The sequence below is a fragment of the Aliarcobacter butzleri genome (genome assembly GCF_900187115.1).
GTDB lineage: Bacteria > Campylobacterota > Campylobacteria > Campylobacterales > Arcobacteraceae > Aliarcobacter > Aliarcobacter butzleri.
This window is the reverse complement of the sequence record NZ_LT906455.1, coordinates 1038087-1153429: the sequence shown is the minus strand read 5'-3', so window position 1 is coordinate 1153429 and position 115343 is coordinate 1038087. Positions and strand designations below refer to the sequence as shown.

The following is a 115343-nucleotide window of genomic DNA, read 5'->3' as shown; positions in this document are numbered from 1 at the left end:
TATTTCAGTTGTTTTACCAAAAACAGAAACTAAAAGTTTAGAAAAAGAGAATAAAACTGAATCAATAGAAGTAGTACAAACAGATAAAAAAGAAAACAATAAAACAAAATTAAATATTGGGCCAGTTAATATAAAAAATGCAGTTCTTGATTTTGAAGATAAAAATTTGCCTATTCCTTTTAAAACAACAGTTACAAAACTGAATGGTAAAATTTCAGAGATAAAAAATACAAAATTAGGAAAAACAAATCTTGAAATAAATGGAGTTGTTGATAATTATGGTGTTGCTAAAATAACTGGTGTTGTAAATCCTAAAAATATAAAAATTTTAACAGATATAAATATGAAATTCCAAAATATTGCAATGCAAAATTTCACACCTTATACTGCAAAATTTATTGGTCGTGAGTTAAAAAGTGGAAAACTTGACCTTGATTTAAATTACAACATTGAAAAATCAAACTTAAATGCAAAAAACAACATTGTAATTACAAAAATAGAGTTAGGAAAAGAGGTACAAAGTCCTGAAGCTATATCTTTACCTTTAGGAATTGCTATATCTTTACTTGAAGATAAAAATGGAATTATAGATATAAATCTTCCAGTTTCAGGAAATGTTGATGATCCACAATTTTCTATTGGCACAATATTATGGAAAGCTTTTGTAAATTTAATAACAAAAGCTGTAACAGCTCCATTTTCACTTCTTGGAGCAATGTTTAATTTTAGTGAAGATGAAATAAAAAGTGTAAAATTTGAAATAAAAGAGAGTGAAATAACACCTATTCAAAAAGAGACTTTAGACAAGATTGCTCTAATTTTAGAAAAAAGAGAAGATATAGCTATAAAATTAGTCTCTTCATATAATAAAGAAAAAGAGTCTTCAAAAATAGGAAAAGAGAGAATTTTAAATATAAAAGAGTATTTAATAAAAGAAAAATCAATAAATAAAAAACAAGTTATTTTAGATGAAAAAAGTGAAGAAACTTCGATATCTTCGATTAATTTAAAAATTGAGCAACTTCAATAATATTATAATATCTTATGGTTTATAAATAATATTGACTTATTATTTATAAACTGATATTATCCATAAAACTAAATTATGGACAAAAAATGACAAAAAAAATATTTCCTATACTCATAATAATTTTTTTAGCTTTTATTTCTTATGGAGTATTTTCTGAGATAACCAAAAGTGTAAAAAACAAAAGATTAGAGTGCCAAACTAAAACTACAACTTTTGAAAAGATATTTTATGACTCAGATATAAAAGAAGCTATAACAGCTTTTGAAAATAAAAATTATGAAATAAACTCTTATATTGAGTATTCAAAATATATGAAAAGTAATTTAATAGATATTTTAACAAATAAACAAAGTGATGAAATACTAAAAAATATTATTAACAAATATACATCTACTAATTCAAAACAAGAAAATTTAAATGAAAAACTTTTTATTCATTATTATATTTATGAAAATGATAAAGAAGATAGTGGAAAAAAGAATAATGAAGCAAAAAGCTATGCTGGATATTTGGTATTTGAATTTAAATACAACAAAAAATTAGTCTACAAAATACAAATAGATTATATGAAATTAGATGCTAATGACTTAGAAAATAGAATGGATTGCGCAATACAATCTTTTTTATCAATATTAAAATAATATAAAAAAAGCAAATATTAAGTCTATATAGCTTATATTTATGCTTTGATATTATTGTCAATAATTTAAGTTTATTAAAAAGGAATATTTTTGGATCCCGATATACAGTCCATTCTTATGCTATTTTTAGCGATATTTTTGGTGTTTTTAAATGGTTTTTTCGTGCTTTCTGAGTTTGCTATTGTTAAAGTTAGAAAAAGTAGATTAGAAGAATTAGTTAAACAAGGAAAATCAGGCGCTTCATTAGCTCTTAAAATGTCTAACTCACTTGACACATATTTGAGTGCCACTCAATTAGGAATTACATTTTCTTCTCTTGCTTTAGGTTGGATAGGTGAACCAGCTCTTGCTAAGCTTATAGAACCACCTTTTACATATTTTTTTGGTGATAATTCTGTTTTACTTCACACAGTTAGTTTTATAATTGCTTTTACATTAATTACATTTTTACACGTAGTTTTAGGAGAAATTGTTCCAAAATCAGTTGCTATTGCTAAAGCAGAAATAATGTCTTTATATATTGCTAGACCTTTACATATTTTTTGGATAGTTTTTTATCCATTTATTCGATTCTTTGATATTGTTGCTGGATTTGTTGTTAGAAGATTGGGTATTCAACCTGCGACTGCACATGAATTAGCTCATTCAGAAGAAGAAATCAGAATAATTGTTAATGAGAGTTTTAAAGGTGGATATATTGATTCTGTTGAAAGTGAAATTATAAAAAATGCTATTGATTTTTCTGAAACTGTAGCAAAAGAGATTATGACACCAAGAAAAGATATGATTTGTATAAACTCTGAAAAATCTTTTGAAGAAAATTTAGAAAGAATAATTTCTACTAGATTTACAAGATATCCATATTGTCATGGCGGAAAAGACAATATCACAGGAATGATTCATACTAGAGATTTATTAAATGATGCCTTAGATGGGAAAAAAATTGATATATCTAAATTTGTAAGACCAATTATCATGGTTCCGGAAAATACTTCTATTTCTAAGATTTTGACAAGAATGAATAAAAGTAGAATTCATATTGCTTTAGTTATTGATGAATATGGTGGAACTTCTGGATTATTAACAATGGATGATATTTTAGAAGAGATTATTGGTGAAACAACTGATGAACATGATCCTAAACAAGAAACTATTAAAAAAATAGATGAAAATACTTATGAATTTGATGGAATGGTTAATATAGAAAAAGTTGAAGAGATACTAAATATTACATTCGATGAAACAGAACTGTCTGTAACTATTGGAGGAAGAATATTCCATTTAATTGGAAGATTACCAGTAGTTGGAGATATTGTTGAAGATAAAGAGTGCACTTATAAAATCTTAGAACTACAAAATAACCGTATTAAAAAGATATTATGTACAAAAAAAATAGAAGAAGATGCAAACGAGGAGACTAGAGTTTAATTACTTTAGCTCCAAAGCCTCCACTACTTGGATGAGCATCTTCAAAACCTTTTACTCTTGGATGCTTTTTCAAAAATTCTTTTACTGCAAATGCTAATTTTCCAGTTCCAATTCCATGATAAACTAAAACTTCTTCAAAACCAGCTAATAGCGCATCACTTAAAAACTTATCAAGATTTTCAATAGCTTCATCTGCTCTTTGACCATGAAGATCAAGTTTAATACTTCCAGTTTCAGGTTTAGAAATAGTGACAGTTGCTTTTTTTGTTGGAATTTTTGGAGGTGGATTTCCACTTCTACTTAAATCACTTAAATTAACTTGAACTTTCATCCCCATATCATTTTCAATAAATGCTTTACTTCCTTTTATAGAAACAATAGCTCCTTTTGTATTTCTATATTTTACTCTATCACCTACTTTAAATTCTATAACCTCTTGAACTTTTTCAACTTTTATCTCTTTTGCCATTTTGTGCGAAATATTTAGATGTTGATGTGATTCTTGTACAAGTTTTGCTTTAATGGCTTTTTTTGCTTCATCTCTTGCTTGACTATACTCTTTATGAAGTTTTGATTTTTCTGAATATATATGTTCATCAAGTTTTTCTTTTTGCTCTTTTAGATTATTTGTAACTCTTTTCATATTTGCTATTTCTTCATCTAAAGTTGCTATTTTTTGTCTATATTCTCTTTCTAAAGAACTACTTCTTTCAATTAGTTCATTTAATTTATCTTTATCTTCACCATAAACTTCTTTTGCTCTTTTTACAACATTTAAAGGTATTCCATATCTTAAAGCAGTTTCAAAAGCATAAGACCGACCTATTGTTCCTTGTAAAAATTCATAAGTTGGCTTTTGATTCTCTTCATCATAAAGAGCAGCAATTAATTCTACATTATCATTTGAAGCCATGAGTGCAGCTAATCTTTTATGGTGAGTTGTGATAATCACTTTTATATCTCTTTGAATTAAATCTTCTATCATAACTTTAAATAAACTAGCAGCTTCATCTGAATCAGTTCCTAGTTCTATTTCATCAACTCCAACAATTGCATTTTTTGAACCAAAAAGTTTTGAAAATTCAACCATACGACCAGCAAATGTCGAAATATCATTTTTTACACTTTGTGGGTCATCTAAAACTGCATTTATAAATTTAAAATTACTAATAACTGTATTTTGATGAGCTTTATAAGGTAAAAGATATTTTGAAAGGAAAACTGCACTTAAAATTGATTTTAACATCATAGTTTTTCCCCCAGCATTTACTCCTGTTATCATAACTACATTTTTTGTAAAATCAATAGATATAGGTTTTGGATTATGAAGTGCTGGATGACAAAAATCTACAAGCCTATTTTCTTCATTTTTTGAAGGTAATACAAAAATTTTATCACCTATTTTTGCAAAAAATAGTCTTGCTTGATAGTGATCAAATCTATCAAACTCTTTATTTATGAATTTTAAAAACAATAAGTTTTTTTCAAAAATTGAAGAAATTTCTCTACAAAGTTTAAACAAAATCTCTTCTTGTTTATTTTTTAAATCACTCTCTTTTTGTTTTAATTCACTAATGCTATGAGGCACAACATAAAAAAATCCAGAGTTTGATCTATCAATTACACTTCCGCTAAGTACATGGTTAAATCCACCTCGAACAAGTAAAGCTTCTTCACCATTTACTAAATGGACTTGCATATCAACCAAATATGGTCTAATTTTTGATGAATTTACGATTTTATAAAGGCTTTGTTTTATATTTTCTTTATTTTTTGAAATAGCATATTTTATATTGTCAAAATCTTCATCAACACCATCTTTTAAATTTGCTTTTTCATCAAAATAATCAGCAATTTTTATAATATCAGAAGGAATAACTATTTTTTCAATCCATTCAAGTAATTTTCCTTCAAAATTAAATCTTTTTAGGTATCTAAAATACTCTACAATTTTTATAAATTCAAATATTTCATAAATTTTTAAAGTACCTTGTTTTTGAATATGCATTAAAGCTGAATCAAGATTTTCAACTTTTGGTGGCGCTTTAAAATCAAATTTTGATAGTTCATTGATAAGTTTATGGTGAATATTTATATCACCTTCTAAAATAATAGATTTATCTCTAGCAAAAAGCTTAGAAAAATTATCTATATAATCATTTAAGTCTAGTTTTTTTATTAAATTTTCCATGAGGGATTATATCTTAAAGGGCTTGATATTTTTATGAAAAAGAGTTTTATAAACTCTTTTTGAAAGTTAGTAAGTAAGAAGATAAAATATCTATTACATCAAGATAGTCTTGAATATTCCCACTTGCTTTTGCAGATAAAATAGCACCTTCAAGTGTTGAAGCTATATATAAAGCAAGTTTTGTTGTATCACACTCTTTCATCTCTTTTTTTTCAATAGCTTTATCTAAGATATCTTTTATATTTTGTCTAAATTCTTGATATATATGTTCCATCAAAACTTTAAAATCTTCATCAATATTTGACATCTCTTGAATAACATTTGCTATTGGACAACCTTTTTTAAAATCCCTTTTTGTAGTATCTTTTATACTTTCAATAAAAGCTTCTAAATGATTTTCTTTCAAGTTTAAAATCGAAGCATATCTTTCTAAAAATCTTTCATGAATTTTCTCTTTTATTGAAATCATTGCCATATCTTTTTTATTTTCAAAAAAATGATACATAGAACCTTTATGTACTTTCGCATTTTTTAAAATATTTGTTAAAGAAGCACCTTGATAACCTTTTGTATAGATTTCATCAAATGTACAGTTTATTAAATCATTTCTTGTATTTTTTTCCATTTTAGATTGTATCATTTTTAAGCTTGACAGATAAGTCAAATTATATTAATATTTTACTTGACTATTTAGTCAAATATTTAGGGAGATAAATATGCAAAAAAATATAATCATAGATGAAACAGAGATTTTTTATACGATTGAAGGTGTTGGAGAAGTTGTAATTTTACTTCATGGTTGGCCTCAAACTTCATATATGTGGAGAAGAATCATTCCAAATTTATCAAAAAATTTTAAAGTTATAACACTAGATTTACCAGGACTTGGAAATAGCAGTGATACAAAAACTTATGATACAAAAAATATAGCAACAATTTTAAATAAGTTTATAAAAAATTTGAAAATAGAAAAATTTCATCTAGTTGGGCATGATATTGGAAGTTGGGTTGCTGCAAGTTATTGTATATATTTTAAAGAGACTTTAAAAAGTTTAACCATTCTTGATGCAGGAATTCCTGGGCTTATACCTGATGAAGTTTTTTGTTTAGCAAATGCAAATAAAATCTGGCAATTTTTCTTTCATTCAATAGATGAAATACCAGAGTTTTTAGTTAAAGATAAAGAAAAAGAGTATATTTCTTGGTATTTTAATAAAAAATCATATATAAAAGATGCTATCAATGAAAAAGATATACAAAACTATTATTTAGCATATAAAAATAAGATGAAAAATGGTTTTGAGTATTATCGATATTTTGAGCAAAGTTCAGAACAAAATAGAATCTTAACTTCAAAATTAGATATAAAAATTTTAGCTATTGGTGGAGAATTTGCACTAAAAGAACAAGTTGGAATAGCTATGGAAAAAATATCAAATAGTGTTACAACTAAAGTTATAAAAAACTGTGGACACTATATAGCTGAAGAACAACCTGAAGAGTTAACTCAAATTTTGATAGATTGGTTTAAACAATAAAGCTTAAAAGCTTTATTGTTTTATTTTAGTTTGGTTGTTTAAAGATAGATATTTGAGAAGCTGTTTTAGTATATTTTTCAATATTTACTAAAGTTGTATTTGGGCTATTTCCATTTGCCAATTTTGATGTTGGCATATCTTTTGTCAAAACATTTACATTTCCATTTAAACATAATGTACCTATTTCTCCTCTAACCTCTGGGTCATACCAAGCACCCTCTTCTACTCTTACAACACCTTGTTTTATATCATCAGTTACAACAGCACCTGCTAAAATCTGACCTCTTTTATTGTAAACTCTTACAATATCTCCATTTTTTATACCTTTTGCTTTAGCATCTTTTGTATTTATAAAAATTGGCTCTCTATTTGCAACAGCATACTCTTTTCTCAAGCTTGTATTATTTAACTGAGAGTGTAATCTATGTTGAGGATGTGAAGTTATAAGTGCAAATTGTGCCGTTTTATTTTTCATACCTAACCATTCATCAGGCTCAAACCAAGTTGGATGAGCTTTACAATCATCATAATTCATACTTTCAATAGTTTTAGAATAAATCTCAATTTTTCCTGATGGTGTTCCAAGTGGATTTAAAATAGGATCTTCTCTAAAATCTGCATATCTTACAAATTGAGTATTTTCATAAGGAGCTTCAAAAGTTACAGGTTTATTATCATCCCAGAATTTTTTGAATTCTGGCATTTCAATATTCATTTTTTTTGCTTGTTCATAAGCTTTATTATAAAACTCTTCTATCCATTGCATTTCAGTTTTATTTTGTGTAAAATCATTGAATACACCGAACTCTTTTGCTAAATCACTTAAGATTTCATAATCATCTCTTGCTTCATTTTGTTTTGTTACAGCTTGTTTCATAGGAACAATATTTAGATTAGAGTAATCTCCTGTCATAGTAATATCATTTCTTTCATAACTTGTAGTTATTGGCATAACAATATCTGCCATTCTAGCTGTTGGTGTCCAAAATAGTTCATTTACAACAATTGTTCTTGGTTTTTGCCAAGCTTTGATTAAAATATTTGTGTCTTGATGGTGAGCAAATGGATTTCCTCCAACCCAATAAATAAAATCAATATCTGGATAAGTTATCTCTTTTCCATTAAAAGCTATTTTTTTACCAGGATTTAAAAGTGCATCAGCAATTCTTGCAACTGGAAAAGAGAATTTTGCTGATTTTTCCAACCATGAAGCTCCACCTGTATATTTTGCAGGATTTATATTTGAAGTTATTCCACCAATAGTTGCATTTTTAGTTGTAGGAACACCTCCATTTGCATAGTGATAAGAGAATCCAAAACCACCACCAGGAAGTCCAATTTGTCCTAAAATAGAAGCAAAAGTTACAAGCATCCAGTGAGGTTGTTCTCCATATTGTGCTCTTTGGATTCCCCAACCTGCCATAATCATAGTTCTATTTTCATACATTAAATTTGCTAATTCTTTGATAGTTTTTTCATCAATTCCACATATTTTTGATGCCCATTTTACATCTTTTACAACTTTATCTTCTTTACCATATAAGTAATCTTTGAATTTGTCAAACCCTTCAGTATAGTTATCTAAAAAATCTTTATCGTATTTATTTGATTGTAGTAAATGGTATGCCATTCCCATCAACATAGCAACATCTGTTCCAGGAACTAAAGATATCCATTGTGCATTTAAGTATGTACAAGTTTCAGTTTTTGCTGGGTCTATACAAATAATCTTTTTACCAGATTTTTTTAACTCTTCAAGATATTTAAATCCATGTTCGTCAGATGAAGTCCAAGATATTTTTAGTGTTCTCATTGGATTTGCACCCCAAATAACAACAACTTTTGAGTGTTCTAAAACAATTGGCCAAGAAGTTTGTTGTTCATAAACTTCAATAGTTCCTAAAACATGAGGCATAATAACTTGCGCAGCTCCTGTTGAATAATCTCCAACTGTACCTGTAAATCCTCCTATGCAATTCATGAATCTATGTAATAATATTCTTGAGTTATGCATATTTCCACTACTTTTCCAGCCATAACTTCCAGCAAAGATACCTTGAGCACCTCTTGCATCTCTTGTTTTTTTAAGTTCATTTGCTATTAGTTTTATAGCTTTTTCATAAGGAACTCTTACCCATTCATCTTTACCTCTTAAATTAGGTTTTGGATTATCAGGATTTTCTAAATAAGATTTTCTAACCATTGGATATTTTATTCTATCTTCTGCATAAACTAAATCTTGAGTATAGTGTTGTAAAGAGTTGAAATAATCAGATGTTTTTTGATAAGGCTCAGATTTTATAACTTTACCATCTTTAATAGTAAGTTTTAGCATACCCCAGTGAGCGGCAGTTAAGATTTCACCATTTTCAATTAAAGTTGTAGAAAAACTTGAAATTGTTGCAGCTAATAGTTGACCTCTACTTGTAATTGCATCAATAAATGGAACTGTTGCAAATAGTGCTGCAACTTTTAAGAAATTTCTTCTTTTTGTGTCTATTTTTTTCATTTTTCTTCCCCTTTTATATCTTTAGCATGTTTTTGCAAATATTGAACAACTAAATAATTTTGCTCTTTTGTCATAGCTGTTCTACTTAACATAGATTTTATTATACTAGGCCATTGGTTTGCTGTATATTCATCTATTGGGTGCGCTTGATGGCACATACTACAACTATCTTTATAGATTTTTTCTGCTTCAGTATATAAAGAGTTTATATCTTTTGTTAAATTATCATCATTTGTAAAAGCTGTTAGTTCTACTTTTTTCCAAACATTTCCCTCTTCATCTTTGTTTGTTGAGATAGTTTTTATTTCAAAATTATTTTCTTTTGTAAGACCAGCTATTAAAATCCTATTCTTTTGATTAAAATAGATTGCATTTGAAACATCTTCTTTCATGTAACCTTGAACTTGAATTTTGATTTTCCCATCTTTTTTTTCTAAAACAGTTATCTCTGAAGTTGGAAGTAGTCTTCCTTTAGCAGTATTGTTATCTATATTTTCATATAGATTTTTAACAGAACTTGTGTACATAAGTTCATTAGCACATAATATTGAACTTAAAAATATTAAACTTGGTAATATTACTTTTTTCATTATTGTTATCCCTTTTTTTTAAATTTTTTAATGAAATAATTTTTTTATAAACCCAAACCTCCCTCATATATAAGTAAATTAACAGATATTTAATTAAAAATAATCCTCCAAAACAATTATACTACCAGCAGAAATATACAAAGCTTAAAATATTGATATTTATAGTATAGAAATGTAAATTTCTACTTCATCTTCATTTTCGTATTTTTCAAAATCAAAGTTATATGCTCTTTCATATTCACAATTTTCACTAGCAAAATAATCCCAAACATCATACCAAGTATCTATTACAACATCTGGAAATTCACCTTTTTTTGAAAAAACCAAATACTTATCTTTTTCTATTGTTATAGCATTTTTAGGTTTTGTAACTTCAACTCCAATTGTGTAATCATAATCAGAATTTACATCTTTTTCATATTTATTGTAAACTCCATACATTGCGAAGCTGTTTGATTTATTAAAAGTTTTACTTTCAATACTTTCATCTATATATCTTTGCCAAAGTTCTGGAATCTGTGCTGTTTCTTCATTTAATTCTGTTGCATTATTTGTTCTTATTGTTATTCCTGCAACATAAAATTTTTCTAAATATTTTACTTTCATCTTTTCTCTTTATTATTTTATTTTTAGGACTGTATCTTATAATAAAATCTTTTTGTATCTGATTTACTTAGTTATAAAAAAATTTTTATCATCTACTTTTAACACACTCCAAACTTCTAAATTAAGATTTTTAATAAATGTTTTATCGTGACTTACAACAATCAAAGCCTTATCATAAACTACTAAGGCTTTTTCAAGAGCTTCAATAGAATCAATATCCATATGATTTGTAGGTTCATCAAGTATTATTAAACTTATATTTTCCAACAAAGCTTTAGCTATAAAAAGTTTTCTAATTTCTCCTGGACTTGCAAATATATTTTCCAAAAGATTTTTTGGATTTGAAGACAATCTTCTTACCAAAGTATAAAGTAAACCTTTTTTATCATTATCAAAAGAAGCTATCTCTTCATATAATTTTTTGATTTGATTTTTTTCTATTTCTTGAGGAAGATATAAATAGTTATTGTTTAAATCTATTTTTGAAATGATATGTTTTAAAAAACTACTTTTTCCTACACCATTATCTCCTACAATTGCTATTTTATGGGTTGAATTTATAGTTAAACTAGGATAATATAAAAATTTTTCTTGGGATAATTTCAAACTTCCCTCTTCTAAATAAAAAGAGAATAAATCTTTTTTTGAGATATTGTTTTCTATTTTTATACCTTTTTCAAACTCTTTATCTATGTTATTTCTTTTTGAGATTTGTTCTTCATATTTTTTAGAAAAAGTTGAAACTAATTTTGAATCATTTTTATCTTTTCCAGTAAGTTTTGCTAGATTTATTTTCTCTTTTGCATCTTTGTCACTTTTATCTATACTTTTTTTTGATAATCTACTTTTAGAAAGTGATACTTTCTCTTTTTGAGTTTGAATATTTTTTTGAAGTTTTTTTAGCTCTTTATTTATATTTTCATTCTCTTTTTGTAAAAAACTTCTATATTGATTTAACTCTTTTATTGCTGTGTCATAACTACTTTTGTAAAAATAAACATTTTTATTTTTTATAATTACTGTATTTGTACATAAAGTATTTAAAAGCTCTCTATCATGGCTAACCAAAATACCAATACCTCTAAAACTTTTCAAAGCTTCTAATACAATATTTTTTGATTTATAATCCAAATGATTTGTAGGTTCATCAAGTAGCAAAACATCTATTTCTTGATATAAAGCGATTGCTATTTGTACTCTTTTTTTCTCCCCAAAACTCAAAGTTTCCCATCTATAAAACCACTCATCTTGGATATGTAATAACTCTTTTAATCTAAAAGTTTTACTATTGAAAGTATATATAAACTCTTCAAAACCATCAGGAGTTTTATCGAGATTTTGTTCGCAATAATAGACCAAATCATTTCCAACTATGTTTCCACTTTCTGGTTTGATTTTTTTTGCAATAAGTTTTAAAAGTGTTGTTTTTCCTGAACCATTATTTCCAACTATACAATTCCAAGAAAAAGGTTCAAAACTGAGATTTAAATTTGTAAAAATATCTGTATCTTGATATTTAAATGTAAGATTGTTTATTTGTAAATGTTGCATAAAATTCCTTGATTTTTGCGGTTTGAGTATCAAGGATAATTGTAATTTTTAGATTTTATCCTTGAATTAAAATAGAGTATTCATCGTCTTTTCCTTTTAAATTTTATTTCTAACAATAGATTATATTAAAATCTTCATTATCATTTGGTTCTTGAAAATATTTTGTAATTGCATCAAATGTAGCTTCATCAATCAAAGGCTCATCTTTAGATAAGTTTTCATTTCTTTTTTTTAATTGATTTTTACATATTTCATCACTTCTTTTTACATAAAACATTTCATGTTCTATATTTGCCTCTTCAATAATCTTTTTAAACCAATCTCTTTGATTGATTGTATTTGCAGGAAAATCTAAAACAACACTATTTTCTTTTTTTAAAAGCTCGATTATATGTTCTCTTAGCATATTTTTTAGTCTTGAAGAATATTTTATATAATCTTCAATAGTTTTTATCTCATTTGGATAAAGTTTTTTTAGTATTTCATCCTCACTCAATAGTATTGCATTATTTTCTTTTGCTAGTTTTTTTGATAATGTAGATTTTCCAGATGCCATTTTCCCACACATTAAATATAATTTATTTTTCATTTTTCTACTTTATTTTTCATTTTTTGAATATTTTATCGAAAGTAAAATTTACTAATTCTTGATTATATATTCATCTATATCATCAATATCGATTTGTTCTAATTTTAAATATTTATTCATATATTCTCTAAAAGTCTCACTTTTTAAAAAATAATTGAATATATCTTTATCTATATACTTTTTTTCAACTATCTTATGAAATATTTTTAAAATATCACTTAATTTTTTTGAATTATTAGATGAAATTAATATTTCAAAAATTGGAAAATATTCTGATTTTATTTTAGAGTTCATTTTTTCCTTTTATAAGATATATATATCGTTGAATAAATCATATCAAAGAGTATATTATCAACAACTTAAATATATATATCGTTAGGAAATATAAAATGAATGATTTGGAATTGGAAAATTATGGTGAGAAAATCTTGGATATTGTTTCATTAAATGTAAAAAAGTATAGAGAACAAAAAGGTCTAACTCAAATGCAGTTAGCTTTAGAAATAGGTATGAGCGGTGGCGCGTATCTTGGTCGAGCAGAAATTAGAAAAAACAAACATCATTTCAATATCAAACATCTTGCAAAAATTGCTAAAGTTTTAGATGTTGATATTAAAAAGTTTTTTGAAGAATAATGTAACTATAAATTCAACTATTTTTGCTTGTAAATCCTAAAATATAACCATTTATATCTTTTATATAAAACTCTTTTTGCCCGTACCAAGTAGTTTCGATTTCTTTATAGATAGTTACTTTATCTTTTATTTTTAAATATAACTCATCTACATTTTCAACTTCGATATACATAGTCAAAGAAGCGCCAAGATTTTGAAAAAATTCTCCTACATCTTCTTTCAAACTTTCAATGCTTTGAAGCATCAAAGAAACATTATCTTTATGTATCATCGCCCAAACATAGTTTAACTCTTCTTTGATTTGTGTATCAAAAATAGTTTTTGATTCATCAACTAGCATTTGTACTTCAAAATCAAAGTTTTCTTTGTAATACTTTATAGTTTCTTTTATATCTTTAACGGCTAAATTTAATGTTATTGCTTTCAATTTTTTATTCCTTTTTAGAATAGAAATCTAAAAGATAGTGATATATAGCTACTTCTTTTTCATTCTGAATTCTTACTTCTTTTAATAATTTAATTTTTGTTGGTGTTGTTTCAATATTTTCAAAACAATGTTCTTTAATAATTCCTATCTTTTTAAAACCATTATAATTAAAAGTTTTTAAATAACTTTCATAAGAAGAACAAAGTTCAACAAAATTGTTATAGTAAGTATAAACCATTATTACAATCATCAGTTTTGAACCATCTGCATTGTATCCATCTAATTTATTCATATGAGTTTTAATAGTCGTGGTATCACACCCAAACAATCTAAAAGCTTCAAATAAAAATAATTTATCACCATTTTTATTATAAACGATAATATCTCTTTCTCCAACATTACCATTTAAGTTTTCACCACCTCTTGATTCAGCTAAAACTTTCCAATCTAAAAAATTCATTCTTTGCTTCAATAATGAAGAAACCCAATCATTAATTATATTTTCTATTTCAATAGTAATATTATTCTTTATATTTCTTAAAATATTTACTTTTCTTTCCAAAAGTTCACTTGATATTTGTTCCATAATATAAATAATAAATTCTTCACTATCAAGTTTATTAGAAAATATTTGAGATTGTTTATCTAAATCCATATCTTTAATCTGATTCCAATATTTTTTAGCTTCTTTTTCACTTAAAGTTAAAGAATCAAAACTTATTCTTACGTCAAAATTGTTTTCCATTTCCATTCTAGTATGAGAATTTAATTCTTCTTCTAATTCTTGTACTTTCTTTAAAATATTTACATTATTTTCATAAAACTTTTTAAATTCTCCTAAATATTTTTTTGCAATAAACTCTTGACTATTCTCTTTAAAAAACTCATACTTATATTTAAAAATATCAAAATCTAAATCATATTGTTTTGGCATATCTTTTATTAACTGTGATAATTTACTAATGTTTTTAGTTATTGTATATCCATAAATTAAAACTTGATATTCATATATTGATTTTATATAAGGTTGAAATAATTTATGTTTTTCTTCAAATATATTTAATATATATTCAAACTTTACTACTTTGTTTTCATCTTCTTTATATAAATTAAAATATGAGTTAACCATATTTATTAAGTAATTTGATGTTAATTCTTTCTCACATAAAACTTTTAATATTCTATATGCTTTATCATATTCTTTATTATCAAAAAAGATTAAAGCTCTTATAAACTCTTTAAAATTCTCACATTCAGAATATCTTGATTCTGTTAGAAAAACTGTTTTATTATCTATTGGTATTTTATAATTGTTTAATTTTTCAAATTTTTCTTTTATTTTTAAATCTTTATTATCTAATATTTCAAGTAAATCTTTTTTACAAACTACTTCATTAAACTCATTTTGAAACTTTTTCATAAAACTGTTACTACCACTTGACTCAAATCTTTTTTTATAAATTTCTTCCAATTTATTAGCAAGTATTAGAAAATTATTATCAAGAGCATATAATATTCCTATTTTCAAATCATTGTAACTTAATTTATCAGCATCAATTTCTTCTTGTATCATTCTGTTCAATTTCTTTTTGATAAACTCTTTTCTCTCTTCTAAAATAGATGAACTTAATAATTGAAGGAGGATACTTAGTTCATAAGATTCACATATTTGATTTACAAACGCTTCAAAATGTTCTTTAGTAAATAAATTTAAAAGCTCTAAATATTCATTCAATATTTCAAAATTATCATCAAATTTTATTATTGAAAAATCCACTTTAAAACCAAGTTTTATTATTATTTCATTAATACATTTTTCAACTTTTATATTTTGTGTTTTTTTAAAAATTTGAAATAAAATTTTAAGATAAAATTTTGATAGTTGTTTAAAAATGTAAACATTTGTACTATTAAGACCTTTAATAACCGACTCTAAGTCAAATATCTTTAACCATACATCATCTTTATTATTTGATGATAAAAAGAACAATGAAAAGTCTATATTTTCTAAAAAAGGAAAGTCTATATATACTCTTTTGTCATTTGTAATATTTGACAAAGACTTCTTCAAATTATCTAAAATACTATTGCTTATTTTCTCTTGATAATTAAGAGCATCAAAATTTTTAACTTTTATTAATCTACCAATACCTTTTAAGTAGTACGATAATAAAAAATAATTCTTTTTATCAAAACTTTCTTTTTCTTCAAGTTCTAATATTTGTTTTTCAATCAAATCTTTAATTACAATTGAAAAAATCTCTTCTTTTTGATAATTTGAAGTTTTTATTTCACTTTCTAATAGTTTCTTCAAAAATAACTCAAAAGTATAAAGTAATCCATATGAATTAGTTCTATAATAGTAATTGACATATTTATCACAAATAAAATTCAATATATAATATATTTTGTTTACTAAATCATTTTGATAAAATAGATTCTTTAAATGACTAAAAATAATATCCAAGAATTGTTGTGATAAAAGTTCTAAAAATTGTTTTGCATAACTTTCATCAATATTTAATCTATCTAACATAAAAAGATTGCAAAAAGCAAAAGTAGAATATTCATTATTTTTAAGTAAATAGCAATTTAACTTAATATTATTACCTGTTAATATCTCACCTATAGTTATATAATCATTTTTACACTCTTTTAAAAGTTTAATTATTCTATTTTCTTCAACTAAATTAGTATTATATGTTTCCCAATTAATAATTTGATGTAATAAATTTTTAACAATAGGATTTCCTATCATCATTAAGTTTTCATAATAATCATTTTCTTTTAACCAAAAATATAAATCTTCATTTGTTCTAAAAGAAGTAGGTATATTATCAACTTTTTTAAGCCAACTATATCTTTCATAATCTATATTTTCAAAATCTTCTTTCCATACTCTATTTTGATTAGTTATTATATACTCAGTAGAAGCATTTAAAAAATTGTCTCTTATAATTGAGTTGTCAAAATCAATACTTAACCAACTGTAAATTTCTGAAGAAATATTTTCTTCAATTATTTCAATATATTTACCAAATGCATTAATATTAAATTTATCAAATAACTTTTTATAAACATAACTTCCTAATAAACTATAATCACTATGTTTAAAATTAAGTTTATGTTCTTTTATATCTATGTTATGTTTAAAATAGTTTTCTAATCTGTTAATTAAATATTCAAAAGGCAAATTATTTTCATTTATTATAATATCTGCTAACACTTCATAATAATTTTCATTCAATGAAGTTAATTCTTTTGAATTATTAGAAGAATAAAGGAGAAGTTTTTTTTCATAATCATCTATTATTCTATTTAGATTATGTCTATTCATATTCTTCTTTCTTTCGCAAACTCAATAGCATTAGAAACAGCTTTTTTAGCTTGTGGTGAGTTTTTCCAGCAACTACTTCCTAAAATATCTGAAACTATATCTGTTATCTCTTCTACACTACTATTTGAAAGCTTTTCTAAAGAGTCAATTCCTATTTGTTCAAATCTTTTTATAACAGTTTCACCCACAAACTTTACTTTTAAAAGTTCTTCTTTTTCTTCTTTTGAAAATGCCATATTTTATCCTTTAAAAATCATTTATATAACTTGTATAATTTTCCATTTTTTATATTAAAATCATCATTGCACTTATAATCCAACTTTTTTAACAGTCCAATCAATACTTTTAAATACAATCCATGAGATATTATCAAAATAGTTTCATTCTTTTTATTTTCTATTTTAGATACAAATTTCATTGCTCTATTTTTTGTATCTTTTTTGGTTTCATTTTTAGTAAAGTTAAAAAACCAAAGTATTCTTGATATAACTAACCAAAAAGATTTTGAAAATCTTAGTTTCGTTTTAGTAAAAGCAAAAGCTTCAACTTCAACTAAAAAATCACTTATTTCATAATCAAGTTTTAAATAATTTGCTGTTTTGATAGCCCTATTTTGTGAACTAACATAGATTTTATCAAATTTTGGTAGATTTAGGTTTAAATATTCTAAATCAAAATTATCATACTCTTCTATCCAATGTGTAAATTCATTTGAATTTAATCTTTTATTTGTAGTATCTTTTACTTTGAAATGCCGAATTATATAAATAGTTTTCATATTTACCATTTATTTTTCTGATAAAAATAGAACATCAGGAAAAACATCTATCATTTCATCATAAGTTTTATTTTTTTTCAAAGCTTCAATTACAACATCTAAAGGTTTAGAATAAATATCTGGTAAATCAAACTCATCTTTTTCTAGTTTAAAAGCAAGTTGTTCCAAAGGTGGAGTAAACTGTGCATTTACACCTTTTTTATTTCCTCTTGCATCAACTTTATACCAACCAAACTCTTTTAAATAAATCGCATTTAATCCATGTAAACAATAAATATCTTTTTTATATTCACTACAAGATAATCTTTGATAACAAAATCCCGTAGGAATACCATTTGCTCTTAAAAGTGCAGCCAAAAGATGAGATTTTGCATAACACCAACCAGTTTCGTATTTTAAAACATCACTTGCTTTATAAGTTGTAATTTCATCTTTAAAATCACCACTATGATGGATATTATCTCTTACATACAAAAAACAGTTTTTTGCTATTTCTTCATCACTTTTACAATCTTTTGCCAACTCTTGTGCGAGACTAAAAACCTCTTCATTTTTAAAGTCAATTATTTGCGTCTCTTCTAAAAACTCTTTCATTTTAAACTCTCAAACTCTTTTTTTAGTATTTTATTAATAGTTTTAAAAATATTTTTTTCTATTAGATTTCAAAGATTCTAACAAGTATTTACTAAATAAATCACTTTTATATAAGAAACTATTAGTTAGAATTTCACAAATTTATTTTCTCAGGGCAAGGTGAAATTCCTTACTGGTGGTAACTATTTTATAGAAGTCCACGAGCGCCTTATATTTTATAAGGGTCAAGCAGATTTGGTGAGAATCCAAAACCAACAGTCATAGTCTGGATGAAAGAGAAGATTAAACTTTATTATTTGTTAAAAAAATTAGGTTTATTGCCCTGATTCAATAAGTTTACTTTATAAAAAAGGAAAACTATGAATCAACAAAAAAATATTGAAAATGCTATAAAAGCACTTCAAAATGGAACTGGTATTATCATCACTGATGATAAAAATAGAGAAAACGAAGCTGATATTATCTTTCATGCAAATACAATTACCGAAAAACAAATGGCTCTACTTATAAGAGAATGTAGTGGTATTGTATGTTTATGTTTAACACCACAAAAGGTAAAAAAGTTAAATCTTCCTATGATGGTTCAATCAAATCATTCTAAATTTCAAACACCTTTTACAATTTCAATTGAAGCAAAAGAAGATATATCTACTGGCGTTAGTGCAAAAGATAGAGTTACAACTATAAAATCAGCTTTAAAAAAAGATGGTATAAATCATATAATTTCCCCAGGACATATTTTTCCATTATGTGCAAAAGATGGTGGAGTTTTGGAAAGAAATGGTCATACAGAAGCTAGTGTTGATATGATGAAGTTATCAAACTTAGAACCAAATGCAGTTTTATGTGAAATAACAAATGAAGATGGTTCTATGGCAAAAGGTGAAGAAATAATAAATTTTGCTAAAAAATATTCAATGCCAATTATAAGTATAGAAGAGATTATAAAATATCGACAAAATAGTGAAAAATAAGAAGTTTAAACTTCTTATTTTTTTGGTCTAAAAGCTTTTATAACTTCTTCTTTTGTTTCTAAATAAGGACCTTCCATCAAATCTATACAATAAGGAATCGCAGGGAAAACTGCATCTAAACACTCTCTTATAGATTTTGGTTTACCAGGAAGATTTACTATTAAAGAGTTTTTTCTAAGCCCTGCTGTTTGGCGAGATAAAATTGCTGTTGGAACGTATTGTAAACTAACACTTCTCATTAATTCTCCAAAACCTGGCATCATTCTATCACACACGGCTTCAGTAGCTTCTGGAGTTACATCTCTTAATGCAGGACCAGTTCCTCCTGTTGTTACAACTAAACAACATTTTTCATCATCAACTAACTCTTTTAAAGTATTTTCAATTGTAGTTTTATCATCTTCAATACATCTATAAATTGGTTCCCAAGATGAAAGTAAATAATCATTTAAAGTGTCTATTATTGCACGTCCAGATAAATCTTCATATATTCCAGCACTTGCTCTATCACTTGTTGTTACAATTCCAATTTTTGCTATTTTTTCACTCATAATAAATGTCCTTTATCTTTGAAGTAATAAACAGTTGCATAACTTTTTAAAAAATCTTTTGCTTTTAAAGCATCGATTATTTTATCTTCTGCTCCTAAATAAACTTCTATCTTTACACCTTTTTCTAAAACTTTTTGAAGTTTTTCTTCTTCCCATACATAAGTTAAAAGTTCTTCTAACTCTTCTTTTGAGCCTTTTTTAAAATAGTTTGAAATATCTTTATTTGAAGGATAAATTACATTTTTTAAAAAGTTTTCTATATAAGAATCTTCATCTTTTTTAAAATACATAAGTTGAGTTCTTTTGAATTTTTCATCAAAATTTTGAAAAAAAGCAGGAGAAAAAAGTTGAAGTTTATCAACTCTAAAAGAAGAGTTTAAAACATACTCAAAGGCTTTTATCGCTCCATAAGAAAACCCAGCAACTGTAAAATCATTTTGAATCAAATAATCATCAAAAAGTTCGCATTCATCTTCAAAACAAAAACCACTAAAAAAGTTTTTACAAATCTTCAAGAGTAATTACCTCATTTTTAAGCATAATCTCTTTTAATCTATTTATTTCATCAACATTTTGAGATAATTCTGTTCTTAAATTCTCTTTTATATCTTCTAATAAACTATCAATATTTGTTGCCATTTTGTATTTAGTTACAATATCACTTGCTAAATTATATGATCTTTGTAAATCTTCACTATTTACAGCAAATTTTTCTTTTTTTATAACTTCAAGTCCTATAAATCCTGCTAAATCTCTTTTTATATTTTCTACTAATTCAGTATAAGATGGATAAGTAGAGTTTAACTTTGAAACACTTTCATCTAAAAGTGCTACTTTTGTTTTTGAAATATATGCTTTACTTGCTTGATATATTGCTAAAATATCTTTTTGTTCGTCATCAAGAATTTTTATCTGCTTTTTTCCAAACTCTAATTTATTTTTAGCTACTTCAATATCTTTATAGTCTAAATTCTTTTTATAAGATTTAATCATATTTAATAAAGCTTCATTTATAAGAGTAGCAAGAGCGGCTGAACTAAATCCTGCTGTTTCATTTACTAATCTTTCAATATCAATTTTATGATTAATATCTTTTAAATAAAGTTCTAAAATATTTTTTCTATCTTCAATATTTGGAAGACCTACATAAACTCGTCTATCAAATCGCCCTGCTCTTAAAAGTGCATCATCTAAAACTTCTATTTTATTTGTTGCTGCAATAACTATAACTCCACTTTCACCATCAAATCCATCCATTTGAGTTAAAAGTTCATTTAATGTTGCTTCTCTTTCATCATTTGATTTTCCACTTCGCATCTTTCCAACAGCATCAATTTCATCAATAAAAACAATCGAAGGTGCACTTTGTTTAGCTTTTGCAAAAAGTTCTCTTACTTTTTTTGCACCCATTCCAACATAAATATGTACAAAACTAGCACCACTTTGATAAAAAAATGGAACATCAGCTTCACCAGCAACTGCTCGTGCAATCAATGTTTTTCCAACTCCTGGAGGTCCTACTAAAAGAACACCTTTTGGAAGTTTTACTCCATATTTTAAATATTTATTTGGATTGTTTAAAAAATCAACTATCTCTTCAAGTTCTTCTTTTATCTCACGTATCCCTGCAACATCTTTAAATGTAACATTTGAAGTAACTGCTTGAATATTTGAATCTAAATCATCGCTGCTTAGAGCTTTTGTTTTACTTTTTTCAACTTCAGCATCAAAAGCATTATTTTTTTTATTTTTATTAAAATATGCTCTTATTTTATCCTGTTTTATTTTTATAACAAAAGATAAAAATAGAAGCACAAAAAGGAAAATAATCCCTATATAATAAGAACTTCCTTTTATATTTACACTACCTTTATACATTGTGTAACCAAATAATACAAGCAGCACAACTGCTGAAATAATCATAAGTTTTAAGTTTTTATCTATATTTTTTTTATTATTTGAATCTTGTGACATTTTTATCAGCCTTTACTTCATAATCATTTATATAAACCCAATCACCAACTAAATCAGCTGTTGAATCAATCTCAATTTGATTAAAGAATTGGTCAAGTCCTATATATTTTCCATTTTTTTCTTGTTCTACTAAAACTTCTAAAGTTTTTTTATTTTCTTTTCTAAAATTGTAATTTTTTTGTTCTATTATGTTAATAAGTTCATTATATCTTACTTTTGCTATATCACCTTTTATTTGAGGTTTCATTGTAGCACTTGGTGTTCCATCTCTTTTTGAATAAGTAAATGCGTGAACATGAGTCAAAGGAAATCTATGCAGATTTTCCATAGCTTCTTTCCATAATGCTTCAGTTTCACCAGGATGTCCAACTATAAAATCTGTTCCTAAAGCATAACCATTTTCTCTTAAAAACTCAAAAAGTTCTAAATCACTTAAAACTTTATTTCTTCTATTCATAATCTTTAACATCTCTTTAGAAGTATGTTGAAGTGCGATATGAAGATGTTTTGCCATAAAAGGTTCATTTATTATCTCTTTAAACTCATCATCAATTTGAATAGGTTCAATACTTCCCATTCTTATTCGTCTAACACCTTTTATAAGTGACATTTTTTTAAGAAGTTTTGCCAAAGAAGTATGTTGTTTTTTACCATAACTTCCAACATTTGTTCCTGTTAAAATAAACTCACCAAAACCGTTTGATGCTAAAGTTGTAACTTGCTCTAAGATTTTATCTTCACTATAACTTCTAGCATCTCCTCGTACATAAGGAATAATACAATATGAACATCTAAAGTCACAACCTTCTTGAATTTTGATAAATGCTCTACTTTTTCCTACAAACTCTTCAACTATTGTTTTATCGATATGAGTTAAATCACCTGCTTCAAAAAATCTCTCTTCATTTAAAAGTAAATCATTGATATTCTCTTTTTGTGAATGCCCAAATAATGAATCAACTTTATTCTCTTTAAAAAGTGTTTCACCTTTTGTCCAAACTCCACATCCAGTAAATATTACTCTTGGATTTTGTGGAAGCTTTTTTAATGAATTTATATAAGTTCTTGCTGTACTATCTGCACTATTTGTAACTGTACATGAGTTTATTACAACTATATTTGCTTCATTTTCATCTAAAGTTACTTCAAAATCTTTTAAATTGCTCATCATAACTTGCGTATCAAAAACATTTGTTCGACAACCAAAAGTTTTGAAGTATACTTTTTGTCTATTTTCTGAAAAATTCATAATCTATCTTTTTGTTATGATATCTTCCAAATCTTGTGGAACAGTTCTTCTTTCTCTTGAAGGTCCATAAGCATTTTGGGTATCATTTATATTAATTTGTTGAGTTGGATAAGCAATATGAATATCATCTTCTTTCATAAAAGCATCAAGAATTTCTGGGCTTATTGTACTTCTTAAAACTAATGCAGCATAAGAGTTTGTCAAGTACCAAGAAGATATAACAATACCATGAGGTTCAACAAGAGTAAATACTCTTGGTTCTACTCCAGTTGCACGTAATTGGTATTTATTTCTCATTTTAGATAATTGTTTTCTTGTAATATCACTATAACCTTTTGAATAATGTTTTAAAATCTCTCTAGCAATTTTTTGAGCTTTTTTATGGTTTGAATCAAATGTAATAGTAATATCTATTCCATCCCAAACTGTTCTTAGTTCTGAGTGACTATAATTTGCTATAAGTTCTGAAAAGATGTAGTTATTTGGAACAAAATATATTCTTCCAGCTCTTCTGTTTTTAGTATAACTAATCATAGTAACATCTTCTCTGATAGTTATTTTAAATAAAGATATATCTAAAACATCTCCAACTGTTTCAACTCCACCTTTAGTTACTCTTATTCTATCTCCAACTTGAATAAATCCAGAAGTTACGATAACCATCCAACCAAAAATTGACATAAACCAATCTTTTAAAGCAATAGCAATACCAGCTGATGCGAATCCCAGAATTGTTACAAGATATGATACATTATCAATATAAGAAAATAAAACAACCATCACAATCAAAAATACTAAACTAAAATTAATTATTTTATTTATCATATAAAAATTTTCATTTTGAGAAAAATATTTTCTAAGTGTCAATTTAACCAAAAATGAAATAATCGATAAAATAATTATAATCACTAAAATAGTAAACATTTTTTGAACTTGTTGAGAAACTTGATTTTTTATCTCTAAAATAATTTGTTCAATTTTTCTTGTATAAACTTCTTCAGTTGTATCAACAATATCTAAAACTATCGTAAAATCTTTTTTTTGTTTATCTAAAAAAGTGATTTTATCTTTATATTCTAACTTTGGATCAAGATTAAAAAGTTCTAAATAAGTTACTAATTCATCTTCTAAAATTGTAGCAAGAGTTTGTATTTCTGCTTCTAATGATTTAAATTGTTTTTTATTGTTTTCTAATTTTTTAATATTTGATAAAGCATTTATTATTCCAAAAGGATTTGTTATATTTTCATATTTTTCGATTTCTGGAGGGTTTATAAGTCCACCAATTGGAGAACCTTTATATTCAGCTATTAATTCTAATTCGTTTTCTTTTACTCTTATTTTATTATGTAATTGATATTCTTGCTCTTCTGATAAAGTATTTTTAGATTTTAAACTATTTTTTAAACTATCTAATTCATTTACAATTTTTCCATAAGACAAATAATTTGAATATCTTTTTAATAATATATTATCTTTTAGTGATAACTCAATCTTAGCAATTTTTTCAAGTAATATATTTATTTCAACCATATTCTCAATATCTACTTGATTTGCATTTAATTGCTCTTGTTTTTGCTCTTCTTTCTCTTTTTTAAGAGCAATATCTTTTTCTTGTTTAATTTGTTGTTTGATTTTTTTAACTTCTGCTTTATCTTGCGCATCTAAAACATTATCATTTTCAGCTGCCAAAGAGAAAGAAAAAAGTACAACTACTAATAAAATTCCTAATTTTTTAATCAATTTAAAAACCTTTTAAAACTTCAATAACATCATTTTTTGTAACTTCATTAGTGATTTTACAATCACCAATACCAACTGGTAAAATAAACTTGATTTTATTATCCAATGACTTTTTATCTAAGAAAAAATGTTCATAAAAATCTTCTACATTTTTTATTTTATAAGTTGTTGGAATATCATAAGTTTCAAGTAATTTTTTAACTCTTAATTCTTCATCTTTACTCATAAATCCAAGTTTCATAGCAAGTGCATTTGCCATACACATTCCAATTCCAACTGCTTCTCCATGTAAATATGTATTATAGTTTGTCTCATTTTCAATTACATGTCCAAAAGTATGTCCATAATTAAGTGCAGCTCGAATCCCTAGCTCTTTTTCATCTTTTGATACAACATCTGCTTTAGTTTCAACAGATTTTTTTATAGCTATTTGAATATTTTTATCATCTCTTAAATCATTAGCTTCAAGCCATTCAAAAAAATCTTTATTAAAAGTTACTGCCATTTTAACTATTTCAGCAGCTCCAGCTCCAAACTCTCTTTTTGGTAAAGTTTTTAACATACTTGGGTCTATATAAACTGCAATTGGTTGATGGAAAGTTCCAACTAGATTTTTTCCAAATTTATTGTTTATTCCTGTTTTTCCACCAACACTTGCATCAACTTGAGAAAGTAGCGTTGTTGGAATTTGAACAAAATCAATTCCTCTTTGGTAAATTGAAGAAGCAAATCCAGTCATATCTCCAATAACACCACCACCAAAAGCAATAAGTAATGATTTTCTATCAAGTCTATTTTCAAAACAGTGAGTTAAAATAGATTCAATAGTTTCCATATTTTTATATTGTTCACCATCAGGAATAGTACAAACACTTAATTCTTTTGCTTTTATTTTTGTTTTTAAATACTCTAAATGAAAAGAACTAACTGTTGGATTTGTAACAATCACAACCTTTCTATCAAAAGATAGTTCTTTTAGCTCTTCTATAAAAATATTATAAGATTTTTCGTAAGGTAGATTTATGCTAACAGTCATTTTATTTGTCCAAATAATTTATTTAATAAGACAAATATCATAGCCAAAAAAAGCTAAAAAAAGCCTTTTTTGTCTATTTCTTTAATTGTGCCATAACAGAACCACTAACTGCATTTATACCGATTTCTTCTAAAGTAGTAATTTCTGAAACATCATCAACTGAAGTTGCTACAAGTTTTATATCTAAAGATTGAGTTAAAATCTTCAACATATTTAAACTTTGTCTTGATTCTAATAAGAAATATTTTGAAGCTTTAATATAAAGTGGTTTTAACTCTTTTAAATATGAGTAATCATCACTATTTGCAATAAAATTGAATATTGCAAATTTGAAATTATTTTCTTTAAATAATTCAACATACATCAATGTACTATTTAAGTTTTTATTAAATGCTTCTTCTTCTATTTCAAAAATAACATTTTGATTTTTATATTTTGTTAATAACTCTTTTAGTTTTGCATAACTACTTAATTTTTCAATAAACATTGTTGGTAATTGAATAGATACAAGGTTGTTTTCTTTAGATTTGAAAACTTTTTCAATGATATGTAAATAAACTTCATCTAATCTATTTTGTTCTAAGATTGGAGCTATAAATTCACCATATTTTATTATTTCACCTTCATATTCTAATCCAAAACTAATAGTTTTAAGTAGATTTTCTTTTGAATTAATATCTAAGATATCTCTATGCATTAATTTAAAATGTTCTTCTTTTAAAGATACATTTAAAATATTTATCCATTCTTCTTTTGTTTTATAATTTTCTATATTTTTTACATAAAAATAGTCATTTTCTGTATGAATTTTTGCTTGAGAAATAGCATAATCCATTTTTGTAAGAAGTGTTCTTGTGCTATCTTCATTTTCATATTTACATAAAGCAAAATTTATATTATTTTTTAATTCTTCAATATTTTTAACTTTTTTTATAAACTTATCTAATGAATCTTTTATATTATCTTCTAAAATATTTGGAATTAATGCTACAAATTCAGAACCATTCATTCTTGCAAGTACACTATTTAAATCACCACTAAACTCTTTTTTTATGTTAGAAGATAGATTAGTTAAAATTTCATTTGTTTTTGCATAACCATGAACTTTATTTATAACATCAATTTTTAAAGATATTATTACAACAAAACCTTTATTATTTGTATTATCTTTATCCAAATACTCGTTTGCTTTTAAAATAAAATATTTTCTATTATTTAGTTTTGTAATTTCATCTACGTATAGAAGTTCTTTATTTAATTTAAGTACATTGTTTGTATTTTCAAACATATTCTCAAATTTGTTTATCATACTATTTATACTTAAAGTCAAAGACTTGAACTCAGTTGTAAAAGGTATTTTCTCTGATAAAATAAACTCATTTTTCATAACAGCAAGAGCTTGTTTATTTATAACTTTTAATGGTTTTAATATAAATGTAAATAAGAAAAATAAAACTACAAGTAATATAGCAAAACTAATCAACAAAGAGACAATAAGTTTTGTAAAAATCGCATAAGTTTGTTCATAAAAAATAGCTCTATCACCATAGATTTCTAAAACACCTAAAACATTCCAACCATTAGAAATAGTTGCTAATGCAGAAATTTCTTCTATATCAACAAAATTTATAAACCATTGAGGAATATCTTCATCTATTTTTAACTCTTTTTGAACTTCATAAACAACTTCTTCTTGCATATTTTTGAAAATGATTTTTTCATAATTTCCATTATCAAAACTTGCATTTATAACAGTTTTTATAGTACTTTCATCTTCACCTGCATTTGTGATAGATAAACTAAGACTTGTTACACTATTTTGTACATTTTCATATAACGATTTTTTTGTAGATTCTTTCATTATATTAAAAGATAAACCTACAATAAGGGTAAATAGTATAAAAAAGATAAAAATCAATACTATTGATACTTGTTTAAATAAACTCATAGCTTTTGCTCCTTGTAATTTTGGATTAGAGTATCCCATTTTTTATGTGCTGCTGTTTTATTGCCTTTTAAAATATTTGGATTAAAGTTAAAAACTGGTGTTAAATCATCTCTTTTTGAGGCTGGTAAAATTACTTTCTTTAAACTATCCAAAATAATAGGTTCAGAAGTTGGTGTTTCAAAATAAGATAAAACCATATGTGCCTCGTTTGATTTTTTCACTTTAACATAACTTAAAAACATTTTTGAAGTTGGAACTCCTAAATATTCTAAAGCAAAATATTTAGCTATTACATAATCTTCACAATCTCCTTCATCTCTTGCTAGAAATTCAATTGGAGTTGCCCAATAATCACTAACTCCATAAATTTTTTGATCAGAATTGTATTTGACATTATTGAAAAAATCATTTACTTTTTCAAGTTTTGTCTGTACATCTTCATTTTTAATTTTTTCTAACAATTTATTTAATGCTACAAATCTATTTTTTGCAAATTTATTATACTTCTTTTCTACCTTATCAATAAGAGATTCACTAGCAAAATCAGCACTTAGAGTACTAAACAGTAAAAAAATAATAATTATAAAAATTTTCATGTTTTATTATATCAAAATATACTCTAAAGAGATAATTCTCAATTTATCACCTAAAAACCAAAAATTCATTTAAAAGAAAAGATTTATAAATGATAATCTATCATTTACTTTAAGTTTTTCATAAATATGTTTTATATGTGTTTTTATAGTATTAATTGAAATTTCTAACTCTTCACTAATTTGTGTATTTGTATAACCATTTTTGATTAAAATAGCTATTTTTTCTTCTGTTTTAGTCAAATCTTTAAAAATCTTATCTACATTTTTATCTTTTTCAATATTTATATTTTTTATTAACTGAGTTGTTATTTCAGGAAGTAACCAAATATATCCACCCAAAATAGTCTCTATTGCAGAATTTAAATAAACTGATGCCATCATAGAGTTTCCATAACCTTGAATACCTAAAGCAAACCAATTTTTAGCTTTTTGTAGATTTGGAACTCTTTCTAAAAATAAAATCTTATTCTCTTTTCTAAGTACATTAGAGATTATAAACTCTTCATTTTCTAAATTAACACAACTACTTACAATTAATAAAGAATTTTCTAAATTAATTAAATCTTCATAATCTTCAATAATTTTTATTTCATAGTTAGTTAAAAAACTTTCCCATCTACTTAATAACAAATTATCTTTAGTGTAGAGTGCTAATTTTTGCATTTTCCTTTACCTCTCCGTCATAGTATAAGTTTTTGTTTTTAAAATTGGTTTTAAAATATAATCAAGTACAGTTTTTTTACCAGTCATAATATCGACATCGGCAATCATACCTGGGATTATATGTTTAGAATTCTCTTCTTTACCAATATAATTTTTTTCTGTTTCAATTCTCACTATATAAAAAGTTTTTTCATCTTTTTCAGTAATAGTATCTGGACTGATATTTATAACATGTCCATCAAGTCCTCCATAAATAGAGAAATCAAAAGCAGAGAATTTTACTATTGCTTTTTGTCCTTGATAGATAAATGCAATATCTTTAGGCAATATTTTTACTTCAACTATCAATTTATGGTCTGTTGGAACAATTTCTAACAAATCAGAAGAAGGTTTTATCGCTCCTCCTATTGTATTTACATGAAGTTTTTGTACTATTCCATTAGATGGAGAAATAACTGTATTTCTTGTAACTTGATCTACTGAAGCAACATTATTTGCCTCTATATCTTTTAATTGAGTATATGTTTCATTTAGTTTTTCTCTAATTTGAGCATCATATACACCATATGTTTCATCTATTTTTTTATTTAACTCGATAATTTCTGAATTGATTTTATCTACACTTAAAATTACACTTTGAAGTTTATTTTTTGCATCACTCTCTTCTCTTTGTAACTTTAAAAAATCTACTTGAGAACGAATACCTCTTTCTACCATTGGTTTTGTCATTTGAACTTCTTTTGAAATAGCTCCAACAGAAAATTTCATATGCTCAATAGTTTGTTGGGCATCTTTTAATTCGTTTTCTTTTTGTTTAATTTGCTCTTTCAAAATATTAACTTTTGATTCTAGTTGTTTTGTATTTGTAAGATAAAACTCATTTTCATTATTTAAAAATTCATTAAGTTGTTGATTATCCGTTATCTCATAAACAAAAGGTTCTCTTTTTAACTCTGCTTCAAGCCTTTTTATTTGTGCTTTATAGTAATAAGATTTTAGTTCATTTGAAGCAACTGTTGAAGTTGATTTTTCATTTGAAACTCTTATTAAAACTTGGTCTTTATTTACAAAATCACCCTCTTTTACTAAAATCTCTTGAACAATACCACCTTCTAAGTGTTGAACTATTTGATTTTGTCCACTTGGAACAACTTTTCCACTACCTCTTGCAATTTCATCAATTTCTGCAAATGAAGACCAGATTAAAAAAGAAAAAATAGTTACTAAAAAAGCTATAACAACCCAATGAAGTTTTTTTGAATGATGAAAAACTACTGCTGCACTTAAACTTTTCATATAATCGTAGTCATTTTCATTCAATGGCTCTTTTGGAAGTTTTATACTATTATCAAAAAATGCGTCATAAATCTCTTTATATTTTGCATTTGAAGGTTTATCTAAAAACTTTTCAAGCTTATTTTTAGGAAAAGAAACAAGTTTTTTGAAAATATTTTGGAGTTTTTCTAATTTAATCATTTGAAACTCCTCCTAATTTTTTTACAACATCTTCTTTTTTACCATCTAAAACTTTTTCACCATAATTCATAACTATAACTCTTGAAACTAAATCTAACATATTCATCTTTTGAGTAACAATTAAAAGAGTTTTCTCTTCTAAATTCTCTTTTAAATTTTTTAAAACATTCATTTCACTTGTTTGATCCATCGCATTTGTTGGTTCGTCAAAAAGCCAAATATCTGCATTGTTTATTAAGGCTCTTGCGATTGCTACACTTTGTCGTTGACCTCCCGATAAACCTTGCCCTCTTTCACCTATTGGCATATCATAACCTATTGGATGAAGTTTTACAAACTCATCTGTTCCACTAATTTTTGAACATTTAAGCATCCACTCATCATCAACAAATTTATGAATTCCTAGAATATTTTTCTTTATAGTATCTCTAAACAAGTGAACATCTTGAGGAACATAACTCATTTTCTGTCTTAAATCTGCTGGATCAATTTGAGAGATATCTATTCCATCAATTAAAATTGAACCACTTTCAGGCTCATAAAGTTTTAACAATAATTTTGCAATTGTACTTTTACCAGAACCAATTCTTCCAATAAAAGCAACTTTTTCACCCTCTTTTATAGAAAAACTAACATTTTTTAAAGCATATAAATCACTATCTGGATATTTAAAAGAAACATCTCTAAACTCGATATTACCTCTTAAAGCTGGTCTTTTTACAAACTCTTTAGCTAATGGTCGTTCAATTGGTCTATTTACAATATCATCTAACATTTTAAAAGATTGTTTTGTATCTTCATAGTTTGTAATTAAACTTACTATTTGTCCCATAGGAGCAATAGCTCGTCCTGATAAAATCATAGTTGCAATCAATCCTCCCATAGTTAAATGAAATTCTTGAATTTGATAAACACCGAAACAAATAATCAAAACTGTATTTAATCCAACCAAAATACCTGTAACTGTAGGAATTGAAGCAGATATTACTTTAGATTTTAAACTTTTATTTGCTATTTCTCCTGTCGATTCTTCCCAGTTATATTGAATATTTCCTTGCATTCCTTGTGCTTTTATAGTTTCAATATTTTGTAAAGCTTCAATTAATATTCCATTTTTTTTAGCACTTGCTTCATAAGTACTTTCAATACTCGCTTTTAAAGGGTCTTTTATCATTTTTGCATAAATAACAATCAAAAAGATAATAAATATAGGAATAAATACTAAAACACCTGATAAATAAAATATTACAATTAAAAATAAAATCGCAAAAGGGAAATCTACAAGCACACTTAATGTTGAGTTTGTTAAGAAACCTCTTATACTATCAAAGCTTTTTAAGTTATTTGCAAATGAACCAACTGATTTTGGATGAGAACTTAATTGTAAATCTAAAACTTTTTCAAAAATAATAGATGACATGATAATATCACTTTTTTTAGCCGCAATTTCTAAAAAATATGTTCTTAAAAATTTCAAAATACCATCTAATAAAAATACAATAACAATCCCTACTGTAAATACAACCAATGTTTCTTGAGCATTATTTGGAATAACTCTATCATAAACATTCATTGTAAAAAGTGGCGTTGCTAAAACAAAAAGATTTATCAAAATTGAAGCCAAAATACAATCAAGATAAATAGACTTTGAAAAACCTAAAGTACTCCAAAACCAATGTTTTTGGTTATTTATATCAAGTGTTTTTTTACCATTTTCATGCTCATATTCATAAGCTTTTTTTAGCATAAATGCATAGCCTAAATATTCAGCTTCTAATTTTTCTATATCAACCCAATCTTCTAAAGGGTCATCAACACCTGGAAAAATAATTTTTGCTTTTGTTTTATCTTCATTAAAAGAGTCCAAAATGCAACTATTTTCATTTGATAAAAATAAAATTACAGGAAGTTGTAAACTCAATATATTTTTTATGGGTTTTTCAATAATTGTAGTTTTTAATCCTGCTCTTGCAGCTGCTCTACTAAACATAGATTTTGAACTATTTTTAGAAAAGAGCATCTGATCCGATAGATTTGAACCTAAAGGTAATCCTTGAAGTAAGGATTCAGAAGAAAATGGCTTATGAAAAAGCCTCGTATATAGAACTAAACACTCTAATAAACTATCATTTTTTCTCAAATTCTGATTAACCATTTTTCCCCTTTTATATACTTATAAATTATTTTCTTATAAGTATAGCATCAATTCTCCTATTTAAAGCTTGACCTTCGGCTGTTGAGTTGTCTGCAATTGGTTCATTATGACCTTTTCCAATACTTTGAATTCTTGAAGCTTCAACTCCATTTGAAATCAATAAATTTTTTATAGCAGCTGCTCTTTGTTCTGATAATTTTTGATTATGTGCTGCTGATGCTGTTGGATCTTTACTTGCATGCCCTTCAATTATTGTATTAAACTCTTTGTTATCTAGTAAATATCTTGCAAAAGACAATACTTTTCCTTTTGTCTCTTCTTTTATCACAGCTGAATTATTTTCAAATAAAACTTCTAAATTTATAGTATTTGTACAACCATTTTCATCAACAGTATAACCAGCTGGTGTATTTGGACACTTATCTAAAGAATCAATTACTCCATCTTTATCACTATCTATTTGAGGACTATTTTCACTGATTTTTTGAATAGATTTTGGAACATATAAAGCAACTGCTACTACATTATTTAAGCTTCCATCAGCTAAATCAAGATAAGCTTTATCAAAATCAAGTCTTGATTGAGTTACTAAAATATCTTTATTTATACCTTTATTTACTAACTCATTTTTAATAGTATTTGCATATTCCATTCCTTGAGTATAACTTTTCTCTTTATTTTTTGTAATCTCAGTATTTCCAATAATAGTTACTACTACATTTTTATCATTATATGGTTTAATTTCATTTACGATTTTTTCAATTTGAGTTTCTCTTGATTTATTCATATCAATAAATTCAAATCTTTTAATCATATTAAAATCATCATACATTAAATGATTATCTAAAGCAGTTGATTGAACATTTTTATTTGCAGCAGCATTAAATTCATAGTCATATAAACCTAGTTTTGGTGATTTTTTAGGACTTTCTTCTGTATATGCCATAACAGATTTTAAATAATCTTCATTTGCTTTAAATTCATTACCACTTACTTCTCCTGTTTCACAACCATTTGCATCAACTAAACTTCCAAATGGTGTATTAGGGCACTTATCTTTATAATCTGGTATTCCATCAAAATCTGAATCTTTTTCTTGTTGAGAACATCCATAAGGTTTAATGTCATTATTTCCAACAACACTATTATCACAAATATCTAAATTATCAACAATTCCATCTTTATCTGCATCAAGATTTATAGGTAATTCATCTTTTACAATATCAAATGGTTTAAGTGTTGGTTTTATAAGTTTATTGTATTCTGCTTCATCAACTACTGAACTTACTAAAACACCCATTGCATCTAAAATTCTATATTGTGCAAAAAGTTTATCCATTTGAGCATTTATAATTTGGCTTTTTGAATTTACTAAGTCATTTTGTGCTGATAACAAATCAAGAAGAGTTCTTCTTCCCATCTCATATTCACTTCTATAACTTTCTAATGTATCTTCTGAATATTGGTAATATTTATATAACTCTTCTAGTTGTTTTCCAAGCATTTCATACGCAGACCAAGATAGTTCTAAACTCTCAATAGTTTGTCTTTTTAGATTTCTTTGAAGTTCTACTTCTTTATTTATTGAACTTTTACTTTTTTGTAAATCTGCTTCATGTGCACCACCTTTATATAGGTTCCAGTTCATAACAACATAAGCTTTTTGTCTATCATCTGCACTATCAAAACTATTGTCTGTTGAATAATCATTAAATACTTGTTCTAACTCTAAATCAACTGTTGGCATAAATGCAGATTTTTTTTGTTTATATAACTCTTGAGCACCTTTTATATTAAAATTACTAACTAAAATTGAAGGGTTATTTTGAATTGCAACCATTACTGCTCTTTCTTTACTTTCTGGCATTGCATAATTCAAAGCTGGTAAACTTAAAGTTGAAACATTAACTTCTCTACCTAAAAGTCTTTTAAATCTAAATTCTTTATCCATTGTATTATTTTTTTGAACAACTAAATTTGAATTTGCTAAAGATAAAGAAGCATAAATTTTTGTCATCTCAGACTTTGTTGTTAAACCTTGTTCATATAAAGACTTAACATCGTTATAAATTTTTTGGTTTATATCAACATTATCTTTTGCATTTTGATATAGCTGATAACTTCTAATAACATCTATATAAGCTCCAACCATTTGAAATGAGATATCATTTGCATTTTCTAAATAATGATATGCTGCACCTAAAATTCTTGTCTCTTGATAGCTAATTTTATGTGTTGTACTAAAACCATTGAAAATATTTTGTGTAAGTTTTAAAGAATTTGTATAATGAGAGTAAGTTCTGTCTTGAACTGTGTGGTCAAATTTTGAACTACCACTATCTTTTAATTCACCACTATTATTTCTTCCAATTCTTGCAGAATAATCAAGTGATGGTAGCCATTCTGATTTTGCTATTTCTAAATCTTGTTGAGTTTCATTAAAATTTTTTAATCTTTCTTGTACTACTGGATTTGTATCTAAAACTTCTAGTACACTCTCTTTTAGTGTTAAAGCATTAAGATTAACACTTAATAAACATATTGCACTTGCAACAACGCTAATTAATCTTTTTTTTGATTTCAATTTCATTAACTACCTTTTTTATTCTATTAAGCAATATCATTATAAAGTAAAATAATAATATTTTCGTTATTATATACACCTGAAGTGTCAGAAAAGTATCAAAGTAAATATAAACTTTCATATAATTTCATTATAAATATTATATTCAATCAAATACCTTAAAAAAGGCATTTGCTAGAGATTATTTTTTATTTTGAAAAAAATAAATAATTTTTTTATTATTTTTTATTTCATGATATAAACCATTAAAATTGAGTGATAAAAATTATATTCTTATTTATTTTTCTATTTAATTTGTGGATATAAAATTAAATATTAATTTTATATCCTTCATTAAAAACATTTAAAATCAAATTTTCTGGAACTTTTTTTCTTAATCTTTTTACCAAATTTTTTAAACCATTTAAATTAATTTCATCTTCAAAATTCCAAACATATTCAAAAATATCATCATAAGTAAATACTTTGTTTTTTTTAGAAAGAAGTAAATCTAGAAATAGCTTTTCTTTATTTGTCAAATCAACTATTTTATTATAGTGTTTTAGTTCTTTTATAGTCAAATCCCAACTATATTTTTCTGGTAATTCTATTTTTTGAATAGATTGAATATCAAAATTTAACAACTCATCTATAACTAATTCTAAAGCATCTTTTAAATCTTTTCTATTAACAGGTTTAACTAAATATTTTGTAAGTTTTAATGTCACAGCTTCAAATAAAAATGAATTATCACTATGAGCTGTCATTATAATAGCTTTTGTAGTCATATCATTTTGTCTAATCTTTTTAAGTAACTCTAATCCATTTATTTTAGGAATATTTATATCTACTATTAAAATATCTGGTTTATGTAACTCATAAAATTTATAAGCTTCTTCTCCATCTGAGGCTTCATGAACTTCATTAAAAAACATTTTTAAATATGTTATATAATTTTCTCTGATTGCATTTTCATCTTCAACAAATAAAATTTTATAAGGATACATCTGTTCTATCATATTTCTCCCTTTGGTATTTTAATTGTAAAACAAGCACCATTTTGCTTATTTTCAATACTTAAAAAACCTAATAAACTGTTTTCAACAATCATCTTGGCAATATAAAGTCCAAGTCCAGTTCCTTGAGCTTTATGTTTTGTTGTAAAATATGGCTCAAAAATTTTATCTAATAAGTCTGAATTTATTCCTAATGCATTATCTTCTATATGTATAACTAAATTTTCATTATCCATATAAGCATTTATTAAAATTTTTGGAAAATGAATATTCATATGAATAAAAGCATCTATTGAATTATTTATAATAATCAAAATAACTTGTTGTAATTCTCCTAGATAACTATTAATTTTTAAATCTTTTTCAATATTTATTTCTATTTGAATATGATGAGAATTAATTAATCCTTTTAAAATATCACTGGCTTTTTGAATTGCATCTTCTACTTTAAAAATAGTTTTTTTCTTATTTGGATTAAAAAAATTTTTAAAATCACTAATAGTTTTTGACATATAAGAAGTTAAAGATTCTATTTCTGTTAATTTATTTTCTACAAGAGTATCTTTAAAATTATGCTTTTCTAATATCGCATCAATTAAAATAATTGATGAATTTATTTGAGCTAATGGCTGTCGCCATTGATGAGCAATATTTTCTATCATTTCACCCATTTGAGCTAATTTATTTTGTTGCATTATCATATGTTGTTGTTTTGTGTTTTTTTTAATTTCATCTTCAATTCTTTTTTCTAAAGAACTATTTAGATTTTCTAACTGTAATTTTGCAACTTTTAACTCTAAAGCTTTTTCTCGAATTGATATTTCATAATTTCTTTGTTGCGTAATATCTAATCCAATATTTATTGTTTCACCATTTGGAAGTTTTATATTTGCCCATTTTACAATTAAAGTTTCACCATTTTTTGTTTTTGGATGCCACTCTTCAAAACTATTACTTATATTTTCAAATGATTTCATAACATCTTCACAAACTTTTGGGTCATCATAAAATAAACTTAAAGAATTTTTTTTATTTTTTATTTCATCAAAAGTCCAACCAAATGCTTTTTCACATTCTTTATTCCATAAAATAATCTTTCCATTTTTATCAAAAGAATTTAGAAAAACTGGTGCAATATCAAAAAGTGTTCTAAACTTTGCTTCGCTCTCTTTTAGCTTTAAATTCCAATAAATAAACATACCTATTAAAATCAAAATTAAAAGTACTATTTCAATAACTAATTCATAAGTTATTTCAATTTGATTATTTATTAATAAAGAATTGTCTAAAAAGACAAAAATCTTTTTTGAATCAAAAGAATCTGTATTAGAATAAAGATTTAAACTTAAAAAATAAAAAATCAATAAGAGATGTTTCAATATTAACTCTTTCTTTGCTTAGATATTTTATTCTATAAAATTCTTACAAAAAATCTACTAAATTATATTTTTCTATAAAAATTTTAAAATTTAGTACTAATATCTTTTTAGATATAATCTAAGAAAATTAAGATTAAAAGGATCTCTTATAAAAACTTTTGCATCATTAGAATTAAATAAAAATGTATTAAAAGCTATTGAAGAATTAGATTACAAAGAACCAACAGATATTCAAAAAAAAGTAATTCCAATTGCTTTAAAAAAAAGAGATATTATAGCTGCTGCACAAAGTGGTACAGGTAAAACTGCTGCTTTTTTATTACCGATTTTAGAAGAGTTAATAGAACAAAAACAGACAAATGAATTACCTATTTTAAGAACTTTGATATTAGTTCCTACAAGAGAGTTAGCAACTCAAATAGGAAAAGTTATTGATGATTATGCAAAATATTTAGATATTAAAAGACTAGCTATTTTTGGTGGTGTTTCATCGAAAGAACAAGAAAAAAAGTTATCAAATGGAATTGATATTTTAGTTTCAACTTCAGGAAGATTGTTAGAACATATTAAAAATAAAAATGTTAATTTATCAAGTGTAACGACAGTTGTGATTGATGAAGTTGATACTATGCTTGATATGGGATTTTTAGAAGATTTAGAGAAAATTTTACCAAATATCGGACAAAATAGACAAATTATGATGTTTAGTGCAACCTTAAATCAAAATGTAAAAAAACTTGCAAAAGAGTTTTTATCTGATCCTGTAGTTATCGAAGTAGCAAAACAACGTTCAAGTGTAAAAATCATTGACCAACAAATAGTATTAGTTGATGAAGATAAAAAGGCTGAACTATTATCTTATTTGATTGGTTCAAGAAACTATTCACAAGTTTTAGTTTTTGTTAATATGAAAAAAGAAGCTGATGATTTAGTAGCTCATCTAAATCTTGATGGTCTTCCTGCTGAATGTATTCATGGAGATATTAGACAAACAGCACGTGCAAAAGCTTTAAGAAAATTCAAATCAGGTGATATTAGAGTTTTAGTTGCAACAGATATAGCCGCACGTGGAATTGATATAGAACTTTTACCAGTAGTTGTAAATTTTGCTTTACCTGAAACAATAACTGACTATACTCATAGAATTGGAAGAACTGGACGAGCTGGAAATGCTGGAACAGCAATCACACTTTTAAGTGTAAAAGATTATAAATTTATGATTGAAATAGAAAAAGAGTTGATTATAAATATTCCAAGAATTGAAGTTGAAGGTTTTGAAGCAACAGAAAAAAAACCAAGACTTTTTAAAGCAAGACCAAAACCATTGAGTCAAAGAAAAGCAGAATCTAAAGCAAAAGAACAAAATAAAACAGCTAAAACATCAACAAAAAAAAGAAAAATAACAAAAAGAGATTCTAATAAAAATTTTAGGAAATAAAATATTTTAAAATATTTTATTTCTAATGTGTTCTATTTTAATTAAATAGTAAATATAGGCTTTTTCCTCTTTTGTTGCATTATTTAATATTTTTAAAATCTCTTTTTCGTAATTTATTTCTATATCATCATTTCCTGTAAGCAAATATATTTCATCAACAAAGCAATATTTTGCTATTTTACTAACTATACTTACAGTTGGTTCGTTCTTATTTGATTCATAATTTTGAAGAGTTCTTTTTGAAATATTAACTCTTTTAGATAATTCTTCGAGAGTCAATCCCGCTTTTTCTCTTGCTTCTTTTAATCTTAAATGTAACATTTCATTTTTTCTTTATGGTAATTTTATTCTAGTTTTATTGACTTTAACGTAAAAAATTGCTATTATGTTCATTATTAAATAATATTATTTAAAGATTCCAATAGCCATTTAACCGCCTATTTTACCAAATCTTTTATTTTAAATAACATAATTTTTTTGCTTTAAACAAAATATTTATAAGGGGAATGTTTTTATGTCTATATATACTTGCTCAGAAGATGAAATAGAAAATATTATATTAATAACTAAAAATTTAGTTGATAAACACTCTTTTTTTTACAATAATCTACTAAAAAAAATTATATGTAAGCTCGATATAGAAGAAATAGAAATAGAAAAATATCTAAATCAAAAAAATTGTCCTTTTAATGATTTTATAAAATCATTTCCAAATATAACTTTAGAAGAAAACTTTGAGAAATTGATAAATACTCATGAATACTTTCATAAATTATTAAATAAAACACTAATGAACTATATAAATAATAAAACTATAAAAGAAAAATTATTTGATGATTTATATATTAGACATAAAGATTTTATAAATGAACTAGATAACATCATATTTAAATACAATTTCAGAAAAAATCAATTAGATAAACTTACTCTTGCATGGAACAGAGAAATTTTTCTAGAACTCTTAGAAAAAGAGTACTTTTTAATGAAAAGAGAAGAAGCAAGTTTTTCTTTAGTATATTTTGATATTGATTTTTTTAAAAACATAAATGATACATATTTTCATGATTTTGGCGATTTTATATTAAGAGAGTTAATAAAATATATAAAAACAAAGTTAAGAAGATATGATTCAATTTGCAGATGGGGTGGAGATGAATTTTTAGTTTTACTACCAAAAACTAATTTAAAAGAAGCTACAGATATTATAAATAGAATTAGAATAAAAATAAACAAAAAAAGATTTATTTTGGATAAAAATAATATAAATATCACTTGTTCTTTTGGTATAGTTGAATCAACTTTAAATGAAACAATACAAGAAATAATAACTAGAGCAGATGAACTTTTATATAAAGCAAAAAAGTTAGGAAAAAATAGAATAGAAATATAAATACTATTTTTATAGTTTTATATTCATTCTTTTTAAAATTTCATAAGTTTTTGTCACATCATAAGTTGCACTATGATATTTTGAAGCATCAAATTCAATTCCATAATAATTGCAAGTTTCATCGAGTTTTGGATTTTTTATTCGTCCATTTTTCCCAAAAACATTTACAATGTTTTTATTTTCGCTCATTGTACAAATGCAATTTTTAAATTTCACTCTATTATTTATATGTCGTAATTCAAAGCTTATATTATGAGCAATTAAAGTTTCACTTTCATAACAAAACTTTTCAAAATCTTCATCTTCACTAAAATATGAACTATAATTTTTATCTTTTCTATAATCAAGTATTAATTCAGGAGTTAATCTATGTACTTCGTAAGAATAAAAATTTAAAGGAAATCGTGATAAATAATATCGATGAAATTTATCTAAAATATTAAAATTTTTATCAATTTTCACCGCTGCTATTTCTAAAACATCACCAATATTGTTTGTATTTGTTTCAAAATCTAAAATAATCATGGTGACATTTTATAATATTTAAGCTAAAATTGGATAACTATGATAAAGGAGTTTATTATGAAAATAAATGATTCTATCTCTTTAAATCAAGATTTATATATAAATGCTTCTCGTACTTTAGCAAATCCATCTTCTTATGGAACTGAAGAAAAAAATTCAGCTTATAGTATAAATATTAATCCTCAATTATCTACAAGAGCTGTTAACACCTATGAAAATGAGATTAAAAATACAAACCAAGCAATGGCCGCAAATCAAACTACAACAAATGCAATGGAAAAACAATCAGAGATTTTGAATAATATAAAAGAAAAACTTCAAAAATCTACAGAATTAACAAATAGTGAAGATAAACAAAATCTTTTAAAAGATATTCAAATAAAACTAAAAGATTTAGATGATATTGCAAAAAATACAACTTTTAATAGTCAAAATTTACTTCAAAATAGCCAAACAGATAGTTCAGCATCACAAGCAACTTCTTATCAAGTTGGTTTAGGAAAAGGTCAAGTTGTAGAAATCCCATCTTTACAATCAAATACTCAAGGTTTAAATCTTACAACTTTAGTAAATCAAGACCCGACAAATTTTGGTGTTGAAGATGCACAAAGTTTTTTAACGAATGTAAATGATGCTATAAAAAAAGTAGATGACAATATAACTGATTTTAAACAGACTCAAGAAAAGCTTGAAGACACAAGAAAAGATCTGCTTTCAAAAAGAGAAACAACAATAAACACAACAAATCTTTTTGCAGATTATTCAAAAGACTCAACAAGTTTTTCTAAACAAAATATCTTCTCACTTGCTGGTTCAATAGGAATATCTCAAGCAAATCTAAATCAAGATATGGTTTCAAAACTTCTTAAATAAAAAAAGGTTTGAGTTTATAACTCAAACCTATCTTTCATAATAAAACCCACCATGAATAACTTTTTTTGGATAGTGACCAAATCTATGTGGTGGATAATAAGGTCTATAATATCCCATTGGAGGACCAAAATATCTTGGAGGATATGGATCATTATAAATAATTGTTACTTGTGAACTAGGTGGATTATAATATGGCTCAGAATAGTAGTTATTATTTACATAAGTTGTTCCACCATTACTATAACCATTATTTGGATAATTATTATTGTAATATGTTGTCGGAGCTGTATTTCTTGAATTATTTGCAATAACTGCACCTAACAATCCACCAGCTACTTTTGCAACATCTTTTCCATTTCCACTTCCAATTTGATTCCCAATAGCAACACCAAGAGTTGCTCCAACAACTGTATCTAAACCAATAGAGTTATTGTCTGCAAAAACCAAAGAACTAGAAACTAAAAACATTGCTAGAATCTTTTTCATTCTTATATCCTTTTTCTATATTAAAAAACTTTAAAATAATAGATGTAAATTGTGTATTTATTGTGAAAAATTATTTCAATTTTCCAGAGACTTTATACTCTTCCCAATACTTATCTAAAGCACTATTCAGCTCTTCATCAGAAAGTTTTGTTTTCTTTTTTACACCAAATCTTTTGATAAATGATTCTGGCATAATTGTAGTTTCTGCACTTGGATTTTTCAAAAAATCAAACATAGCTTTTTTTACAGCTCTTTCACTACTATACTCTAATAAATATCTATAAAAATATTTATCAATTGATACTGGTAATCTACTATGACATTTCACACAATTTGTCTCATAAATATTTTTTTCATCTTTTGCAAATAAAAACATAATAAATAAACTACAAATAAAAAAAACTCTTACCATCTTACTTTTACCTTTGTTCCAACTCCTAATTGTGAAGTTACATCTATTTTAAAATCATACTCTTTTGCTATTAAAGATACAATATTTAAGCCTATTCCAAAGCCACCTACACTTTTATCAAATCTTTGATATCTATCAAAAAGGTTTTCAAGATTTTCACTACTCATTCCTTTTCCACTATCTTCAATTATCATACTATTTTTAGCAAGTATAACTTTGATAAATCCAGAATTTTTATTGTATTTAATTGCATTTGAAAGTAAATTATCTATTAGTTTTGATATTTTTTTAACATCACAGAAAATAAATACATTATCTTTTATATTTGTTTCAAATCTAATCTTTTTCATATTTGCAATACTTAAAAAGAAATCAACTCTTTGTCTTAGTATATTTGATAGATTTATATTTTCATTATTTGAAATTATTTGATTATTTAAAGTAACAAAAGTCAAATCTTCATATATATTTGAAATAGTTTTTGCTCCTATTTCTATTCTATTTATTTTTCGTAAGGTTTTATCATCTAACAAACTTTTATCTATTGTTTCTATATTTGTAATTATGGCAGTTACAGGAGTATTTAGTTCATGAGTTGTATCTTTTATAAATCTATCAAGTAGATGTAAAGCATCACGCATTGGTTTTAAAAACAATTTAGAGATAAAATATCCTATAAAAATCATAAATAAAAATGCACAGAAAAAAGATATTATCATCTTATATTTAATATTTTCAAACCAAATATTATCATCAGGAATTTCTATAACTACATATTTTGAACCCAAATAGTAAGATTCTGGTTCTTTTATAAAATGAATTTTGTCATTTTTTAAATATATTACATCATCTAATTTAACTATTTGTGATTGTAAAGTTGAAAAAATCTTTTTTTTATCACTATCATAAATAGCAGATTTATATTTTTCATCTCTTGGATAAATATTGTCTTTATCTATATTTATATGAAGTTCTTTTAAATTTGAAATTAAACTATTTGAATAAGTTTGTAGAATTTGTCTTTTTTCTTGCAACATTAAATTTTTTTGAAACTGATAATATAAAAAAAACATAACACAAAGAATAACGAGAACTAAAAAAGAGTATAAAAGACTAAATCCTAAAAGGGTTCTAGTTTCACTCTTGGTTAAATCTATATCCAAGTTTCTTAACGCTAACAATTTTTTCACTTCCTAATATTTTTCTAAGATTTTTAATATAAGTTCTTAAAGAGTTATCGCTATACTCTTCATCATATTCCCAAACATAACTATATATTTTATCATGTGGCAAAAGCTCATTTGGATGTTGTAAAAGTATCTTTAAAAGTTTTAACTCTTTTAAATTAAGTTTAATCTCTTCACCGTCACACTTTAATTCATTTGAAATTACATCAAAAGTTATATTTGGAGTAATAACTATTTCATCTTTTTTTACAAACTCTCTTTTTAATAAAGTTTGAATACGAATTAAAAGCTCTTTTAAAGCAAAAGGTTTTCTAATATAATCATCACAACCGCTAGAAAATCCTTCTTCAAGTGAATCTACAGAATTTAAAGATGTTATAAAAATAGCTGGAACTGTATCATTTTGAACTCTAACTTCTTTTAATACATCAAATCCATTTTTATTTGGTACATTTACATCAAGTAAAAGTAAATCATAATTATGTTCATAAATAGATGCTATTGCTTCATCTCCATCATAAACACAAGTTACATCAAAACCTTCATCGAGTAAATATTCACTTACAGTTTCACTTAAGTTACAATCATCTTCTAATAATAATATTTTACTCTTCATCTTCTATTTGCTTCTCTTTGGGGTTTTTGTCTTCATTTAATCTTTTTTCATATTGAGTTTTTTCATTTACAGTCATTTTTGGAATCCTAAAATCCAACTCTTTAAAAAAGGCACTTTTGTCTTTTTCATCTACAAAACCAATAATTTCTATTAACTCTTGCGTACTCATCTCAGAATAATTCTCTTTTGCAAAAGCAAAACCAGCAACCAACAATCCCATAAGAAAAATCTTTTTCATCAATTCAACTCTTTCCAACGCTTTTTTTTGTTTAATTGTAGCATAAGAAATGTATAATAATCGTAGAATAAACTAAAAAATAGGCTAAAAAAATTATGAATAAGAAAATATCATTAAAATATATATTTAAACTTTTACTAGAAAATAAAAAACCACTAATTTTTGGACAAATAATAACAATATTTGCGATTTTAATAAGCATTCCAATTCCCCTACTTTTGCCTTTACTTGTAGATGAAGTTTTACTTGAAAAACCAGCTTTTATAGTAAATAATTTAAAAGATTTAGGAATAGAATCTATTTTGTATTATATTGTAATTGTAACATTTATGGTTTTATTTTTAAGATTTGCACATTTGCTTTTAGGAGTAATTACAACAAAAATATTTACAAAGATTTCAAAATATGTAACTTTCAATATACGAAAAAAACTTTTAAATCATCTAAAAATAGTAAATATGAATGAATATGAAAGTTTAGGAAGTGGTAGTATTGCTGCAAATTTGATAACAGATGTTAATACTTTAGATAATTTTATAGTTTCAAGTTCAAGTAAACTTGTAACTTCAACACTAACATTATTAGCTGTTGCTATTGTTATTATAAAAATAGATTTGATTTTAGGATTGATGATTTTATTTATTCAACCAATTATTATGATTTTATCAAAAAAGATTGTAAATAAGACAGGAGAATTAAAAAAGGAAGAGAATAAAACAATAGAACTATTTCAAAATAATATAAATGAAACTTTGGATCTTTTTGGGCAAATAAAAGCAAGTAATAAAGAAAATTTCTTTTTTGAAAACTCTATAAAAAAAGCAAAAGATATTCAAATAGCTTCAAATGAATTCAACTATAAAAGTGTAGCTTACGAAAGATTTTCTTTTACTATTTTTTTATTTGCTTTTGAAATATTTAGAGGTGTTGGTTTAATTATGGTTGCATATAGTGATTTATCAATTGGTTTAATGTTTGCAATGTTTGGATATATTTGGTTTATTATGACTCCAATTCAAGATATATTAACTATTCAATACTCACTTGCAAGTGCAAAAGCTGCTATCAATAGAATAAATAAAATTTTAGATTTAGAGTGTGAAAAAACTGGAAAAATAGTACTTGATAAAAATAGTAAAAAAGTAGATATTTCTATAAGAAACTTATCTTTTTCATATAAAAAAGATAAAGAGACTTTAAAAGATATCTCTTTTGATATAAAAAGTGGTGAAAAAATAGCAATAATTGGTTCAAGTGGGAGTGGGAAAACTACAATTTCACAAATAATTTCAGGATTTTATGCAAAAACAAGTGGAGATATTTTGTATAACAATATAAGTGTTGATGAAATAGATAAACATAGTTTAAGAGATAATATTTTTTTAGTTTTACAAATGCCTATATTATTTAATAATACTTTACGATTTAATATCACTATGGGAGATGATAGTATAAGTGATGAAAAAATATATGAAGCTTTAAAAATAGCACAACTTTATGATACAATTATTAATATGAGTGAAAAACTTGATACTATTGTTGGAAAATATGGAATTAGATTAAGTGGAGGTCAGCGACAAAGATTATCTATTTCAAGAATGATAATAGCAAATCCAAATGTAATAATATTTGATGAATCAACTTCTGCACTTGATGTTCATACAGAAACAAAACTTTTTAGTGATTTAGAAGAGTTTTTAAAAGATAAAACTGTTATTACAATAGCTCATAGATTAAGTACAGTTAAAAATGCTTCTTATGTTTATGTACTTGAAGATGGGAAATTAGTTCAACAAGGAACTCATAAAGAATTAGAACAAAAAGAAGGTCACTACTTAGAGTTTGTAAAACAACAATTAATTTAAAGAAGCTATAAAATGAAAAAATTAGTTTTAATTAGACATGCAAAATCTGACTGGTCGAACCCATTTTTAGATGATTATTTAAGACCTTTAAATAAAAAAGGCAAAAAAAATGCACCTTTAATGGCAAAAGTTTTAAAAGAAAAAAATATAAAACCAGATTTGATAATATCATCACCTTCAATTAGAACAAAACAAACTTTAGAATATTTTATAAAAGAATTTAATTATAACGATGAGGTAAAGTTTGAAGAATCTATTTATGAAGCACCTTATGAAAATCTTTTAAAAGTTATAAAAGATATTCCCCATAGCTATAAAACAGTATTCCTAATAGGACATAATCCTGGTCTTTGTGATTTAACAAATTTTTTAGTAGATAAAAGTTTTGAAAATATTCCAACTTGTGGTATTGTAGAAATAGATTTTGATGTTAAAAATTGGAAAGATATATCAAAAAAGAATTCTAATCTTATTTCTTTTGAATATCCTAAAAAATATCAATAAATTTTTTTATCTCTTTTTATAAGTAAATATATAAAAAATGGAGCTCCAATAAAAGCTGTTACAACTCCAATAGGTAAAGTTGAATCTGTATTTAAATTTCTTGAAATTAAATCACTAAAAACTAAAAAAACTCCACCAAAAAAGAAAGTTGGAAAAAAAAGTTTTTCTGCACTTTTTTTATAAATTATTTTTACAATATGAGGAATCACAAGTCCTATAAAGCCAATGGGTCCTGTGAAACTAATAGTTATACCAACACACAAAGATACAACGACTAATAAAGTTAAGTTTGTTTTATCAACATTCAAGCCTTTTAAAAATGCCATATCATTTGAAATAAGTAAAAGTTTGATTTTATTTTTATATAAATAAATTATCACATAAAACACTATACTTACAAAAAAGATTACAAAACTATTAGAAAAACCAACTGTATCTAAACTTCCAAGAGTAAATCTAACTATTGAATAATTTTCTTGTAAACTACTCATATAAAAAACTAACATCAAAGCTGAAGCATAAAAATATGATAAAGCAATTCCTATTAACAATATCGAATTTGTCGAACTTCCAATAGAAGTTTTATTTATAATCTTTGAAATAATATATAAAACTAAAATAGTAAAAAGTGAACCTAAAATAGAAGAAATAAAAATATACATTGTAGGTAACAATATTATACCAATAGCAGTAAAAAGTGTAGTTCCACTTGCAATTCCTAAAGTATAAGGCGTAATTAACTCATTTTTAAAAATAATTTGAAAAATCAATCCACTTAAAGCTAAAATTCCACCAACAAAAAAAGCCAAAATCACTCTTGCAACTCTCAAATCCCAAAATACCATATTTGAACTATTTGAAAACTCAAATATATCTTTTATATTTATTTGAGTTTCACCTAAAAATGGTGATATAAAAATTATTATTAATCCTAAAATATATAAAAAAGCTTTCATAAATCTACCACCAAATGATTTTGCATTTTTTTGATTGAATTATTATAAAATTTCAATAGATTTTCATCTTTAAAGAACTCTTCGTGAGTTCCAAAAAAATCGATTTCTCCAGCTTTTATAAATAAAATCTTATATCTCTTTAAAGCATAAGCTAAATCAAGATTATGAGTTATAATAATTTTTTGTTTTAACAAATTTGAATCAAAAATATCATAAATATCTTTTAATCTTTTTAAGTCTAAATTTGCAGTTAATTCATCAAAAATAGTTATTCGTGCATCGTGTAAAATAGCACTAGCCATTAATAAAAGTTGTTTTTCTCCAGAACTTAAAATAGCACAATATCTATTTTCTAATTCTTTTAGTTTCAATAAATTTATAGTATCTTCAAGTTTAGATTTATCTACATTTTTTATAAAAGAATTTTCTAAAAACTCTTTTACAGTCATATATTCATCAAAAATAAAAAGTTTTGGAGGAATATAATTTATATATTCTGCTCTTTTAAAACTACTTACTTTTGATAAATCTTTTGCAAATATTTTAACGCTACTATTTGAAATAAGGTTTGATAAAACTTTTGCTAAAGTTGATTTTCCAGCTCCATTTTCACCTAATATTAATAGATTTTCATCATTATTTAGGAAAAATGATATATTTTTTAAAATTGAATTACTATAATTTTTTATCTCTAACATTTTCCAAAATCTTTTTAAAATCTTTTATAAATAGTGCTACTCTATGACTAGAAATTCCAGCATAAAGCTTATCAATAGTATAAATATTGCTATTTTTACTTGCATTTATAGGTAAACTTCTCCACAAGTTTATAATATTTTCTTGTTCATTTTTATTATCTTCTAAAAATGGAGTTAATAAAACTATTATATCGGGATTTAAATTTATAATTTTTTCTGTATTTAATACAGGTTGTGCTTTTGACTCTGATTTATATGCGTTTTTATTTGAACTAGCATTTATAATATCTTCAAAATAAACATAATTTCCTGCAACATAAATATCATTTGATAGTGTTTGTTGAGGACTAAAAACTATTAAAATTTTCTGATTTGTTACTATATTTTCTAACTCTTTTAAAGCTTCATCTATACTTTGATTTAACTTTTTTGCTTTATCAATTTTATTGAAATATTCACCTAAATTTTCTATTGAATATTTTATATCAGCTAAACTCTCAGTTTTATACACTTTAAGTTTTATATTTAAAGCTTCTAAATTTGAATTTAACTTCTCATCATAATTTTGAGTTATTACAACTGTAGGATTTAATTTCAATACTTTTTCTAAAGAGATGTTATTGTAACTTCCAATTTTAGGAATAGATTTTGATTCTTCAGGAAAATCACAAAATTTTGTATTTGCAACTACATTTTTTCCTTCATCTAAGGCAAATACTATTTCATTTATTGCTGGACTTAGAGTTATTACTCTAGTCTCAGCAAATAAATTTATAGAAAATAAAACTATAAAAAAGAGTTTTTTCATGTTAGAAATTTACTTTCATACCAGCAAAAAAAGTCGTTTCAAAGTTTATTGGATAAACTGTATCACTACTTCCCCAATTATTAGCTACCCATAAACCATTTTTTCTATCAAATATATTTTGTACTTTTCCAAATAACTCAATATTTTGATAAGTATAAGATACAGCTAAATCTGTTGAGTGATAATGTTCTTGTTTTTCATTGAAATTATTTTCAAAATCATTTGCAGCATAAGTGCTACTTCTATAAGTATGAGATAAAACTGTATTTATTTTATTTATTTCATAACCTAAATTTACCGTTGCATTATGTTTTGAAACTCCTGGCAATTTTTTACCATCATAAGCCCCATTCGCTTCATTTTCTTTATCAATTTTTGCAATGATATATGAATAATTAATAGAAGTATATAAGTTTTCATTTATATTAAATTTATCAAAAATTTCTATTCCATATTTATGAGATTCATCAATATTAGTATTTTTATAAGAAGTTGGTTCATAATATATCTCATTTTTTAATTCTGATCTAAATAAAGATATTTTTAGTTTATTATTTTTTTGAATATTATTATATCCAATTGTATAGTTATGAACTTTAGTAGGTTCAATAAAACCATTAAAACTAACATTATTTGACCAATCTTTATAAAAAAATCTATCAATATCTGGTGCTTGAAAACTTCTATTATAGTTTGCAAAAATTGATGATGTATCATTTAATCTATAATTTGTTCCAAAATCATAAGCGTTTATATAATCATCTTGTTTAAGATTTGCGCCAGATTCTGGATTATATTCATATTCTACATTTTCTCTTCTAAATCCTGCTGATAAAGTCAAATCATCTATTATTCTATACTCAGTAGAGACAAAAGCTGCCTTATTTGTTTTATTCGTTATATCACTTGAAGATATTCTATCTCCATCAAAACCATCAACTCCTATTGCAACTGTTGCTTTATCATTTTTATAATTTATTTTTGAAGCAAAAGATTTATAATCATATTTTGATTCATTATTCCAAGTAATAAATTTGCTAAATTTATCTTCATCACTATATGTAGTATCTATCCAAAAATTTTCATTAAAATCATATTTAAACCCACCATTTGTTACATAAGAACTAAAATATTGTTCTGAAAAAGATGATGTTTTATTTGGATTATTATTATATTGATCTAAGCTTATTGGATTTGCATAATTAATATTCATGTTAGAATAAGTTCTTGATAAGTTTAATTCCAAACTTTCTGTTGGAGTAAATATTACACTAAAGTTTTTATTTTTATTATAATTTTCATCTTTATCATTATTTGTGTCTTCTATAGAACCATCACTAGAAGTATAATCGATATAAGCATTTGCTATAAAATATTCATTTCCATATCCAAAGCTTATTACTCCATTTTTTGTTCCATTATTTCCAAAATATGTTTTTACATAATTACTATTCTTTTTATCAGTTATTATATTTATAACTCCAGCATTTGCCCCATCTCCATAAGCTACAGAACCTGTTCCTTTTAGAATTTCTATTCTTTCAATACTTTCAAGTGGAATTGCACTTAAAAGTTGTGGTACCATATCAACATTATTCAATCTTCTTCCATTTACTAAAACTACAATATTTTGATATCCATCATTTATACCATATCCTCTTAAATCGATTAATTGAGAAAATTTATTTCCAAATGATGGTGCTACATTAACTGAAGTTTGAGAAGAAAGAAAATCATATATATCTTTAGATTTTGAATTATCTATATCATTTTTTGTATAGATTTCTGTTGCAAAAGGTGCATTTAATTCATCAGACTTGATTAAAGACGAAGTAACTGTAATAGTTTCTAAAGTATCTGTTGAGAAAAGGTTTGTTGCTAAAAAAAAGCTTGCAACTAAGCTTGTAGATATTTTTTTCATTTTTTATTTTCCTAATTATTTATTTTATGTTATTTGTTGAATATAGTTTGATTGGTTTTAATTGTTTTTCTAACAATTGTTTTATGATTTCTGGCATTTTTGACAAAATTGAGCTAATTCTACAGCCAATGCTTAAAAGTTTTCTATTTGTTGTAGCAGACAAAATACCAAAAAAACTAAAATATTTTTTTCTTTTCATAACCATTTTCCTCCTTTATAAAATATAATTTGATTAGATATGACAATTTAAAATTGTTTTTGTAGGATCGATAATATATTCATAACCTTTATAAGCTATATAAATACCAAAAATTATTACCAAGATAGAAGCTATTTTTATAAATAAATCTCTTAAATTTGACTGTTTAAATAATCCTATAAAAAATCCAAGAGAAAAAAGAGCTGGAATAGTGCTTAATCCAAAAATAAACATCACAAAAGCACCCCAAAATGCACTTCCTGTACTAGCTGCTGTTATTGCAAAAACATATACAAAACCACAAGGAAGTAGTCCATTTAACATTCCTAAAAGATAAAAACTAAATAAAGATTCTGAAGATAAAAGAGACTTAAAAGTTTTTTGATAAAGTGGTGATTTAGAACAGCTGTGTTCTAAAATAGTTAAAAATTTGATTTTCCCAAGAAGTGAGAATCCAACTAAAACCATTAAAACACCTGTAATTAATAGTAAAATACCACTTGTCAAATTATCAAAACTTACAACACCACCAACAAAACCAAATAAGGCACCCAAAATCATATAAGTTGTCACTCTTCCAAATGAGTATAATAAATGTGCAAATGTTTGAGTTCTTTTTGAATATTCATTTTTTATTTTTGTACTTGAATAAGCTATTACTATTCCACCACACATTCCAACACAGTGACCAAAAGAACCTAAAAAAGCAATACTTATGATAGTTATTATACTAATTGCTTCCATTATTTAGTAATTAACTCTTTTCTATATGCTGGATTTGCTAAAGTTTCATTTCTAAGAACTCTTAATTGTACTTCTTCAAAAGATATTAAACCATCTTTTAACTCTTCATAAGCACCAAATCCATATCTCATTGGAGTTTCATCTGTTCTACTATACCAAGCATTTCTACCATCTATGTATCTTTTTGTATCTTTAGACATAACCCAAATTTTGGCTGTATCTTTAAAAGGTTTATTTTTTAGCCAATTTACCATTCCACCATGATCATGGAAAAACCAAGTTTTACCATCTGGAGCAACTACTTGAGAAGCATAATCTAAACTATTTATTATCATTCCACAGTCGCTATCTTGATATTTACCTAAAACAATTTCTAATGGAACTTGAGACATATTGTCTTCTTTTAAAACAACCATTTGTTTACTACTTGACATTGATAAAAAGATTATTACTATTATTGAAACAACAATAACTACAGTAATAATAGGCATGTATTTTTTCATAAAAACTCCTAAATAAAGTAATATTATATTGATTTGTATATAAATTTAAGATTATATTTGAGCAAAAAAAAAGGCTTTACAGAGGGAAAAACTGTAAAGCCCGTATTCAAATTATTTCACAAATATAGGATACTAAATTATTTATTTAGTAGAAGGAGGATTTAATATTTAATATAAATATCCTATGAGTGTAATTATAATAGTAGAAAAATTAAAATAAGATAAAATTTATCCTATTTTCTAAAAATTTTTAACTTTTAACTTATATTTTTAATATTATAATGCCAACTCAATAATAATTTAGGAAATATTTTAATGAAATTGATAATATTTGATATGGATGGAACTCTTATAAATAGTGGATTCGCTATTGCAAATACAGTAAATTATGTAAGAGAAAATTTGGGATTTGAAAGATTAGAAAAAGATTATATTTTAGAAAATGTAAATGATCCAAAGATAAACTCTGCAGAATTTTTTTATGGAACAAAAGAGTTTACAGAACAACAAGCAAAACTTTTTGAAGAGTATTATAATAAACACTGTTTAACTGACTTAGTTATTTATGATGGTATATTAAAGCTACTTGATGATTTAAAAAGTGATTTCACTTTAGCAGTTGCAACAAATGCAAATTCAATTTATGCAAACAAAATGTTAAGTCATCTTGAATTAAATCACTATTTTTCATCAATTTTAGGTTACAACGATGTAAAAAATCCAAAACCACATCCTGAAATGGTAAATAAACTTTTAGATATTCATCAAATAAAAAAACAAAATGCCCAACTTATTGGTGATTCTCACAAAGATATTATGGCAGCAACAAATGCAGGAGTTGATTCTGTATTAGTTAATTGGGGATTTTCAAATCATACAAAAGATGCTATTGAATCTGTAAGTGAACTTGAAAAAAGAATAAAATCTAAATTTTTTATTTAGATTTTTATAATCTTAAATTCACCCTCTTTTAAGTCTTCAAGCTCAAAATCTGCAAATTTTGTTCTATGAAGTTTTATCACTTTATTAGAAACTGCTGCGAACATTCGTTTTACTTGATGATATTTTCCCTCAACAATTTCAATTTTTACAAAAGTAGGAGTAATAATTTCTAATTTAGCAGGAAGAAGAGGTTTTTCTTCTCCATTTAACATTAAAGTTCCACTTGCAAAGATTTCTACTTCATCACCTTTTAACGGCTTTTCTAAAGTCGCTTCATAAATCTTTGAAATATCTTTTTTGGGACTTGTTAATCTGTGACTCAAAACTCCATCATCAGTTAAAAGAATAACTCCTGTTGTATCAATATCTAATCTTCCTATTGTTGAAATTTTTGGATTTCTTCTACTATATCTTTGAGGCAATAAAGAATAAATCAATTTTCCTGAATCATTATGAGAACAGATATAACCTTGTGGTTTATTTAATAATATAAGTAAAGTTTCATCATCTAAAACTTCTCCATTTATTTTAATATCATCATGATAAGCTTTTATTGAAGTATTATAAACTCTGTTATCATTTATACAAATTTCATTCATTCTTAAAAATTTTTTTGCTTCACTTCTTGTACAGTATCCTAAACTAGATAGGTGTGCATCTACTCTTTTATAACTATTTGACATTATTTCTCTTTATTTAAAATAGTTTGGATATTAACATTTTTTTGAATAAAATACAAATATGAAATTAATTGATAAAAAATATAAAATTTATTTGCTAGATGAAGAAAAATTTGATTTTCCAACTTTAAATATGATGAATGATGATTTAGTTGCTATTGGTGGAGATTTTCATCCTCAAAGATTGTTAAATGCCTATGAAAATGGTATTTTTCCATGGTTTATAGATGATTTAGGATATATTCATTGGTTTAGCCCACAAAAAAGAATGGTTTTATACCCAGAAAATTTTAAAGTATCAAAAAGCCTTAGAAAATCAATAACAAACAAAGGATTTGTCGTAAAATCAAATGAAAATTTTGAAGAAGTTATTAGATCTTGTGCCAAAATAAAAAGAAAACATGAAGATGGTACTTGGATAAGTGAAGAATTTATTAAAGCATATACAAATTTACATGAACTTGATATTGCTTTTAGTATAGAGTGTTATTTAAAAGATGAATTAGTTGGTGGACTTTATGGAGTTTTAATCGGTGATATTTTTTGTGGAGAAAGTATGTTTTCTTTAGTTCCTGACACTTCAAAGGTTGCATTTTATCATCTTTGTCAACAAGCCAAACAAAATGGAATAAAAATTATTGATTGTCAAGTTTATAATGACCATTTAGCAAGTTTAGGTGCTTTTGAAATAACTAGAAATGAATACTTTAATCTTTTAAAAGATAGTTAAATTTTACTATCTTTTTTTAAAATGAAAAGTACAATTTTTCTTGTAAAAAGTAATATATTATATAAAATTCTTGAAAATTTATTATCATATTTAAATAAAAAATGCAATTTACCAAGAATTGTATTTTTTTTCACAGCACTATTTAAAAATTCTAAAGCTTTAGTTCCTTGATAATATGTACTTTTATGTAAAACAATAAATCCATTATTTATATTCAAATTTGTATTATCTTTTATACTATTTATATTTATTCGAATATCTTTTATATCTAAATCAAAATTATCTTTTAACTTCAAATATTTTGCATAATTTTTACAAAATGGGCACTCTTCATCATAAAAAAGAACTATTTTTTCTTTATTTTTTGTTTTCATTATTTATCCATTATTTATGATATAATTTTGCCTATTTTAAAATAAAAAAAGGTAAAAAATGAAAAAAGTGCTATTTACTATTTTATTCTTAAGTCTAAGTTTATTTGCTCAAAATGACTTTGGAGATGAAGATTTTGTAAAAGGACAAGATGCTTATGATAGACAAGATTATCCTACTGCCATAAAGTTTTATGAAAAAGCGGCAAGCAAAAACAATGTTGATGCTATTTGGTCTCTTGGTTTTATTTACGATAATGTTCAAGAACATAAAGGTATAAATGCAAATTTAGTAGAAGCGTTTAAATGGTATAAAAAATGTGCTGATTTAAATGATGAACAATGTTTGTTTAATGTTGGAAATATGTATCATGAAGGTCATGGAGTAAAACAAGATTATGTAGAAGCTATCAAATGGTATTTAAAAGCAGCAGATAAAGGATATATTGATGCTTATTACAATCTAGGTTTAATGCATGAAGAAGGACTTGGTGTAAGAAAAAATATTTCTGAAGCTATAAAATGGTATCAAAAAGCTGCTGATTTAGGTGATGAAGAATCACTTTCTGCTGTAAAAGAACTTAGCTCAAAACTTCCAAAGTAAACTCTAAAGCTTATTATAAATATAATATTTTATAATACTATATTTATAAGTTTTTAATATAATTTCTTATAAGATACACAAAATCTTATAAAGGAATTATTTATGCAATTAAGAGAAAAATTCTCTCCCACTTGTTTTTTAGCTGCTCTTGGAGCTGGAGGATTAAGTGTTTCATTTTTTATGTATTTGATGTTTTTAGTTCCCCATCCAAATACTCCAATGGCAACTTACGAATATGTTATAGAAGCTTTATTTAAAGGTAATTGGTTATCTTTTGTAGTGGCTTTTTCTTTGGTTTTTATTTTAGCTTTTGCTTTTTTACATTTTAAATTACTTATTTGGAATACAAAACAGTATTTGATGTATAAAAAAACTAAAACTTATGAAGATTTATTAGGTTCAAATGCTCAAATTTCACTTATGACTTTACCTTTGACATATACAATGACAATTAATGTATCTTTTGTTTTAGGTGCTGTTTTTGTGCCAAATTTATGGAGTGTAGTTGAATACTTATTTCCATTTGCACTTTTAGGTTTTGCTATAAATGGTTATTATGCTTTAAAAATATTTTTTGATTATTTTTCAAGACTTTTAATAAAAGGTGATTTTGACTTTACAAAAAACAATAATCTTACACAAATGATTTCAATTTTTGCATTATCAATGATTGCAGTTGGATTTGCTGCTCCTGGAGCTATGAGTCATAATATAGTAATAAATGCAATCGGTATTTTCTTTGCTATATTTTTTGCTTCAGTTTCAATACTTCTTATAGTATTAAAACTTATTTTAGGTTTTAAAAATATGTTTGAACACGGTGTTGGACTTGAAACTGCACCATCAATGTGGATTATTATTCCAATTTTAACTCTTCTTGGAATTACTTTTGTTAGAGTAACTTTTGGATTAGAACACAATTTCCATACTTTAACAAATAAATCGTCACTTTTTGTACTAACTTCTGTTATTTTGTCTTTACAAATAATATTTGGTGTTTTGGGATATTCAGTGATGAAAAAAATGGGATATTTTGAAAAGTTTATAGAATCAAATGAAAAATCAGCTATATCTTTTTCTTTAATTTGTCCTGGTGTTGCTTTTTTTGTTTTTGGAATGTTTTTTATAAACTTAGGTTTAACATACAATGGAATTCTTGAAAAATATTCATTTTTCTATTTTATTTTGATGATTCCATTTATTTATATTCAAATAAAAACAATTAAGCTATTTTTTAAACTTTATAAAAAGTTTTCTTTCTAAAAAATTATAAAAAGGATTAAATATGAAAAAAATTTTAGTATCTTTAGGAGTATCTTTACTGTTAACAACTTCTAGTTTTGCAGATGATAATAGTGCAAAAGGACTAAATATCATTATAACTTCAGGTGATGCACAAACTCAAATGATGGGTATGGTTCTATCAACAATGACATTAAAACAAGGCAAAGAGGTAAATATGACTCTTTGCTCAAATGCTGGTGATTTAGCTATAAAAAATACAGAAAGCCCAAAATTAAAACCTCAAGATAAATCTCCAAAAATGTTACTTGACAATTTAATTAAAAATGGTGCAAAAGTTCAAGTTTGTCCACTTTATCTTCCAAATATAGAAAAAACTGAATCAGATCTAATTGATGGTGTAACTGTTGCAAAACCTAATGAAGTTGCATCTAAACTTTTAGACAAAAACTATCAAAATTTAAGTTATTAGAAAAAGGAGTATTTTATACTCCTTTCCCATAATTAAGTTCTTATACTTAAACAATCTATTATTTTATCTTATATTTAATATAAAAGTTTTTCATATTTTATTGACTTTTATTATGCAAAGTATTATAATCCAAAAAGATATTAATAAGAGGTACTTATATGAATATCATAAGAAATATTTATTATTTTTATATCAATGGTTTTAAAAACATGACTTTAGGTAAAACTTTATGGAAAATTATAATTATAAAACTTATTGTAATTCTTATTTTTCTTAAATTTTTTATTCATGATAAATCTTTTAAAACAGAATATAAAACTTACGAAGAAAAGGTAGATTTTGTATATAAAAATCTAACAAAATAAATTAAGGAATTTGTTATGGAAGAACACTTAGTTGATTGGTCAAGAGCACAGTTTGCCTTGACAGCCATGTACCATTGGATTTTTGTTCCATTGACACTTGGTCTTGGATTTATTGTTGCTATAATGGAAACAATATATGTAAAAACAAATGATGAATTTTGGAAAAAAACTACAAAATTTTGGATGGGTTTATTTGCAATAAATTTTGCAATTGGTGTTGCAACAGGAATAATAATGGAGTTTGAGTTTGGTACAAACTGGGCAAATTATTCTTGGTTTGTAGGAGATATTTTTGGTGCACCACTTGCAGTTGAAGGTATTTTAGCATTTTTTATGGAAAGTACTTTTTTTGCAGTTATGTTTTTTGGTTGGAATAAAGTATCAAAAAGTTTTCATCTATTATCAACTTGGTTAGTTGCCATTGGTTCAAATCTATCTGCTTTATGGATACTTGTTGCAAATGGTTGGATGCAATATCCAGTTGGAATGACTTTTAATCCTGATACGGTAAGAAATGAGATGAATAATTTTTGGGATGTATTACTTTCACCTGTTGCTGTTAGCAAATTTTTACATACTATTGGAAGTGGATATGTTTTATCTTCGCTGTTTGTTATAGGAGTTAGTGCTTGGTTTTTACTTAAAAAAAGAGATGTTTTGTTCGCAAAAAAATCTATGATTATTGGAGCAAGTTTTGGACTTATTACTTCACTATTTTTAGTTTTAAGTGGTGATGAATCAGCTCATCAAGTTGCTCTTAAGCAACCAATGAAGCTTGCAGTAATGGAAGGACTTTATGAAGGAAAAAAAGACGCTGGAATTGTTGCAGTTGGAATTTTAAATCCTAATAAAACTTTAGAAAATAACGAAGAACCATTCCTATTTGAGTTCACTCTTCCTTATGCTCTTTCACTCTTATCTTATCATGATAAAAATGCTTTTGTTCCAGGAATTAAAGATTTGGTTTATGGAAATGAAGAACAAGGAATAATTAGCACTCAAGAAAAAATAAATAGAGGTAAAATAGCAATAAAAGCATTAGAAGAGTATAAAGAAGCTAAAAAACTTAGTAACTCTATTAAAATGTTAGAAGCAGAAACAATTTTGAGAGAAAATCTGAAATATTTTGGATATGGACATATTAAAAATCCGCAAGACGTAATCCCACCTATCACACTTAATTTTTACTCATTTCATATAATGGTAGGACTTGGTATTTGGTTTATTCTACTTTTTACTGTAGTTTTATTTTTACTTTTAAAAAAAGATATTATGAATTATACTTTAGTTTTAAAATCAGCACTTTTTAGTATTCCTTTAGGATATATTGCAAGTGAAGCAGGATGGATTGTTACTGAAGTAGGAAGACAACCTTGGGCTATTCAAGATTTAATGCCTGTTGGAATTGCAGCAACAAAAATAGCCTCAACAAATGTAATCATTAGCTTTTTCATATTTGCTATTTTATTTACTGTGTTACTTATTGCTGAAATCAAAATTATGACCAAACAAATACAAATTGGTCCAAATAAGGAGCATTAAAATGGGATTTGGTAATTTAGAACTTATAACACTTCAACAATATTGGTGGATAATAATATCTTTATTAGGTGGTCTTTTTGTATTTATTATGTTTGTTCAAGGAGGACAAACTTTAATAGATAAATTAAGTGAAAATGAAACTGAAAAAACTATGTTAATAAATAGTATAGGAAGAAAATGGGAACTTGGTTTTACAACTTTAGTTCTTTTTGGTGGAGCATTATTTGCTGCTTTTCCACTTTTTTATTCTACAAGTTTTGGAGGAGCTTATTGGGTTTGGTTGGCAATTTTATTTTGTTTTATTATTCAAGCAGTTAGTTATGAGTATAGAACAAAACCAAATAACTTTTTAGGTCAAAAAACTTATGAATATTTTTTAAAAATAAATGGGAATATTGGAACATTTTTACTTGGAGTTGCAATTAGTACTTTTTTTAGTGGAAGTGAATTTATAATTGATAGTAACAACTTTGTAAATTGGCAAAATCCTTTAAGAGGCTTGGAAGCACTTTTAAATCCATACAATTATTTACTTGGATTTTCACTTGTTTTTTTAGCAAAAATAAGTGGAGCTTTATATTTTATAAACAATATAGATTATGAAAAGATTAGAGAAAAAGCTGTTAATTCTATAAAAATAAATATGCTTTTATTTCTTTTTTTCTTTTTAGGATTTATGTTTTGGATTCTTACAAAAGATGGATTTGCAATACAAAATGGTATTGTCTTTATAGAAAAATATAAATATCTATTTAATTTTATTGAAATGCCAATCATTTTAGGTATGTTTTTGATTGGTGTAATTATGGTAATTGTTGCAGTATTTATGACAATTATATTCAAAAAAACTTGTTGTATCAAAACAGGTGGAGTGGGAATTGTTTTAACTGTTATGGCACTTTTGTTAAATGTTGGATTTAACAATACTTCGTATTATCCATCAACAAGTGACCTACAAAGCAGTTTAACTATTATGAATAGCTCTGGAAGTCACTATACACTTATGACTATGAGTTATGTTTCTTTAATGGTACCTTTTGTATTAGCTTATATAGCTTTTGCTTGGTATAGTATGGATAGAGTAAAAATAACAAAAGATGAAATTGAATCAAAAGATTCTCATAATTATTAAAAAGGTTAAAAAATGGAATATTTGAGTGAATTAATTTGGTTAAGTCTATGGCCGTTGGTTATATATCTTGGATATAAGATTTCGATTAAAAATGCAACAAAGGAGATAAAATGATTGCCATACCAGTAAAAACAGATAAAGAAGATACAGCAGTATCAACACTTTTTGGGAAAGCAAAATATTTTGCATTAATAGATAATAATAAAATAAATATAGTAAAAAATGAACAATCTGGAGGAAAAGCTGTCGTAAAATGGTTAAAAAATCAAAATGTTGATACTTTAATCACTTCTCATATTGGAGAAAGACCTTTTACTCTTCTTTCAGATTTAAATATAAAAGCTTATTTTGCGGGAAATAAAAGAGTTGAATTAAAAGAAATACTTTTAAAATATGCAGATGGAGAATTAGCTATTTTAGATGATTATACTTTTCAAACTCTCATAAAAGAAGACAAAGAACATACAAAAAGATGTTCAACTAAAAAATAAATAAACCCAAAAAAAGGCAAGAAAATATTCTTACCTTTTTTGAATAGTTGCCATATTATTTGAAGTTTTTAAAACTTCTACTTTTTCACCTTCTACAAACTCTTTTGCATCAAGATTTGAATCAATCTCCCAATAAGTTCCTTTATAAAAAACTTTAGAGTTTTTAATTTCCCCTATTCCTTTTTCGTCAAAAAAATTATCTGAAACTTCAGTTTGAGATTTGAAAAATTTATCCAAAGATTTTCTTCTAAATAAAAAAAGAAAAATTAAAGAGAGTAAAGATATAACTGCAAGTTGCCAAATAGCTCCTGAAAAAATAAAGAAAAAGCTAATAATTGCAACAACTAAAAATCCAACTCCAAACCAAATAATTATAAAAGAGGCAATAAAAGCCTCGAGAGCAACTAAAGTTACTCCAATAGCCAATAAAGTATATGGATCAATTACGCTAAGCATTGTTAGAGTTTCCATTACTTACCCCTTTAAAAAATGCATCTCCTAAAACAGAAGTTGAACCTATCATAGAAGTTACATCGTAAGGTAAAATCATTTTATCAGTTGAACTACTTTCGGCAAGTGCTTTAAATGCAACAATTCTATCTTTTGCAAGTAAAAACTCTGCTGCTTTTTCATTTTCCATCATAGATATATTTATAAGTCTCATAGCTTCTTGTTGACCAGCTGCTAATTGTTCTTGCTCATATCTTTTTGCATTTGCCATTCTTTCAATTGCTTCTGCTTTTAAAATCTCACTTTGTTTAAAAGCTTCTGCTTCTCTGATTTGTGCTTCTTTTTGAGCTTCTGCTCTTGTTTGAATAGCTCTTTTTTCTCTTTCTGCTTCCATTTGCATATTCATAGCTTTTTCTATTGAAGGAGGAACTGAAATATCAGCTATTTCAACTCTTGTTACTTTTATTCCCCAGTTTGTTGCGGCACTTCCAAGTTCACTTTGAAGTTTTGCATTTAGAGTTTCTCTATTTGATAAAGTATCATCTAAATCCATTCCTCCAATTTCAGCTCTTAAAGTTGTCATTGCTAAATTTGCTATTGCATCTTTAAAATTTATTACATTATAAGTTGCTTGAACAGCATCATCAACTTTACAAAAAACTATTCCATCAATAGAGATATTTACATTATCTTTTGTGATTACTGATTGTTTTTCAATATCAACTAATTGTTCTCTTGAAGTAAGAATAGCTCTTACTCTATCAACAACTGGAATAATTATATGAAAACCACCATGCAAAACTTTATTAAATTTTCCAAGTCTTTCAACCACATATAAATCTGATTGAGAAACGATTTTCACACCTTTTGAGATAATAATAATTGCAAAAAAGATTATTGCAACTGCAAATACAATGCTTCCTTCCATAAAAAACCCTTTATTTTGATATGAATTATTATTATACTATAATTTATTTTTTTATTATGTTTTTTAAATTTAAATTGAACCTATTTCCATTTTCTAACTGTTCAATATTAATAAAAATTCTATTTTTATCACAAAACTCTTTTACCATAGCAAGTCCTAATCCAAATCCATCTTTTTTAGGATTTTCTTGAAAATATTTATCAAAAACTATAAAAAGATTTTTTGTATCAATTTTCTCACCTTTATTAAAAATTGATAATATATTTTCTTTATAATTTATCTCTATTAATGGCTCTTTTTTATCATTGTATTTGATTGCATTTGATATTAAATTATCAATAGTTTTTGTAAAACCATTTATGTCTGTTAAAATTTTTATATCTTCCAAATCAACATTTATTTTAGTATTTTCTTTTATATCTTCAAATTTTTCAAGCGAAGATTTTATTATTTCATCAAGGAAAAACTCTTGTTTTTCTATTTTATCTATCTCTTTTTTTATCTCATATTCCATATTTTCATAAAGTTTTAAAAGATTATTATTTGCTTGTTCTATTCTTTGTAATCTATTTAAACTTTTTTCATCTTTTATACTTTTTTGAAGAAGTTGTACATTCATTTTTATAGTAGAAACTGGAATATTAAGTTCATGAATTGTCTCTTTTATGCTTAATTCAAGTTTTTCATCACTTTTAAATAAAGGTTTCAATAGTGAGTTAGAAAAAGTCAAAAATACAGCTAATCCTAAAATTATTAAAGGAATTATTATATAAATAAAAAGTTCTGGATTTAAGCCAAATTTTGAAATGAAAAAATAGTTCAAATATAAAACAATAACTAAACAAAAAGTAAAAATTATAGAAATAGAGATTAAAAAATCTATTTTTTTAGAATTCAATTTTGTACCCTATTCCTTTTATATTTACAATCACATTTGCATCTGAAAAAAGTTTTTTTATTTGATTAATATAAACTCTAATAGAACCTTCACTATAATCTTCATTTGCAGCCCAAAGTCTATTTATAATCATCTCTTTTGTAACAATATCTCCCCTATTTTCTATAAATAGTTCAATTAAATCTAAAATTTTTGTAGGCAAGTTTAAATCTATTCCATTTTCATAAATTCTTTTATTTATTGGATTAAAATCTAAAGTTTCAGTTAATTTTATAAGTTCAAATTGTTTTTTATTTCTTTTTAAAAGTGCTTTTATTCTTAAAAGTAATTCATCTAAATCAACAGGTTTTTTAAGATAATCATCACAACCTTTTACAAAAGCCTCTTGTAATGTATCTTTATCTTTATAAGATGTTAAAAATATAGTTGGGGTATTGTCTTCGCTATTTCTTAAACTTGCTAAAAGTTCTAAACCACTTATTTTAGGAACTTTGATATCAAAAATGTATAAGTCATAGTTATTTTCATAATTTAGACTTAAACACTCTTCTCCATCTTTCGCAATATCAATAACAAATTTTTCTTCAATTAAAAAATCTTCCAAAGTTGAAGCAAAAAGTTCATCATCTTCTAAAACTAAAATTTTATACATTTACTTTTTCTTCTTTTTTTTAGAATATTTCTCTTTTAATCTTTTTCTTTCTTCAAGTTCTCTTTTAAGAGCATCTGGATTTGAACTATCAATTCCTTGTCTTTTTTCAACAGGAATTTTTCCTTTTAGTTTTGGGTTTAATTCAAAAAATTCATCTAAATCTTTTATTTGATAAATTTCACCTTTATTATGAAGTTCTGCTCGTTTTGGATAGCTTAAAATATAACATTGAGAAAAATCTTTTTCAATAACTCCTCTTGTTGCAAGGCTTTTAAAAATATCATATTTATAAATTATAAAAAATACAATTGTCACTACAAAAGTAATTATAACCAGATCCAAACTTATTCCTTTTTATTTTTGATACTTTCTTCTATTTCTTCATAGATTTTTTTATATTGAAATTTTTCATCAAATATTTTATCTTTGTATTCTATTAGAAAATTAAGTTTTTCATCTATTGTTCTATTAGCAGGATTTACACCAAATATTTTCATCAAAATCCACAAAGGAAAACCTGTTTTCCCAGTTTTTGATTCATCAAAAGATTCATTTCTAATAGTTATATAACAATATTCATCATACCATTTTCCAACAACATCTATTTTCCAAATTGTGCCATTTCCAAAAGTTGCTTTATAATCTTTATCTTCTTCCAAATAAAAATTTATAGCTTTTAATTTTACTTTTACTATGTTCAACTCTTTTTGGTATCTTGCGAACATTTATTTTTTCCTTATATTGCGATAAAAGAGTATTTTTTAGGATTTTACCATAATAGTTATTAATACTAATAATATTCTATTTTAGTTATAATCGAAGAATTTATAAATAGATATTTTGGAGTATATAATCGTGACAAAGAATTTTTTAATTTTTTTAGGTTTTATAATTCTTGCTTATATTGTAATATTTTATGAAAATTTTACAGTAATATTAAGTGGAATTGCAATTTTTCTAATCGGAATGTTTTTTATGCAAGATGGCTTTAAACAACTTTCTGGTGGTATTTTAGAAAAATTACTTCAAAAATTTACAAGTAATACTTTTTACGCAATTGCAACTGGTTTCTTTTCTACATCAGTTGTTCAAAGTTCAACAATTATCACATTAGTAGTTATTTCATTTTTAAGTGCTGAGTTATTAACTTTAGTTCAAGGTATTGGAATAATCTTTGGTTCAAACTTAGGAAGTACAACAACAGCTTGGATTGTTTCAAGTTTAGGAGTTGATGTAAAAATATCTAAATATGCTTTTCCTATGATTGTATTTGGAGTTATTTTAAGATTTACAAAAACAAATGGGCTAAAAGGTAGTGGAAATGTTTTATTAGGACTAGGATTTATCTTCCTTGGAATTGCTTATATGAAAGATGGATTTGATGTAATGAAAGAATCTATTGATTTAGCTTCTTTTGCTATGGAAGGTTATCTTGGAATAATCATTTATATTTTAATAGGTATTTTTGTTACTGTTGTTATTCAATCAAGTGCTGCAACTTTAGCAATAGTTATTACAGCACTAAATGCTGATAGCATCTCATATTTAAATGCTTTAGCTTTAGCTATTGGAGCGAATGTTGGTACAACATTAACTGCCATTTTAGCTTCATTTACTTCAAATGAAAATGGTAAAAGAGTAGCTTTTGTTCATTTCACTTTTAATATTATTTCTGCCGTTTTTGTAACTATATTTATATTTCAATTTCAAATATTAGTTGATTTTCTATCTCCATATTTAGGCATTAGTGATAATAACTATGGTATGAAACTAGCATTATTTCATACTATGTTTAGTGCAGTTGGAATTATTCTTTTAACACCATTTATAAAACAACTAGTAAGCATTTCTGAGAAATTAATAAAGAAAAAAGTATCAGCTGCATCAAAACCAAAATATTTACTAAAATCAAATTTAGATGTTCCTGATGTTGCTGTTGTTTCTATTAGAAAAGAGATAATAAATCTTTATGAAAACTGTCAAAAAGCAATGCTTCATGCTTTAAACTTACATACAACAAATTTGACAAAAGAGAGTTTAAATGCACAATTAGCAAAAGAGTTAACAATAATTGATACAAATATAGATGAGATTTATCAAACTAATATAAAAAATCTTTATAGCGAAATAATAGAATATTCATCATTTGCACAAGAAAATATGCTAGATTTTCACCACACAGAAATTGGTGATTTAAAAAGAAGTGCTGCTTTAATAATTGAAGTGTTAAAAGATACAAGAGATATTCAAAAAAATGTAAACTTTTATTTAAAAAGTAAAAATGAATATATAAAAGAAGAGTATAATATTCTAAGAAAAGAGATTGCCGAAATTTTAATAGATATAAACACTTTATCAACTATTGAAACAGATATTGAGCAGCTAACTCAATTACAAGTTATAAAAACTACTTTAGCTGAAAATGATTTAGCAAGTTCAGAAGAGATTGGTGCTTTAATAAGAGAAGATAAAATAAAAGCGACAATGGCAACTTCATATATGAATGATAGTGCAACAGGTTATTCTATTCAGAAAAAACTTGTTGAAGTTGCAACAATTTTATTTATAAACAACAATCTTTTAAAAGAGATAGGAGAACAAAAGCATGAAACTAAGTAAAATAATAGATAAAATAAAAAAATATCTAAAAAAAGATAGTTTAAAAGAATCAAAAAAAGATAAAGTAAAAGAGATAATTGAAAAATTAGAAGAAAAAAAAGAAAAAATAAAAAAAGAGATAAAAGAGTCAGAAAAAGAGAAAGAAAAAGAAAAACTTCAAAAAGAGCTTGATGCTATCATCAAGCTAATCGAAAAAAGTAAAATACTTATTTAAAACTTGTGAAATTTTGTCTCAAAGCTTCATAAGCTACAATCGAAACAGAATTAGCAATATTTAAACTTCTTGCATCATTTGTCATAGGAATCGTTATACAAGTGTGAGAAGACTTTGATAATAAATCTTCAGGAAGTCCTGCATCTTCTCTTCCAAAATAAAAATAATCACCTACATTGAATTTTGCATCAAAATATACATTTTTTGTTTTAGTAGTTGCTAAAAAGTGTCTATCATTAAATGGATTTTTTGACCAAAAATCTTCAATATTTTCATATTCAAAAACTTCTAAATCATACCAATAATCAAGTCCAGCACGACGAACTTCTTTTTCTGTAATTTCACCAAAACCATAAGGTTTTATAAGATGAAGTTTACAATTTAATGCAAAACATAATCTTCCTATTGTTCCTACATTTCCTGGAATTCGTGGCTCTAATAAAACTATATTAAACATTTTATAAAATCACCGTTTTATTTCCATGAACAAAAACTCTATCATTTAAAAGCAATTCAAAAGCATTTGATAAAACGATTTTTTCTACATTTCTTCCTGCATTTCTCATATCTTCCCAAGAATAACTATGATCAACTCTTACAACATCTTGAAAAATAATCGGACCTTCATCTAAATCATTTGTTACATAATGTGCTGTTGCACCTATGATTTTAACTCCTCTTTCGTGAGCTTGTTTATATGGATTTGCTCCAATAAATGCTGGTAAAAATGAGTGATGAATATTTAATACTTTTTTAGGGAAATTTTCTACAAATTTAGGAGTTAAGATTCTCATATATTTTGCAAGAACAATTAATTCTGGTTCATATTCATTGATTTTAGCAATCATTTTTTCTTCATGTTCTTCTCTGCTAAGACCTTCTGCACTAATACATGTAAAAGGAATATTGAACTTTTCAACTAACTCTTTTAAATGTTCATGATTTGCAATAACAGCTTTTATATTTGCATTTAATTCACCAGCAATGTATCTAATAAGTAAATCACCTAAAACATGAGACTCTTTAGTTGCAAGTATTACAACATCTTTTTTCTCTTTTTTGTTTAGTTTGATTGATGCACCTGCTGGTAAAACTTCAGTAAGTTCTTTTAATAAAATATTTTTTGATACTTTTCCAGAAATTATACTTCTCATAAAAAATTTTTTACTATCTGGATCAACATATTCTGCATTTTGTTCTATATTTAAGTTATTTGCAAAAAGAACTTTTGAAATATTATAAACTAGACCCTTTGCATCTTCTGTATCAATTAAAAGTATATATTCTTCCATATTTATCCTATGATTATTCAAGTTTAAATTTTTAAAGCTTGAATAATACCATTTTATAGATTAATAGTTATATCATAGAAATAAGTTTTTTTCTATACTCTTCTAAATCAAAATCTTTTACTCTAGCAACTCCTGATTCAACAGCACTAGAAGCAACAGCTGATGAAACTTCAACCATCAATCTTTTATCAAATGGAATAGGAATAATATAGTTTTTACCATAAGTTAAATTTCCAAAAGATTCTTTTAATTCCTCTGTTATTGGCTCTTTTGCCAAATTTGCTATTGCTTTAGCAGCACAAATTTTCATCTGCATATTTATTGTTCTTGCTTGAACATCAAGGGCACCTCTAAAAATAAAAGGGAAACCTAAAACATTATTTACTTGATTAGGACAATCTGAACGACCAGTTCCTACTATAGCTTTTGGTTTAACTTCAAATACCTCTTCAGGGAAAAGTTCAGGAGTTGGATTTGCTAAAGTAAAAACTATTGGTTCTTCACTCATAAGTTTTATATGTTCTTGAGAAAAAGTTCCTGGTTTTGATAAACCTAATACCATATTTGCATCTTTAAATGCTTCTTCCATTGTTGTAATGTCAGTTTCTGTAATAAACTCTTTTTTATATTTATTCAAATCAGTTCTTCCTTTATGAATCACACCTTTTGAATCGCACATAATTAAATTTTTTACTCCAAGTTCTTTATACATAGTTGAACAAGCAATAGCTGCTGCACCAGCTCCAACAACAACTATTTTCATATCTTCAATTTTTATACCAATCATTTCACTTGCATTCATCAAAGCAGCACTTGTAATAATCGCTGTACCATGTTGGTCATCGTGCATAATTGGAATATTTAACTCTTCAACTAACCTTTTTTCTATTTCAAAACATTCAGGAGCTTTTATATCTTCAAGATTTATTCCACCAAATGTTGGACTAATAGCCTTTACAATATCACAAAATTTATCAATATCTTTTTCATCAACTTCAATATCAAAAGAGTCAATAGCTGCAAATTTTTTAAATAATACAGATTTTCCTTCCATTACTGGTTTTGAAGCAAGTGCTCCAATATCACCAAGTCCAAGAACAGCTGTTCCATTTGAAATAACTGCTACAAGATTTCTTTTTGATGTATATTCAAAAGCTAATTCAGGATTTTTTTGAATTTCTTCACAAGGATAAGCAACACCTGGTGTATAAGCCAATGATAGATCTCTTTGTGTTTCCATTTTTTTAGTAGTTTGAATAGCAAGTTTTCCAGCATTTGGGAATTTATGATAATCCAAAGCCTCATCTTTTGTAACTTTTACACTCATTTCTTTTCCTTTATTTATATACTTATTATTAAAATCGGTAAATGGTAACAAAAGCCTACTTAAACAAATGTACCTTATGTAAATAATATTTTAATTATTTAAAAGTTATAACTCCTGCAAATCTTCCTGTATTTTTCTCTTTTCTATATGAAAAGAATGGTTTATTTGAACATTTTGTACAAATAGAAGAAATGTCTATATTTTTTATTCCCAAATTTTCTAAAAGTTTTTTATTTATTCCTTGTAAATCAATATTATTTCCAAAAACAAACTCTTTTCCAAAAGATTTTTCAACAATATTTTTGAGTTCATCATTTACTTCATAACAACATTTTTGGATACTTGGTCCCATAATTACTTTTATATTTTCTGTTTTACAAGAAAAATCTTCTATCATTTTTTTAGAAGTTGCTTCAGATATTTTTAAAAAAGTTGAGTTTCTTCCTGCATGAATAGCTGCAATTACTCCTTTTACTTCATCAAACATCAAAATAGGAATACAATCAGCAACCATAACCATCAAAGGAAGATTTTTTTTATTTGTTACAAGTGCATCACAATTATCTATATATTTTGGTGAGTTCTCATCTACAACCACGACATTTGCGCTATGAATTTGATTCATATAACATAAATCTTCATTTTTATAATCATATTTTAAAGCTAATTTTTGCCTATTTTTATCTACATTTTCTTTTATATCACCAACATGATAAGCTAGATTTCCATCAGTTTTATCACTAAAAAAATATTTTACACCCATCTTTATTCTCTTAATTTTGATTTAGTTATAATTTATCCAAAAATTGTTTAAGGACTAACTTTGAGTAGATTTGATGAAAGAGCAAAAGATTGGGATAAAAAGCAAACAACTCTTGATAAAAGTGATGCTTGTATAAATCACTTAAAAGAAAAAATAGATTTTTCAAATATAAAAAATATTTTAGATTATGGTTGTGGAACAGGACTTATAGCTTTTAATTTAGTAGAAAAAAATAATGAAGTTTTAGGACTTGATAACTCAAGTGGAATGATAGAAGAGTTTAATAAAAAAGTAAAAGAAAAAAATTTATCAAATATAAAAGCAAAAAAACACAATATTTTAGAAGAAGATTTACCAAAAAATAGTTTTGATTTGATAGTGATTTCTATGTCACTTCATCATATTGAAGATATTGATATGTTTTTTAAAAAAAGCTTTGAAGCTCTAAAAAATGGTGGTTATATTTGTATAAATGATTTGGATAAAGAAGATGGTTCATTTCATGCAAAGCATAATAATGAAGGAGTTTATCACTTTGGATTTAGCGAAGATGAATTGGTAAAAACTGCTAAAAAGATTGGTTTTAGTGACTCTTCTTTTGATATAGTTTATATTTTTGAAAGAGAAAATGGAAATTTCCCAATCTTTAATTTCATAGCAAAAAAGGCTTAAAAATGGAAAAATTTGTAATATTTGGAAATCCAGTAGTTCACTCAAAATCACCTCAGATGCAAAATGCAGGATTAAATCACATAAACTACAATGGAATTTATGAAAAACACCATTTAGAAGATGGAAGTAAAATAAAAGAGACTTTTTTGAGAAATGGTTACAGTGGTGCAAATATAACTGTACCGCATAAAGAAGTTGCATTTATAAATGCAGATATCGTAAAAGGTTTAGCTCAAAAAATAAAAGCAGTAAATACTTATAAATTAGTAGATGGAAAAATAGAAGCATATAATACTGATGCTCCTGGTTTTTTAAAAGCAATTGAAAGTTTTGGTGAAGTAAAAAATGTACTGTTATTAGGTGCAGGAGGAACTGCAAAAGCTATTACAATAGCTTTACAAGAAAAAAATATCAAAGTAACTGTTTTAAATAGAAGTGAAAATAACTTGAAATTTTTTATTGAAAACAATATACAAGCTCACACTTGGGCAGAGTTTGAACCTGAAATTTATGATTTAGTAGTAAACTCTACAAGTGCAGGACTAAAAGATGAACTTCTTCCTGCTCCAAAAGAACTTCTTGAACCAATACTAAAAAATGCTTCTTTTGCTTTTGATTGTATTTATGGGAAAATCACACCATTTTTAGCTTTAGCAAAACAAAATGGTTGCAAAATAAAAGACGGTGAAGATATGTTACTTTTTCAAGGTGTTTTAGCTTTTGAATATTTTACAAATACAAAAGCAAATACATCACTAATCGAAGCTATGAGAAAAGGATTAAAAGGAGAATCTTAAAAAAGATTTTTCTACCTTATTTCCTCCATCACTTCCCATATCTTTTAGAAGTTTTTCATAAATAAGTGAAAGTTGAAATAAATCTGATTGGTTGTGAAAATCCATCTTATCTATGATGTCAAGAATTTTTCTAAGTGTGTAACCATTTGCAATTCGATTGTCTAAAAACTCAAATATTGCACCAATTTTATATTTGATAGATTATTGATAATATCTTTTTTCCCATCTACTTTTAATACAGCCCAATTTTGCCAACGATACTTTTCATCTAAAATATAAGTCTATTTTTCTCCATCAAGTTCAGCATCTTCTGCTTTGCTATCTTCTAAATCTGATAAAAATTTTAAAAACAAAACCCAAGAGATTTGCTCTGTGCAGTGCATCGCACCACTTATTCCATCAATCTCGTCTTAGAATGTCTGTTATTCTGTTTATTTTGTTTTCCAAATTTGTTTTCCTTATAAATTTATATTTAATCTAAAATAATATTTTTTTTGATTTGGAACTTTAACTCTTTTAACTAATTCAAAATCAATTAGAAGCTTTAAATCTTTTTGTACAGTTCTTACTGATATATCAAAACGCTTAGCCAAATCTTCAGAAGTTTGCATGAAAGAAGTATCTTTATTTGATAAAAATTTGACAATTTTCTTCTGTCTTGGTGTTAAGTCTATCTCTTTTTCTTTCACTATGTGATTTATAATATCTGCTCTCATATGTGTATTAATTCTATTTTTTAAGATATCTAAACCTTTTATCATTACATCAGTCATATAATAAAAAAAATAAGTCATATCAAAATTATCTTTTTCATATAAATCACTTCTTTCAACGTCAATAAATGCTTTATAATAATCTTTTGCTTTTTTTCTATAAATAATTTCAGAAAGAGAAATATAATAAAACATATCATACCCATAATACTTCAATAAATATGTAAATAAAATACGAACTGTTCTACCATTTCCATCAATAAAAGGATGAATATATGCAAATATAAAATGAAAAGCAATTGATTTATAAATGTTATCAATTGGTTTTTTTAAATCATCTGGCTCTAAAAATATCAATAACTCATCTAACATTTTTTTCATAGTATCAATATTTGCAGGTGGTGTAAAAATGACTTTTTGCATTGAATCTACTATCTCATTTGGTTCTGTTCTATATTCACCAGAATCATTTTCAAATTCAAGTGTTTTATCAGTTGTAATTTTATGAAGATTTTTAATTAAATCATGGTTTAATAATTGATTTTCTTTTCTCAAATCCATTAAAGCTTTAAAATTATTTAAAACCATCATCTCATCTTTATTTTTTGGTTCTTCATGACCTTTTGCAAGAGTTCTTGCTCTTTTCATAGTACTATGTGCACCCTCTATAGTAGAAGAATAATATCCCTCAAATATTAAGGTTTCTTTTAACAATTCTAATGAAAATTTTTCTTGAACAAAATATTCAGTACTTTTCCAAAAATCTTTTATCTTATCAATTCTATTTTGTAACTCTTGTGTTTCAACAAAATAAAACTTTTTTTCATTATATTCATAAATAATGTTTTTTTGTTTTTTTCTATATTCATTAATTATACTTACTATTTTATCAAAATCACAGTTGCTTTCTAAAATTAATGATTTTCTATAACTTATTTCATTGAGGTTATAATAATTTTTAATTGTTAGATATTTTGCCCATTCATTTTCACTTAGTGGATATTGTGTTTTTTGCATTTTAATTCCTAATTTAAATGTTAACAATAATAAAAATATTGTAACTTATTGTGTATAGATTTTTCAAAATATTACTCTCTACATTTATTCATTATATTTCAATATTCTTGAACAAATCAAAAAGCTTAGTATGGATATAAAATATCTCTTTACCTATCTTTTTACTTGATAAAATACCTATATTTTCAAGTTCATTTAGATAATTTGTAGCTGTTGGTCTTGATACACCTAGTTGCTCTTCTATAAAAGCTCTTTTTGTATATGGATGATAGAAAAGTGCTTCTAGCAAATCTTTGCTGTACATTTTTGGCTTTTGATCTATGATAATATTTTTTGTTTCATTCATAAGATTTTCTATATTTTTAATAGTTTCAATAGTCTCTTTTGCTATCTCTTCTACACCTTTTAACATAAATAAAATCCAATTATTAAGTCCATCATTAAAACTTACTTCATTTAATAACTTGTAATAATCAGCTTTATGTTTTATTATATATCGACTGAGATACAAAATAGGCATATCCAATAAATTTTCTAAAACAAGATACAAAATATTTATAATTCTTCCTGTTCTACCATTTCCATCATAAAAAGGATGGATTGATTCAAATTGATAATGAATAATCGCCATTTTTACTAAGCTATCAAAATCCTCTAAAGTTTTATCATTTATATAATCCACAAGATTTGACATAAGTTCTTCAATATCTTTTGGATTTTGAGGAGGAATGAGTTTGATTTCTCCAGTTTTTGGATTTTTGAGAACTGTTCCGCTTTGTTTTCTAAAACCTACATCATTTTGTTCTAAAGTAGCTTGTATCTCTTTTATATGATTTATATTTAACATTTTTTTTGTTTTTATAATTTCAAATCCTAGATATAAAGCATCTTTGTAGTTTTGTACTTCTTTAATGTTGTTATTTAAAAAACTATCTGAAATAGATGAACGATAAATTTCATCATGAGTAGTAATAATATTTTCAATCTCACTACTATCTTTGGCTTCTTGAAGTATCAAAGTATTGATAACTATTTTTTGATTTGGCAAAGAATTCGCAATTCCCTTTAACTCTGCAAGGGTTTTATGAGCCGATATAGTAGCTCTTAAAATCTCTTTAGTTTCTATATCTTTTTTGATTGGTAATTTATTTGGTATAAACTCTTTCACCTATAGAACTCTATTATTTTTATTGCCTGATATGTCAAATTTTTTCACTTTTTTTTACATATTATACATTATATGTAAAGATTTTAGCACTTTTTTTACATATTATTGAAAAAATAAAATTATTGTTCATCTATAAAGCCAGTTATAAATATAAAAATAATTCCAGTTAATATAAATTTTGTAAACTCTTTTGTGATATACAAAAAAACTATTTCTCTTTTTTCTAAATAATTCATACTTAATCTCTATATAGTAGTCCAACTACCATTTTTCTATTTCATCGCCAATAAAACCTTATACTCTTCAAGAGCAAAATCATCAGTCATACCGCTTATATAGTCTATTATTAGTCTTACTCTAAAATAAAATTCTAATATTTTATACTCTTGTAAATTTTGTTTATCTAGTTTTTCAATGTCATTTTTATAAGCAACTATTTGTTTTTTTGAGATTCGTTTTATCAATCTTCTTGAGATAAAACAATCTATTTTTTCATCTTTTAGAAGTTTTGAAAAATCAACTTCATCAAGTTCTAAAAGTGGTTTATATATTTCAAATAAAGAGTTTATTATGCTATACGCTTGAAGTTCCAAAGTTTGAACTTCTGGATTTTGATAGATATATTTTGTAGAAATATCTTGTAAAATCTTCAAAGTTTTATAGTATTCACTTTGTTTATCAAACTCTAAAAGTGCATAATTAAAACTTCCTTTAAAAATTGCCTCATGATTTTGTACAAAAACTTTTGAAACATAATTTACAAAATTTGTAACCAAACCAACTCTTAAAAAAGTGAAAAACATATTAAATTGATATGGTTCTTCACTACTTTTTGCTTTTTCATACTGTTTTTCAATTATTCCTAAAAGAAACTCTTCTTTCTCTTTTTGGCACTCATTTTTTATGATAGTATAAACTTCATCTAAAGATAAAATACCTTTTTTAACACTATCTTCCAAATCAGCAGTTAAGTATGAAATATCATCAGCTGCTTCCATAATATAAGTTATTGGGAATCTATGACCAGCTTCTATTTTTAAACTTTTTTGTATCTTTTCAACCAAATCTTTTTCACTAAAATAAAAACCTGGCTTTTTCTTCAAATATGATAGATTTTCTTCTTTTGGAGGTTTTTCTTCAAAAGCTCCTCTTGTATATTTTAAAACTGAAATTATTTGAAAATATGAAAGATTTAGTCTTTGAAGTTTTGTGATAATTCTTATTGCTTGTGCATTTCCATCATAGTTACAAATATCTTTTGAGATTAGTTCTTTTAAATTTTTTAATTCATTTGTAGGTGCTTCAAACTTATCTAAAATAGGTAAAATATTAATTTTTAGCCATTTATTTATAGTCTCTTCTGCAAAATGTCCAAAAGGTGGATTTCCTATATCGTGAAGTAAACTAGTCATTTCAGAAGTTGAAATAAAAGCATTTTCAAATTCATTTAAACCAAACTTTTCTAAACTCTCTTTTTTTAATTCAGCTAAAATGGTTCTAGCTATAAATCTTGCGTTTTGCGAAACTTCCATAGAGTGTGTAAGTCGTGAACGAATAGAAGCATTTAACTCTAAAGCAAAAACTTGAGTTCTTTTTTGAAGTCTTCTAAAAGCGGATGAAGAAAAAATTCTACCTCTATCACTTTCAACTGTTATTTCTATATCTTTTGAAGGGTAAAATTCTCTATCTAAAATAAATTTTTCTTTATAATCTATCATATCTTTTCCTTAAAAATTTAATTCTACTAAAAATTCGATTAATTCACTGTTTTATATATTTTAATTATTAATTTTATATAATAAAAGAGTTTCAAATATAAATAAATTTTAAAACTAAAATAAGGAATTAAAATTGAAGAAAAAAAATCATATTAAAAAAATATCAGACTATGCAATGGTTGGTGGGTTAGGTTCACTTTTAGTTGTTGGTTTAGTTGGTTGTGGAGATAACTCATCAAATAATCAACAACAAAATCAAAATAACTCAACATTTACAAATGCTAGCCAACAACAAGGAGCTTTCGTAGTTGTTGAACAAAGCGCAGATGGTCAATATAAAATTGCAGATGAATTTCCAGCATCAAAAACAACAATTGTATTAAGAACTCCAGATGGAAATGAAAGAATTTTATCTCAAGAAGAAATAGATAAATTAGTAAAAGAAGAAGAGAAAAAGATTGATGCAGGAACTTCGCCTCTTACAAATCCTGAAGCACAATTAAGTAGTGGCGGAATGGGACTTGGTGGAGTTTTATTATCTTCAATTGCAGGAGCAATGATTGGTTCTTGGCTTGGTAATAAACTATTTAATAATCAAAATTTCCAAAATCAAAAAGCAGCACAATACAAATCTCCTCAAACATATAGTAAATCTCAAAGTTCGTTTAATAAACCTGCAGCTACAACAAATTCTAGTACAGGTGCTAAAAAAACTGGTTTCTTTGGTGGAAACTCATCATCAAATACTACAAATTCATCAAGTTTTGGAAGTTAAAATATGAAATTAGAAAAATTAAAACCGTTAACAGACGAATATTTAGAATCGATTGGCTTTATTTGGCATACAGATAAAGATAATAGTTCATATATAAGTGACGAAATAGTCGTAATTAGTGAAGATGAAGCAAATGCTTTTTATGAAGCAACAAATGAACTTTACGATATGTTTGTAGAAGCTGGTCAATATGTAATCGATAATGATTTATTTCATGAATTAAATATTCCTTTTAATTTAGTAGAAATTATAAAAGAGTCTTGGGAAAATGAAGTTCATTGGCATTTATATTCAAGATTTGATTTAGCTGGTGGAATAGATGGTCATCCAATAAAATTGATAGAATTTAATGCAGATACACCAACTTCACTTTTTGAAACTGCAATTATTCAATGGGCAATTTTAAAAGCAAATGGTTTAGATGAAGCTAGCCAATTTAACAATTTATATGAAGCTTTAAAAGATAATTTCAAAAGAATTATTACTTTAAACAGCGATATTGAAAAATTTGAAGAGTATTATTCAAATCTTGGTTGGAAAATTTTATTTTCATCAATATCAAGCTCAATTGAAGATATAAATACTACAAAACTTTTACAACATATTGCTAGTGAAGCTGGATTTAATACAGATTTTGAATATATTGAAAATGTACAATTTAGTGATGATGGTATTTTCAAAGATGATGAACTTTTTGAATTTTGGTTTAAACTTATTCCTTGGGAAGATATTGCGATACAAGAAAGTGAATTAGCTTTAATTTTAACAGAAATTATAAAAGAAAAAAAAGCAATCATTTTCAATCCAGCATATACTCTTATGTTCCAATCAAAAGCATTTATGAAGGTTTTATGGGATTTATATCCAAATCACCCTTTACTTTTAGAGACATCTTTTGAACCTTTAAAAGGTAAAAAACAAGTAGAAAAAAGAGCTTTTGGAAGAGAAGGAGCAAATACAAAAATTATAAATGCTGATGGATCTATTGATACACAAACTTCAGGAGATTATGAAGGACATAAAGCTATTTATCAAGAGTATGTAGAGTTTCCAAAAGATGAAAAAGGTGATTGCTATCAAGCTGGAGTATTCTATGCTTATGAAGCTTGTGGTTTGGGATTTAGAAAAGGTGGAAAAATCTTAAACAATATGTCAAAGTTTGTAGGACACATCATCAAATAAGTAGAAAGATAAAAAATGACTAAAGAAGAGTACGATTTAAATATAGAAAAATTAATATCTTGGGCTAATGCTTATTATGTTTTTGATAATCCAATAGCGACTGATGAAGAGTATGACAAACTAGCAAGACTTTGTTTAGCTTATGAGCAAGAAAATCCAAAACTTTCTCATCCAAATTCACCAAATAAAAGAGTTGGTGGAATTGTTTTAGATGGATTCATAAAAGCTTCTCATCTTAGTCGTATGTGGAGTCAAGAAGATGTTTTTAATACGCAAGAACTTGAAGATTGGATAAAAAGAGCTTCAAAAGTAAATACAAATTTAGAGTTTTTTTGTCAACCTAAGTTTGATGGAGCTTCTTTAAATCTTATTTATGAAAATGGTATTTTAAAACAAGCTATTACAAGAGGTGATGGAACTGTTGGTGAAGATGTAACAAACAATGCAAAAACAATTTTTTCTATTCCACTTGAAATAGAAGAAAAATCTTTAATAGAGATTCGTGGTGAAGTTGTAATAAAAAAAGCAGATTTTGAAAAAATCAACATTGAAAGAGCAAAAAATGGTGAACAACTTTTTGCAAATCCAAGAAATGCAGCAGCTGGAAGTTTAAGACAACTTGATTCAAATATAACTGCAAAAAGAAAGCTATTTTTCAATGTTTGGGGAATTGGTCAAAATTCATTAGAACACAAAAAATATTCACAAATTATGGAATATATATACTCTTTAGGATTTGAAAGACCTCAAATGCAAACATTAGCTTCAAATATAGAAGAAATAGAAAGTTTATACCACAAATTTATCTCTATAAGAAATGACTTTGAAATGATGCTTGATGGAATGGTTATAAAAATAGATGATATAGAAACACAAGAAGAACTTGGTTATACAGTAAAATTTCCAAGATGGTCATGTGCTTACAAATTTCCAGCAGTTGAAAAAACAACAAAACTAAAAGCAATAACTTTACAAGTTGGTCGAACAGGAATTATAACTCCAGTAGCAGAAGTAGAACCAACACTAATTGACGGTTCAACTGTTAGTCGTGCAACTTTACATAACTTTGATGAAATCGAAAGATTAGATTTAAAAATAAATGATGAAGTAATTATAATAAAAAGTGGAGATATCATCCCAAAAATCACAAAAGTATTTTTTGAGCGAAGAAAAGGAGATGAAATAACTATATCTCGCCCTACTTCATGTCCTACTTGTAATAGTGAAGTTTTAGATGAAGGAACGATGATAAAATGTCAAAATCTTGATTGTCCATCAAGAGTTGTAAACTCAATAATCTATTTTGCTAGTAAAAATTGTATGAATATAGATGGTCTTGGAAATAAAATAGTTGAACAACTATTTAATGAAAAAAAGATTTATGATATTTTAGATATTTATTCTTTAAAATATGAAGATTTACAAGATTTAGAAGGTTTTAAAGAGAAAAAAATAAACAATCTTCTAAATGCGATAGAGAATACAAAAGGTAGTGAACTTCATAGAGTTATAAATGCTTTAGGAATAGAACATATAGGTGAAGTTGCTTCAAAACAAATATGTTTAGAATTTGGCTTAGATGTGATAAATAAAGATTATGATTCACTAATAGCGCTTGATGGTTTTGGTGAACAAATGGCAAATTCATTTATTGAATTTATGAGAGTAAATAAGAATTTAGTTGAAAAACTTATCTCTATAATAAATCCAAAAGTTGAAATAAAAAAAGAAGTAAGTGAAAATCCATTTAAAAATAAAACTGTTGTAATAACAGGAACTATGAGTAAAAGTCGTGGTGAAATAAAATCTATGCTCGAAGATTTAGGCGCTAAAGTATCTTCTAGTGTTTCTAAAAAAACTGATTATGTAATTTTTGGAGAAGATGCAGGAAGTAAATATGATAAAGCTATTGAACTAGGAGTGAAACTCTTAACTGAAGAAGAGATGAATTCACTATTTTAATTAGAAAAATAATTATTTGTAAAGCTTTTTTAAATTATTATTTCAATGAAAAATTATAATAGGATTATTTTTATCCCTATTAATAAAGGTATATAATGTTACAAAACTTTAATACAAGAAAAAAACTTCTTTTATTTCCAGTACTGTTTGTTTTGCTTATTATTGTGTCAGCATTTGTTTACACACACTACAATAATATAGCAAATAAAAGAAATCATGTCGCTATTGAAACTGAAAAGTTTATCCAATATATGGCAAAATCAAGAATTTCTGTTTATCAATTTTTGAGAAACTCAACAGAAGAAAACAGACAACATGTTCTAATGAATCTAAAATATTTAAAAGATAGTGTTACTCAAACTAAAGCAGAATTTACAAATCCTCAAAATATAGAATTAGCTAATCAAATAATATCTTTAGTAGATAATTATCTAGCAGACTATGAAAGCTTCGCTAAAAATAAAATTATTGACTTTTCAAACAATATAAATATTGAAAGTGATGAGATAAAACAAGATATTGCTCGAATGGTAAAAGTTGGAGTTGATGTAGAAAATAAAATAGCTGAAATAAACAAGAGTGCAATAGAATTAAGAGAAGATGCTTATACAACATTGACTGTGGATTTAATTGTTTTAGTTATTATTGCAACAATTATTTTTACAATAATTTCACTGATAATTTCTAATTCAGTAGTAAATTCTATAAATGGTTTTAAAGAAGGTCTTTTAAGCTTTTTTTCATATTTAAATAGAGAATCAAATAGTGTAAATTTACTTGATGATAGTGCAAAAGATGAATTTGGGCAAATGTCAAAAATAGTAAATGACAATATAGTAAAAACACAAAAAAGCATAGAAGAAGATAGAAAACTAATAGATGAAACAATAGCAGTATTAGGAGAGTTTGAACAAGGAAATCTTTATCAAAGACTACATACAAAAGTTTCAAATCCAACTTTAAATCAGTTAAAAGATGTTTTAAATAATATGGCTAACATTTTAGAAAACAATATAGAAAATGTTCTAAAAGTATTGGAACAATACTCTAATTATAACTATCTAGATAAAATAGACCAAAAAGGTTTAAAAGAGCACTTACTTAAATTAGCAAGTGGTGTAAATAACTTAGGTGACTCAATAACTGAAATGTTAATAGAAAATAAAACAAATGGATTAACATTAGATAAAAGCTCTAATATTTTATTAGCAAATGTAGATAAATTAAATCTAAGCTCAAATGAAGCAGCAGCATCTTTAGAAGAGACAGCAGCAGCCTTAGAAGAGATAACAAGTAATATAAGAAATAATACAGAGAGTATTGCGAAAATGGCAAGTTACTCTAGTAATGTAACAGCTTCAGCAAATCAAGGTGAAAAATTAGCAAATGAAACAACAGTTGCTATGGATGAAATAAATAATCAAGTTAATTTAATAAATGAAGCAATAAGTGTTATAGATCAAATAGCATTCCAAACAAATATCCTTTCTTTAAACGCAGCAGTAGAAGCAGCAACAGCAGGAGAAGCAGGAAAAGGATTTGCAGTTGTTGCACAAGAGGTGCGAAACCTAGCATCAAGAAGCGCAGAAGCAGCAAAAGAGATAAAAGCGATAGTAGAAAATGCTACAAATAAGGCTAATGATGGAAAATTAATAGCTTCTAATATGATAGAGGGATATAAACACTTAAATCAAAATATCTCTCAAACAATGAATCTAATAAGCGATATACAAAATGCTTCAAAAGAACAATTACTAGGAATTGAGCAGATAAATGATGCAGTAAATCAACTAGATAGACAAACACAACAAAATGCAATGGTAGCAAGCCAAGCACATGATATAGCAATAGTAACAGATGAAATATCAAAACTAATTGTAAGTGATGCAGATGAAAAAGAGTTTGCAGGGAAAGATAAAGTAAAACCTAAAGATATAGAAAAAAAAGCTACAAAAAATATAACTCCTCAAGTAGAAATAAAAGTTGAAAAAACTACTCCAAAAAATGCACCTATCAAATCTAAAGAGTCAGCTAATGATGAATGGGAAAGCTTTTAATAAGCTTTCCTTATAGTTTAATATATTTTATTATATACTATTATTTTGATTGATTGTATCAATATTAAATTAATAAGGTTTTTATTAGAATGGGTAAAATTATAAAAAGAGAAAAATCTCTTACAATGACTATGTTGATGACACCTGATAAAGCAAATTTTTCTGGAAAATATGTTCATGGTGGTGAAATATTAAAAATGCTTGATCACGTAGCATACGCTTGTGCAGCAAGATATTCTGGAACTTATGCTGTAACACTCTCTGTTGATATGGTTTTATTTAAAGACCCAATTAAAATTGGTTCACTTGTAACTTTTCATGCTTCAGTTAATTATACGGGAAGAACTTCAATGGAGATTGGAATCAAAGTAATTTCAGAAGATATAAGAGACTATACTATAAAAAATACTAATGTTTGTTACTTCACTATGGTTGCAGTTGATGAAGATGGAAAACCAATTCCTGTTCCAAAACTTGAACTTATAACAGAAGATGATAAAAGAAGATATAATGACGCTATTGCGAGAAAAGAGTTTAGAATGTCTTCAAGACATACAAAAAACTAAAAATTTTTATTTATAAAAAAAGGAAAAAAGATAAAACTTTTTTCCTTTTTTTCATTATGCAGTTTGACTTTTTGATTCAATGAACTCTTCATAAGTTCCTTTAAAATCTAAAATTGTCCCGCCTTCTTGAATTTCTATTATTCTATTTGCATAAGCATCTAATAACTCTCTATCGTGAGATACACAAATAACTGAACCTGCATAATCATTTAATCCTTCACCTAAAGCAATAATAGCTTCTAAGTCTAAGTGGTTTGTTGGTTCATCTAAAACTAAGAAATTTCCTTGTTCTAACATGATTTTAGAAAGCATCATTCTATGTTTTTCTCCCCCTGAACAAGAATCAACTTTTTTCTCTTGTTCTTGACCGTTAAATAACATTCTTCCTAAACAATTTCTAATTTCAGAAATATCAGCATCTCTATCAAAACCTCTTAACCAATCATATAAAGTCATATCACCTTTGATAATATCAGTTGCATTTTGTGGAAAATATGAGTTTTGAATAGTCGCTCCCCATAAAACTTCTCCACTATCAGGTTTTAAGTTTCCTTCTAAAATCTCACATAAAGTAGTTTTTCCAATACCATTTGTACCAATAAGTGCTATTTTATCACCTTTTTCAACTGTAAATGAAATATCATTTAAAACAACATGATCATCATAAGATTTTGAAATGTTTTTAACAGTTAATAACTCTTTTCCAACTTCTCTTTTTTGTCTAAAAATAATAGAAGGATCACGTCTACTTGATACTTGAATTGCACCAACATCAAGTTTTTCAAGTTGTTTTTGTCTTGATGTTGCTTGTTTTGCTTTTGAAGCATTTGCACTAAATCTTGCAATAAACTTTTCAAGTTCTTCTTTTTCTTTTAATTTTTTATTAACATCTTTTTCATTTTGTTTTGCAATTAAAGTTGAAGCAATATACCAATCATCATAATTTCCTGCAAACTCTCTAATTTGTTTAAAATCTACATCTAAAATATGTGTACAAACAGCATTTAAAAAGTGTCTATCGTGAGAGATTACAACCATTGTTCCTTCATGATGTTGAAGTTGGTTTTCAAGCCATCCAATAGTCTCAATATCTAAGTTATTTGTTGGCTCATCTAAAAATAGTACATCAGGTTTTGGATATAAAACTTGTGCTAATAAAACTTTAAATTTATCTCCACCTGTTAATGTACTCATTAAATCTTGTTGCATAGAAGAAGGAAAACCTAAATCTTCCAATATTTTTGTAATTTTTATATCATATTCGTAAGTTGGATCTTCTTCACAACAAATAATTTCAAGTTCTGCAAGTCTATTGTTTACTTCGTCAGTAAATTCTGGACTCATATACAACTCTTCTTTTTCTTTTATTGCATCGTATAATTTTTTATTTCCTAATAAAACTGTATCAAAAATCGTATAATTCTCATAAGCAAATTGGTTTTGAGATAAAACTCCAACTTTTTTACCATTTTGAATTTGTACTTCTCCTTCAGTTGCCTCTTCTTGTCCTGAAAGAATTTTAAGGAATGTTGTCTTACCTGCACCATTTGCACCTATAAGACCATATCTTTTCCCTGTATCTAATTTTAGATTTATATCTTGAAATAAAACTCTTGCACCAAAAGCTTTTTTAAGATTAACTGTTTGAACCATAATTTAACTATCTCCATTATTTATTTTATTAAAATTTATTAGATTATATCTAAAAAAGTCTAGTTACGACTTAACCCTATTTTATAGCTCTTTTTCAAAAGCCAATTTCATAATATCATCTTCACTTATATAATCACTTCCATCTTCATTTGGTGGATTTTTAATCCATAATACCTTAGTTTTAAGTTGATCTAATTGATATTTTGTAAGGTTTTTCAAAAGAGTATCTGTTATCATCTCTTTTGTTAAAGTATTTGCATTTAGCATTTTTTTAATAACTTTTTCTAAGTTCTTTTTAGTTGATTCAAATGCTTTTTCTTCATCAGTTAAAGAGATATACTCTTCATCCAAGTATTTCATTACTGCATCACCTGGATATTTATATGTAGTAATACCTTTATAATTATATTTTTGACATTTTAGTCTTGGAATATAAACTCCTGTAAATACATATCCTTGTACTGTATTTATTCCCTCTAAAGTTCTTAAAGGATTGTGAGAGCAAATATAATCATCTTTTACAATAGTTGGTGAATTTTGTAAAGATGTTATATTATTATGAAGTATTACAAAACTTCCTTTAACCTCTTTTGGTCCACCTCGTAAAGAGTTTAACTCATTTTTATGAGCATGAAAACTTCCACCAACTTTTACAGGACTTCCTTCTAGTGAAACTAATTCATTTTCACTAATATCAAAATCACCCTCAACTATATTAAAATTTATTGGCAATTTAGATAAGTTTGGCAATCTATTTGAAAGTTTAACATCTCCGTGAACATCTACAGAATTATCAGATAAAATTGTTGCATTTTTTATATCAAATTTTTCTAACCAAGCTTGAATATCTTCAACATTTGTAAGTGCAACTATAGGCTTATAAATATGAGTGATTGCTTCTTGACCTTTATATCTATAAAACTGTCCTTCTTCATCATATCTTGAAGGTATATTTAATTTGATATCAGTTACTAAATCACCACCAATTTCATCTGCCACACCTTCTAAATCAGCTAATCTATTACCATTACAAATATAATCTTGTTTAACAGCAATTGGTCCACCATTTAATCTTTCAAGTAAATTATGTGAACAATCAAAATATGTATCTATGTTTTTAGGTCCACCTTCTAGTGAAACTAATTTATTATCATTACATTTAAAGTGCCCTTTTACTGTTCTTGGACTTGCTTTTATAGATGTTAATTCATTATACGAACAGTTAAAACTTCCTTTAACTTCTTTTGGACCATAAGATAAATTTTTCAATTGATTATAAGAACAATCAAATTCTCCTACTTCAGTAGGACAATCAAATAAAGATGATAATTTATTTTTAGAGCAGTTAAAATCTTTTAAAACAGTTTTAGGAGCTCCTTCAAGTGTCTCAAGACCATTATTACTTATATCGAAATATCCATCGATTCTATCAAATTTAATTGGAAGTTTTTCACCATTTAATTTCTCAGATAAATTTACATTTCCTTGAACAGAAACATAAAAATCTTCCGAAATATGATAGTTATTAATTCCATGTTCTCTTAGCCAATTTTCAATATCACTAACACTAAGCATTCTTTACCTTTTATATTGTGAAATATTGGCTATTCTACTATATTTTTACTTAGTTTATTGATTGTAGGGTTTAAAAGAAAAAGAAGAAAATAAAATTTTCTTCTTTTATTATTTATTTTATAAATTCAATTACTTCTTCGAAAGGTAATCTCATTTGAGTAGATTGTGGATTTATTCTATATCCAAAAGGTAAAACCATAGATAATTGGAATTTTTTAGTATCAAGTCCTAAAACTTCTTCAACTTTTGCTTTTTCAAATCCTTCAATTGGACAAGAATCAATTCCTTTAATAGCAGCTGCTGTCATCATATTTCCTGCAGCAATATAAGTTTGTCTTGCTGTCCAAGAATAAACATTTTCATCACTATCTAAAACTTTTGTAACTGTTAAATGATCTTTATATAATTTATTATAAAAATCTTTTTTCTCTTGAGGCATTTCACGTCTAGCAAATCTAGTTGCTGGAACTCCTGATTCTGGTTTAACAGCCTCAATAGCAGCTAAAATAATAACTAAATGAGAACAAGTAGTAATTTGAGGTTGATCCCAACAAAATGGTCTTAATTTTGCTTTTAATTCTTCATTTGTTATAACTAAAAATTTCCAACCTTCTTGACCAAAAGAGCTTGGACTTTTTCTTCCTGCTTCTAATATGAATTTCATATCTTCATCACTAATTTTTTTTGTTTCATCAAAAATTTTACAAGCATGTCTAAAATCCATAGCTTCCATAAACGTTTTTTCCATAAATTCTCCTTTTTTTAAATTAAAATTTTAAGCTTCTACAAGCTTTTTTTTATTTTTAGTATTAAACAACATAACTGCAACAAATGAGAATGAACACCCTAATATTGTAGATAAAGCAATATTCTCATTATAGACAAAATAACTAGAAATTATAGCACCAATAGGAACAATAAACATAAAAACACCAGTATTATGAGCTCCAATTTTTGAAGCTGAAATAAAAAATAGTGTCATTGCAAATGTTCCAGAAAATATTCCAATAAACAAAATATTTAACCAAAAAATATAATCAAAAGAAGTTATTGTAAAAGGATGATAAGGAATTGCAAAAATCATATTTATAAATGCTGTAATTCCAAAAACAACTAAAGTATAAAACATAGGATCTGCTTTTTTTGATGCTTTTTGTGAAAATATTGTAACCATTGCCCAAACAACTGCACAAGCTAAAAAATATGAACTATTTATATTTAAAAATGCTAAGCCTTCTGATGGAACTTTTAAAAGTATTAAAGCACCAAAAATTCCAATACTTAAAGCAACAACCTGTTTAGTTGAAACATTTATTTTAAAAAGTATAATTGAAAATATATATGTTAATATTGGAACAATTGAGGTAACCATCGTCCCACCATATCCAGCTTCACCATGAGATAAACCTTTAAAAAATAGATAATTAAAAGCTGCACTAAAAACTCCAGCACATATCATATAAATATAACCTTCTTTATCACTTTTTAAACTTGTTTTCATATATAAAACCACTGGAATAATTGTTAAAAATGAGATTGCGTATCTCCAAAATGCTGCTATTTCTGGATTTGAATGACTTGTTGCAGCTTTTCCTGAAGTCCATGCAATTCCCCAAATTATCATCGCTATAAACATACCAATAAAATATTTGGTATTACTTTTTTGAATCATTTTTTCTTCTTTCTAAATTATCTATAAGCTCTTTCATATGAACTATCTATTTTTTCTTTTTCTTTAAACTCATTTGCAGCATTAAATACAAAATTTGAATTTCTAAGTAACTCTCTACCATATGCCACAAAATCACAAAATTTATTTTCAAGTAAATATTCACCCTCTTTTGGTGTTGTGATTAATCCAACTGCAATTACTGGAATATTTACATTTTCTTTTATTTTTTTTGCCCAAGAAGCTTGATATAAAGGTTCAATTTTTGGTGCATTATCTGGTTCTTCTAAATTCCCACCACTTGATACATCTATACAATCAACACCAACTTTTTCTAACTCTTTTGATAAATAAATTGAATCTTCTATATTCCAACCATTTTTCATCCACTCATCTGCACCAATTCTTAAAATTAACGGCAGATTTACTTTTTGTTTAATCTCATTGGCTATTTCTAAAATTAATCTACATCTATTTTCTAAAGTTCCACCATAAATATCTATTCTATTATTTGTTAAAGGTGATAAAAATTGATTTAATAAACAACCATGTGTAGAATGAACTTCAATAAAATCATAATCTGCTTCTTTTGCTCTAAAAGCTGCTTTTAAAAATAATTCTTTTATATACTCTATTTCATCAATATTTAGTTCTTTAGGAATTCTTGGGTTTTTCTTACTAAAAGATATTGCACTAGGAGCCACACAAATTTCATCTGTTTCAGATTTTCTTCCTGCATGAGTTATTTGAATTGCTGTTTTTGCACCAAAATAATGTAATTTTTCATTTAAAATTTTATGCTTTTCAATAAATAAATCATCCCAAAGACCTAAATCACCATTAGTAACTCGTCCTTTTGGTTCAACTGCAGTTGCTTCAACTACAATCAAACCAACTCCACCTAAAGCTCTTGAAATATAGTGATAAAAATGAAAATCTTTAAGTTCTCCACTGTTATCACTTTTATACATACACATAGGAGGCATAATAACTCTATTTTTTAATTCAATCTTTCCTATGTTTCCACTTTTTAATAATAGGCTCATAAAAAAATCCTTTTAAATATCTAATTTTTCCAATTTTTGAATATTTAAATTCTCTATCTTTCCATCAATATTTGAAACAAAAGTTTTAAAATGCTCTTTTTCTTCATGTTTTGATAAAAATTCAGCATTTTCCCAAGTTTCTACAAAAGTAAAACTATTTTCATCACTTAAATCTTTATGTAAATCGTATTGAATACAACCTTCATCAAATTCATGGGTTGCTTTATGAAGTTTTAAAAGTTCATTATAAACTTCATCTTTAAAAGCTTCTTTTACTTTTATACTTGCAACTATTACAATATTTTTCATATTTTTTTCCTATAAAAAATTCTCTTTTAAAACTGATTCAAATTTTTCTAACTCTTTTGTTAAATCTAAATCACCTTTAAAAATATCGTGTACTGAATAAGTTTTTAATGGTTTTAAACCACAAAATTCAAAAGTTTTATGAGTTGCAACATGAGCTTGATCTAAAGATAAACCATCAAAAAAACCTTTTGGATTGTCAAATTCACTTATTGGACAATTGTAAGTTACACTTAACATATATTTTTTACCTTTCAATAATCCACCACTTCCATAAGTCTTACTTGCATCACTTCTACTTCTTCCATCACTTTCATAGTGTCTTCCTTGAGTAAATGTTTCATCAAAGTACTTTTTAGCAATCCAAGGAATTCCCATCCAATAAACAGGATATTGAAATAAAACATAATCTGCCCATTCAAATTTCTCGCACTCTTCTTCTACATCATAACCTTTTTCAATATGTGTATATTTTACTTCAAAACCATTTTTAGAAAAAAATTCTTTTGCTTTTTCTATATAATGATTTGTTAATTCACCATTTGCTGGACCTTTATAAAACTGATGACCATTTAAAATTAAAACTTTTTTCATATTTACTCCTTAAAATTATTTGAAAATTATATACACACTAAACTTAATTTACTCTTACTTTACTTTAGGTAAGTAATAGAGTTTAATATTCTTTATGATATAATTTTGACTTGAAAGTTTAAAGGATTTAAATTATGTATTATATAAATGATAAAGAGTACAAATGTAGCGTAGCTGTAACTCTTGATATTTTTAATGATAGATGGAAACTAGCTATAATTTGGCATTTGCTTGATGGCGAAAAAAGATTTAAAGAGCTAAATGAAATAATTAGCGAAATAACTCAAAAAACTTTAACAATAAAATTAAAAGAACTTGAAGAAAAAAATATTATTCATAGAGAGTGTTTTCCTGAAATTCCACCCAAAGTTGTTTATAGTCTAACTTCTACTGGAAAAAAACTAAGAGCCGTTTTAGAAGATATGCATGAATGGGGAATTGATTATGTAAAAGAGTTTGGAAAAATCACTCTTGATAATCCTTGTGAAAATCACTTTTGCGAGTAAAAAATGGAAAATTTTATTTTAATTATTTTAGCAATGTCCATTGGTTATACGATTAATAGACTAAATATCTTTTCAAAAGATGCACCTCTTATTTTAAATCAATTTTTAATCTATATCTCTCTTCCTGCAATGATTTTATTACAAATACCAAAATTAGATATTTCAATAGAAGCAATTATTCCAATAATTATATCTTGGAGCGTTATGATATTAAGTGCTTTATTGATACTTTTTTTATCGAAAATATTTGATTTTTCAAAAGAAGTAACTGGTTGTCTTATGCTTGTAACAGTTTTAGGAAATACTTCATTTATTGGTATTCCAATAATTACTTCTTATATCGGAGAAGAAGCTATTCCTTATATTTTAGTTTATGATCAATTAGGAAATTTTATTGCACTTGCAACATATGGTACTTTTATAGCTAGTTTCTATTCGAGTAATACAAAAGTTACTTTTAGATTAGTGACTTTTAAAGTTTTAACTTTTCCACCATTTATTGCTTTGATAGTTGGTCTATTATTGATTGGTACAGAGTTTAATGATGTTACAATAAAAGTTTTAAGTGCTTTTTCAAGTACGATTGTTTCACTTGCTTTAGTTGCAGTTGGGCTTCAACTTCAATTAAAACTGTTAAAAGAAGAGATAAAACCTTTTAGTGTAGCTTTGATAATAAAACTTTTGATTGCTCCACTTATTGCAATTATTATTTGCCAAATATTCGGTTGGCACAATACTGCTGCAACAGTATCTATTATGGAAGCAGCAATGCCAACTATGATAACAGCAGGTGCAATAGCATCTATGGCAGGACTTGCGCCAAAATTAAGTTCTGCAATAGTGGGATATGGAACAATTATTTCATTATTTACAACAGGACTATTTTATTTTATTGCAAATATCTAAAAATAGGTGAAAATCTTCAAAAATTTTCACCTATAACTTAATATAAAAAAGATACAATAGCGCAAAAATTTTCATTAGGGAAACTTATGTTTAATCTAACAAAAAAAATAGTTATGATTTTATTATTTATTGGAACATTTTTATTTGCAGAAAATAAAGAATTACCAAAAAATGAAATTTCTAAAATAGAACAATTAGAAATATTTAAAAAAGCAAATATAAAAATCTTAAAAGCTTACGATGCTGGAAGTTTATATATATTAACTATCAGTGTACATGGAAATAAAGATGAAATTTATCTAACAAAAGATAAAAAATTTATTATCTCTGGTACAGTTGTAAATGTATCAAATGAGATGCAAGTTTCAGCTCCAGTTGATTTATCAATTACAAAAGATAAAGAAGCTTTTGTTTATGGAAATGGAAAAGATGAATATGTACTATTTACAGATCCTGAATGTCCATTTTGTAAAAAATTTGAGTCATATTTACCAGAAATTAAAGACAAAGTTAAAATTAGAGTATTTTTTTATCCTTTAGACTTTCATGAAAATGCTCGTGATTTATCTTTATACATTCTAAGTCAAAAAACAACTTCACAAAAAATTGATGCTCTATATGAATTTAATATTGGTGATAACTTGAGTAAAGTAAAAAATGCAAAATACTCAAAATCAGAGCTTTCAAAACTTGAAAAACAGTTAAATGAACATATTAAAATTGCAACTGAATTAAATATTCAAGGAACTCCTGCATTATTTGATAAAAATGGTAATAGTATCGTTTGGGTTAATATGCTAGAAAAATATGGTATTGAAGTAAGATAAGTATAAAAAATACTTATCTTAGAAGAACAATTTAACCAATAAATCTCCAACTATCATCAACCAAACAAATAAAATCAGAGATAGATAAAATGGTTTTATACCACTATTTTTAAACTTATCAATACTTGTTTCCATCCCTAAAGCACTCATTGCCATAGTTAAAGCAAAAGTATCTAAAAAGTTAATATTTTCTATTGTATTTTTTTCTAAGATTTCCAAAGAATTAAATCCAACTACTATTATAAAAAATATCGCAAACCAAGGAATTACTATTTTTGATTTCTCTTTTTTTGTATGAAAATTTGTTTTAATTAACCATAATGATAAAAGAATCAAAAATGGAACTAAAAAAATAACCCTAATCATTTTTTCAATAATTGCATTTGTTGATACTATTTCACCTAAAGCATTACTTGCACCAACAACATGAGCTACTTCATGAAGTGTTGCTCCTATATAAATACCCATTTGAGAACTTGTAAAAAGAAATACTCCTAACTTATCTAAAAATGGATATAAAAACATTCCAATTGTTCCAAAAATTACTACAAAAGATACGGCAACTGCACTTTTATAAGCTTCATTTTTTAATACACTTTGTGTTGCCATAACTGCAGCTGCTCCACAAATAGAACTTCCTGCACTACATAAAATAGCTAATTCTTTATCCATTTTTAAAACTTTTGTTCCAATAAGATAACCAAAAATAAAAGTGAAAAAAACTATACAAAAAGCTACTAAAATTCCATTTACCCCTACTTCTTGAAGATTTTGAAAAGTAAGTCTAAATCCATATAAAATAATTCCTAATCTTAAAATATATTTTGTAGAAAAAGTAATACCATCTTGAAATATTTTAGAAAATTTTGATTTAACACTGTTTGCATAAAAAATACCTAAAACTATTCCAATTATAAGTGGACTAATTCCTAAATTTTTAAAAAAATCAACTTCTGCAATGATTGTTGCAATAAATGCAAAAAAAGATACAAGCATTACTCCATAAAAAGTATTTATGATTTGTTTATTATTTGTTTTCATAATAAACCTCCTTTTATTTTGTAAGTATAACTCTAATCATTTAATTTGTAAAATATATTATTTTTAATATAATGATTAATATTTTTAATAAGGAAAGATATGACTTTAAAAGAATTAAGCTTTTTTTATAAATTATGTGAAAATCCACAAGTTACACAAGTTGCAAGCGAACTAAATATTAGTCAATCAGCTATCTCTTTAGCAATTAAATCACTTGAAAATAGTCTAAATGAACAACTTTTTGATAGAATCGGCAAAAAATTAATACTAAATGAAAAAGGAAAATATTTTAAAGAAAAAACTCTTCCTTCGTATTTAGCACTTATGGATGCATCAACAATTTTCCAAGAAAACAAACTAGCTGGAAATATAAAAATAGCTGCTAGTAAAACTATTTCAAACTACATAATGCCAAATATTTATTATGATTTTTTATCAAAATATAAAGATGTAAAACTTGATATTTTAACTATAAATTCAAGTAATATAATAGATAAAATACTTAAAAGTGAACTAGATATTGGTCTTATTGAAGTAGATACTCAAAATAGCAGTCTAATAAAAGAGAAATTAGCAGATGATGAATTGATTGTTGTATCAAGTGATGAAAAACATCCTCAAATTGCTTTTATTGATGCTATAAAAAAAAGATGGATTTTAAGAGAAATAGGAAGTGGAACAAGAGAGATTTTTATGAATAAAATTGGTGAAATCGCTAAAGAATTAGATATTTTTATACAATTACAAGATTTTGAAGAGATAAAAACTATTGTTTTAAATAATAAAAATACAGTAACAAGCTTGTCAAAGGTAATTGTACAAAAAGAGTTAGATGAAAAAAGACTTTTTCAAATAAAACTTAAAAATTTAGAATTAAAAAGAGAGTTTTATTTAGTTTATCATAAAGAAAAATCAAAAAATCTACTTTTTGAAACTTTTGTAGAGTTCATAAAAAGTAGATTTAACTAAAATTATCTGTTGTAATAAGAGATTATTGAAGCTTTTGCAATAGAGTGAGAATTTATATAATACCCAACTGTTGCAGCATTTGTATTTTTATCTAAACCTAAAGTTTCAATATCAAGTGCATGAACAGTAAAGATATATCTATGCGCTTTATCTCCAACAGGAGGGCAAGCTCCACCAAATCCAGTTTTTCCATAGTCAGTTATACTTTGTATTGCCTCTTTTGAGTCACTATTTCCAAATCCTGAAGCTAAAGTTGTTTTATTTGAAGGAATATCAAAAACAACCCAATGCCACCAACCAGAACCTGTTGGAGCATCTAGATCATAAACTGTTATAGCAAAAGATTTTGTTCCTTTTGGAGCATTTTCCCAAGAAAGTTGTGGTGAAATATTTTCTCCACTACATCCAAAACCATTAAATTCTTGTTTTTTTGTTAATTGCCCTTTTAAATCTGAACTTGTCAAAGTAAAATTATTTGCTAATAGAAAACTTACACAACAAATTAATCCCAATATTGTCTTTTTCATTATTTGATTCTCCTTTTTTTGATTATTATATAAAAAAACAAAATTTAATTCTATTGGAAAATATTCAATTTTTATTGTTTTTTATCTGTTTTGGAGTTACTTTATATCTATTTTTAAATGCTTGAATAAACCATGAAATATTTTCAAAACCACATTTATAACAAACTTCAGTTACATTATCATTTGTTGTTTCTAATAATAATTTTGCTTTTTCAAGTCTTTTTTCACTTTGCCATTTTTTTGGTGTTGTCCTAAAAATAGTTTTAAATTTATTTCTAAAAGCTAAATCTGTCATATTAAATTCTTTTGCAAAAAGCAAAATATTTTTTTCAAAATCAAACTCTTTTTCTATTTTTATTTTAAAAAAATATTCATTGCAAATTGAAGATAAAAATATTTTAAAATACTCTTTTGAATCAGATTCTAAAATATTAAAAAAAAGTTCTTCTAATTTTAGTTTTATAATTGATTCTTTGTTTGACGAAGTTCCTGTTAAATAATTTAAAACTGAAGATTGAAAGATTTCAAAAATAGGTGTTTTTTTAATCTTAAAATAGTTACTATCAAAAGAAAATATCTCATCAAAATTTAAATTATGTTTTTTAATAAAATCCAAAATTATAGTATCATCATATGAAAATAGTATTGATTCAAAATATTCATCTAATATTTCACTCATTATATAATTCCCACTTTTTAAAAAAAGAACATCATTTGAATTTGCAATTACTTTTTCATTTTTGAAATGTAAAACTTTTTTACCTTTTATAACAAAAATTAAAATATTTGAAGAGATAAAAAATTCTCTTTTTTTTTGTTCATCATACTGGATATATTCACATATAGATAAAGTTTCTGAAGAATTTTTCATTAATTATAATATCACTATTTCTGTCTTAAAATAATTATAGTTGCAAATGCTGAAAGTAAAATTCCTAAAAAAACACCAAAAGAGATAGTTTGTCCTTCAAGCAAAAACATAATTATTGCAACAAATGCTGGATTTAGATAAATATATGCCATTATCTTTTTAGCACCTAAAATTAAAGTTGCTTTTTGATATAAAAATAAAGTTAATATTGTAGTTGCTAATACTAAATAAAGTAATGAATAAAAATGATTTAGCTCTATTTTATTCCAATTATAAGGAATATTTAGAATCTGCATAGTTAAACTCATCCAAATAATTCCACCTAAAAGTGTTGCAAAAACTAGAACTAATAATTCGTCTTTTTTACTATACAAAAGTTTTATAAATACTGGATATAAAGACATAGACAATGAAGCTATAAGAAATATAATATCACCTTTATTTAAACTTAAAGTTAAAAACAATGTAAAATCAGCTTGAAATACAACGATACAAGTAGAAATAATTCCTAATATATAAATAAATAACTGTTTTAAAGCAATCTTTTCTTTAAAGAAAAATATACATAAAACTGCTGTCATCAAAGGTACTAATGTATATATCGCACCAGTGTTTAAAACTGTTGTATTTTCTAAAGCTCTTAGCATTCCAATAAAATATAAAGTATATACTAAACTTACAACCATAGCCTTTGGCAAAATTTTAAAAACATTTTTCAACCTATTTTTACTAAAAATAATTACTGGAGATAAAAATATTAAAGCTAAAACAAATCTATATAAAGTTAAAGATATTGGGTCAATAACATTTGCTAGTTTTTGTGAAGCTAAAAAAGAACCTGATATTAAAATAGTTGCTAATAATACATAAAAATGCGCGCTTAATCTTTCATTCAAAACAATAATCCTTTATAAATACTCGCGCTATTTTAGTATCATTTTATAAAAAATAGTATAAAATTTATACAAGAAAGCAAGGACGACCTTGCCACTTCACAGAGGACGGCCTCAAATTATCAAAAAAGGAATTTTATGAGTTGGGGAATCCTTGTACTTGCAGGAATTTTTGAAATTTTTTGGGCAGTAGGTCTTAAATATACAGATGGTTTTACAAAATTAATTCCAAGTTTATTCACAATAGTTGCAATGCTAATTAGTTTTTGGTTACTAAGCCTTTCTTTAAAAACTCTTCCTTTGGGAACAGCTTATGCTGTTTGGGTAGGAATAGGAACAATAGGAACAGTAATTGCTGGAATAATGTTATTTGGCGATTCTATAAATATAATTAGAATAATTAGTATAGCTTTTATCATTTTAGGTATAATCGGACTTAAAATTACAACTGCTTAAGTTTAATAAATAGCGTAGATTATAAGGATTATTTTGATTAAAAATATTTTATTTTTTTTTATTCCATTAGTTATTTACGCTATTTTATCAAACTTTATTGAGGATTTTAAAAATCTAATTTTAATATCTTTGCTTATTACAACTATTATATTTTGGGCAACATCAGTTATCCCAAATTATCAGACATCACTCATATTTTTATTTACTTGTTTAGGATTTTCTTTAAGTAGTAAAGAGATAATATTTTCAGGTTTTGCTTCCTCTGCTTTTTGGTTAGTTTTAGCTGGAATGTTAATAGCAACAGCTATAAAAAATGTAAACCTAAGCCAAAGATTTTCAGTTTTTTTTACTAATATAAAAAATCCAAGTTATCTAAAAATTTTAATTACAATAGATATTTTTTCTTTACTTTTTAGTTTTGTTATGCCATCAAGTTTAGGAAGAGTTGTTTTACTAATACCTATTGCAATAATTGTTGCTAAAAACTTTGGATTTAAAGAGACAGATAAAGGTTATATTGGAATAATGCTAACTTTTATTTTAGCAACTGTAATTCCAGCATTTGCGATACTTCCTTCTAATGTTCCAAATATGATATTAGCAGGATTAACAAATGAAATTTATGGAATTGAATTATTATATTCTCATTATTTATTAGCAAATTTTTTTATTTTAGGTTTTATAAAAAACTTTTTAATTGTAACTCTAATCTATTTCTTTTATAAAGATACACCAAAAATATTACCAACAAAAGCCCAAAAAACTGATTTCTCAAAAGATGAAAAGATAGTTATACTTGTTACTTCATTGATGTTATTTTTTTGGACAACAGATTTTATACATCATATTTCTACAAGTATTATTGCAATAGTTGGTGTATTAATATTAGCAAATCCAATGATAAATATTATAAAAACAAAGGATATAAATAATTTAAATTTTGCATCTCTTTTACTTGTAGCTACTATTATTGCCTTAGGAAATATTGTTTCAAATGATAGTTATATAAAAGAACTTTTAGCAACTACTTTAAACTCTTTTGAGCCTTCTGAATCTAAAGTTTTAAATTATACGGTGATTAGTTCTCTTATGGCATTTTGTGCTATTTTTACAACACAACCTTCTGTCCCTGCTGTTTTTACACCAATGGCACAACAGTTGTCTATTTTAAGTAATTTTAATTTAAATGATATTTTTATGATGGAAGTTTCTGCATTTTCAACAATCTTTTTTCCATTTCAATCGCCACCATTAATAGTGGGGTTAACCTTGGCAAATATAAAACAGATTAAAGTTTTAAAGATTTTGTTTATTTTAAGTCTTATTTCTATATTTTTATTATTTCCACTTCAATATTATTGGTTAGAATTTATAAAAATATTTTTCTAAAAAAGGGGTTAACCCTTTTTTATTATTTAGCTAACTCTTTTAAATATTCAACATAATTTTTTGCAGATTCTTCAAGTTTTTCATCGCTTATTACAAAAGTTTCATAAGTTACAAATGGTTTTGCATAATTCATTTTTATATAGTTTGCTGATGCTTCAAATGAGTTTAAAATCTCTTCAACTGTAAATTTATTACTTCCATTTTTATTATATTGTGCTGTTCCACTTCCCACACTTGTTGCAATTAATAGAGTTTTATTCTCTAATTTATAGTGTTCACCAAAAGCAAAATTATATTCTAAAACTACATCTAACCACTCTTTTAAAAGTGCTGGAGAACTTAACCAATACATTGGAAATTGAAAAACAATTACATCATTTTCTAAAAGTAGTTGTTGCTCTTTTTTTGCATCAATTTTAAAATCTGGATATTTTGCATATAGATTATTGATTGTTACAAAATCTTCTTTTTGTGCAACTTCATTTAAAACTTTATTTACTCTTGATTCATTCATATTTGGGTGAACTAAATTTATTAAAACTCTTTTTTTAGATTGTGCCATTTTTTGTCCTTTTAAAATAATTATTGAAATAATACATATTTCTGACATATTTGTCAATATTAGACTTTTTTGTCATAATTGATTTTTTTAAGATTATTTGATACACTTCGAAAAAAGGAAAATAATGGTAAGTCTAAATGGAAAAGTTTATGAATGTCCAAGTAAAATCCCCCTGGATTTAGTTGATGACAAATGGAAATTTTTAATTCTATGGAATCTAGCTTTTAAAGCTCTTAGAATTAGTGAACTATCTGAAAAAATAAGTGATATTTCACAAAGAACTCTAAGTAGAAAGTTAAAAGCATTAGAAGAAGTATCTTTAGTAAAAAGAGTAGTTTTTGCAGAAGTTCCCCCAAGAGTTGAATACTCTTTAACAATACATGGAGAAAGATTACTCGAAGTATTTGAAATGATGAGTAAATGGGGAGAACAATATGCAAAAGAGATGGATGCTATAATATAATAGCTACTCTTTTTTTAATAAAATTAAAGTTGCAAATGAAGATATCAAAATCCCTAAAAACATCCAAAAGTTTATACTTTTAAACTCAAATACAAAAAGTAAAATAGCAATTGCTCCTGGATTTAAATATACATAAGCCATCACTTTCTTAGGACCTAAAACAATTGTTGCTTTTTGATATAAATAAGAAGTAACTAAAGTAGCAAAAACAGTCAAATATCCTAGATATAAGAACTCTTTACTACTTATTTCTTGCCAATTTAAAGGTACATCAAATAAGACTAAAGCTAAACTCATCCAAACTATTCCACCAACTAAAGTCATAAAAACTAATACCATTAGTTCATCATCTTGTTTATGAAAATATTTCGCACTTATTGAATATAAAGCCATACAAAAAGTTGAAAAAATAAATATTACATCTCCTTTATTTAATGATAATGATAAAAATAACTCTAAATTTCCTTTAAAAATAACCATACAAGTTCCAATTATTCCAATTAAATAAATCAAATATTGATTAAAAGATATTTTTTGTTTAAATACAAATATTGAAAAAAGTGCAGTTAAAAGTGGAACTAAAGTAAATATTGTTCCTGTATTTAAAGCTGTTGTAAACTCTAAAGACTTAAATAATCCAATAAAATAAATAGAATAAAAAAAGCTTATTATCATAGCTCTTTTAAAAGTTGAAATAACTTTTTTTCTATATTTTTGATTGAAAAGAACAATTGGTGCTAAAAGCAATGAAGCTATAATAAATCTAAGAAGTGTGATAGAAATTGGATCTATTATACCTGATAACTTTTGTGAAACTATAAAAGAACCACCAACTAAAAAAGTGGCTATTAATATTATAAAGTGTGCATTTAAATTTTTTGACATATATTTTCCTTTCTTTTAAAATGAAGAATATTAAAATAAATTTTTTTAGTCATTTACATAGGTTGATTTTTTAGAGATTTTTTTATATTCTTTGCAAAAAATAAGTTGAATAATGAAAATAAACAATGATGAAATATTTGAATCTTTAAATAAAACTATGAATTCTTATTTTCCTATATCTCAAACTACTTGGAAAGAGTTCAAAAAGATTTGTAAAATAAGAACTATCAAAAAGAATGAGTATGCTTTTGATATGTATGACAAAGTAAATGCCATAAGTTTTGTATATAGTGGACTTTTTAGAACTTTTATTATAAATGAAAAAGGTGAAGAATATACAAAAAACTTCTTTTGGGAAACAAGATTTTATGGTCCAATGGTTGCTTTACTTACAAACACTCCAATAACTTCTATTGTTCAAGCTTTAGAAGATTCAATCGTTGTTGATATACAACATGATAAATATAGAGAGATTTTAGCTAAATATGATGATTTGAAGATGTATCATATTTTGTATTTAGAAAAGCACTGGATTATGCAAAAAGATGACAATGGCTACTCTTTGGTTTTAGAAGATGCAAAACAAAGATATGAAAGATTTAAAAAAGAGTTTGGACATATAATCTCAAGACTTTCACAATATCAAATTGCTTCATATTTGGGTATTTCACCAACTCACTTAAGTAGAATAAGAAAAGAGTCTTAAGGCTCTATTCCCATTCTTAAAAACCCTGTAAATCCTGAATTATCAGATGTAAGTTTCTTTGAAACTTGTTTTTTCATCTCATTTAAAACTTTTTTGTATGCATTATAAAATTCAAAAGTTGGTTTTGGTTTATAAACTAAATTTTCTATTTCGAGATATTTCAATACATTTTTTGTAGTTGTTGGTTTGATAAAAAACTCTTTAGTTGGTGAAAAATAGTATGGAATAAGTGTAATTATCGACCATTTCGCTAAATTCTTTTGAATTAAAATATCAACTATATCCTCAAATCCATCTTTAAAATTACCATAAAGAAGTTCATCTAATCCAATACAAAACATATCTTTTTCATAAATACTCATTGATTTTATAGCATCTCTTACTTTTGGTTTTTCAAATAGTGAAATAAGAGGAGATTTTGAGATAATCTTTGAAAAATTATCACAAATAATCTCTGGTTGTGAAAAGTTTTCTTTTTTGAAAAGTTCTTTTGTCTCTTCATGAAATTTTGATGACTTAAATCTTTTGATTATTGGTAAAAGCTTATCATCTTCAAAACCATTTGGATAGTATTCAAAAAAACTCTCTTCTAACTCTTTTAGTTTTTTTATATTCATTTATCTCAATCTCCCCTATTTTAAATCAAAAAATTACAACTGGCTTAATCAAATCTCTTGGTTTATCTTTCATCAAAAGTAAAGCTTCTTCAATGTGTTCCATACCATTAAAAGTATGAGTTATCAATTTTTTAGGATTTATTCTTTTTGATTGAATTAAAGAAACAAGTTTTTCAATTCTTAGTCTTCCTCCTGGCATCAATCCTCCAACTATTGTTTTATGAGCCATTCCATTTCCCCAAGTAAGTCTTGGAATTTTTACAAAATCACCTGAACCTAAATAGTTTACATTTCCTATTGTTCCACCTGGTTTTAATATATTTGTAGCTTGAACAAAAGTATCCACATCTCCACCTGCAATGATTACTCTATCAACACCTTTTCCTTTTGTTTTTTCCATAACTTGTTCAACAATATCACCATTTTTATAATTAATAATATCTGTTGCTCCAAAATCTTTAGCTACTTCAATACAATTTGGACGACTTCCAACAGCAAAAAGTCTTGAAGCCCCTCTTATTGCTGAAGCTCTTACAGCCATCAATCCTACTGGACCAATTCCTATAACACAAACACTATCTCCAAATTTGATATCTGCAAGTTCAGCGCCATGAACTCCTGTTGGAACCATATCACATAACATAACGGCTTCAATTGGATCAACATCATCAGGTAAAAGTGCCAAATTCCCATCTGCGTCATTTACATGAAAATACTCTGCAAATACTCCGTCTTTAAAGTTAGAAAACTTCCAACCTGCAAGCATTCCACCTGAATGCATAGAGTATCCAGCTTGTGCTTCTAAACTATTCCAATCAGGTGTAATAGCAGGAACAACTACTTTATCTCCTACTTTAAAATCTTTTACCAATGAACCAACTTCTACTACTTCTCCAACAGCCTCATGCCCTAAGATCATATCATGTCTATCACCTAAAGCTCCAGCCCAAACAGTATGAACATCAGATGAACAAGGTGAAACTGCTATTGGTTTAACTATCGCATCCATTGCACCACAAGTTGGTTTTTCTTTTTCTATCCAACCTACTTGCCCTATTTTCAACATTGCAAAGCCTTTCATAGTAATCCTTTCTTAGTAAAATTATTGTCTTTATAATGTAGCAGTTTTTGAATAATTATAAGTTAAAACAAAATATTATTTTTTAGAAAACTTAAAAGTATTTTGACTTTTATCTACTTTTACTGAATAGATTTTTGGTAATGCCATTAAAAATTTATCAAAATCATCTATATCAAACTTACCTGTAATTTCCGTTTTAGATACTTTTTCATCTTGAAATTCTATTTTTATATTTTTATATCTTGAAAACTCTTCTAAACTATCTTTTAAAGTAGTTTTATCAAAAGTTAAAAAACCTTTTTCCCAAGTTGCTATATCTTCTACTTGTGTTTTTGCTAACTCAATTTTTTTATTTTTATCTATAAATATTTTTTCACCTTGATTTAAATAGGCTATTTTTTTATCAAAAAATACTTTTACTCTTCCCTCTTTTACTTTTACACTAAAACTATCATTTAAATTTGAAACTTCAAATGCCGTTCCAACTACTTCTATTTTTTCATCTTTTGTTTTTATTATAAATGGTTTGTCTTTATCTTTTGAGACATAAAAAACTGCTCTTCCCTCTATAAAATCAACATTTCTACTACTTTTATAATAGTTTACATTTAAACTTGAATTTACATCTAAAACTATTTTAGAACTATCAGGAAGCATAAAAACATTCTCTTTTTCTTGAATTGAAACTAGGTTTTGTGAATAAACTGGTATAAAAAAATAATCTAGTCCAAAACCAATACAGAAAAAAAGTGAAGCAGCAACAAAAAACTTTTTTGTTTGTTCTATAAATTTAGTTTTTTTAGCTCCTTGATTTGCTTTTTCTACTAATTTTTCTCTCATATTTCCTGATATTTTTGAAAAATTTTCTCTTAACAGTTTATTTGTATTGTAAGACTTTTGATGAAAAGGATTTTTTTCTAACCACTCTTTTAATTCAATTCTTTCTGCTTCACTTAATCCTTCTTTCTCTTTTATTAGCCAAAAAATAGCTTCTTCATTAATTGTTTTCATCAATTATATCCTTCAATATTTTTTAGCTTATCTTTTATTTTTTCTGTCGCTCGAATAATATGTTTTTCAACTGCAGATACAGTTATTCCCATTTTAGAAGCTATCTCTTTCCTAGTAAAACCTTCAAAAACATGTAAAATGAAAGCTTGTGCATTTTTGGCAGGAATTGTATCTAAAATTTCAAATAGCATTTCTTGTTGATTTTCTTCAAAAAGTAGTTCATCAGGTTGTTCTTTTTCTGGGATATTATACTCTTCTTCAAAATATTCTATTGAAAGTATATGTTTGTCTTTTCTTACTATATCAAAAACAATATTTTTAGCTAGTTTGTATAAAAAGGCTCTTTTATTTTCTATTGGTGAGATTTTATCTATGTCTAACATTCTACTATAAGATTCTTGTATTATGTCCTTTGCTTTCTCTTTATCGCCAACCATTTTTTGAACATAATACAGTAATTCCTGATAATACTGCGTCATTAAGAAATATTTCCTTTTATTTTTTGAGATATACTATCATAATTACTATTGTGCTTATATTAAAATATAATTCTTTTCTTTTTTGCTCTAAGTGGAATTTAGTTACCATTATTTTTTAGTAATTAATAAGGAATTTTTATGAATATAATAGATTTTGAGAATATTGATGTAGGATATGATGAAAAAATAGTTCTAAAAGATGTAAATTTAAAAATTAAAGAAGGTGAACACTGGGCAATTTTAGGAGCCAATGGAAGTGGAAAATCAACTTTAATGAAACTAATCCAATCAGAAATTCATCCAAGACATACAAAAGAGTTTAAAAAAGAGATTTTTGGTAAAAGTAGATATTCTATATTTGAACTAAGATGTGAACTTGGGATTATAACAAACGACTTACATAACTATTTTGCAAAAGAAGCTGGTTATTTAACTGGTTTTGAAGTTGTTTTAAGTGGACATTATGGTTCTATTGGAATTTTTACTCATCAAGATTTTACTAAAGAGCAAATATTAAAAGCAAAAGAAGTTATGCAATTTTTAGAAATAGAAGATTTAAAAGATAAAAAAGTTGCTGCAATGAGTACAGGACAACTACGAAAATGTATAGTAGGACGAGCATTAATTCATAATCCAAAAGCTTTTGTTTTAGATGAGCCAACAGTAGGTTTAGATATAAAAGCACAAATAAACTTCATAAAAATGTTAAAAAAACTAGCTCTTCGTTCTTCTATTATTTTAGTAACTCACCATTTAGAAGAAGTTTTTGAAGAAATAGAAAATGTTGCTTTAGTTTATAATCAAACAATTTATAAAAGTGGAAAAAAAGAGGATATTTTGACAAGTGAAAATCTATCAGAGATTTTTGAAACTAAACTTACTTTAAAAGAGAAAAATAAAAGATATTTTATTGAAGAGATTTTGTAATCTCTCTTTTTTTAGTTATTTTTAATTTATTTTAAATAAAATCCCTTTTCAAAAATAAATATTAAGGCGAAACTATAAAAAAATCATTAATTATTTCAATCTTATTTTTTAAAAGTTCTTTGTTATTTGCTTTAGATGCTCAATATTTTATAGGAACAAATCTAAAAAAAACTCAAGCTAAAATAGAACATAACATAGAGGTTTATACTCCTTTTGGTACAGTAAATGAAAGTTTAGAGCAAACAATAAAAGATAGTGCTTTAGAACTAAAAATTGGAACAATCTTAAATAATACATATAGAATTTATCTATCTGGTGTTGAATATAAAACAAATTTATTTAAAGTTAAAATGATAAATGGTAATTATGAATATTTAATTCCAATAACTAATGACTTTAGGCTCTTTTCTGGTGTTCACATGGGAACTTTTAAAAATAATATGGTTTATGGAGTTCAAGGTGGATTTATTTACGATATTACAAAAAGTATCGAATTTGAAGCTGGTGGTTTTTATTCAAGATATAAAAAAGAAGTAAAAGTAAAAGGTGAGAAATTTGGATTTGAATTTACTGACAATATAAAAATAGAAAATTCAAAATCTCTTTTTGCTGGATTTAACTACAAATTTTAAAGAAGTCAAGCTAAAAAACTTGACTTCAGATGTTTCTAAAGTCATTGTAAAGTCTTTATAAAATAAATTATTTGAATATTTAGTTATAATCAAACAAAATAAATTTCGAGGGAATAGATTGTTTGAATTTAAGAATTTTTCAATTTTATTTGTAGAAGATGATTTAGAAATACAAAAGAATATGTCAAAAATTTTATCATTACTTTGTAATAAAGTATATGTAGCTTCAAATGGTCTTGAAGCTTATGAAATTTTTACTAATAATGTTATTCATATAATAATAACTGATTATGAAATGCCATTTATAAACGGTTATGATCTTGTTTTAAAAATAAGAGAAATTTCTCAAAATATTCCAATAATCATACTTAGCAATTATACAGATAAAGAAAAACTTTTAAAATGTATTCCATTGAATCTCACTTCATATTTAGAAAAACCTATTATTTATGAAAAACTTTTAGAAACTTTACAATTATGTAAAAATCAAATAGAAAATAATGCTACTTTATATTTAAGAATCAATGATAGTTTAAAATACGATTTTAATACAAAATCTTTGATACAAGATGGTAATTATATTAAATTAACAACACTTGAAATACAAATCTTTGAATATTTATTAAATAAAAAAAATCAATTAGTATATAATGACGAACTGCTCTCAGTAATTTTTGAAAATGATTATTATGGAAATATAAAAAATATTATTTATAGACTTAGAAAAAAAGTAAGTAAAGATGTAATTGTAAATTATAAAAATTTAGGTTACATGTTAAATACCAAATAATTATGAAAATAACTCTTTTTTTACTAATTTTTACAAGCTTTCTATTTTCAAACTCTTTAATAATTGAGAATGACAATTTTGGAAAAAATTCTCTTCAAAAATATACACAAATATATACTGATGAAACTTCATCTTTAAATTTTGAAGAAATAAAAAATAAAATCTTTTTTACAAATATCAAAAATAATTTTACAGCAACAAAAAACTCTATTTGGTCGAATTTTTCTATAACAAACAAAAGCAATAAAAAAATAGAAATATTTTTAGAAAATGAAAAAGCTGGAATAGATATCATTGATATTTATATTTTAAAAAATGAGAATTTTTATGAGAAAATAGAATTAGGAGATTATAGAGATATAAAATTAAGAGAATTAAAAACTAAAAAAAGTACCTTCAAACTAATATTAGATGAAAATTCTACTTATACCTTTTTTATAAAATATAAAAGTTATAGTTCTATATCAACACTTTGGTACATCTATGACAAAGAAAGTTTTGAAAAATCTTTAAATATTGAATCTATAATTTGGGGATTTTTCATAGGTGTTGTTATAGCCTTATGTTTGCACAATCTTTTTGTATATTTTTCAACTAGAGATTTTATTTTTTTAAGTTATATATTTGTATCAATATTTTCTGCTTTATATCAACTTTCTATAAATGGAATATTTTATCAATTATTTGAAAATGAAAATCTAAAATATTTAAGTGGGTTAAATTGGGTTTTTAGTTTTACCACTCTTATTTTTGTTATAATTTTTCATATTTCATTTTTAAAACCAAAAATAAACTCTTTTATGTTTAAAAGTCTGTTTATTTGTCTTTTAATAAATATTTGTGTAGTTATTTTCTACTCTTTTTCTTTAGAACATGAAGAGTTAAGATATGCAGTTACATATACAAATTTTATTACTTATTTAATAGTTATTGTTCTTTTTACTACAACTATTTGGGCAATAAAAGATAAATATATTGGTGCAAGATTTTACTTATTTGTACAACTATTTTATTTTTCTATATCTTTTTATGTTTTTATGGTACTTGTTGGATATTTTGAATCTTTTGAATATTTTTGGCTTGTTATACCAATAGTAGTCTTATTTGATATTTTCTTTTTATCTATTGCTTTATATATAAAAGTAAAAGAAATAGAAAAAAGAAAAAAAGAATCAGAACAATTTATAATTTCTCAAGCAAGATTTACAACAATGGGAAATAATATTGCAAATATGATTCATCAATGGAAAAATCCTATTGCACAAATTGGTTCACAAATAGCTTTATTAGAAAGTATTTATAAACTTGATAAAAAGAATTTTGATGAAGCTATAGAACAAACTCTTCCACAAATGAAAGATAGCATTTTATTTCTTAATCATGTGATGAACGATATTTATAACTTCTATAAAAATCCTTCATCAAAAGAGTATTTTAACATAGCAGATGAAATTGATAGTTTACTTAGAATTTTAAACGATGAAATAAAAATAAATAGCATTACAATAGATAAAAATATTACTCCTTTGAATTTTTATGGCTATAAAGCAAGTTTTTTAAATGTTTTGATGATTATATTAGAAAATAGTATTTATCAATTAAAAACCTTCAAAAAACAAAGTAGAAAAATATTTATCTATTTGGAAAAAATAGATGATTCACAAATAGTTTTAACTATTGAAGATAATGGTGGAGGAATAGAAAGTAGCCATTTAGAAAAAATATTTGATTTAAATTATAGTTCTAAAAAAGATAAAGGAAGTGGAATTGGACTTGCCTTAGCAAAAGAATTAATAGAAAAAAGGCTTAATGGAAAAATTAGTGTAGAAAACACACTAGTTGGCGCTTCATTTATCATATCACTTAAAATTGGAACTGATATTTTAGATGAAAATCCTAATAGTTACTAAAAATTATATTTTTTTTAGTAACTTATCTATTTTATTATTTGAATCTATAATCTTTTGCAAACTTATTTGTTTATTTTGAATTTGTAAATAAACAGTATCTACAATCTCTTTTAAAGTAACTGGTTTTGCTAACTGATTTGCAAAAAGCAGCATATTAACTCCAGAATTTATAGCTAAAGTTAAAGTCTGTTTTAAATCATAATGTTTTGAAATAGCGCTCATTTGTAAATCATCTGTTACAAGAACTCCTTTATATCCCAAATCTTCTCTAAGCAGTTTTGTATTTATATTGTATGACAAAGTTGCAGGATAGTTTTTATCTAAATTTTCATTAAATACATGAGCTGTCATAATCATATCTACATCATTATTTTTTATAAAATATTTATATGGTTCAAGCTCTTTTTGATTCCAAGTTTTTGTAATATCTACAAATCCTAAATGAGAATCAGCTAAAGATGAACCATGTCCAGGAAAGTGTTTTAAAACTGAAATTACATTTTGTTTTCTTAGTTCATCAACAAAAATCGAAGAGTATTTTATAACTTCACTTGAACTTTCACCAAAGCTTCTTCCTCTTGTTACGATAACTTTATTGTTTTTATTTATAGATAAATCAACAACTGGAGCAAAATCGAGATTTATTCCAACATCTTTTAAATCCTTAGCAAGTGCTTTATAACTTTGTTTAGCAAAATCTTCACCATTTGTAGCAATATCTTTTGCACTTAAAGTATCTACAAAACCACTATCTTTTTTAAGTCTTTGTACTACTCCACCTTCTTGATCAATAGAAATTAACAATTTTTGATTTGAAATTGCTTGAAGCTGTGTATTAAGATTTTTTAACTGATTTTTATCTTTTATATTTTTTATCTTTGTTTTATCATTTGGGTCTTTATCAAATAGTATTACACCACCAAGTCCTGATTGTATGTTTTTATATATTTCATCATTTTTATCTACACTTGTACCATTAAAACCTAAAATAACCATCTTTGCTATCATCTTTTCTATTTGTGCTTTTGAATAATTTTCATCTGCAAATAAGCTATTTGATACAAATAAAATAGCTAAAATCAAAAACTTTTTTATCATCTATTTTTTCCTTTATTTCATCCAATTTTTATAGTTCGTAAATGCTGGGAATTGTCGTTTAAACTCTTCCTCATCAAAAGAATAACAATAATTATCCATATAAGCTAAAAGCAAATCATAATTTTTTTTAAGTTCTGTAAACTTTTCATTACTACCTTCTGGCATATCAGGATGATACTTTTTTGATAATTTTAAATATTTATTTTTTATATCTTTTTTTGAAACTGTTGTTAAAATACCAAACATATCTACTGCTTTTTCAAATTCACTATAATCCATAAAAATCCTTTGTGTGGTATTGTACTTAAATAATTTTAATTTAAAATGATTTTTATATAATACAAAATTATTTTTAAAAGGTATTTTATGTATAACAATACAATTATTTATATATTTAACAAAATTTTGAGTGTTGCTATTTTTCTTTTTATTTTATATTTAATATTTACAAACTTTGGAACTTTTTTGATAATTATCGCAATATTAGTTTCTATAATTGCGTTTATAATCTATAATTTCAAAAAAAAGTTAAAACAAAGCAATTTTAATAATTTTGAGTTTAAATTTGATAATTCGCAGTTTAGAAATGGAAAATTTGATTTTGATTTCAAAGATTTCCAAAACTTTAATAACTCAAGTTTTCAAGGTTTTTCAAATACTGCAAGATTTGATGAAGTTTCAAAAGCAAAAGAGTTTTTTGGATTTACTCAAACTCCTACAAAAGAAGAAGTAAAAAAAAGATATAAAGAGTTAGCGAAAAAATATCATCCAGATTTAAACGATGGTAATGAAGAAAAAATGAAAGAATTAAATCATTATAGAGATATTTTGATCAATATCGTTGAATAAACTTTTATTGAAACTTTTTCAATAAAAGTTTAAAATTCACTCTCTCTAATTACAACAGAAACTGCTTTTTTAAAGATTCTTGATATAAAACTTGAAGCTTCTCCTTTTGTTATTAAAACCCCAACTTTTCTATTTTTTAAATCTAATTCATTTTTTTCTAAATCTATAGTTATTTTATAATATGCTTGTTCTGTTTTTATTTTTTTATTTTCCAATCTTGTTGCTATTTCACCTTGATAATCACTTGATAACTCTGGAAATTCAAGATATGGAATAGAAACCTTAGATATTGAAGTCAAATTTGAATGAATATCTTTTATATCACCTGAATTAAAAATAAATTTACTTTGACTATTTTCTTTTAATAATTTAAAATCATTTTCATTACAAAAACCAACTATTCTATAATCTAAATTATCATATAAAGTGAAAACCACCTCTTTTTTACTTATCCATTGATTTGGTTTAAAAACATCATTAAAATAGATTTTCCCATCAAAATTTGCTCTTACTTCAAATTTCTTGATAATCTTTTCTAAGCCCTCTTTTTCATTTAATTTTTTTTGTAAACTCTCTTCTAAAATAAATCTTTTGTTTAAATTCTCTTTTAATCCAGCTTGTTTATCTATTTCCATTTTCATTTGCTCAATCTCTTTTTCAATTTGAGAAATTTTAAGTTCTAATTCTGGAGATTTAATAAGCAAAAGCAATTGTCCTTTTTTTACGTTTTCTCCACTATTAAAATAGATTTCTTCAATGTATCCATTTTCACTTGGATAAAATTCAAAATAATTTTTTGATTCAATAATTGCTGGCATTTTGATATTTGTATTCCAAGGAATAAATATCAAAAATACAATTATTAAAAAAATAGCTAAAGATATTTTATTTCTTTTATTAAATTCTAATTGTGATTTTTTACTCCACCAAACTTTCAACTCTTTGTAAATTGGTAATAAAAGAAACCATACAATTTCAACTAAAAATAAAATTATTCCTAAAACTTTAAAAGCATAATAATAGACTAAAACAGCAATTCCTAAAAATAGAAAAAACCTATAAATCCAAGTTCCAATAGCATAAACTATAAAAAACTTCTCTTTTGATTTTGTCAAACTTTCTGGTTTAACTTCTTCTAAACCTAAAATATTTTTTCGCAAAAACCATCTTGCCATCGCAAAAGAACGAGGTTGTAGATTTTTAGTATCAGTTAAATCTGATAAAGCATAATAACCATCAAATCGCAAAAATGGACTAATATTGATTAAAAGAGAACTAATCCAACTTGTAGTTGCAATAATAAATAAAATACTTTTTAAAATTCCCTCAGGAGCAAATGACCATAAAAAAGTAGCAATTAAAGCTAAATATAGCTCTACTTTCATTCCAGCAATTACAATTTTTAATCTTTGGTATTTTGATTTTAATTTCCAAGCATTTGTCGTATCTGTGTATAAAACTGGAAATAGAACTAAAAATGCAACTCCCATTGTTGGAACTTTGCAACCATATTTTTTAGCTGTAAATGCGTGTCCTAATTCATGAAAACTTTTTACAAAAACTAAAGATAAAAAGTAGTAAAAAAAGCCCTCTTTAGTAAACAAATACATAAAAGTAGAGATAAAACTATCCCAATCTCTTAAAACAAAAATAATTCCTATAATACCTAAAGATAAAACTATATTTTGCCAAAGGCTAGAATAAAAAAAATCAACTCTAGTTTTATTTCTTTCAAGCCATTTATCAGGTTTTAATAGAGGAATTCTTATAAATAAATAGTTATGAATTAGCCATTTGAAAATATTTTGTTTTGATTGTTTTTGAATACTTATCATTCTTGAAGTATATTTTGAATCATCGCAAACAATTAAATTATTGTTGATTAAAAAATCAACAAAAGTTTTTAAAGACTCTTTTTCAATTTGATAATTTTTCTCTTCTAAAATTTTTATAAACTCTTCTAATTCAATATCACTTTGCCAATTTGAGATTAACTCAAAAGTATCAAGTGAAATATCAAAATATTTGTTTTGAATAGGATCAAATAAAAGCCATTTTTTAGAACCATCTTCTCCTACTGAAGTCTCTAATAATTTTAAATCATTTCTTATTTTTGGTAATATTGTTTGTTCTTGCTGTTGCTGAAACATCACCAACCTATCCATTGTCTAACAGATGTTATTGGTTTTCTAAATAAATAGAAAAATAAAGTTACTTTTTTTGAATAAATTTTTGCTGTTCCTCTAAGTCCAATTGAAGGAATATAACCATTTTCTTTTATATCTTCAAACTCAGCAGTTATTCTATAAGATAATATATTTTGTTCAGTAAGTTCAGGCTTATATGAGACATATTTTACCTTTGCACTCCAAGAATTTATTGGGTCATTATCAAAAAAAGCTTTTACTATTGCATTTTCTTCTAAAAAAATAGCATCACTTGCTGGAAGCATAATTTTTAATTCTATACTATTTGGATTTGCTATTAAAAATATTCTCTCACCTGTTGTTACAGGTCTTCCTTTCCAGTCATTTGGATTATTTATAATTGCAATACCATCTTCTTTAGAATAAATCTTAGTTTTATCTAATTGGTCTTTAGCATAAGATAATTCTGCTTCTTTTAGTTTTACTTGATTTTCTAAACTTGATATTTGACTTTTTTGTTTTGGGTCTAAAAAACTACTCTGTTTTGTAGTAAAAAGTTCTGCATTTGTAACATCTAAAGTTCTTTTTGCAACTAAATAATTATTTGTGAAATCAACATCATCAAATTGAACAATCAACTGATTTTTTTCTATTTTATCATTTGGAAAAACTTTTACCTCTTCAATTACTCCATTTAAAGGAGAAGATACAACATAAGGATTTTTTGCATCAACTTCAAGTGGAGCTAAAACTGATAATCTAACAGGCATAAGCATCAAAACAAATAAAAAAACTGCTGCAATTTTAAAATATCTACTTTTAAATGAGACTCTTTTTAATGATTGAAATAAACTACATCTTCTCATTGCAAATAAAAAATATGCCAATGAAGATGAAAGATGTTTTAGCATCAAAATATCATTTTCATCCCAATTTTCTTCTTTGAAAAGCAAAAATATATAATTTACTTCTCTATCCTCTTTTGTATTTTTCAAAGGAATATAAACTAAATTTGATGGAGCATATTCATGAGAAACTTTAGAATTTTCCTCTTTTAAATCATTTTTCATATCAACTATAAAAATATCTTTTGACTTTTCACTTTTTTGTAAGTCATCAATTATTTCTTCAAGCCATTGAACATAAGGAGAAGTTGAATCAACCATAGATATATCTGAAATTGCTACAACTTTGTATTTATCTTTTAAATCAGGCGTTAATAAAATACCTTGAGAGTAATTTACAATGCTTCTTGTATTATTTACTATTTGAAAATATAACTCTTTTATATTTTCACAATTTCTACAGTTGTGTTCCAACTGTAGAAGTTTTGATATATTTGATTCCAAATTTTACAATATCCTTTTTTTAGGCAAAAAGTTTAGCAAGATGAGAACCATAATTATCTAACTTTTGATTTTCAAAAGCTATTTGTTCTTTAAATCCTACAAATCTTTCATTAACTTCAGCTTGTGTTTTTTGTTTTAACTCTTTTAAATCAAGTTTTAAATTTAACACTCTTGTTGTTCCATCTGAACTTATAGCTTTAATACTAATTTTTAGCTCATCTAAATCAGCAGGAATTTTCCCACTTATATTACCAGTTTTTGGATCAAAAGATAGTCCAACAGGAAGAGCTGTTCCATCAATTTGTGTCACAACATAACTTTGTGCAATATTTGTATCAACAACTTTTACTTTAATAAAATCACTTTGAACATTTATATCTTCAATTGTAATTCCAACAATAGAGAAAGAATCTTGACTTCCTTGTCCAAATAAAACTTTACCAGTTGTTGATACATTTAAATCAACATTTGCTTGAATAGTTCTTGAATCATTTGAATTGTTATTATTTGCATTTGCTAAATTTTTATCTGAAGCACTGTTATTTTGAGATAAAGATTCTTGATTATTACTTGTTTTTGTATCTAAGAAACCTTTTCCAGTATCAACAACAAATCCATCACTTGAACTAAAATTAATAACTCCAGCACTATTATTTGAATTATCTCCGTAATTATTTAATTTAGTTCCATTATTTGGATTTTCACCCGTTGGATTATTTGTAATTATTGTAGGTGTAGAATCAGGTTTTGCTGGTTGATTTTGTGCAGGTGCAACTACTAACATATTATATGTTCTTGTTACTTTTACACCTTCAGAATCAATTGCAGTTATTGATATAACAAAATTTCCTGATTGAGAAACTCTTCCTGAAATAATACCTGTATTTGGATCAATCGTTAAACCTGATGGTAAATTTGATGCTTGATAAGTAAATACATTAGATAAATCTTTATCATCAAATAAATTTGAAACATCTTTTGTATAAGTGTCTCCAAAAGGAATTTTAGCATCAATATTTTCCATAGAAACTGTTGGAGCATCGTTTGTTCCAGTAATTGTTATTGAGAAATTTGCTGTTTTTGTTAAACCTTCGGCATCTGTAACAGTTACAGGAATAATAATTGTATCTGTTTCTCC

120 protein-coding genes, 1 pseudogene and 1 riboswitch (2 of these 122 cut by a window edge) are annotated in these 115343 nt (G+C 25.4%); of the genes and pseudogenes, 42 read left to right on the top strand and 79 right to left on the bottom strand.

Annotation, left to right across the window (positions count from 1 at the left end):
* From CKV87_RS05760 to CKV87_RS05750, 3 genes are all read left to right on the top strand, one after another.
* Positions 1–1030 carry the end of a DUF748 domain-containing protein gene (locus CKV87_RS05760; RefSeq protein ID WP_012012849.1) on the top strand. Its footprint begins 1730 nt before the window's first position, so 1030 of the gene's 2760 nt are visible here — the last part of the coding sequence; its start codon lies beyond the left edge, outside the window; its stop codon occupies positions 1028–1030.
* An 86-nt stretch (positions 1031–1116) separates the two neighbouring features.
* The gene (locus tag CKV87_RS05755) at positions 1117–1671 is read left to right on the top strand and encodes a hypothetical protein (protein ID WP_012012848.1); all 555 of its coding nucleotides are present in this window, start codon (positions 1117–1119) and stop codon (positions 1669–1671) included.
* Between the two features lie 117 nt (positions 1672–1788).
* Positions 1789–3099, top strand: coding sequence for a hemolysin family protein (locus CKV87_RS05750; RefSeq protein WP_041644933.1), 1311 nt, complete (start codon positions 1789–1791; stop codon positions 3097–3099).
* On the opposite strand, the gene CKV87_RS05745 is transcribed toward CKV87_RS05750, so the two are convergent.
* A complete protein-coding gene (locus CKV87_RS05745) occupies positions 3089–5290 on the bottom strand; it encodes an endonuclease MutS2 (protein WP_012012846.1) in 2202 nt (733 codons plus the stop codon). The two genes, CKV87_RS05750 and CKV87_RS05745, sit on opposite strands and share 11 nt — an antisense overlap.
* Positions 5291–5336: 46 nt before the next feature.
* On the bottom strand, positions 5337–5930 hold the full coding sequence (locus CKV87_RS05740; RefSeq protein WP_012012845.1) for a TetR/AcrR family transcriptional regulator: 594 nt from the start codon (positions 5928–5930) through the stop codon (positions 5337–5339).
* A gap of 76 nt (positions 5931–6006) precedes the next feature.
* On the opposite strand from CKV87_RS05740, the gene CKV87_RS05735 reads away from it, so the two are divergent.
* Positions 6007–6828, top strand: a complete 822-nt coding sequence (locus CKV87_RS05735) for an alpha/beta fold hydrolase (protein WP_012012844.1) — start codon at positions 6007–6009, stop codon at positions 6826–6828.
* A gap of 25 nt (positions 6829–6853) precedes the next feature.
* On the opposite strand, the gene torA is transcribed toward CKV87_RS05735, so the two are convergent.
* The 6 genes from torA to CKV87_RS05705 all read right to left on the bottom strand — a co-directional run bounded on the left by torA (position 6854) and on the right by CKV87_RS05705 (position 12967).
* Positions 6854–9337 (bottom strand): trimethylamine-N-oxide reductase TorA, encoded by a 2484-nt coding sequence (torA, locus tag CKV87_RS05730; RefSeq protein WP_012012843.1) that lies wholly within the window; start codon positions 9335–9337, stop codon positions 6854–6856.
* Positions 9334–9927, bottom strand: a complete 594-nt coding sequence (locus CKV87_RS05725) for a hypothetical protein (RefSeq protein ID WP_004509328.1) — start codon at positions 9925–9927, stop codon at positions 9334–9336. The genes torA and CKV87_RS05725 overlap by 4 nt, the downstream gene beginning before the upstream one ends.
* Positions 9928–10086: 159 nt before the next feature.
* Positions 10087–10533, bottom strand: coding sequence for a GyrI-like domain-containing protein (locus CKV87_RS05720; RefSeq protein WP_012012842.1), 447 nt, complete (start codon positions 10531–10533; stop codon positions 10087–10089).
* Positions 10534–10596: 63 nt separating this feature from the next.
* Positions 10597–12084 (bottom strand): ATP-binding cassette domain-containing protein, encoded by a 1488-nt coding sequence (locus CKV87_RS05715; protein ID WP_012012841.1) that lies wholly within the window; start codon positions 12082–12084, stop codon positions 10597–10599.
* A gap of 109 nt (positions 12085–12193) precedes the next feature.
* The gene (locus CKV87_RS05710) at positions 12194–12673 is read right to left on the bottom strand and encodes an AAA family ATPase (protein WP_012012840.1); all 480 of its coding nucleotides are present in this window, start codon (positions 12671–12673) and stop codon (positions 12194–12196) included.
* Positions 12674–12724: 51 nt separating this feature from the next.
* A complete protein-coding gene (locus CKV87_RS05705; protein WP_012012839.1) occupies positions 12725–12967 on the bottom strand; it encodes a hypothetical protein in 243 nt (80 codons plus the stop codon).
* Between the two features lie 95 nt (positions 12968–13062).
* Here CKV87_RS05705 and CKV87_RS05700 point away from each other — a divergent pair, with 95 nt between their 5' ends.
* Positions 13063–13308 (top strand): helix-turn-helix domain-containing protein, encoded by a 246-nt coding sequence (locus tag CKV87_RS05700; RefSeq protein ID WP_012012838.1) that lies wholly within the window; start codon positions 13063–13065, stop codon positions 13306–13308.
* A gap of 13 nt (positions 13309–13321) precedes the next feature.
* Here the strand turns inward: CKV87_RS05700 and CKV87_RS05695 are convergent, their stop codons facing one another.
* The 5 genes from CKV87_RS05695 to CKV87_RS05675 are packed head-to-tail and all read right to left on the bottom strand — an operon-like array spanning position 13322 to position 18444.
* On the bottom strand, positions 13322–13735 hold the full coding sequence (locus tag CKV87_RS05695) for a VOC family protein (protein WP_012012837.1): 414 nt from the start codon (positions 13733–13735) through the stop codon (positions 13322–13324).
* 4 nt (positions 13736–13739) lie between these two features.
* Positions 13740–17072: a hypothetical protein gene (locus CKV87_RS05690; RefSeq protein WP_012012836.1), complete on the bottom strand. Its 3333-nt coding sequence runs from the start codon at positions 17070–17072 to the stop codon at positions 13740–13742.
* The gene (locus tag CKV87_RS05685) at positions 17069–17308 is read right to left on the bottom strand and encodes a hypothetical protein (protein WP_012012835.1); all 240 of its coding nucleotides are present in this window, start codon (positions 17306–17308) and stop codon (positions 17069–17071) included. Before CKV87_RS05685 ends, CKV87_RS05690 begins: the two co-directional genes overlap by 4 nt.
* A 17-nt stretch (positions 17309–17325) precedes the next feature.
* Positions 17326–17850, bottom strand: coding sequence for a phosphoglycerate mutase family protein (locus CKV87_RS05680; protein ID WP_012012834.1), 525 nt, complete (start codon positions 17848–17850; stop codon positions 17326–17328).
* A 9-nt stretch (positions 17851–17859) separates the two neighbouring features.
* Positions 17860–18444, bottom strand: coding sequence for a transglutaminase-like domain-containing protein (locus CKV87_RS05675; protein WP_012012833.1), 585 nt, complete (start codon positions 18442–18444; stop codon positions 17860–17862).
* 141 nt (positions 18445–18585) lie between these two features.
* Positions 18586–18729, top strand: a riboswitch (FMN riboswitch).
* Positions 18730–18803: 74 nt separating this feature from the next.
* On the opposite strand from CKV87_RS05675, the gene ribB reads away from it, so the two are divergent.
* Complete coding sequence (gene ribB, locus CKV87_RS05670; protein WP_012012832.1) at positions 18804–19418, top strand: 3,4-dihydroxy-2-butanone-4-phosphate synthase; 615 nt, start codon at positions 18804–18806, stop codon at positions 19416–19418.
* A gap of 14 nt (positions 19419–19432) precedes the next feature.
* On the opposite strand, the gene mog is transcribed toward ribB, so the two are convergent.
* The 14 genes from mog to CKV87_RS05600 form a co-directional block, all read right to left on the bottom strand.
* Positions 19433–19969, bottom strand: coding sequence for a molybdopterin adenylyltransferase (gene mog / locus CKV87_RS05665; RefSeq protein ID WP_004509318.1), 537 nt, complete (start codon positions 19967–19969; stop codon positions 19433–19435).
* Positions 19966–20484 carry a pimelyl-ACP methyl ester esterase BioV gene (bioV, locus tag CKV87_RS05660; RefSeq protein WP_012012831.1) on the bottom strand — a complete coding sequence of 173 codons (519 nt, stop codon included), beginning with the start codon at positions 20482–20484 and terminating at the stop codon, positions 19966–19968. Before bioV ends, mog begins: the two co-directional genes overlap by 4 nt.
* A complete protein-coding gene (locus CKV87_RS05655; protein WP_012012830.1) occupies positions 20471–21943 on the bottom strand; it encodes an AAA family ATPase in 1473 nt (490 codons plus the stop codon). Before CKV87_RS05655 ends, bioV begins: the two co-directional genes overlap by 14 nt.
* Positions 21924–23192: a tRNA (N(6)-L-threonylcarbamoyladenosine(37)-C(2))-methylthiotransferase MtaB gene (mtaB, locus tag CKV87_RS05650; protein ID WP_012012829.1), complete on the bottom strand. Its 1269-nt coding sequence runs from the start codon at positions 23190–23192 to the stop codon at positions 21924–21926. The genes CKV87_RS05655 and mtaB overlap by 20 nt, the downstream gene beginning before the upstream one ends.
* Positions 23193–23195: 3 nt before the next feature.
* Positions 23196–24935, bottom strand: a complete 1740-nt coding sequence (locus tag CKV87_RS05645) for a mechanosensitive ion channel domain-containing protein (protein WP_012012828.1) — start codon at positions 24933–24935, stop codon at positions 23196–23198.
* Position 24936: 1 nt separating this feature from the next.
* Entirely contained in the window at positions 24937–25971 is a 1035-nt protein-coding gene (gene aroB, locus CKV87_RS05640; RefSeq protein ID WP_012012827.1) for a 3-dehydroquinate synthase, read from the bottom strand.
* Between the two features lie 73 nt (positions 25972–26044).
* Positions 26045–27919, bottom strand: a complete 1875-nt coding sequence (locus tag CKV87_RS05635; protein WP_012012826.1) for a bifunctional diguanylate cyclase/phosphodiesterase — start codon at positions 27917–27919, stop codon at positions 26045–26047.
* Positions 27916–28515 carry a transglutaminase-like cysteine peptidase gene (locus tag CKV87_RS05630; protein WP_012012825.1) on the bottom strand — a complete coding sequence of 200 codons (600 nt, stop codon included), beginning with the start codon at positions 28513–28515 and terminating at the stop codon, positions 27916–27918. The genes CKV87_RS05635 and CKV87_RS05630 overlap by 4 nt, the downstream gene beginning before the upstream one ends.
* 69 nt (positions 28516–28584) lie before the next feature.
* Complete coding sequence (locus tag CKV87_RS05625; RefSeq protein ID WP_012012824.1) at positions 28585–29178, bottom strand: response regulator transcription factor; 594 nt, start codon at positions 29176–29178, stop codon at positions 28585–28587.
* 6 nt (positions 29179–29184) lie between these two features.
* On the bottom strand, positions 29185–30654 hold the full coding sequence (locus CKV87_RS05620; RefSeq protein ID WP_012012823.1) for an HlyD family type I secretion periplasmic adaptor subunit: 1470 nt from the start codon (positions 30652–30654) through the stop codon (positions 29185–29187).
* Positions 30647–32809: a type I secretion system permease/ATPase gene (locus tag CKV87_RS05615; protein ID WP_012012822.1), complete on the bottom strand. Its 2163-nt coding sequence runs from the start codon at positions 32807–32809 to the stop codon at positions 30647–30649. The genes CKV87_RS05620 and CKV87_RS05615 overlap by 8 nt, the downstream gene beginning before the upstream one ends.
* Before the next feature lie 25 nt (positions 32810–32834).
* Positions 32835–35399 (bottom strand): TolC family outer membrane protein, encoded by a 2565-nt coding sequence (locus CKV87_RS05610; RefSeq protein ID WP_012012821.1) that lies wholly within the window; start codon positions 35397–35399, stop codon positions 32835–32837.
* Between the two features lie 302 nt (positions 35400–35701).
* Complete coding sequence (locus CKV87_RS05605; protein ID WP_012012820.1) at positions 35702–36391, bottom strand: response regulator transcription factor; 690 nt, start codon at positions 36389–36391, stop codon at positions 35702–35704.
* A complete protein-coding gene (locus CKV87_RS05600) occupies positions 36388–37767 on the bottom strand; it encodes a PAS domain-containing sensor histidine kinase (protein WP_012012819.1) in 1380 nt (459 codons plus the stop codon). The genes CKV87_RS05605 and CKV87_RS05600 overlap by 4 nt, the downstream gene beginning before the upstream one ends.
* 148 nt (positions 37768–37915) lie before the next feature.
* Between CKV87_RS05600 and CKV87_RS05595 the strand changes: the two genes are divergently transcribed.
* On the top strand, positions 37916–39205 hold the full coding sequence (locus CKV87_RS05595; RefSeq protein WP_041644929.1) for a DEAD/DEAH box helicase: 1290 nt from the start codon (positions 37916–37918) through the stop codon (positions 39203–39205).
* 6 nt (positions 39206–39211) lie between these two features.
* On the opposite strand, the gene CKV87_RS05590 is transcribed toward CKV87_RS05595, so the two are convergent.
* Positions 39212–39526 carry a helix-turn-helix domain-containing protein gene (locus tag CKV87_RS05590; protein WP_012012817.1) on the bottom strand — a complete coding sequence of 105 codons (315 nt, stop codon included), beginning with the start codon at positions 39524–39526 and terminating at the stop codon, positions 39212–39214.
* Positions 39527–39719: 193 nt separating this feature from the next.
* Here CKV87_RS05590 and CKV87_RS05585 point away from each other — a divergent pair, with 193 nt between their 5' ends.
* Entirely contained in the window at positions 39720–40595 is an 876-nt protein-coding gene (locus CKV87_RS05585) for a GGDEF domain-containing protein (protein WP_012012816.1), read from the top strand.
* Positions 40596–40604: 9 nt separating this feature from the next.
* On the opposite strand, the gene CKV87_RS05580 is transcribed toward CKV87_RS05585, so the two are convergent.
* Positions 40605–41120 (bottom strand): 3'-5' exonuclease, encoded by a 516-nt coding sequence (locus tag CKV87_RS05580; RefSeq protein ID WP_004509300.1) that lies wholly within the window; start codon positions 41118–41120, stop codon positions 40605–40607.
* Between the two features lie 57 nt (positions 41121–41177).
* On the opposite strand from CKV87_RS05580, the gene CKV87_RS05575 reads away from it, so the two are divergent.
* The gene (locus CKV87_RS05575; protein ID WP_012012815.1) at positions 41178–41993 is read left to right on the top strand and encodes a flagellin N-terminal helical domain-containing protein; all 816 of its coding nucleotides are present in this window, start codon (positions 41178–41180) and stop codon (positions 41991–41993) included.
* 27 nt (positions 41994–42020) lie between these two features.
* Here CKV87_RS05575 and CKV87_RS05570 read toward each other — a convergent pair whose 3' ends face one another.
* The 5 genes from CKV87_RS05570 to CKV87_RS05550 form a co-directional block, all read right to left on the bottom strand.
* Complete coding sequence (locus CKV87_RS05570) at positions 42021–42479, bottom strand: glycine zipper 2TM domain-containing protein (RefSeq protein ID WP_012012814.1); 459 nt, start codon at positions 42477–42479, stop codon at positions 42021–42023.
* A 70-nt stretch (positions 42480–42549) separates the two neighbouring features.
* Positions 42550–42891, bottom strand: a complete 342-nt coding sequence (locus tag CKV87_RS05565) for a hypothetical protein (RefSeq protein ID WP_012012813.1) — start codon at positions 42889–42891, stop codon at positions 42550–42552.
* Entirely contained in the window at positions 42885–43928 is a 1044-nt protein-coding gene (locus CKV87_RS05560) for a sensor histidine kinase (protein WP_014468712.1), read from the bottom strand. Before CKV87_RS05560 ends, CKV87_RS05565 begins: the two co-directional genes overlap by 7 nt.
* Before the next feature lie 100 nt (positions 43929–44028).
* Entirely contained in the window at positions 44029–44694 is a 666-nt protein-coding gene (locus tag CKV87_RS05555; RefSeq protein ID WP_012012811.1) for a response regulator transcription factor, read from the bottom strand.
* A complete protein-coding gene (locus CKV87_RS05550) occupies positions 44684–44932 on the bottom strand; it encodes a DUF1104 domain-containing protein (RefSeq protein WP_012012810.1) in 249 nt (82 codons plus the stop codon). Before CKV87_RS05550 ends, CKV87_RS05555 begins: the two co-directional genes overlap by 11 nt.
* Positions 44933–45027: 95 nt before the next feature.
* Between CKV87_RS05550 and CKV87_RS05545 the strand changes: the two genes are divergently transcribed.
* The gene (locus CKV87_RS05545; protein ID WP_012012809.1) at positions 45028–46797 is read left to right on the top strand and encodes an ABC transporter ATP-binding protein; all 1770 of its coding nucleotides are present in this window, start codon (positions 45028–45030) and stop codon (positions 46795–46797) included.
* Between the two features lie 12 nt (positions 46798–46809).
* A complete protein-coding gene (locus CKV87_RS05540; RefSeq protein WP_012012808.1) occupies positions 46810–47301 on the top strand; it encodes a SixA phosphatase family protein in 492 nt (163 codons plus the stop codon).
* Here CKV87_RS05540 and CKV87_RS05535 read toward each other — a convergent pair.
* The 7 genes from CKV87_RS05535 to CKV87_RS05505 are packed head-to-tail and all read right to left on the bottom strand — an operon-like array spanning position 47295 to position 53130.
* Positions 47295–48257 (bottom strand): FecCD family ABC transporter permease, encoded by a 963-nt coding sequence (locus CKV87_RS05535; RefSeq protein ID WP_012012807.1) that lies wholly within the window; start codon positions 48255–48257, stop codon positions 47295–47297. The two genes, CKV87_RS05540 and CKV87_RS05535, sit on opposite strands and share 7 nt — an antisense overlap.
* Positions 48254–48955 (bottom strand): ATP-binding cassette domain-containing protein, encoded by a 702-nt coding sequence (locus CKV87_RS05530; protein WP_012012806.1) that lies wholly within the window; start codon positions 48953–48955, stop codon positions 48254–48256. Before CKV87_RS05530 ends, CKV87_RS05535 begins: the two co-directional genes overlap by 4 nt.
* Positions 48933–49763, bottom strand: a complete 831-nt coding sequence (locus CKV87_RS05525) for an ABC transporter substrate-binding protein (protein WP_012012805.1) — start codon at positions 49761–49763, stop codon at positions 48933–48935. Before CKV87_RS05525 ends, CKV87_RS05530 begins: the two co-directional genes overlap by 23 nt.
* A gap of 1 nt (position 49764) precedes the next feature.
* A complete protein-coding gene (locus CKV87_RS05520; RefSeq protein ID WP_012012804.1) occupies positions 49765–51684 on the bottom strand; it encodes a TonB-dependent receptor in 1920 nt (639 codons plus the stop codon).
* Between the two features lie 19 nt (positions 51685–51703).
* The gene (locus CKV87_RS05515) at positions 51704–51883 is read right to left on the bottom strand and encodes a hypothetical protein (RefSeq protein WP_020847880.1); all 180 of its coding nucleotides are present in this window, start codon (positions 51881–51883) and stop codon (positions 51704–51706) included.
* Between the two features lie 33 nt (positions 51884–51916).
* Entirely contained in the window at positions 51917–52627 is a 711-nt protein-coding gene (locus CKV87_RS05510) for a sulfite exporter TauE/SafE family protein (protein ID WP_012012802.1), read from the bottom strand.
* A complete protein-coding gene (locus tag CKV87_RS05505) occupies positions 52627–53130 on the bottom strand; it encodes a hypothetical protein (RefSeq protein WP_012012801.1) in 504 nt (167 codons plus the stop codon). Before CKV87_RS05505 ends, CKV87_RS05510 begins: the two co-directional genes overlap by 1 nt.
* Before the next feature lie 315 nt (positions 53131–53445).
* Between CKV87_RS05505 and CKV87_RS05500 the strand changes: the two genes are divergently transcribed.
* Complete coding sequence (locus tag CKV87_RS05500; RefSeq protein ID WP_012012800.1) at positions 53446–54072, top strand: HAD family hydrolase; 627 nt, start codon at positions 53446–53448, stop codon at positions 54070–54072.
* Here CKV87_RS05500 and CKV87_RS05495 read toward each other — a convergent pair.
* Positions 54069–54755 carry a pseudouridine synthase gene (locus CKV87_RS05495; protein ID WP_012012799.1) on the bottom strand — a complete coding sequence of 229 codons (687 nt, stop codon included), beginning with the start codon at positions 54753–54755 and terminating at the stop codon, positions 54069–54071. The genes CKV87_RS05500 and CKV87_RS05495 overlap by 4 nt on opposite strands.
* A 58-nt stretch (positions 54756–54813) precedes the next feature.
* Here CKV87_RS05495 and aat point away from each other — a divergent pair, with 58 nt between their 5' ends.
* Positions 54814–55482, top strand: a complete 669-nt coding sequence (aat, locus tag CKV87_RS05490) for a leucyl/phenylalanyl-tRNA--protein transferase (protein ID WP_012012798.1) — start codon at positions 54814–54816, stop codon at positions 55480–55482.
* Here the strand turns inward: aat and CKV87_RS05485 are convergent.
* On the bottom strand, positions 55479–55856 hold the full coding sequence (locus CKV87_RS05485) for a DCC1-like thiol-disulfide oxidoreductase family protein (RefSeq protein ID WP_020847873.1): 378 nt from the start codon (positions 55854–55856) through the stop codon (positions 55479–55481). The genes aat and CKV87_RS05485 overlap by 4 nt on opposite strands.
* 58 nt (positions 55857–55914) lie before the next feature.
* Here CKV87_RS05485 and CKV87_RS05480 point away from each other — a divergent pair, with 58 nt between their 5' ends.
* From CKV87_RS05480 to CKV87_RS05450, 7 genes are all read left to right on the top strand, one after another.
* Positions 55915–56457 carry a tetratricopeptide repeat protein gene (locus CKV87_RS05480; protein ID WP_012012796.1) on the top strand — a complete coding sequence of 181 codons (543 nt, stop codon included), beginning with the start codon at positions 55915–55917 and terminating at the stop codon, positions 56455–56457.
* A gap of 102 nt (positions 56458–56559) precedes the next feature.
* On the top strand, positions 56560–57720 hold the full coding sequence (locus CKV87_RS05475) for a TsoY family (seleno)protein (protein ID WP_012012795.1): 1161 nt from the start codon (positions 56560–56562) through the stop codon (positions 57718–57720).
* Between the two features lie 22 nt (positions 57721–57742).
* Complete coding sequence (locus tag CKV87_RS05470; protein ID WP_012012794.1) at positions 57743–58171, top strand: hypothetical protein; 429 nt, start codon at positions 57743–57745, stop codon at positions 58169–58171.
* Between the two features lie 137 nt (positions 58172–58308).
* Positions 58309–58536 (top strand): DUF4492 domain-containing protein, encoded by a 228-nt coding sequence (locus CKV87_RS05465; RefSeq protein ID WP_371317641.1) that lies wholly within the window; start codon positions 58309–58311, stop codon positions 58534–58536.
* Positions 58537–58551: 15 nt separating this feature from the next.
* Positions 58552–60078 carry a cytochrome ubiquinol oxidase subunit I gene (locus CKV87_RS05460; protein ID WP_012012792.1) on the top strand — a complete coding sequence of 509 codons (1527 nt, stop codon included), beginning with the start codon at positions 58552–58554 and terminating at the stop codon, positions 60076–60078.
* Between the two features lies 1 nt (position 60079).
* Positions 60080–61210 carry a cytochrome d ubiquinol oxidase subunit II gene (cydB, locus tag CKV87_RS05455; protein ID WP_012012791.1) on the top strand — a complete coding sequence of 377 codons (1131 nt, stop codon included), beginning with the start codon at positions 60080–60082 and terminating at the stop codon, positions 61208–61210.
* Between the two features lie 110 nt (positions 61211–61320).
* Entirely contained in the window at positions 61321–61701 is a 381-nt protein-coding gene (locus tag CKV87_RS05450) for a NifB/NifX family molybdenum-iron cluster-binding protein (protein WP_012012790.1), read from the top strand.
* Between the two features lie 30 nt (positions 61702–61731).
* Here the strand turns inward: CKV87_RS05450 and CKV87_RS05445 are convergent, their stop codons facing one another.
* The 6 genes from CKV87_RS05445 to CKV87_RS05420 are packed head-to-tail and all read right to left on the bottom strand — an operon-like array spanning position 61732 to position 65354.
* Entirely contained in the window at positions 61732–62172 is a 441-nt protein-coding gene (locus CKV87_RS05445; RefSeq protein ID WP_012012789.1) for an NfeD family protein, read from the bottom strand.
* Complete coding sequence (locus CKV87_RS05440) at positions 62150–63079, bottom strand: SPFH domain-containing protein (RefSeq protein ID WP_012012788.1); 930 nt, start codon at positions 63077–63079, stop codon at positions 62150–62152. The genes CKV87_RS05445 and CKV87_RS05440 overlap by 23 nt, the downstream gene beginning before the upstream one ends.
* A 43-nt stretch (positions 63080–63122) precedes the next feature.
* The gene (locus CKV87_RS05435) at positions 63123–63977 is read right to left on the bottom strand and encodes a sensor histidine kinase (protein WP_012012787.1); all 855 of its coding nucleotides are present in this window, start codon (positions 63975–63977) and stop codon (positions 63123–63125) included.
* Entirely contained in the window at positions 63967–64629 is a 663-nt protein-coding gene (locus CKV87_RS05430; RefSeq protein WP_012012786.1) for a response regulator transcription factor, read from the bottom strand. Before CKV87_RS05430 ends, CKV87_RS05435 begins: the two co-directional genes overlap by 11 nt.
* Complete coding sequence (locus CKV87_RS05425) at positions 64630–64971, bottom strand: hypothetical protein (RefSeq protein ID WP_012012785.1); 342 nt, start codon at positions 64969–64971, stop codon at positions 64630–64632.
* A 2-nt stretch (positions 64972–64973) separates the two neighbouring features.
* Positions 64974–65354, bottom strand: a complete 381-nt coding sequence (locus CKV87_RS05420; RefSeq protein ID WP_012012784.1) for a hypothetical protein — start codon at positions 65352–65354, stop codon at positions 64974–64976.
* A gap of 130 nt (positions 65355–65484) precedes the next feature.
* Between CKV87_RS05420 and CKV87_RS05415 the strand changes: the two genes are divergently transcribed.
* Both CKV87_RS05415 and CKV87_RS05410 read left to right on the top strand, forming a co-directional pair.
* Positions 65485–67248 (top strand): Na/Pi cotransporter family protein, encoded by a 1764-nt coding sequence (locus tag CKV87_RS05415; RefSeq protein ID WP_012012783.1) that lies wholly within the window; start codon positions 65485–65487, stop codon positions 67246–67248.
* The gene (locus CKV87_RS05410) at positions 67235–67462 is read left to right on the top strand and encodes a hypothetical protein (RefSeq protein ID WP_012012782.1); all 228 of its coding nucleotides are present in this window, start codon (positions 67235–67237) and stop codon (positions 67460–67462) included. Before CKV87_RS05415 ends, CKV87_RS05410 begins: the two co-directional genes overlap by 14 nt.
* Here CKV87_RS05410 and CKV87_RS05405 read toward each other — a convergent pair.
* The 4 genes from CKV87_RS05405 to pgeF all read right to left on the bottom strand — a co-directional run bounded on the left by CKV87_RS05405 (position 67455) and on the right by pgeF (position 70844).
* Positions 67455–67919: a tRNA (cytidine(34)-2'-O)-methyltransferase gene (locus tag CKV87_RS05405; RefSeq protein ID WP_012012781.1), complete on the bottom strand. Its 465-nt coding sequence runs from the start codon at positions 67917–67919 to the stop codon at positions 67455–67457. The genes CKV87_RS05410 and CKV87_RS05405 overlap by 8 nt on opposite strands.
* Before the next feature lies 1 nt (position 67920).
* The gene (gene purU / locus CKV87_RS05400) at positions 67921–68754 is read right to left on the bottom strand and encodes a formyltetrahydrofolate deformylase (RefSeq protein ID WP_012012780.1); all 834 of its coding nucleotides are present in this window, start codon (positions 68752–68754) and stop codon (positions 67921–67923) included.
* Between the two features lie 67 nt (positions 68755–68821).
* Positions 68822–70081: a malic enzyme-like NAD(P)-binding protein gene (locus CKV87_RS05395; protein WP_012012779.1), complete on the bottom strand. Its 1260-nt coding sequence runs from the start codon at positions 70079–70081 to the stop codon at positions 68822–68824.
* Positions 70082–70175: 94 nt separating this feature from the next.
* Positions 70176–70844, bottom strand: coding sequence for a peptidoglycan editing factor PgeF (pgeF, locus tag CKV87_RS05390; protein WP_012012778.1), 669 nt, complete (start codon positions 70842–70844; stop codon positions 70176–70178).
* Between the two features lie 60 nt (positions 70845–70904).
* Between pgeF and CKV87_RS05385 the strand changes: the two genes are divergently transcribed.
* Together CKV87_RS05385 and CKV87_RS05380 are read left to right on the top strand one after the other, a co-directional pair.
* Positions 70905–71516: a class I SAM-dependent methyltransferase gene (locus tag CKV87_RS05385; RefSeq protein WP_012012777.1), complete on the top strand. Its 612-nt coding sequence runs from the start codon at positions 70905–70907 to the stop codon at positions 71514–71516.
* Between the two features lie 2 nt (positions 71517–71518).
* Positions 71519–72313 carry a shikimate dehydrogenase gene (locus tag CKV87_RS05380; RefSeq protein ID WP_012012776.1) on the top strand — a complete coding sequence of 265 codons (795 nt, stop codon included), beginning with the start codon at positions 71519–71521 and terminating at the stop codon, positions 72311–72313.
* A gap of 9 nt (positions 72314–72322) precedes the next feature.
* On the opposite strand, the pseudogene CKV87_RS05375 reads toward CKV87_RS05380, so the two are convergent.
* From CKV87_RS05375 to dgt, 4 genes and pseudogenes are all read right to left on the bottom strand, one after another.
* Positions 72323–72760: pseudogene (locus CKV87_RS05375) on the bottom strand (type I restriction-modification system subunit M N-terminal domain-containing protein); the annotation flags it as partial.
* 11 nt (positions 72761–72771) lie between these two features.
* Entirely contained in the window at positions 72772–74043 is a 1272-nt protein-coding gene (locus CKV87_RS05370) for a Fic family protein (protein WP_012012775.1), read from the bottom strand.
* 91 nt (positions 74044–74134) lie between these two features.
* Complete coding sequence (locus tag CKV87_RS05365; protein ID WP_012012774.1) at positions 74135–75211, bottom strand: Fic family protein; 1077 nt, start codon at positions 75209–75211, stop codon at positions 74135–74137.
* 272 nt (positions 75212–75483) lie between these two features.
* Complete coding sequence (gene dgt, locus CKV87_RS05360) at positions 75484–76929, bottom strand: dGTPase (RefSeq protein ID WP_012012773.1); 1446 nt, start codon at positions 76927–76929, stop codon at positions 75484–75486.
* Between the two features lie 133 nt (positions 76930–77062).
* Here dgt and CKV87_RS05355 point away from each other — a divergent pair, with 133 nt between their 5' ends.
* The 5 genes from CKV87_RS05355 (at position 77063) to CKV87_RS05335 (ending at position 83471) form a co-directional block, all read left to right on the top strand.
* Entirely contained in the window at positions 77063–77704 is a 642-nt protein-coding gene (locus tag CKV87_RS05355; protein ID WP_012012772.1) for a UPF0323 family lipoprotein, read from the top strand.
* A gap of 3 nt (positions 77705–77707) precedes the next feature.
* A complete protein-coding gene (locus CKV87_RS05350) occupies positions 77708–78886 on the top strand; it encodes a glutathionylspermidine synthase family protein (protein ID WP_004509254.1) in 1179 nt (392 codons plus the stop codon).
* A 15-nt stretch (positions 78887–78901) separates the two neighbouring features.
* Positions 78902–80848 carry an NAD-dependent DNA ligase LigA gene (gene ligA / locus CKV87_RS05345; RefSeq protein WP_012012771.1) on the top strand — a complete coding sequence of 649 codons (1947 nt, stop codon included), beginning with the start codon at positions 78902–78904 and terminating at the stop codon, positions 80846–80848.
* 95 nt (positions 80849–80943) lie between these two features.
* A complete protein-coding gene (locus CKV87_RS05340) occupies positions 80944–82905 on the top strand; it encodes a methyl-accepting chemotaxis protein (RefSeq protein ID WP_012012770.1) in 1962 nt (653 codons plus the stop codon).
* Between the two features lie 89 nt (positions 82906–82994).
* On the top strand, positions 82995–83471 hold the full coding sequence (locus CKV87_RS05335; RefSeq protein WP_012012769.1) for an acyl-CoA thioesterase: 477 nt from the start codon (positions 82995–82997) through the stop codon (positions 83469–83471).
* Between the two features lie 54 nt (positions 83472–83525).
* On the opposite strand, the gene CKV87_RS05330 is transcribed toward CKV87_RS05335, so the two are convergent.
* From CKV87_RS05330 to CKV87_RS05300, 7 genes are all read right to left on the bottom strand, one after another.
* Positions 83526–85124 carry an ABC-F family ATP-binding cassette domain-containing protein gene (locus CKV87_RS05330; RefSeq protein WP_012012768.1) on the bottom strand — a complete coding sequence of 533 codons (1599 nt, stop codon included), beginning with the start codon at positions 85122–85124 and terminating at the stop codon, positions 83526–83528.
* Between the two features lie 81 nt (positions 85125–85205).
* The gene (locus CKV87_RS05325; protein WP_012012767.1) at positions 85206–86699 is read right to left on the bottom strand and encodes a hypothetical protein; all 1494 of its coding nucleotides are present in this window, start codon (positions 86697–86699) and stop codon (positions 85206–85208) included.
* A gap of 112 nt (positions 86700–86811) precedes the next feature.
* Positions 86812–87447, bottom strand: a complete 636-nt coding sequence (locus tag CKV87_RS05320) for an NAD(P)H-dependent oxidoreductase (protein WP_012012766.1) — start codon at positions 87445–87447, stop codon at positions 86812–86814.
* Positions 87448–87474: 27 nt separating this feature from the next.
* Positions 87475–88371, bottom strand: coding sequence for a DMT family transporter (locus CKV87_RS05315; protein ID WP_012012765.1), 897 nt, complete (start codon positions 88369–88371; stop codon positions 87475–87477).
* 17 nt (positions 88372–88388) lie between these two features.
* Positions 88389–89414 (bottom strand): oxidoreductase, encoded by a 1026-nt coding sequence (locus CKV87_RS05310; protein ID WP_012012764.1) that lies wholly within the window; start codon positions 89412–89414, stop codon positions 88389–88391.
* A gap of 12 nt (positions 89415–89426) precedes the next feature.
* On the bottom strand, positions 89427–89723 hold the full coding sequence (locus CKV87_RS05305) for a putative quinol monooxygenase (RefSeq protein ID WP_012012763.1): 297 nt from the start codon (positions 89721–89723) through the stop codon (positions 89427–89429).
* Between the two features lie 9 nt (positions 89724–89732).
* Positions 89733–90314, bottom strand: coding sequence for an NAD(P)H-dependent oxidoreductase (locus CKV87_RS05300; RefSeq protein ID WP_012012762.1), 582 nt, complete (start codon positions 90312–90314; stop codon positions 89733–89735).
* Positions 90315–90448: 134 nt separating this feature from the next.
* Between CKV87_RS05300 and CKV87_RS05295 the strand changes: the two genes are divergently transcribed.
* From CKV87_RS05295 to CKV87_RS05285, 3 genes are all read left to right on the top strand, one after another.
* A complete protein-coding gene (locus CKV87_RS05295) occupies positions 90449–90820 on the top strand; it encodes a winged helix-turn-helix transcriptional regulator (protein WP_012012761.1) in 372 nt (123 codons plus the stop codon).
* Positions 90821–90823: 3 nt separating this feature from the next.
* Complete coding sequence (locus CKV87_RS05290; protein ID WP_012012760.1) at positions 90824–91726, top strand: AEC family transporter; 903 nt, start codon at positions 90824–90826, stop codon at positions 91724–91726.
* Positions 91727–91812: 86 nt separating this feature from the next.
* Positions 91813–92553 carry a DsbC family protein gene (locus CKV87_RS05285; protein ID WP_012012759.1) on the top strand — a complete coding sequence of 247 codons (741 nt, stop codon included), beginning with the start codon at positions 91813–91815 and terminating at the stop codon, positions 92551–92553.
* A gap of 18 nt (positions 92554–92571) precedes the next feature.
* Here CKV87_RS05285 and CKV87_RS05280 read toward each other — a convergent pair whose 3' ends face one another.
* Positions 92572–93594, bottom strand: coding sequence for a YeiH family protein (locus CKV87_RS05280; RefSeq protein WP_012012758.1), 1023 nt, complete (start codon positions 93592–93594; stop codon positions 92572–92574).
* A 99-nt stretch (positions 93595–93693) separates the two neighbouring features.
* On the opposite strand from CKV87_RS05280, the gene CKV87_RS05275 reads away from it, so the two are divergent.
* On the top strand, positions 93694–94563 hold the full coding sequence (locus CKV87_RS05275) for a LysR substrate-binding domain-containing protein (RefSeq protein ID WP_012012757.1): 870 nt from the start codon (positions 93694–93696) through the stop codon (positions 94561–94563).
* 2 nt (positions 94564–94565) lie between these two features.
* Here CKV87_RS05275 and CKV87_RS05270 read toward each other — a convergent pair whose 3' ends face one another.
* The 3 genes from CKV87_RS05270 to CKV87_RS05260 form a co-directional block, all read right to left on the bottom strand.
* Positions 94566–95090 (bottom strand): YbhB/YbcL family Raf kinase inhibitor-like protein, encoded by a 525-nt coding sequence (locus CKV87_RS05270; protein WP_012012756.1) that lies wholly within the window; start codon positions 95088–95090, stop codon positions 94566–94568.
* A 64-nt stretch (positions 95091–95154) separates the two neighbouring features.
* Positions 95155–95961 carry a response regulator transcription factor gene (locus CKV87_RS05265; protein ID WP_012012755.1) on the bottom strand — a complete coding sequence of 269 codons (807 nt, stop codon included), beginning with the start codon at positions 95959–95961 and terminating at the stop codon, positions 95155–95157.
* A 14-nt stretch (positions 95962–95975) separates the two neighbouring features.
* Positions 95976–96857: a DMT family transporter gene (locus CKV87_RS05260; RefSeq protein WP_012012754.1), complete on the bottom strand. Its 882-nt coding sequence runs from the start codon at positions 96855–96857 to the stop codon at positions 95976–95978.
* Positions 96858–96992: 135 nt separating this feature from the next.
* On the opposite strand from CKV87_RS05260, the gene sugE reads away from it, so the two are divergent.
* Positions 96993–97310, top strand: coding sequence for a quaternary ammonium compound efflux SMR transporter SugE (sugE, locus tag CKV87_RS05255; RefSeq protein ID WP_012012753.1), 318 nt, complete (start codon positions 96993–96995; stop codon positions 97308–97310).
* A 33-nt stretch (positions 97311–97343) separates the two neighbouring features.
* Entirely contained in the window at positions 97344–98699 is a 1356-nt protein-coding gene (locus tag CKV87_RS05250; protein WP_012012752.1) for an SLC13 family permease, read from the top strand.
* A gap of 22 nt (positions 98700–98721) precedes the next feature.
* Here the strand turns inward: CKV87_RS05250 and CKV87_RS05245 are convergent, their stop codons facing one another.
* Positions 98722–99309, bottom strand: a complete 588-nt coding sequence (locus CKV87_RS05245; protein ID WP_144267014.1) for an NAD(P)H-dependent oxidoreductase — start codon at positions 99307–99309, stop codon at positions 98722–98724.
* 76 nt (positions 99310–99385) lie between these two features.
* Between CKV87_RS05245 and CKV87_RS05240 the strand changes: the two genes are divergently transcribed.
* A complete protein-coding gene (locus CKV87_RS05240; protein WP_041644926.1) occupies positions 99386–99724 on the top strand; it encodes a winged helix-turn-helix transcriptional regulator in 339 nt (112 codons plus the stop codon).
* A 3-nt stretch (positions 99725–99727) separates the two neighbouring features.
* Here CKV87_RS05240 and CKV87_RS05235 read toward each other — a convergent pair whose 3' ends face one another.
* Positions 99728–100609, bottom strand: a complete 882-nt coding sequence (locus CKV87_RS05235) for a DMT family transporter (RefSeq protein WP_012012749.1) — start codon at positions 100607–100609, stop codon at positions 99728–99730.
* Between the two features lie 112 nt (positions 100610–100721).
* Between CKV87_RS05235 and CKV87_RS05230 the strand changes: the two genes are divergently transcribed.
* Positions 100722–101315 (top strand): Crp/Fnr family transcriptional regulator, encoded by a 594-nt coding sequence (locus tag CKV87_RS05230; protein ID WP_012012748.1) that lies wholly within the window; start codon positions 100722–100724, stop codon positions 101313–101315.
* Here the strand turns inward: CKV87_RS05230 and CKV87_RS05225 are convergent.
* The 4 genes from CKV87_RS05225 to CKV87_RS05210 all read right to left on the bottom strand — a co-directional run bounded on the left by CKV87_RS05225 (position 101312) and on the right by CKV87_RS05210 (position 104503).
* Complete coding sequence (locus tag CKV87_RS05225) at positions 101312–101932, bottom strand: hypothetical protein (RefSeq protein ID WP_012012747.1); 621 nt, start codon at positions 101930–101932, stop codon at positions 101312–101314. The two genes, CKV87_RS05230 and CKV87_RS05225, sit on opposite strands and share 4 nt — an antisense overlap.
* A 25-nt stretch (positions 101933–101957) precedes the next feature.
* The gene (locus CKV87_RS05220) at positions 101958–103013 is read right to left on the bottom strand and encodes an NAD(P)-dependent alcohol dehydrogenase (RefSeq protein WP_012012746.1); all 1056 of its coding nucleotides are present in this window, start codon (positions 103011–103013) and stop codon (positions 101958–101960) included.
* 75 nt (positions 103014–103088) lie between these two features.
* Positions 103089–104024, bottom strand: coding sequence for a FecR family protein (locus CKV87_RS05215; RefSeq protein ID WP_041644925.1), 936 nt, complete (start codon positions 104022–104024; stop codon positions 103089–103091).
* Entirely contained in the window at positions 104024–104503 is a 480-nt protein-coding gene (locus tag CKV87_RS05210) for an RNA polymerase sigma factor (RefSeq protein WP_012012744.1), read from the bottom strand. The genes CKV87_RS05215 and CKV87_RS05210 overlap by 1 nt, the downstream gene beginning before the upstream one ends.
* 138 nt (positions 104504–104641) lie before the next feature.
* On the opposite strand from CKV87_RS05210, the gene CKV87_RS05205 reads away from it, so the two are divergent.
* The 4 genes from CKV87_RS05205 (at position 104642) to CKV87_RS05190 (ending at position 108762) form a co-directional block, all read left to right on the top strand.
* Positions 104642–105430, top strand: coding sequence for an ABC transporter ATP-binding protein (locus tag CKV87_RS05205; protein ID WP_012012743.1), 789 nt, complete (start codon positions 104642–104644; stop codon positions 105428–105430).
* Positions 105431–105549: 119 nt separating this feature from the next.
* A complete protein-coding gene (locus CKV87_RS05200; RefSeq protein WP_012012742.1) occupies positions 105550–106062 on the top strand; it encodes a hypothetical protein in 513 nt (170 codons plus the stop codon).
* Between the two features lie 118 nt (positions 106063–106180).
* A complete protein-coding gene (locus tag CKV87_RS05195; protein ID WP_012012741.1) occupies positions 106181–106852 on the top strand; it encodes a response regulator transcription factor in 672 nt (223 codons plus the stop codon).
* 2 nt (positions 106853–106854) lie between these two features.
* Positions 106855–108762: a sensor histidine kinase gene (locus tag CKV87_RS05190; RefSeq protein ID WP_012012740.1), complete on the top strand. Its 1908-nt coding sequence runs from the start codon at positions 106855–106857 to the stop codon at positions 108760–108762.
* A 3-nt stretch (positions 108763–108765) separates the two neighbouring features.
* On the opposite strand, the gene CKV87_RS05185 is transcribed toward CKV87_RS05190, so the two are convergent.
* Complete coding sequence (locus CKV87_RS05185; protein WP_012012739.1) at positions 108766–109860, bottom strand: glycoside hydrolase family 3 N-terminal domain-containing protein; 1095 nt, start codon at positions 109858–109860, stop codon at positions 108766–108768.
* 12 nt (positions 109861–109872) lie between these two features.
* Positions 109873–110139: a DnaJ domain-containing protein gene (locus CKV87_RS05180; protein ID WP_004509216.1), complete on the bottom strand. Its 267-nt coding sequence runs from the start codon at positions 110137–110139 to the stop codon at positions 109873–109875.
* A gap of 87 nt (positions 110140–110226) precedes the next feature.
* On the opposite strand from CKV87_RS05180, the gene CKV87_RS05175 reads away from it, so the two are divergent.
* Positions 110227–110709, top strand: coding sequence for a J domain-containing protein (locus CKV87_RS05175; protein ID WP_012012738.1), 483 nt, complete (start codon positions 110227–110229; stop codon positions 110707–110709).
* Positions 110710–110738: 29 nt separating this feature from the next.
* Here the strand turns inward: CKV87_RS05175 and CKV87_RS05170 are convergent, their stop codons facing one another.
* The 3 genes in view from CKV87_RS05170 to CKV87_RS05160 are tightly spaced (at most 19 nt apart) and all read right to left on the bottom strand, a layout consistent with a single transcriptional unit that may run on beyond the window.
* Entirely contained in the window at positions 110739–112859 is a 2121-nt protein-coding gene (locus tag CKV87_RS05170) for a site-2 protease family protein (RefSeq protein ID WP_012012737.1), read from the bottom strand.
* On the bottom strand, positions 112859–114205 hold the full coding sequence (locus tag CKV87_RS05165) for an efflux RND transporter periplasmic adaptor subunit (protein ID WP_012012736.1): 1347 nt from the start codon (positions 114203–114205) through the stop codon (positions 112859–112861). Before CKV87_RS05165 ends, CKV87_RS05170 begins: the two co-directional genes overlap by 1 nt.
* A 19-nt stretch (positions 114206–114224) precedes the next feature.
* Positions 114225–115343: the end of a DUF4347 domain-containing protein gene (locus CKV87_RS05160; protein ID WP_012012735.1), read on the bottom strand. Its footprint extends 6435 nt past the window's final position; the window shows 1119 of its 7554 coding nt (coding positions 6436–7554); its start codon lies beyond the right edge, outside the window — the gene reads right to left on this strand; it ends in the stop codon at positions 114225–114227.

Excerpts from the sequence above, each read along its gene's own strand:
- CKV87_RS05755 (WP_012012848.1), top strand. The coding sequence starts at position 1,117 with ATGACAAAAAAAATATTTCCTATACTCATAATAATTTTTTTAGCTTTT.
- CKV87_RS05750 (WP_041644933.1), top strand. The coding sequence starts at position 1,789 with ATGCTATTTTTAGCGATATTTTTGGTGTTTTTAAATGGTTTTTTCGTG.
- CKV87_RS05745 (WP_012012846.1), bottom strand. The coding sequence starts at position 5,290 with ATGGAAAATTTAATAAAAAAACTAGACTTAAATGATTATATAGATAAT.
- CKV87_RS05740 (WP_012012845.1), bottom strand. The coding sequence starts at position 5,930 with ATGATACAATCTAAAATGGAAAAAAATACAAGAAATGATTTAATAAAC.
- CKV87_RS05735 (WP_012012844.1), top strand. The coding sequence starts at position 6,007 with ATGCAAAAAAATATAATCATAGATGAAACAGAGATTTTTTATACGATT.
- torA (WP_012012843.1), bottom strand. The coding sequence starts at position 9,337 with ATGAAAAAAATAGACACAAAAAGAAGAAATTTCTTAAAAGTTGCAGCA.
- CKV87_RS05725 (WP_004509328.1), bottom strand. The coding sequence starts at position 9,927 with ATGAAAAAAGTAATATTACCAAGTTTAATATTTTTAAGTTCAATATTA.
- CKV87_RS05720 (WP_012012842.1), bottom strand. The coding sequence starts at position 10,533 with ATGAAAGTAAAATATTTAGAAAAATTTTATGTTGCAGGAATAACAATA.
- CKV87_RS05715 (WP_012012841.1), bottom strand. The coding sequence starts at position 12,084 with ATGCAACATTTACAAATAAACAATCTTACATTTAAATATCAAGATACA.
- CKV87_RS05710 (WP_012012840.1), bottom strand. The coding sequence starts at position 12,673 with ATGAAAAATAAATTATATTTAATGTGTGGGAAAATGGCATCTGGAAAA.
- CKV87_RS05705 (WP_012012839.1), bottom strand. The coding sequence starts at position 12,967 with ATGAACTCTAAAATAAAATCAGAATATTTTCCAATTTTTGAAATATTA.
- CKV87_RS05700 (WP_012012838.1), top strand. The coding sequence starts at position 13,063 with ATGAATGATTTGGAATTGGAAAATTATGGTGAGAAAATCTTGGATATT.
- CKV87_RS05690 (WP_012012836.1), bottom strand. The coding sequence starts at position 17,072 with ATGAATAGACATAATCTAAATAGAATAATAGATGATTATGAAAAAAAA.
- CKV87_RS05685 (WP_012012835.1), bottom strand. The coding sequence starts at position 17,308 with ATGGCATTTTCAAAAGAAGAAAAAGAAGAACTTTTAAAAGTAAAGTTT.
- CKV87_RS05680 (WP_012012834.1), bottom strand. The coding sequence starts at position 17,850 with ATGAAAACTATTTATATAATTCGGCATTTCAAAGTAAAAGATACTACA.
- CKV87_RS05675 (WP_012012833.1), bottom strand. The coding sequence starts at position 18,444 with ATGAAAGAGTTTTTAGAAGAGACGCAAATAATTGACTTTAAAAATGAA.
- ribB (WP_012012832.1), top strand. The coding sequence starts at position 18,804 with ATGAATCAACAAAAAAATATTGAAAATGCTATAAAAGCACTTCAAAAT.
- mog (WP_004509318.1), bottom strand. The coding sequence starts at position 19,969 with ATGAGTGAAAAAATAGCAAAAATTGGAATTGTAACAACAAGTGATAGA.
- CKV87_RS05655 (WP_012012830.1), bottom strand. The coding sequence starts at position 21,943 with ATGTCACAAGATTCAAATAATAAAAAAAATATAGATAAAAACTTAAAA.
- mtaB (WP_012012829.1), bottom strand. The coding sequence starts at position 23,192 with ATGAATTTTTCAGAAAATAGACAAAAAGTATACTTCAAAACTTTTGGT.
- aroB (WP_012012827.1), bottom strand. The coding sequence starts at position 25,971 with ATGACTGTTAGCATAAATCTACCTTACGAAAAATCTTATAATATTTTT.
- CKV87_RS05635 (WP_012012826.1), bottom strand. The coding sequence starts at position 27,919 with ATGAGTTTATTTAAACAAGTATCAATAGTATTGATTTTTATCTTTTTT.
- CKV87_RS05630 (WP_012012825.1), bottom strand. The coding sequence starts at position 28,515 with ATGAAAATTTTTATAATTATTATTTTTTTACTGTTTAGTACTCTAAGT.
- CKV87_RS05625 (WP_012012824.1), bottom strand. The coding sequence starts at position 29,178 with ATGCAAAAATTAGCACTCTACACTAAAGATAATTTGTTATTAAGTAGA.
- CKV87_RS05620 (WP_012012823.1), bottom strand. The coding sequence starts at position 30,654 with ATGATTAAATTAGAAAAACTCCAAAATATTTTCAAAAAACTTGTTTCT.
- CKV87_RS05615 (WP_012012822.1), bottom strand. The coding sequence starts at position 32,809 with ATGGTTAATCAGAATTTGAGAAAAAATGATAGTTTATTAGAGTGTTTA.
- CKV87_RS05610 (WP_012012821.1), bottom strand. The coding sequence starts at position 35,399 with ATGAAATTGAAATCAAAAAAAAGATTAATTAGCGTTGTTGCAAGTGCA.
- CKV87_RS05605 (WP_012012820.1), bottom strand. The coding sequence starts at position 36,391 with ATGATAGAACAGATGTATCCTTATAAAATTTTATTTGTTGAAGATGAA.
- CKV87_RS05590 (WP_012012817.1), bottom strand. The coding sequence starts at position 39,526 with ATGTTACATTTAAGATTAAAAGAAGCAAGAGAAAAAGCGGGATTGACT.
- CKV87_RS05585 (WP_012012816.1), top strand. The coding sequence starts at position 39,720 with ATGTCTATATATACTTGCTCAGAAGATGAAATAGAAAATATTATATTA.
- CKV87_RS05580 (WP_004509300.1), bottom strand. The coding sequence starts at position 41,120 with ATGATTATTTTAGATTTTGAAACAAATACAAACAATATTGGTGATGTT.
- CKV87_RS05575 (WP_012012815.1), top strand. The coding sequence starts at position 41,178 with ATGAAAATAAATGATTCTATCTCTTTAAATCAAGATTTATATATAAAT.
- CKV87_RS05570 (WP_012012814.1), bottom strand. The coding sequence starts at position 42,479 with ATGAAAAAGATTCTAGCAATGTTTTTAGTTTCTAGTTCTTTGGTTTTT.
- CKV87_RS05565 (WP_012012813.1), bottom strand. The coding sequence starts at position 42,891 with ATGGTAAGAGTTTTTTTTATTTGTAGTTTATTTATTATGTTTTTATTT.
- CKV87_RS05560 (WP_014468712.1), bottom strand. The coding sequence starts at position 43,928 with ATGTTGCAAGAAAAAAGACAAATTCTACAAACTTATTCAAATAGTTTA.
- CKV87_RS05555 (WP_012012811.1), bottom strand. The coding sequence starts at position 44,694 with ATGAAGAGTAAAATATTATTATTAGAAGATGATTGTAACTTAAGTGAA.
- CKV87_RS05550 (WP_012012810.1), bottom strand. The coding sequence starts at position 44,932 with ATGAAAAAGATTTTTCTTATGGGATTGTTGGTTGCTGGTTTTGCTTTT.
- CKV87_RS05545 (WP_012012809.1), top strand. The coding sequence starts at position 45,028 with ATGAATAAGAAAATATCATTAAAATATATATTTAAACTTTTACTAGAA.
- CKV87_RS05540 (WP_012012808.1), top strand. The coding sequence starts at position 46,810 with ATGAAAAAATTAGTTTTAATTAGACATGCAAAATCTGACTGGTCGAAC.
- CKV87_RS05535 (WP_012012807.1), bottom strand. The coding sequence starts at position 48,257 with ATGAAAGCTTTTTTATATATTTTAGGATTAATAATAATTTTTATATCA.
- CKV87_RS05530 (WP_012012806.1), bottom strand. The coding sequence starts at position 48,955 with ATGTTAGAGATAAAAAATTATAGTAATTCAATTTTAAAAAATATATCA.
- CKV87_RS05525 (WP_012012805.1), bottom strand. The coding sequence starts at position 49,763 with ATGAAAAAACTCTTTTTTATAGTTTTATTTTCTATAAATTTATTTGCT.
- CKV87_RS05520 (WP_012012804.1), bottom strand. The coding sequence starts at position 51,684 with ATGAAAAAAATATCTACAAGCTTAGTTGCAAGCTTTTTTTTAGCAACA.
- CKV87_RS05515 (WP_020847880.1), bottom strand. The coding sequence starts at position 51,883 with ATGAAAAGAAAAAAATATTTTAGTTTTTTTGGTATTTTGTCTGCTACA.
- CKV87_RS05510 (WP_012012802.1), bottom strand. The coding sequence starts at position 52,627 with ATGGAAGCAATTAGTATAATAACTATCATAAGTATTGCTTTTTTAGGT.
- CKV87_RS05505 (WP_012012801.1), bottom strand. The coding sequence starts at position 53,130 with ATGAAAAAATACATGCCTATTATTACTGTAGTTATTGTTGTTTCAATA.
- CKV87_RS05500 (WP_012012800.1), top strand. The coding sequence starts at position 53,446 with ATGAAATTGATAATATTTGATATGGATGGAACTCTTATAAATAGTGGA.
- CKV87_RS05495 (WP_012012799.1), bottom strand. The coding sequence starts at position 54,755 with ATGTCAAATAGTTATAAAAGAGTAGATGCACACCTATCTAGTTTAGGA.
- aat (WP_012012798.1), top strand. The coding sequence starts at position 54,814 with ATGAAATTAATTGATAAAAAATATAAAATTTATTTGCTAGATGAAGAA.
- CKV87_RS05485 (WP_020847873.1), bottom strand. The coding sequence starts at position 55,856 with ATGAAAACAAAAAATAAAGAAAAAATAGTTCTTTTTTATGATGAAGAG.
- CKV87_RS05480 (WP_012012796.1), top strand. The coding sequence starts at position 55,915 with ATGAAAAAAGTGCTATTTACTATTTTATTCTTAAGTCTAAGTTTATTT.
- CKV87_RS05475 (WP_012012795.1), top strand. The coding sequence starts at position 56,560 with ATGCAATTAAGAGAAAAATTCTCTCCCACTTGTTTTTTAGCTGCTCTT.
- CKV87_RS05470 (WP_012012794.1), top strand. The coding sequence starts at position 57,743 with ATGAAAAAAATTTTAGTATCTTTAGGAGTATCTTTACTGTTAACAACT.
- CKV87_RS05460 (WP_012012792.1), top strand. The coding sequence starts at position 58,552 with ATGGAAGAACACTTAGTTGATTGGTCAAGAGCACAGTTTGCCTTGACA.
- cydB (WP_012012791.1), top strand. The coding sequence starts at position 60,080 with ATGGGATTTGGTAATTTAGAACTTATAACACTTCAACAATATTGGTGG.
- CKV87_RS05450 (WP_012012790.1), top strand. The coding sequence starts at position 61,321 with ATGATTGCCATACCAGTAAAAACAGATAAAGAAGATACAGCAGTATCA.
- CKV87_RS05445 (WP_012012789.1), bottom strand. The coding sequence starts at position 62,172 with ATGGAAACTCTAACAATGCTTAGCGTAATTGATCCATATACTTTATTG.
- CKV87_RS05440 (WP_012012788.1), bottom strand. The coding sequence starts at position 63,079 with ATGGAAGGAAGCATTGTATTTGCAGTTGCAATAATCTTTTTTGCAATT.
- CKV87_RS05430 (WP_012012786.1), bottom strand. The coding sequence starts at position 64,629 with ATGTATAAAATTTTAGTTTTAGAAGATGATGAACTTTTTGCTTCAACT.
- CKV87_RS05420 (WP_012012784.1), bottom strand. The coding sequence starts at position 65,354 with ATGTTCGCAAGATACCAAAAAGAGTTGAACATAGTAAAAGTAAAATTA.
- CKV87_RS05410 (WP_012012782.1), top strand. The coding sequence starts at position 67,235 with ATGAAACTAAGTAAAATAATAGATAAAATAAAAAAATATCTAAAAAAA.
- CKV87_RS05405 (WP_012012781.1), bottom strand. The coding sequence starts at position 67,919 with ATGTTTAATATAGTTTTATTAGAGCCACGAATTCCAGGAAATGTAGGA.
- purU (WP_012012780.1), bottom strand. The coding sequence starts at position 68,754 with ATGGAAGAATATATACTTTTAATTGATACAGAAGATGCAAAGGGTCTA.
- CKV87_RS05395 (WP_012012779.1), bottom strand. The coding sequence starts at position 70,081 with ATGAGTGTAAAAGTTACAAAAGATGAGGCTTTGGATTATCATAAATTC.
- pgeF (WP_012012778.1), bottom strand. The coding sequence starts at position 70,844 with ATGGGTGTAAAATATTTTTTTAGTGATAAAACTGATGGAAATCTAGCT.
- CKV87_RS05380 (WP_012012776.1), top strand. The coding sequence starts at position 71,519 with ATGGAAAAATTTGTAATATTTGGAAATCCAGTAGTTCACTCAAAATCA.
- CKV87_RS05370 (WP_012012775.1), bottom strand. The coding sequence starts at position 74,043 with ATGCAAAAAACACAATATCCACTAAGTGAAAATGAATGGGCAAAATAT.
- dgt (WP_012012773.1), bottom strand. The coding sequence starts at position 76,929 with ATGATAGATTATAAAGAAAAATTTATTTTAGATAGAGAATTTTACCCT.
- CKV87_RS05350 (WP_004509254.1), top strand. The coding sequence starts at position 77,708 with ATGAAATTAGAAAAATTAAAACCGTTAACAGACGAATATTTAGAATCG.
- ligA (WP_012012771.1), top strand. The coding sequence starts at position 78,902 with ATGACTAAAGAAGAGTACGATTTAAATATAGAAAAATTAATATCTTGG.
- CKV87_RS05340 (WP_012012770.1), top strand. The coding sequence starts at position 80,944 with ATGTTACAAAACTTTAATACAAGAAAAAAACTTCTTTTATTTCCAGTA.
- CKV87_RS05335 (WP_012012769.1), top strand. The coding sequence starts at position 82,995 with ATGGGTAAAATTATAAAAAGAGAAAAATCTCTTACAATGACTATGTTG.
- CKV87_RS05330 (WP_012012768.1), bottom strand. The coding sequence starts at position 85,124 with ATGGTTCAAACAGTTAATCTTAAAAAAGCTTTTGGTGCAAGAGTTTTA.
- CKV87_RS05325 (WP_012012767.1), bottom strand. The coding sequence starts at position 86,699 with ATGCTTAGTGTTAGTGATATTGAAAATTGGCTAAGAGAACATGGAATT.
- CKV87_RS05320 (WP_012012766.1), bottom strand. The coding sequence starts at position 87,447 with ATGGAAAAAACGTTTATGGAAGCTATGGATTTTAGACATGCTTGTAAA.
- CKV87_RS05315 (WP_012012765.1), bottom strand. The coding sequence starts at position 88,371 with ATGATTCAAAAAAGTAATACCAAATATTTTATTGGTATGTTTATAGCG.
- CKV87_RS05310 (WP_012012764.1), bottom strand. The coding sequence starts at position 89,414 with ATGAGCCTATTATTAAAAAGTGGAAACATAGGAAAGATTGAATTAAAA.
- CKV87_RS05305 (WP_012012763.1), bottom strand. The coding sequence starts at position 89,723 with ATGAAAAATATTGTAATAGTTGCAAGTATAAAAGTAAAAGAAGCTTTT.
- CKV87_RS05300 (WP_012012762.1), bottom strand. The coding sequence starts at position 90,314 with ATGAAAAAAGTTTTAATTTTAAATGGTCATCAGTTTTATAAAGGTCCA.
- CKV87_RS05295 (WP_012012761.1), top strand. The coding sequence starts at position 90,449 with ATGTATTATATAAATGATAAAGAGTACAAATGTAGCGTAGCTGTAACT.
- CKV87_RS05290 (WP_012012760.1), top strand. The coding sequence starts at position 90,824 with ATGGAAAATTTTATTTTAATTATTTTAGCAATGTCCATTGGTTATACG.
- CKV87_RS05285 (WP_012012759.1), top strand. The coding sequence starts at position 91,813 with ATGTTTAATCTAACAAAAAAAATAGTTATGATTTTATTATTTATTGGA.
- CKV87_RS05280 (WP_012012758.1), bottom strand. The coding sequence starts at position 93,594 with ATGAAAACAAATAATAAACAAATCATAAATACTTTTTATGGAGTAATG.
- CKV87_RS05275 (WP_012012757.1), top strand. The coding sequence starts at position 93,694 with ATGACTTTAAAAGAATTAAGCTTTTTTTATAAATTATGTGAAAATCCA.
- CKV87_RS05270 (WP_012012756.1), bottom strand. The coding sequence starts at position 95,090 with ATGAAAAAGACAATATTGGGATTAATTTGTTGTGTAAGTTTTCTATTA.
- CKV87_RS05265 (WP_012012755.1), bottom strand. The coding sequence starts at position 95,961 with ATGAAAAATTCTTCAGAAACTTTATCTATATGTGAATATATCCAGTAT.
- sugE (WP_012012753.1), top strand. The coding sequence starts at position 96,993 with ATGAGTTGGGGAATCCTTGTACTTGCAGGAATTTTTGAAATTTTTTGG.
- CKV87_RS05245 (WP_144267014.1), bottom strand. The coding sequence starts at position 99,309 with ATGTCAGAAATATGTATTATTTCAATAATTATTTTAAAAGGACAAAAA.
- CKV87_RS05240 (WP_041644926.1), top strand. The coding sequence starts at position 99,386 with ATGGTAAGTCTAAATGGAAAAGTTTATGAATGTCCAAGTAAAATCCCC.
- CKV87_RS05235 (WP_012012749.1), bottom strand. The coding sequence starts at position 100,609 with ATGTCAAAAAATTTAAATGCACACTTTATAATATTAATAGCCACTTTT.
- CKV87_RS05230 (WP_012012748.1), top strand. The coding sequence starts at position 100,722 with ATGAAAATAAACAATGATGAAATATTTGAATCTTTAAATAAAACTATG.
- CKV87_RS05225 (WP_012012747.1), bottom strand. The coding sequence starts at position 101,932 with ATGAATATAAAAAAACTAAAAGAGTTAGAAGAGAGTTTTTTTGAATAC.
- CKV87_RS05220 (WP_012012746.1), bottom strand. The coding sequence starts at position 103,013 with ATGAAAGGCTTTGCAATGTTGAAAATAGGGCAAGTAGGTTGGATAGAA.
- CKV87_RS05215 (WP_041644925.1), bottom strand. The coding sequence starts at position 104,024 with ATGAAAACAATTAATGAAGAAGCTATTTTTTGGCTAATAAAAGAGAAA.
- CKV87_RS05210 (WP_012012744.1), bottom strand. The coding sequence starts at position 104,503 with ATGACGCAGTATTATCAGGAATTACTGTATTATGTTCAAAAAATGGTT.
- CKV87_RS05205 (WP_012012743.1), top strand. The coding sequence starts at position 104,642 with ATGAATATAATAGATTTTGAGAATATTGATGTAGGATATGATGAAAAA.
- CKV87_RS05190 (WP_012012740.1), top strand. The coding sequence starts at position 106,855 with ATGAAAATAACTCTTTTTTTACTAATTTTTACAAGCTTTCTATTTTCA.
- CKV87_RS05185 (WP_012012739.1), bottom strand. The coding sequence starts at position 109,860 with ATGATAAAAAAGTTTTTGATTTTAGCTATTTTATTTGTATCAAATAGC.
- CKV87_RS05180 (WP_004509216.1), bottom strand. The coding sequence starts at position 110,139 with ATGGATTATAGTGAATTTGAAAAAGCAGTAGATATGTTTGGTATTTTA.
- CKV87_RS05175 (WP_012012738.1), top strand. The coding sequence starts at position 110,227 with ATGTATAACAATACAATTATTTATATATTTAACAAAATTTTGAGTGTT.
- CKV87_RS05170 (WP_012012737.1), bottom strand. The coding sequence starts at position 112,859 with ATGTTTCAGCAACAGCAAGAACAAACAATATTACCAAAAATAAGAAAT.